98 protein-coding genes and 1 tRNA gene (1 of these 99 only partly in view) are annotated in these 114033 nt (G+C 71.2%); 49 read left to right on the forward strand and 50 right to left on the reverse strand.

Going from position 1 to position 114033, the window contains the following annotated elements; all coding sequences use genetic code 11:
* Both BMY61_RS01260 and BMY61_RS01265 read right to left on the reverse strand, forming a co-directional pair.
* Window positions 1-1761, reverse strand: partial view of an ABC transporter permease gene (locus BMY61_RS01260; RefSeq protein WP_042442144.1) — the 5' portion only. 792 nt of this gene lie to the left of the window's left edge; 1761 of the gene's 2553 nt are visible here — the first part of the coding sequence; its start codon is at window positions 1759-1761; its stop codon lies off the left edge, out of view.
* A 21-nt stretch (window positions 1762-1782) separates the two neighbouring features.
* Window positions 1783-2541: an ABC transporter ATP-binding protein gene (locus tag BMY61_RS01265; protein ID WP_042442145.1), complete on the reverse strand. Its 759-nt coding sequence runs from the start codon at window positions 2539-2541 to the stop codon at window positions 1783-1785.
* A 308-nt stretch (window positions 2542-2849) separates the two neighbouring features.
* Between BMY61_RS01265 and BMY61_RS01270 the strand changes: the two genes are divergently transcribed.
* A tRNA-Leu gene (locus tag BMY61_RS01270) sits at window positions 2850-2931 on the forward strand.
* A 59-nt stretch (window positions 2932-2990) separates the two neighbouring features.
* Here the strand turns inward: BMY61_RS01270 and BMY61_RS01275 are convergent.
* Window positions 2991-3209, reverse strand: coding sequence for a DUF4287 domain-containing protein (locus BMY61_RS01275; protein WP_425314653.1), 219 nt, complete (start codon window positions 3207-3209; stop codon window positions 2991-2993).
* A 141-nt stretch (window positions 3210-3350) separates the two neighbouring features.
* Here BMY61_RS01275 and BMY61_RS01280 point away from each other — a divergent pair, with 141 nt between their 5' ends.
* The gene (locus BMY61_RS01280; protein ID WP_042442150.1) at window positions 3351-3638 is read left to right on the forward strand and encodes a hypothetical protein; all 288 of its coding nucleotides are present in this window, start codon (window positions 3351-3353) and stop codon (window positions 3636-3638) included.
* A 125-nt stretch (window positions 3639-3763) separates the two neighbouring features.
* On the opposite strand, the gene BMY61_RS01285 is transcribed toward BMY61_RS01280, so the two are convergent.
* The 3 genes from BMY61_RS01285 to BMY61_RS01295 all read right to left on the reverse strand — a co-directional run bounded on the left by BMY61_RS01285 (window position 3764) and on the right by BMY61_RS01295 (window position 7190).
* Window positions 3764-4513: a hypothetical protein gene (locus BMY61_RS01285; protein WP_042442152.1), complete on the reverse strand. Its 750-nt coding sequence runs from the start codon at window positions 4511-4513 to the stop codon at window positions 3764-3766.
* 271 nt (window positions 4514-4784) lie between these two features.
* A complete protein-coding gene (locus tag BMY61_RS01290; RefSeq protein ID WP_042442154.1) occupies window positions 4785-6005 on the reverse strand; it encodes an acetyl-CoA C-acetyltransferase in 1221 nt (406 codons plus the stop codon).
* 123 nt (window positions 6006-6128) lie between these two features.
* Window positions 6129-7190 (reverse strand): SGNH/GDSL hydrolase family protein, encoded by a 1062-nt coding sequence (locus BMY61_RS01295; protein WP_063773164.1) that lies wholly within the window; start codon window positions 7188-7190, stop codon window positions 6129-6131.
* Window positions 7191-7585: 395 nt separating this feature from the next.
* On the opposite strand from BMY61_RS01295, the gene BMY61_RS01300 reads away from it, so the two are divergent.
* A complete protein-coding gene (locus tag BMY61_RS01300) occupies window positions 7586-8977 on the forward strand; it encodes a cystathionine beta-synthase (protein WP_042442156.1) in 1392 nt (463 codons plus the stop codon).
* A 431-nt stretch (window positions 8978-9408) separates the two neighbouring features.
* On the opposite strand, the gene BMY61_RS01305 is transcribed toward BMY61_RS01300, so the two are convergent.
* Window positions 9409-9660 (reverse strand): hypothetical protein, encoded by a 252-nt coding sequence (locus BMY61_RS01305; protein ID WP_042442157.1) that lies wholly within the window; start codon window positions 9658-9660, stop codon window positions 9409-9411.
* A gap of 94 nt (window positions 9661-9754) precedes the next feature.
* Here BMY61_RS01305 and BMY61_RS01310 point away from each other — a divergent pair, with 94 nt between their 5' ends.
* A complete protein-coding gene (locus BMY61_RS01310) occupies window positions 9755-10078 on the forward strand; it encodes a hypothetical protein (RefSeq protein WP_042442159.1) in 324 nt (107 codons plus the stop codon).
* Window positions 10079-10208: 130 nt separating this feature from the next.
* Window positions 10209-11420, forward strand: a complete 1212-nt coding sequence (locus BMY61_RS01315) for a L,D-transpeptidase (protein ID WP_042442161.1) — start codon at window positions 10209-10211, stop codon at window positions 11418-11420.
* Window positions 11421-11484: 64 nt separating this feature from the next.
* Here BMY61_RS01315 and BMY61_RS01320 read toward each other — a convergent pair whose 3' ends face one another.
* The gene (locus tag BMY61_RS01320; protein WP_042442163.1) at window positions 11485-12519 is read right to left on the reverse strand and encodes a DUF4190 domain-containing protein; all 1035 of its coding nucleotides are present in this window, start codon (window positions 12517-12519) and stop codon (window positions 11485-11487) included.
* A gap of 71 nt (window positions 12520-12590) precedes the next feature.
* Between BMY61_RS01320 and BMY61_RS01325 the strand changes: the two genes are divergently transcribed.
* Together BMY61_RS01325 and BMY61_RS01330 are read left to right on the forward strand one after the other, a co-directional pair.
* Entirely contained in the window at window positions 12591-13127 is a 537-nt protein-coding gene (locus BMY61_RS01325) for an HAD domain-containing protein (RefSeq protein WP_042442165.1), read from the forward strand.
* A gap of 80 nt (window positions 13128-13207) precedes the next feature.
* Window positions 13208-14365, forward strand: a complete 1158-nt coding sequence (locus BMY61_RS01330) for a cystathionine gamma-synthase (RefSeq protein ID WP_042442451.1) — start codon at window positions 13208-13210, stop codon at window positions 14363-14365.
* 40 nt (window positions 14366-14405) lie between these two features.
* Here the strand turns inward: BMY61_RS01330 and BMY61_RS01335 are convergent, their stop codons facing one another.
* The gene (locus BMY61_RS01335) at window positions 14406-14876 is read right to left on the reverse strand and encodes a MarR family winged helix-turn-helix transcriptional regulator (RefSeq protein WP_042442452.1); all 471 of its coding nucleotides are present in this window, start codon (window positions 14874-14876) and stop codon (window positions 14406-14408) included.
* Between the two features lie 71 nt (window positions 14877-14947).
* On the opposite strand from BMY61_RS01335, the gene ilvA reads away from it, so the two are divergent.
* The 3 genes from ilvA (at window position 14948) to BMY61_RS01350 (ending at window position 18224) form a co-directional block, all read left to right on the forward strand.
* Complete coding sequence (ilvA, locus tag BMY61_RS01340; protein ID WP_042442166.1) at window positions 14948-16165, forward strand: threonine ammonia-lyase; 1218 nt, start codon at window positions 14948-14950, stop codon at window positions 16163-16165.
* Window positions 16166-16335: 170 nt separating this feature from the next.
* Window positions 16336-17379, forward strand: a complete 1044-nt coding sequence (locus BMY61_RS01345; protein ID WP_042442167.1) for a daunorubicin resistance protein DrrA family ABC transporter ATP-binding protein — start codon at window positions 16336-16338, stop codon at window positions 17377-17379.
* On the forward strand, window positions 17376-18224 hold the full coding sequence (locus BMY61_RS01350) for an ABC transporter permease (protein ID WP_042442169.1): 849 nt from the start codon (window positions 17376-17378) through the stop codon (window positions 18222-18224). The genes BMY61_RS01345 and BMY61_RS01350 overlap by 4 nt, the downstream gene beginning before the upstream one ends.
* A gap of 42 nt (window positions 18225-18266) precedes the next feature.
* On the opposite strand, the gene greA is transcribed toward BMY61_RS01350, so the two are convergent.
* Together greA and BMY61_RS01360 are read right to left on the reverse strand one after the other, a co-directional pair.
* Entirely contained in the window at window positions 18267-18764 is a 498-nt protein-coding gene (gene greA, locus BMY61_RS01355; protein ID WP_042442171.1) for a transcription elongation factor GreA, read from the reverse strand.
* A gap of 106 nt (window positions 18765-18870) precedes the next feature.
* Window positions 18871-19299, reverse strand: coding sequence for a DUF4307 domain-containing protein (locus BMY61_RS01360; protein WP_042442172.1), 429 nt, complete (start codon window positions 19297-19299; stop codon window positions 18871-18873).
* 106 nt (window positions 19300-19405) lie between these two features.
* Between BMY61_RS01360 and mca the strand changes: the two genes are divergently transcribed.
* The 4 genes from mca (at window position 19406) to BMY61_RS01380 (ending at window position 23243) form a co-directional block, all read left to right on the forward strand.
* Window positions 19406-20302, forward strand: a complete 897-nt coding sequence (mca, locus tag BMY61_RS01365) for a mycothiol conjugate amidase Mca (RefSeq protein WP_042442173.1) — start codon at window positions 19406-19408, stop codon at window positions 20300-20302.
* A 12-nt stretch (window positions 20303-20314) separates the two neighbouring features.
* Complete coding sequence (locus tag BMY61_RS01370; protein WP_425314654.1) at window positions 20315-20518, forward strand: hypothetical protein; 204 nt, start codon at window positions 20315-20317, stop codon at window positions 20516-20518.
* Between the two features lie 92 nt (window positions 20519-20610).
* Window positions 20611-21726 (forward strand): Nickel transporter NicT, encoded by a 1116-nt coding sequence (nicT, locus tag BMY61_RS01375; protein WP_174514460.1) that lies wholly within the window; start codon window positions 20611-20613, stop codon window positions 21724-21726.
* 71 nt (window positions 21727-21797) lie between these two features.
* Window positions 21798-23243 (forward strand): NarK family nitrate/nitrite MFS transporter, encoded by a 1446-nt coding sequence (locus BMY61_RS01380; RefSeq protein ID WP_082014693.1) that lies wholly within the window; start codon window positions 21798-21800, stop codon window positions 23241-23243.
* A gap of 57 nt (window positions 23244-23300) precedes the next feature.
* Here BMY61_RS01380 and gad read toward each other — a convergent pair whose 3' ends face one another.
* A complete protein-coding gene (gad, locus tag BMY61_RS01385) occupies window positions 23301-24710 on the reverse strand; it encodes a glutamate decarboxylase (RefSeq protein ID WP_042442458.1) in 1410 nt (469 codons plus the stop codon).
* A gap of 84 nt (window positions 24711-24794) precedes the next feature.
* Between gad and BMY61_RS01390 the strand changes: the two genes are divergently transcribed.
* Entirely contained in the window at window positions 24795-25808 is a 1014-nt protein-coding gene (locus BMY61_RS01390) for an aldo/keto reductase (protein WP_042442175.1), read from the forward strand.
* A gap of 47 nt (window positions 25809-25855) precedes the next feature.
* Here the strand turns inward: BMY61_RS01390 and BMY61_RS01395 are convergent, their stop codons facing one another.
* The 3 genes from BMY61_RS01395 to BMY61_RS01405 are packed head-to-tail and all read right to left on the reverse strand — an operon-like array spanning window position 25856 to window position 27974.
* Window positions 25856-26146, reverse strand: coding sequence for a hypothetical protein (locus BMY61_RS01395; RefSeq protein WP_052438299.1), 291 nt, complete (start codon window positions 26144-26146; stop codon window positions 25856-25858).
* A gap of 38 nt (window positions 26147-26184) precedes the next feature.
* Complete coding sequence (locus tag BMY61_RS01400; protein WP_082014694.1) at window positions 26185-27591, reverse strand: RNA polymerase sigma factor; 1407 nt, start codon at window positions 27589-27591, stop codon at window positions 26185-26187.
* A gap of 26 nt (window positions 27592-27617) precedes the next feature.
* Window positions 27618-27974 carry a YciI family protein gene (locus BMY61_RS01405; protein WP_042442177.1) on the reverse strand — a complete coding sequence of 119 codons (357 nt, stop codon included), beginning with the start codon at window positions 27972-27974 and terminating at the stop codon, window positions 27618-27620.
* Between the two features lie 124 nt (window positions 27975-28098).
* Here BMY61_RS01405 and BMY61_RS01410 point away from each other — a divergent pair, with 124 nt between their 5' ends.
* The 5 genes from BMY61_RS01410 to BMY61_RS01430 all read left to right on the forward strand — a co-directional run bounded on the left by BMY61_RS01410 (window position 28099) and on the right by BMY61_RS01430 (window position 38389).
* Entirely contained in the window at window positions 28099-29640 is a 1542-nt protein-coding gene (locus BMY61_RS01410; RefSeq protein ID WP_042442178.1) for a flavin-containing monooxygenase, read from the forward strand.
* A 4-nt stretch (window positions 29641-29644) separates the two neighbouring features.
* Window positions 29645-31669, forward strand: coding sequence for a thioredoxin domain-containing protein (locus tag BMY61_RS01415; RefSeq protein ID WP_042442179.1), 2025 nt, complete (start codon window positions 29645-29647; stop codon window positions 31667-31669).
* A 75-nt stretch (window positions 31670-31744) separates the two neighbouring features.
* Window positions 31745-34786 (forward strand): AfsR/SARP family transcriptional regulator, encoded by a 3042-nt coding sequence (locus tag BMY61_RS01420; protein ID WP_082014695.1) that lies wholly within the window; start codon window positions 31745-31747, stop codon window positions 34784-34786.
* Window positions 34787-35033: 247 nt separating this feature from the next.
* A complete protein-coding gene (locus BMY61_RS01425; protein WP_042442180.1) occupies window positions 35034-35843 on the forward strand; it encodes an ABC transporter ATP-binding protein in 810 nt (269 codons plus the stop codon).
* Window positions 35843-38389 (forward strand): FtsX-like permease family protein, encoded by a 2547-nt coding sequence (locus BMY61_RS01430; RefSeq protein WP_174514461.1) that lies wholly within the window; start codon window positions 35843-35845, stop codon window positions 38387-38389. Before BMY61_RS01425 ends, BMY61_RS01430 begins: the two co-directional genes overlap by 1 nt.
* 92 nt (window positions 38390-38481) lie before the next feature.
* Here BMY61_RS01430 and BMY61_RS01435 read toward each other — a convergent pair whose 3' ends face one another.
* The 4 genes from BMY61_RS01435 to trhA form a co-directional block, all read right to left on the reverse strand.
* Window positions 38482-39501: an AfsR/SARP family transcriptional regulator gene (locus BMY61_RS01435; RefSeq protein ID WP_075003706.1), complete on the reverse strand. Its 1020-nt coding sequence runs from the start codon at window positions 39499-39501 to the stop codon at window positions 38482-38484.
* Window positions 39502-39643: 142 nt separating this feature from the next.
* Window positions 39644-40297, reverse strand: a complete 654-nt coding sequence (locus tag BMY61_RS01440) for an acyl-CoA-like ligand-binding transcription factor (RefSeq protein WP_082014696.1) — start codon at window positions 40295-40297, stop codon at window positions 39644-39646.
* Window positions 40294-41844, reverse strand: a complete 1551-nt coding sequence (locus BMY61_RS01445) for an MFS transporter (RefSeq protein WP_042442182.1) — start codon at window positions 41842-41844, stop codon at window positions 40294-40296. Before BMY61_RS01445 ends, BMY61_RS01440 begins: the two co-directional genes overlap by 4 nt.
* Before the next feature lie 67 nt (window positions 41845-41911).
* Window positions 41912-42574, reverse strand: a complete 663-nt coding sequence (gene trhA / locus BMY61_RS01450) for a PAQR family membrane homeostasis protein TrhA (RefSeq protein WP_236655828.1) — start codon at window positions 42572-42574, stop codon at window positions 41912-41914.
* Between the two features lie 199 nt (window positions 42575-42773).
* Between trhA and BMY61_RS01455 the strand changes: the two genes are divergently transcribed.
* Window positions 42774-44591 (forward strand): phosphoenolpyruvate carboxykinase (GTP), encoded by a 1818-nt coding sequence (locus BMY61_RS01455; protein WP_174514462.1) that lies wholly within the window; start codon window positions 42774-42776, stop codon window positions 44589-44591.
* 18 nt (window positions 44592-44609) lie between these two features.
* Here the strand turns inward: BMY61_RS01455 and BMY61_RS01460 are convergent, their stop codons facing one another.
* The 3 genes from BMY61_RS01460 to BMY61_RS01470 are packed head-to-tail and all read right to left on the reverse strand — an operon-like array spanning window position 44610 to window position 46848.
* On the reverse strand, window positions 44610-45002 hold the full coding sequence (locus BMY61_RS01460) for an SCO4983 family protein (RefSeq protein ID WP_042442184.1): 393 nt from the start codon (window positions 45000-45002) through the stop codon (window positions 44610-44612).
* 44 nt (window positions 45003-45046) lie between these two features.
* Complete coding sequence (locus tag BMY61_RS01465; RefSeq protein WP_042442185.1) at window positions 45047-46261, reverse strand: pyridoxal phosphate-dependent aminotransferase; 1215 nt, start codon at window positions 46259-46261, stop codon at window positions 45047-45049.
* Window positions 46262-46272: 11 nt separating this feature from the next.
* On the reverse strand, window positions 46273-46848 hold the full coding sequence (locus BMY61_RS01470) for a hypothetical protein (protein WP_052438281.1): 576 nt from the start codon (window positions 46846-46848) through the stop codon (window positions 46273-46275).
* Between the two features lie 109 nt (window positions 46849-46957).
* Here BMY61_RS01470 and BMY61_RS01475 point away from each other — a divergent pair, with 109 nt between their 5' ends.
* Both BMY61_RS01475 and BMY61_RS01480 read left to right on the forward strand, forming a co-directional pair.
* The gene (locus BMY61_RS01475) at window positions 46958-48397 is read left to right on the forward strand and encodes a cellulase family glycosylhydrolase (RefSeq protein ID WP_177240371.1); all 1440 of its coding nucleotides are present in this window, start codon (window positions 46958-46960) and stop codon (window positions 48395-48397) included.
* A gap of 64 nt (window positions 48398-48461) precedes the next feature.
* Window positions 48462-49040 carry a TetR/AcrR family transcriptional regulator gene (locus BMY61_RS01480; protein WP_042442186.1) on the forward strand — a complete coding sequence of 193 codons (579 nt, stop codon included), beginning with the start codon at window positions 48462-48464 and terminating at the stop codon, window positions 49038-49040.
* Here BMY61_RS01480 and BMY61_RS01485 read toward each other — a convergent pair.
* The 4 genes from BMY61_RS01485 to mgrA all read right to left on the reverse strand — a co-directional run bounded on the left by BMY61_RS01485 (window position 48989) and on the right by mgrA (window position 54831).
* Window positions 48989-50653: an N-acyl-D-amino-acid deacylase family protein gene (locus BMY61_RS01485; protein WP_042442187.1), complete on the reverse strand. Its 1665-nt coding sequence runs from the start codon at window positions 50651-50653 to the stop codon at window positions 48989-48991. The genes BMY61_RS01480 and BMY61_RS01485 overlap by 52 nt on opposite strands.
* Entirely contained in the window at window positions 50653-51912 is a 1260-nt protein-coding gene (locus tag BMY61_RS01490; protein ID WP_042442188.1) for a type III PLP-dependent enzyme domain-containing protein, read from the reverse strand. Before BMY61_RS01490 ends, BMY61_RS01485 begins: the two co-directional genes overlap by 1 nt.
* A gap of 140 nt (window positions 51913-52052) precedes the next feature.
* Window positions 52053-53630, reverse strand: coding sequence for a chitinase (locus tag BMY61_RS01495; RefSeq protein ID WP_042442189.1), 1578 nt, complete (start codon window positions 53628-53630; stop codon window positions 52053-52055).
* A 160-nt stretch (window positions 53631-53790) separates the two neighbouring features.
* Window positions 53791-54831, reverse strand: a complete 1041-nt coding sequence (gene mgrA, locus BMY61_RS01500; RefSeq protein WP_075003707.1) for an L-glyceraldehyde 3-phosphate reductase — start codon at window positions 54829-54831, stop codon at window positions 53791-53793.
* Window positions 54832-54939: 108 nt separating this feature from the next.
* Here mgrA and BMY61_RS01505 point away from each other — a divergent pair, with 108 nt between their 5' ends.
* On the forward strand, window positions 54940-55731 hold the full coding sequence (locus tag BMY61_RS01505; RefSeq protein ID WP_042442190.1) for an isoprenyl transferase: 792 nt from the start codon (window positions 54940-54942) through the stop codon (window positions 55729-55731).
* Window positions 55732-55783: 52 nt separating this feature from the next.
* Here BMY61_RS01505 and BMY61_RS01510 read toward each other — a convergent pair whose 3' ends face one another.
* Both BMY61_RS01510 and BMY61_RS01515 read right to left on the reverse strand, forming a co-directional pair.
* Window positions 55784-56563 carry a hypothetical protein gene (locus tag BMY61_RS01510; protein ID WP_042442191.1) on the reverse strand — a complete coding sequence of 260 codons (780 nt, stop codon included), beginning with the start codon at window positions 56561-56563 and terminating at the stop codon, window positions 55784-55786.
* Window positions 56560-57075: a SigE family RNA polymerase sigma factor gene (locus tag BMY61_RS01515; RefSeq protein WP_042442193.1), complete on the reverse strand. Its 516-nt coding sequence runs from the start codon at window positions 57073-57075 to the stop codon at window positions 56560-56562. Before BMY61_RS01515 ends, BMY61_RS01510 begins: the two co-directional genes overlap by 4 nt.
* A gap of 212 nt (window positions 57076-57287) precedes the next feature.
* On the opposite strand from BMY61_RS01515, the gene phoH2 reads away from it, so the two are divergent.
* From phoH2 to BMY61_RS01530, 3 genes are all read left to right on the forward strand, one after another.
* Window positions 57288-58610, forward strand: a complete 1323-nt coding sequence (gene phoH2 / locus BMY61_RS01520; protein ID WP_042442195.1) for an RNA 5'-3' helicase PhoH2 — start codon at window positions 57288-57290, stop codon at window positions 58608-58610.
* 375 nt (window positions 58611-58985) lie between these two features.
* Window positions 58986-59645, forward strand: a complete 660-nt coding sequence (locus BMY61_RS01525) for an aggregation-promoting factor C-terminal-like domain-containing protein (protein WP_042442196.1) — start codon at window positions 58986-58988, stop codon at window positions 59643-59645.
* 343 nt (window positions 59646-59988) lie between these two features.
* Entirely contained in the window at window positions 59989-61236 is a 1248-nt protein-coding gene (locus tag BMY61_RS01530) for an AI-2E family transporter (protein WP_052438283.1), read from the forward strand.
* A gap of 181 nt (window positions 61237-61417) precedes the next feature.
* On the opposite strand, the gene BMY61_RS01535 is transcribed toward BMY61_RS01530, so the two are convergent.
* Both BMY61_RS01535 and BMY61_RS01540 read right to left on the reverse strand, forming a co-directional pair.
* Window positions 61418-61948, reverse strand: coding sequence for an alkyl hydroperoxide reductase (locus BMY61_RS01535; protein ID WP_042442198.1), 531 nt, complete (start codon window positions 61946-61948; stop codon window positions 61418-61420).
* A 4-nt stretch (window positions 61949-61952) separates the two neighbouring features.
* Complete coding sequence (locus tag BMY61_RS01540) at window positions 61953-62507, reverse strand: peroxiredoxin (protein ID WP_042442200.1); 555 nt, start codon at window positions 62505-62507, stop codon at window positions 61953-61955.
* A gap of 110 nt (window positions 62508-62617) precedes the next feature.
* Between BMY61_RS01540 and BMY61_RS01545 the strand changes: the two genes are divergently transcribed.
* Both BMY61_RS01545 and BMY61_RS01550 read left to right on the forward strand, forming a co-directional pair.
* Complete coding sequence (locus tag BMY61_RS01545) at window positions 62618-63556, forward strand: LysR substrate-binding domain-containing protein (protein ID WP_042442202.1); 939 nt, start codon at window positions 62618-62620, stop codon at window positions 63554-63556.
* A gap of 38 nt (window positions 63557-63594) precedes the next feature.
* Entirely contained in the window at window positions 63595-64563 is a 969-nt protein-coding gene (locus tag BMY61_RS01550) for a pirin family protein (protein ID WP_042442203.1), read from the forward strand.
* 16 nt (window positions 64564-64579) lie between these two features.
* Here BMY61_RS01550 and BMY61_RS01555 read toward each other — a convergent pair whose 3' ends face one another.
* The 3 genes from BMY61_RS01555 to BMY61_RS44660 all read right to left on the reverse strand — a co-directional run bounded on the left by BMY61_RS01555 (window position 64580) and on the right by BMY61_RS44660 (window position 67614).
* The gene (locus tag BMY61_RS01555; RefSeq protein WP_042442205.1) at window positions 64580-65695 is read right to left on the reverse strand and encodes a DNA topoisomerase subunit B; all 1116 of its coding nucleotides are present in this window, start codon (window positions 65693-65695) and stop codon (window positions 64580-64582) included.
* 222 nt (window positions 65696-65917) lie between these two features.
* Window positions 65918-66691 carry a CDP-alcohol phosphatidyltransferase family protein gene (locus BMY61_RS01560; protein ID WP_042442207.1) on the reverse strand — a complete coding sequence of 258 codons (774 nt, stop codon included), beginning with the start codon at window positions 66689-66691 and terminating at the stop codon, window positions 65918-65920.
* A gap of 83 nt (window positions 66692-66774) precedes the next feature.
* Window positions 66775-67614, reverse strand: coding sequence for a hypothetical protein (locus BMY61_RS44660; RefSeq protein WP_176573045.1), 840 nt, complete (start codon window positions 67612-67614; stop codon window positions 66775-66777).
* A gap of 100 nt (window positions 67615-67714) precedes the next feature.
* On the opposite strand from BMY61_RS44660, the gene BMY61_RS01570 reads away from it, so the two are divergent.
* A complete protein-coding gene (locus BMY61_RS01570) occupies window positions 67715-68074 on the forward strand; it encodes an ArsR/SmtB family transcription factor (protein WP_052438284.1) in 360 nt (119 codons plus the stop codon).
* A 70-nt stretch (window positions 68075-68144) separates the two neighbouring features.
* Window positions 68145-68867, forward strand: coding sequence for an MgtC/SapB family protein (locus BMY61_RS01575; RefSeq protein WP_042442209.1), 723 nt, complete (start codon window positions 68145-68147; stop codon window positions 68865-68867).
* Between the two features lie 27 nt (window positions 68868-68894).
* Here the strand turns inward: BMY61_RS01575 and BMY61_RS01580 are convergent, their stop codons facing one another.
* Complete coding sequence (locus BMY61_RS01580; protein WP_042442211.1) at window positions 68895-69872, reverse strand: isopenicillin N synthase family dioxygenase; 978 nt, start codon at window positions 69870-69872, stop codon at window positions 68895-68897.
* 243 nt (window positions 69873-70115) lie between these two features.
* Between BMY61_RS01580 and BMY61_RS01585 the strand changes: the two genes are divergently transcribed.
* Entirely contained in the window at window positions 70116-70502 is a 387-nt protein-coding gene (locus BMY61_RS01585) for a tetratricopeptide repeat protein (RefSeq protein WP_082014702.1), read from the forward strand.
* A 110-nt stretch (window positions 70503-70612) separates the two neighbouring features.
* Window positions 70613-73039 carry a glycosyl hydrolase family 18 protein gene (locus tag BMY61_RS01590; protein ID WP_042442213.1) on the forward strand — a complete coding sequence of 809 codons (2427 nt, stop codon included), beginning with the start codon at window positions 70613-70615 and terminating at the stop codon, window positions 73037-73039.
* A gap of 21 nt (window positions 73040-73060) precedes the next feature.
* Here BMY61_RS01590 and BMY61_RS01595 read toward each other — a convergent pair whose 3' ends face one another.
* Together BMY61_RS01595 and BMY61_RS01600 are read right to left on the reverse strand one after the other, a co-directional pair.
* On the reverse strand, window positions 73061-74446 hold the full coding sequence (locus tag BMY61_RS01595) for a class II fumarate hydratase (RefSeq protein ID WP_042442215.1): 1386 nt from the start codon (window positions 74444-74446) through the stop codon (window positions 73061-73063).
* A 110-nt stretch (window positions 74447-74556) separates the two neighbouring features.
* The gene (locus BMY61_RS01600) at window positions 74557-76215 is read right to left on the reverse strand and encodes a fumarate hydratase (protein ID WP_042442217.1); all 1659 of its coding nucleotides are present in this window, start codon (window positions 76213-76215) and stop codon (window positions 74557-74559) included.
* A 152-nt stretch (window positions 76216-76367) separates the two neighbouring features.
* On the opposite strand from BMY61_RS01600, the gene BMY61_RS01605 reads away from it, so the two are divergent.
* Window positions 76368-77084 (forward strand): DUF1707 SHOCT-like domain-containing protein, encoded by a 717-nt coding sequence (locus tag BMY61_RS01605; protein ID WP_042442218.1) that lies wholly within the window; start codon window positions 76368-76370, stop codon window positions 77082-77084.
* 36 nt (window positions 77085-77120) lie between these two features.
* Here BMY61_RS01605 and BMY61_RS01610 read toward each other — a convergent pair whose 3' ends face one another.
* Together BMY61_RS01610 and BMY61_RS01615 are read right to left on the reverse strand one after the other, a co-directional pair.
* Complete coding sequence (locus BMY61_RS01610; RefSeq protein ID WP_042442220.1) at window positions 77121-77498, reverse strand: DUF805 domain-containing protein; 378 nt, start codon at window positions 77496-77498, stop codon at window positions 77121-77123.
* Window positions 77499-77631: 133 nt separating this feature from the next.
* On the reverse strand, window positions 77632-78435 hold the full coding sequence (locus tag BMY61_RS01615; protein WP_052438285.1) for a sirohydrochlorin chelatase: 804 nt from the start codon (window positions 78433-78435) through the stop codon (window positions 77632-77634).
* 154 nt (window positions 78436-78589) lie between these two features.
* Between BMY61_RS01615 and nirB the strand changes: the two genes are divergently transcribed.
* Window positions 78590-81397, forward strand: a complete 2808-nt coding sequence (nirB, locus tag BMY61_RS01620; protein WP_042442222.1) for a nitrite reductase large subunit NirB — start codon at window positions 78590-78592, stop codon at window positions 81395-81397.
* A 156-nt stretch (window positions 81398-81553) separates the two neighbouring features.
* Complete coding sequence (locus BMY61_RS01625) at window positions 81554-81913, forward strand: WhiB family transcriptional regulator (RefSeq protein ID WP_425314655.1); 360 nt, start codon at window positions 81554-81556, stop codon at window positions 81911-81913.
* Between the two features lie 125 nt (window positions 81914-82038).
* On the opposite strand, the gene glpX is transcribed toward BMY61_RS01625, so the two are convergent.
* Entirely contained in the window at window positions 82039-83079 is a 1041-nt protein-coding gene (gene glpX / locus BMY61_RS01630) for a class II fructose-bisphosphatase (RefSeq protein WP_042442224.1), read from the reverse strand.
* A gap of 153 nt (window positions 83080-83232) precedes the next feature.
* Between glpX and BMY61_RS01635 the strand changes: the two genes are divergently transcribed.
* Window positions 83233-83781, forward strand: a complete 549-nt coding sequence (locus BMY61_RS01635; protein ID WP_052438286.1) for a DUF4245 domain-containing protein — start codon at window positions 83233-83235, stop codon at window positions 83779-83781.
* A 111-nt stretch (window positions 83782-83892) separates the two neighbouring features.
* Here the strand turns inward: BMY61_RS01635 and BMY61_RS01640 are convergent, their stop codons facing one another.
* From BMY61_RS01640 to BMY61_RS01655, 4 genes are all read right to left on the reverse strand, one after another.
* Window positions 83893-84492 (reverse strand): malonic semialdehyde reductase, encoded by a 600-nt coding sequence (locus BMY61_RS01640; protein ID WP_042442226.1) that lies wholly within the window; start codon window positions 84490-84492, stop codon window positions 83893-83895.
* Window positions 84493-84606: 114 nt separating this feature from the next.
* Window positions 84607-84873 carry an exodeoxyribonuclease VII small subunit gene (locus BMY61_RS01645; protein WP_042442228.1) on the reverse strand — a complete coding sequence of 89 codons (267 nt, stop codon included), beginning with the start codon at window positions 84871-84873 and terminating at the stop codon, window positions 84607-84609.
* Window positions 84874-84923: 50 nt separating this feature from the next.
* Complete coding sequence (xseA, locus tag BMY61_RS01650) at window positions 84924-86165, reverse strand: exodeoxyribonuclease VII large subunit (protein WP_042442230.1); 1242 nt, start codon at window positions 86163-86165, stop codon at window positions 84924-84926.
* A 204-nt stretch (window positions 86166-86369) separates the two neighbouring features.
* Window positions 86370-87740, reverse strand: a complete 1371-nt coding sequence (locus tag BMY61_RS01655) for an APC family permease (protein ID WP_042442232.1) — start codon at window positions 87738-87740, stop codon at window positions 86370-86372.
* Between the two features lie 127 nt (window positions 87741-87867).
* On the opposite strand from BMY61_RS01655, the gene BMY61_RS01660 reads away from it, so the two are divergent.
* Together BMY61_RS01660 and ppgK are read left to right on the forward strand one after the other, a co-directional pair.
* Window positions 87868-88848 (forward strand): 4-hydroxy-3-methylbut-2-enyl diphosphate reductase, encoded by a 981-nt coding sequence (locus BMY61_RS01660; protein WP_042442234.1) that lies wholly within the window; start codon window positions 87868-87870, stop codon window positions 88846-88848.
* A gap of 99 nt (window positions 88849-88947) precedes the next feature.
* On the forward strand, window positions 88948-89700 hold the full coding sequence (gene ppgK / locus BMY61_RS01665; RefSeq protein WP_042442488.1) for a polyphosphate--glucose phosphotransferase: 753 nt from the start codon (window positions 88948-88950) through the stop codon (window positions 89698-89700).
* Between the two features lie 73 nt (window positions 89701-89773).
* Here the strand turns inward: ppgK and BMY61_RS01670 are convergent, their stop codons facing one another.
* The gene (locus BMY61_RS01670; protein WP_042442236.1) at window positions 89774-90238 is read right to left on the reverse strand and encodes a DUF6542 domain-containing protein; all 465 of its coding nucleotides are present in this window, start codon (window positions 90236-90238) and stop codon (window positions 89774-89776) included.
* Window positions 90239-90439: 201 nt separating this feature from the next.
* Here BMY61_RS01670 and ychF point away from each other — a divergent pair, with 201 nt between their 5' ends.
* Complete coding sequence (gene ychF / locus BMY61_RS01675; RefSeq protein WP_042442238.1) at window positions 90440-91513, forward strand: redox-regulated ATPase YchF; 1074 nt, start codon at window positions 90440-90442, stop codon at window positions 91511-91513.
* Between the two features lie 142 nt (window positions 91514-91655).
* On the opposite strand, the gene BMY61_RS01680 is transcribed toward ychF, so the two are convergent.
* Complete coding sequence (locus tag BMY61_RS01680; RefSeq protein ID WP_042442240.1) at window positions 91656-93908, reverse strand: MMPL family transporter; 2253 nt, start codon at window positions 93906-93908, stop codon at window positions 91656-91658.
* 109 nt (window positions 93909-94017) lie between these two features.
* Between BMY61_RS01680 and BMY61_RS01685 the strand changes: the two genes are divergently transcribed.
* The 5 genes from BMY61_RS01685 to BMY61_RS01705 all read left to right on the forward strand — a co-directional run bounded on the left by BMY61_RS01685 (window position 94018) and on the right by BMY61_RS01705 (window position 101311).
* The gene (locus BMY61_RS01685; RefSeq protein WP_052438287.1) at window positions 94018-94698 is read left to right on the forward strand and encodes a TetR/AcrR family transcriptional regulator; all 681 of its coding nucleotides are present in this window, start codon (window positions 94018-94020) and stop codon (window positions 94696-94698) included.
* 36 nt (window positions 94699-94734) lie between these two features.
* On the forward strand, window positions 94735-95178 hold the full coding sequence (locus BMY61_RS01690; RefSeq protein ID WP_042442242.1) for an RpiB/LacA/LacB family sugar-phosphate isomerase: 444 nt from the start codon (window positions 94735-94737) through the stop codon (window positions 95176-95178).
* Window positions 95179-95342: 164 nt separating this feature from the next.
* Window positions 95343-95741 carry a (deoxy)nucleoside triphosphate pyrophosphohydrolase gene (locus BMY61_RS01695; RefSeq protein WP_042442492.1) on the forward strand — a complete coding sequence of 133 codons (399 nt, stop codon included), beginning with the start codon at window positions 95343-95345 and terminating at the stop codon, window positions 95739-95741.
* 130 nt (window positions 95742-95871) lie between these two features.
* On the forward strand, window positions 95872-98511 hold the full coding sequence (locus BMY61_RS01700; protein WP_236655831.1) for a SpoIIE family protein phosphatase: 2640 nt from the start codon (window positions 95872-95874) through the stop codon (window positions 98509-98511).
* A 259-nt stretch (window positions 98512-98770) separates the two neighbouring features.
* Complete coding sequence (locus tag BMY61_RS01705) at window positions 98771-101311, forward strand: SpoIIE family protein phosphatase (RefSeq protein ID WP_082014703.1); 2541 nt, start codon at window positions 98771-98773, stop codon at window positions 101309-101311.
* A 152-nt stretch (window positions 101312-101463) separates the two neighbouring features.
* On the opposite strand, the gene BMY61_RS01710 is transcribed toward BMY61_RS01705, so the two are convergent.
* The 4 genes from BMY61_RS01710 to BMY61_RS01725 all read right to left on the reverse strand — a co-directional run bounded on the left by BMY61_RS01710 (window position 101464) and on the right by BMY61_RS01725 (window position 105389).
* Window positions 101464-102231, reverse strand: coding sequence for a succinate dehydrogenase/fumarate reductase iron-sulfur subunit (locus BMY61_RS01710; RefSeq protein ID WP_042442246.1), 768 nt, complete (start codon window positions 102229-102231; stop codon window positions 101464-101466).
* Entirely contained in the window at window positions 102228-104216 is a 1989-nt protein-coding gene (locus tag BMY61_RS01715) for a fumarate reductase/succinate dehydrogenase flavoprotein subunit (RefSeq protein ID WP_082014704.1), read from the reverse strand. The genes BMY61_RS01710 and BMY61_RS01715 overlap by 4 nt, the downstream gene beginning before the upstream one ends.
* A 27-nt stretch (window positions 104217-104243) precedes the next feature.
* Window positions 104244-105080: a hypothetical protein gene (locus tag BMY61_RS01720; RefSeq protein WP_042442248.1), complete on the reverse strand. Its 837-nt coding sequence runs from the start codon at window positions 105078-105080 to the stop codon at window positions 104244-104246.
* A 75-nt stretch (window positions 105081-105155) separates the two neighbouring features.
* A complete protein-coding gene (locus tag BMY61_RS01725) occupies window positions 105156-105389 on the reverse strand; it encodes a hypothetical protein (protein WP_042442250.1) in 234 nt (77 codons plus the stop codon).
* Between the two features lie 238 nt (window positions 105390-105627).
* On the opposite strand from BMY61_RS01725, the gene BMY61_RS01730 reads away from it, so the two are divergent.
* Window positions 105628-107367 (forward strand): ABC transporter family substrate-binding protein, encoded by a 1740-nt coding sequence (locus BMY61_RS01730; RefSeq protein WP_161791192.1) that lies wholly within the window; start codon window positions 105628-105630, stop codon window positions 107365-107367.
* A gap of 178 nt (window positions 107368-107545) precedes the next feature.
* On the opposite strand, the gene BMY61_RS01735 is transcribed toward BMY61_RS01730, so the two are convergent.
* Window positions 107546-108772 carry a hypothetical protein gene (locus BMY61_RS01735; protein WP_042442251.1) on the reverse strand — a complete coding sequence of 409 codons (1227 nt, stop codon included), beginning with the start codon at window positions 108770-108772 and terminating at the stop codon, window positions 107546-107548.
* Window positions 108773-108998: 226 nt separating this feature from the next.
* On the opposite strand from BMY61_RS01735, the gene typA reads away from it, so the two are divergent.
* The 3 genes from typA (at window position 108999) to BMY61_RS01750 (ending at window position 113954) form a co-directional block, all read left to right on the forward strand.
* Window positions 108999-110903 (forward strand): translational GTPase TypA, encoded by a 1905-nt coding sequence (gene typA / locus BMY61_RS01740; RefSeq protein ID WP_042442254.1) that lies wholly within the window; start codon window positions 108999-109001, stop codon window positions 110901-110903.
* Window positions 110904-111330: 427 nt separating this feature from the next.
* Entirely contained in the window at window positions 111331-112956 is a 1626-nt protein-coding gene (locus tag BMY61_RS01745; protein ID WP_042442256.1) for a peptide ABC transporter substrate-binding protein, read from the forward strand.
* Between the two features lie 74 nt (window positions 112957-113030).
* Complete coding sequence (locus BMY61_RS01750) at window positions 113031-113954, forward strand: ABC transporter permease (protein ID WP_042442261.1); 924 nt, start codon at window positions 113031-113033, stop codon at window positions 113952-113954.
* Window positions 113955-114033 lie beyond the last annotated feature (79 nt).

Genomic DNA, 114033 nt, shown 5'->3' on the forward strand with positions numbered 1-114033 from the left:
GTTCGCGTCGACGCCGCTCACCGAGAGCGTCTCGTCGCCCAGCTTGACGTACTGCGAGTCGATGACGCTGCTCGCGGTGACACCCTTGGCCGTCCTGAGGTCCGAGACCAGCGACGGCGAGACCGGGAAGCCCATCTGCATGCTGACCGCGTAGTCGGCCTTCATGTTGGAGGTGACCTGCTGGGTGATCGCATGGGTGATCGAGGTGCCGATCACCGTCAGCGCCGTGATCAGCGTGACGCCGATGGTGAGGGCGGAGGCCGTGGCCGCCGTGCGGCGCGGGTTGCGGATCGCGTTCTGCTTGGCGAGCGTGCCGCTGACCCCGAAGAGACGGCGGAAGAGCGGGCCGGTCGCGGCGATGATCGGACGCGACAGCAACGGGGTGAGCACGAAGACACCGAGCATCACGAGCATCGCGCCCAGCGCCACCGGCATCCGGCCGGAGCTGCCGCCCTGGGAGACGCCCATCAGCACCACGGCGACACCGAGGCCTGTCAGCACGAAACCGATGGTGTTCCGGACGATCAGGCTCTTCTGCGAGACCGGCTGGTCGTTGCTGCTCATCGCCGCCACCGGGGGGACCCGGGAGGCGCGCAGCGCCGGGAAGAGCGCGGCGAGCGCCGTGACGACGGTACCGACGGCGATCGTGATCAGCGCCGTCGACGGCGTGACCGTCAGGCCGCCGCTGGGGATGTTGCCGCCGGAGCCCGCCCAGGCCTTCAGGCCCGCGCCGATCCCGATGCCTGCCCCGAGACCGACCACCGAGGCGGTGAAGCCGACCACCAGCGCCTCGAACAGCACCGAGCGCCGGACCTGCTTGCGGCTCGCGCCGAGGGCGCGCATCAGCGCCAGCTCACGGGTGCGCTGCGCGATCAGCATGGTGAAGGTGTTGGAGATCAGGAAGATCCCCACGAAGAGCGCGATGCCCGCGAAGAACAGCAGCGCCGTCTTCATGCTCGACGAGCCGTCCTCGACCTGCTGCTTGGCGTCGGCCGTCAGCTGGGCACCCGTGTGCAGGGTGACGTTGCCGCTGTGCGGGACGACCTGCCCGACCTGCTGCTCCAGCGCGACCTGGCTGGTGCCCGGCTTGGCCAGGGCGTCGATCCAGCCGTACTGGCCGGGCGCGGTGTACAGCTTCTGCGCCGTCGCGGTGTCGAAGAGGACGAGGGAGCCGCCGGAGCTGAGCTTCGGGTCGTCGGAGGTGAACAGGCCGGAGACGGTCAGCTGCATGACCGGGCCGTTGGCGGCGATCCGGACGGAGTCGCCGACCTTGAAGCCGTTCTTCTGGGCCGTGCGCTGGTCGATGGCGACCTGGGTCGAGCTCGTCGGGCCGGCGCCCTGGGCCATCGGGTAGCGGGAGTCGGTGCCGTCGGCGCCGGGGCTCCAGTTGGAGCCCTGGGTGTCGCCGCGGCCACCGATCAGGTTGCCGTTCGGGTCGGAGATGCCGGCGAAGCCGCCGACGGTGCCGACCGCGGAGGCGGTGCCGGGCAGGGCCTGGATCTGACGCAGGGTCGCGTCCGTCAGCGGCTTGGCGCCGCTGTTGTTGTCCTCGGCGCGGCGGTCGTTGCCGGCGGCGGTGTTCTCGACGCGGACGGAGACCTTGTCGTAGTTGTGCGAGAGGCTGTTCTTCAGCGCGGTGCTGACCGAGTCGGAGAAGACGAGGGTGCCGGCCACGAAGGCGGTGCCGAGCACGACGGCCAGCATGGTCATCAGCAGCCGTCCCTTGTGGGACAGCACGTTGCGCAGAGCGGTCTTGAACATCGGTTTCTCAGTCCCCGTCGCTCAGCTGGTCCGGCCCTTGGCGTCGAACCGGCGCATGCGGTCCAGGACGCCGTCGGCGGTGGGGGACTGGAGCTCGTCGACGATCCGGCCGTCCGCGAGGAAGACGACGCGGTCGGCGTACGAGGCGGCGACCGGGTCGTGGGTGACCATGACGATGGTCTGGCCCAGCTCGCGCACGGAGGAGCGCAGGAAGCTCAGGATCTCCGCGCCGGAGCGGGAGTCGAGGTTGCCGGTGGGCTCGTCCGCGAAGATGATCTCGGGACGCGAGGCGAGCGCCCGGGCGCAGGCCACGCGCTGCTGCTGGCCGCCGGAGAGCTGGCTGGGCCGGTGGCTCAGCCGGTCGGCGAGGCCGACGGTGGCGATCACCCGGTCGAGCCAGGCGCGGTCGGCCTTGCGGCCGGCGATGTCCATCGGCAGCGTGATGTTCTCCAGCGCCGTGAGCGTCGGCAGCAGGTTGAACGCCTGGAAGACGAAGCCGATCTGGTCCCGGCGCAGCTTGGTCAGCGCCTTGTCCTTGAGGCCGTTCAGCTCGACGTCACCGATCGTGGCCGAGCCGGAGCTGACGGCGTCGAGGCCCGCCATGCAGTGCATGAGCGTGGACTTGCCGGAGCCGGAGGGCCCCATGATGGCGGTGAACTCGCCGCGGTAGAACTCCACCGAGACGTGGTCCAGAGCGGTGACGCGGGTGTCGCCGGCGCCGTAGACCTTGGTCAGGTCCGAGGCCCGAGCTGCGGCGGTGCGCAGAGCAGTGGTCGTCACGGTGGGACTCCGAGGTTCGGGGACGAGCGGATGTGAGGCGAAGCGCGCGGATTCTCAGCGCTTCTTCATCCTCTCCGCCGTTCCGGGCCCGGGAGTCGGTCCGAGGGACGGACCGGGGCTCCTACTGCGGTATGACACCGTCCCCGACTCCTCGGGGGCGTCTCCGGGGTTTCCCTGAGGGTCCCGCCGGGGTCACCCCGCTCCGAGGTGACCCTGACGAATTGTCAGAGTCCGGTAAAATGAGCCAACTTCCTGTTAAGGGTGCACGAGTGGTGTGCGGCTGCGGATAGGCTTTCCCCAGGGGATGCGCCCGGATGGTGGAACGCAGACACGGCGAGCTTAAACCTCGCTGGCCGGGAGGCCGTGCCGGTTCGAGTCCGGCTCCGGGCACGGGTCCGCGACCTGGCCTGTCATGCCCAGGCCAGGTCGCACCCGGGTCCGAGCCTCCCCTACATCCGCGCTGCCGCGCGTCGCAGATCGAACTCGTGGACGAGGGCCTTCGCGTAGCCGTACGAGATCTCGTACTCGTGCCTGAGCCACTCGATCTTCTCCTCGCAGCGGTGGAGGCTCGGCCCGTCGGCCACCGCGCGCAGCCAGTCGTCGATGCTCCGGCCCGTCACGACGGGGATTCGGGAGATCAGGTTCTGATGGGTCTCTGCGGAGTACATGAGGGTCACTGGGCGCCTCCGGTAGAGCGGTCCGTTTCACGACTGTGCCGCAGGGTGGGGGGCTTGGCAACAGTCCGCGTCGAAGCCTCCCGTACCCCGCTGCGCGTGCTCTCATCCGCACTGCGCGGATACGCTCGCTCCATGCCTGATCCGACACCACTTCTCGCCGCCGCCGAGCGTTTGGCGGACCGTTTCCGCGCGATGCCCCAGAGTTCGCTCACCCGTCAGGCCCCGGCCGGATTGGCGCTGGCGCGGGCGATGGCACGGGCGTCGGGGGCGGAGGAGGAGATTCCGGACGCCGGGGTGTTCGTGGTGGGCGATCAGATCGCGGTGGCGGCGCACGACCTGGCGCTGACGCTCGCCGCGACGGACACCCCGGAGGCCGACGCCGTCCTGGCGGAGACGCTTCGCGCCATCGCGGAGCTCTAGCTGCAAGCAGCCAGGGGCGCGGGGACCTGCGCGACGAGCCACCGGCGTGCGGATGGTCCCCATCGAGCAGGGCCGTCCGCCCAGGGCGGTTTCTCGCGCGGTTCCCCGCGCCCCTGGTGGTGCAACTAGAGGCTGGCGACGACGCGGTCCGCCAGGACGTAGACGGTCTCGTCGTCCGAGAGGGCGAAGGTGAGGGCGTGGGCGCCCGGGAGGCGGGAGGTGCCGAGGAGGCGGACCTCCGTGCCGTCGGCGACGGCCTCGCGGATGCGGGCGCCCGTCTCTGCGTCGCCGGGGGCGACGCAGAGGGTGGTGTCGTCCTCGAAGACGTAGACGTCGAGGGTGCCCATCGGGCCGGGGCGGACGTCCTTGAGGACGGTGCCGACCTCGACGAGTTCGAGCAGGCGCAGGTCGGTCCACTCGGGCGTGGGCGTCGGCTGCGGGATGAAGCCGGGCTCGGCCGGGTGCCGCGGGTGCGTGACGCGGTCGCCCTCGGTGATCATCTCCTCGAGCGCGGAGCGCAGCGCGTCAGCGAACTCCGGGTCCATTTCGCCGGCACCGTCGACAAATCCGCGCGGCGCCGGAAGGAAGAGCGTGTTCTCGACCACGAGGTCGTTCAGGTCGTTCAGGTCGGTCAGGTCGTCCACGGAGACGTTGTCGACCGATTCCTCGGCGGCGCGGGCCTCCTGTTCGGCCCAGAAACTCCGCGCTTCGGCGATCTCGCGTTCCCGGTCCTCGGCCAGGGCCACGGCAACGGCCCGGCGGACGGTGGACTCCAGATCGGACTCCAGGCGACGGCGCATGGCGCGCACGGAAAGCAGCGTGGCGGCGGCGAGCGCGGTGACCAGCGCGAGCAGAACGAGAAGGAGGACGGTCACGGGAGGCACCCCTTGCGAGGATTCGTACAGGCGGTCACCCCAACAGTGCCGCACCGAGGCAAATCCCGGCAGGGCGTAATGCCCTTTTCATCTGTGACGTCCGACATTGCGAGAATTTCCCGGAGACCAATTCTCTACGGAATGCGATCGCACGGTCGCGCTCCGTCGATCAAATGTGAAGGACGGATAAAGAAAGAGGGTTGGGCCGCGTCGGAACGTGACCCAACCCTTACCCGCCTGCTATTGGACCAAACGGGTCATCCTGAACTTCTCATGAGAGCCGCTCGATGACCATCGCCATGCCCTGGCCGCCGCCGACGCACATGGTCTCCAGACCGAACTGCTTGTCGTGCCACTGCAGCGAGTTGATCAGGGTGGTGGTGATCCGGGCGCCGGTCATGCCGAAGGGGTGGCCGACCGCGATCGCGCCGCCGTTGACGTTCAGGCGGTCCAGGTCGATGCCCAGGTCGCGGTAGGACGGGATCACCTGGGCCGCGAAGGCCTCGTTGATCTCGACCAGGTCGATGTCCGAGATGGAGAGACCCGCCCGCTTCAGGGCCTGCTTGGAGGCCTCGACCGGGCCCAGGCCCATGATCTCGGGGGAGAGGCCGGAGACGCCGGTGGAGACGATCCGGGCCAGCGGGGTCAGGCCCAGCTCGCGGGCCTTGGTGTCCGACATGATGACGAGCGCGGCCGCGCCGTCGTTCAGCGGGCAGCAGTTGCCGGCGGTGACCAGGCCGTCGGGACGGAAGACCGGCTTGAGGCCCTCGACGGCCTCCAGGGTGACGCCCGCGCGCGGGCCGTCGTCGGTGCTGACGACGGTGCCGTCGGGGGTCGTCACCGGGGTGATCTCGCGGGCCCAGAAGCCCTCGGCGATGGCCTTCTCGGCCAGGTTCTGGCTGCGGACACCGAACTCGTCCATGTCGCGGCGGGTGACGCCCTTGAGCTGGGCGAGGTTCTCCGCGGTCTGGCCCATGGCGATGTAGACGTCCGGGGCCAGGCCGTCCTGGCGCGGGTCGTGCCAGGAGTCCGCGCCGCCGGCCGCGCGGGCCACGGTGCGGGCCTCGGCGTCGGCGAAGAGCGGGTTCTTGGTGTCCGGCAGGCCGTCCGAGCTGCCCTTGACGTAGCGGGAGACGGTCTCGACGCCGGCCGAGATGAAGACGTCGCCCTCGCCCGCCTTGATCGCGTGCAGTGCCATCCGGGTGGTCTGCAGCGAGGAGGAGCAGTAGCGGGTGATGGTGCAGCCCGGCAGGTGGTCCATGCCCAGCTGCACGGCCACGACGCGGCCGAGGTTGTAGCCGGCCTCGCCGCCGGGCAGGCCGCAGCCCAGCATCAGGTCGTCGATGTCGCGCGGGTCCAGCTCGGGCACCTTGGCCAGGGCGGCGGCGACGATCTGCGTGGTCAGGTCGTCCGGACGGACGTCCTTGAGTGAGCCCTTGCCGGCCCGGCCGATCGGCGAACGGGCGGCGCTGACGATAACGGCTTCGGGCATCGTGGCTCCTGGAGATGCTGGAAGAGGGGAGGACGGCAGGCCCGCGGTCGCCCGGGGGAAGGCCGGGACGACGACAGGCCTGCCAGCAAGCTACTCCCTGGTAGGGGCTCCGTCAGTGCTCCGTCACTGTGAGCTGTCTGACGTAGACAGGGCGGCGTCGACGGCCGATTCGGCCCCGGCCGCGGGGGCGGTCGGCCGCCGGTCCGCGTCGGTGCCGCCTCCGTTGCCGACGGCGCTGAGCGGACGGCGGGCCCGGCGCAGCAGCTGGGCCCAGTGGCCGGCCGGGGCGACCTCGGTGCCACCGTGGGCGGCGGCGACCGCGGCGGCCTTGGCGAGCGAGTGCAGGCCCTCGGCGCGCTGCTCGTGCGGGATCTCCGGCCAGACGCCGATCGCCGCACACAGGGTCGGCAGCATGGCCATGGCGGCGGTGGCGTAGCCCTGGGCGGAGGGGTGGTAGCGGTCGGAGGCGAACATCTCGTGGCGGCCACGGAACTCCCGGCCGAGCAGGTCGCCCAGGGAGACGGTGCGGCCCCCCGCCTCGACCACGGTGATCGCCTGTGCGGCCGCGAGCTGGCGGCTGGCCCGGCGGGCCAGCCAGCGCAGCGGCGGGCGGACCGGTTCGATCGTGCCGAGGTCGGGACAGGTGGCGACGACCACCTCGGCGCCGACCGTCCGCAGTTGCTTCAGGGTGTCGCCGAGCAGCCGCACCGCGGTGGCTCGTTTCGTCATCTGGGTGACGTCGTTCGCGCCGATCATGATCAGGGCCAGCTCGGGGCCCTCGGGGCCGGTCTGCTGGAGCAGGACCTCCGTCTGCCGGACCAGGTCCTCGGAGGTGGCGCCGTTGGCGGCGACGACGTAGAGGTCGACGGGGCGCTCGGTGACCGAGGCGATGCCGCCGGCCAGCAGCGCGCCCGGGGTCTCCCGGCCGCGGTCGACGCCGAAGCCGGCGGCGGTGGAGTCGCCGAGGACGGCGAACCGGAGCGGTCGAGCGTCGGCGGCGGCGAACGCCGTGCCGTAGCGCCCGTCCGCGCGTGGCGGCTCACCCTTCAGCGTGTCCAGCTGGTGTTCCGCGATCTTGGCCTCGGCCAGCAGTAGGCCCACGAGCCCCACGCCGATGAGGCCGATCCCGCCACCGCCGTAGGCCGCGGCCGCGGCGATGCGTCGGGCAACTCGTGCTCGTGACATGACCACCCCCAAGTGGGTTGGGCTTCCGCCGTCGGGTACCGCTTGTGGCGGCCCCGGTGCGACGGGAGCATCGGCATCACTGCGTCAATACCCGGTAACGTCTCACGGCGCGCTCGTGTTTCGGCTGTGCGCGCAGCATCCGCGCGGATTCGGCCTCCTGGCCGTCGTCTCCGCCCGCGCCGCCGCGCCCGCCACCCCGCGCGGCACCGCGGAGTCCGCCGCGGCCAGGGCCTCGACCGCGCCCCGGGGCTCCGCTCTCACGCCCCCGCCCGGCCTGACGGGAGCCCGACGACGGAGCCTGGACCGAGTCTCCCCCATTACGCTGGCACCCGCGGGGTCGACAAACCGTGCGCTCCGCATATTTCCGTCAGACCGCCACACTGCGGAGGAACCCGTTGCGGTACCACGACTCGATCATCGACCTGGTCGGGAACACCCCCCTGGTCAAGCTGAACAAGGTGACCGAAGGCATCTCCGCCACGGTCCTGGCCAAGGTGGAGTACTTCAATCCCGGCGGTTCGGTGAAGGACCGCATCGCGATGAAGATGATCGAGGCCGCCGAGGCCTCGGGGGCGCTGAAGCCCGGGGGGACCATCGTCGAGCCCACCTCCGGCAACACCGGTGTCGGCCTGGCGATCGTGGCCCAGCAGAAGGGCTACAAGTGCATCTTCGTCTGCCCCGACAAGGTCTCCACCGACAAGATCAACGTGCTCCGCGCCTACGGCGCCGAGGTCGTGGTCTGCCCGACCGCCGTCGCCCCTGAGCACCCGGACTCCTACTACAACGTCTCCGACCGCCTGGTCCGCGAGACGCCGGGCGCCTGGAAGCCGGACCAGTACTCCAACCCGAACAACCCGGCCTCGCACTACGAGTCCACCGGTCCGGAGCTGTGGGAGCAGACCGAGGGCAGGATCACCCACTTCGTGGCGGGCGTCGGCACCGGTGGCACCATCTCCGGCACCGGCCGCTACCTGAAGGACGCCTCCGAGGGTCGGGTCAAGGTCGTGGGCGCGGACCCCGAGGGCTCCGTCTACTCCGGCGGCACCGGTCGTCCGTACCTGGTCGAGGGCGTCGGTGAGGACTTCTGGCCCACCGCGTACGACCGCACCGTCGCCGACGAGATCGTGCCGGTGTCGGACAAGGACTCCTTCCAGATGACGCGTCGTCTGGCGAAGGAGGAGGGCCTGTTGGTGGGCGGCTCCTGCGGGATGGCCGTGGTGGCCGCGCTGGAGGTCGCCAAGCGGCTCGGGCCGGACGACGTGGTCGTGGTGCTGCTGCCGGACTCCGGCCGCGGCTACCTGAGCAAGATCTTCAACGACGAGTGGATGCGCGACTACGGCTTCCTGGAGGAGGGCGGCGACGAGGCGCACGTCGGCGACGTCCTGGCCCGCAAGGACGCCATCGAGCACGAGGGCATCCCGCAGTTCGTCCACGTGCACCCCGACGAGACCGTCGGCGAGGCCGTGCAGATCCTGCGCGAGTACGGCGTCTCGCAGATGCCGGTGGTCTCCCCGGGCGCCGGCCACCCCGATGTGATGGCGGGTGAGGTGATCGGCTCCATCGTCGAGCGGGACCTGCTGGACGGGCTGTTCGCCAAGCGCTTCACGCTGGACGACACGATCGGCACCCACATGTCGGCGCCGCTGCCGGTGGTCGGCTCGATGGAGTCGATCAGCAGCCTGATGACCGTGCTCGGCCGGGCCGACGCAGCGGTGGTGCTGGTCCAGGGCAAGCCGCAGGGCATCGTCACCCGTCAGGACCTGCTCTCCTTCATGTCACGTAAGTAGGTCCAAACGGTACGTAGACGTCACGTACCGGCAGCACGTGGTTAACAACGCTCCGGCATTGTTCTTGTCAACGGCAAGAAGCCGAGCGTGGTGACAGCGGGGAACGGAGCGGCTCCCGGACTCCGCAGTCACCAGGACGCGTCGGACGGCCCTGACCCGGCCGGCCGCGTCCAGCCCGTGGGGATGCCGTCGTCCCGCCCCTGTCGGTCCAACGATGGGGTGCGGCGCCCCCACGGCACCAGCTCCGCGTTCCCGGGTGGGGGAACAGGACGGAGACAGTAGGGCCGGCCCTCAGGGCCGGCCCTACTGGTGTTCAGGGGTTCACGCGCTCACGACGTGGCGCGGTTGACTGTGCGGCGCGGTTGACTGCGCGGCGCGGTTCGCGGACCGGTGCGGTTCACGGCCCGGCGCGGTTCAGTGTGCGGTGCGGTTCACAGCGCGATGCGGCGGCGGACCACGACCAGGCCCGCGCCGGCCAGCAGGAAGCCGGCGCCACCCACCAGGTACGGCGTGCCGTTCGTCCGGGCCGAGCCGGCCGGTGTGAACACGGCGCTCGCGGTGGAGGCGGTGTGAACCGGGGCGACCGGCGAGCCGCCTGACGAGGCATAGGGCGAGACGGCGATGGTCAGGGCGGTGCCTATGCCGGCCGCGACGGCGGTCAGGGTGAGATGGCGGCGACCCACGGGCGCTCCTACGTACGACGGCCGTGATCACGGCTGTTTCGCGCTGGTCCGGACGATGCTAATCACCTTCGCGAGCTTTGGATAGGCTCGCCCCATGACTACTGAGAGCAGCTCCCCGCGTTACATCCGGCTTCAGATCGAGCTGATCGCCGAGATCGTGGACGAGAAGGCCCTCCAGACGGCGGCGCTGGCGCAGGTCGAGGGTGACGAGTACCTGGAGGACGAGGAGCGGGCCGAGGCGATCGAGGCGATCAACCTCGACCCGAGCGGCGCCGTGGCGCACTTCATCGACCCGGTCGCGATGCTGGAGAACATCCCCGGTGTCGAGCTGGCCGAGGCGGGCTGGGAGACGCAGCCCGTCGACTACGACGCGGAGACCGAGGACTGGGAGCCGTTCGAGGCCGGCAGCGAGGAGTGAGCCACCCGCCGGGGGCGCCGTGCTGACCGTCTGCCAGGTGAATGTTGCCTAAGAAGTCCGAATTGGGTGATATGGACAGTCCTGTTTAGGGTGATAAGCGCACTACACCCCGAAGGCAGGAGCGGACGACATGGCGACAGCAGTGAACTGGACCCGCCGATCCGTGGTCGCGGGCATGGTCGGGACGCCGGTGCTGCTGCTGGCGGCCTGCTCGGGCTCCGGATCCGGCTCGAAGGACTCCGGAGCCTCCGGCGGCTCCTCACCCGCGGCCTCGAAGGCGACCGTCACGGTCACCCCGAAGGACGGCGCGACCGGCGTGGACATGGCCGCACCGGTCACTGTCCGGGTCGCCCAGGGGACCTTGGAGTCGGTGACGCTGACCGGCTCTGACGGCAAGCAGATAACCGGCCGGCTCTCCGCCGACCGCACCGGATGGACCAGTGCGAGCCCCCTCGCGTCGAGCGCCGGCTACAAGGTCGCCGCGGTCACCAAGGACAGCGCCGGGACCACCGCGACCGTGTCGTCCGCGTTCACGACCGGCAAGCCCGCCAAGACCTTCGTCGGTGTGTACACACCCGACGACAGCGTCACCGTCGGGGTCGGCATGCCGGTCTCGATCAACTTCAACAACGCGATCACCAACAAGGCCGCCGTGCAGAAGGCCATCACCGTGACGGCCGAACCGCCGGTCGAGATCGTCGGCCACTGGTTCGGTGACACCCGGCTGGACTTCCGCCCGCAGGAGTACTGGAAGCCCGGCACCAAGGTCACGCTCACCCTCGCCCTCAAGGACGTGGAAGGAGCCCCCGGCCGCTACGGCACCCAGGCCAAGGTGGCGACCTTCACCATCGGCCGCAGTCAGACCAGCGTCGCCGACCTCGGGGCCAAGCAGCTCACCGTCACCCGCGACGGCAAGGTCACCCAGACCTTCCCGATCTCGGGCGGCAGTCCCGAGCACACCACCTGGGCGGGCAAGATGGTGATCTCCGAGAAGCTGCTGCAGACCCGGATGGACTCACGCACCGTCAACCTGGGGGGCGAGTACGACATCCCCGACGTCCCGCACGCGCAGCGGCTGACCAACTCGGGCACGTTCATCCACGGGAACTACTGGTCCTCCGGCATCTTCGGCAGCGTGAACACCAGCCACGGCTGCGTCGGTCTGCACGACGTGCAGGGCGCCTCGGACCCGAGCACGCCCGCGGCGCAGTTCTACAACAGCTCGATCGTCGGCGACGTGGTCCAGGTGATCAACTCCGGCGACCGGACGGTCGATCCGTCCAACGGGCTGAACGGCTGGAACATGGACTGGTCGGCCTGGAAGGCCGGCAGCGCGGTGTGAACACGGGCGTCTGAAGCCCGAGCCCGAGCCCGAGCCGAGCCCGGGGCCCGGCCCGAGCCCGGCGTCAGCCGCCGGGGCGGGCGAGGCCCAGGGCGCTGCGCACGATCTCGTAGGCCCCGGCCGCCGACGCGGAGGTCTCGTGGTTCTCGTCCAGCCGGGACTGCCACGCGTCCGGGCCGGTGATGGCGGAGGCCGCGTCGGCCGCCTGGGAGGCCTCCGTGGTGTCCTCGGCGGCGAGGGAGTGCAGGGCGCTCGGCACGTCCGAGCCGGCGTCCGCCGGCGGGTACGCAGCCAGGGCGTCCAACGCCGTGCTCTCGGCGCGGTCCGCGGTGGCGAGCCGCTGCTCGAGTGCGGCGGCGATCTGCCAGCCGCTCGCGGGGAGGTCGTGCAGCTTGAGCCGGAGCAGCGCCGTCTCGTTGGTCAGCTGCAGCACCCGCCGCTGGGTCGCCGTCAGGCCGGAGCCGGAGAGCGCGTCGCCCCACAACCCCGAGTGGTCCCGGTTCGTCAGGACGCAGACGGCCGAGCGCAGCCCGGCGTCCCAGCTGTCCTGGGACGGGAAGTAGGCCTTGAGCTGGGTGACCGACGGGTCCCAGGCCCCGGCGTCCGGGAGGCTGCGGGCGGAGTCGTCGACGCAGTCGAGCACGGCCTCGCGGCCCGCGGCGTCCTGGCCGGGATAGGAGCCGCCGAGATCGCGGTGCGCGACGACCTCCCCGTCGTGCGCCTGGGAGCAGGCGATGACGTCGACGCCCTCGGCGGCGTCCACTCCGTCGTGGTACTGGAAGCAGGTTCCGGGGCCGAACTGTTCCACGGCGCCGGAGTGCGAGGCGATCACCGCGGCGCTCGCGATGATCGCGACCATGCCGGCCGCGACCCAGGCGGCGCAGAGCGAGAGCGCGACCACGGCCAGCCGCTTGCCGCGCTGTCCGAGCCGCGCGGTCCGGAACAGCGCGACGATGCCCAGCACGACGCCCACCGGCACGAGCGCGACCGCGGAGGCGACGAGCGAGAGCACGGCGAACGCGCTCAGCTTCGCCCGGGGAGGCTGCCCCGCGTGGGGCGGCTGGGGGTACGCGGCCGACGGCGGCGGGGTCTGGGTCACCCGCGCGAGAGTAGCCGATCGGCTGTCGCGGCTTCGAACAGTTCTTCCCTCGGTTCTTCCCCGGCCGCGGGATACTTCCCGCTGTGAGCCGACTGCTCTTCCTCGACGTCGACGGTGTGCTGATCCCCTTCGGCGGCCCGAGCGGCCACCGGCACCGCACCTTCCTGCCCGCACCCCCGCCGGACGCCGACAACCCGCTCCTTGCCCGGGCCGATCCGGCGCAGGGGGCACGGTTGCTGGCCCTCGGCTGTGAACTCGTCTGGGCGACCACGTGGGGCGAGGAGGCCAACGTGTCGCTCGCCCCACGGCTCGGCCTGCCGCCCCTGCCCGTCCTCGACGAGCCGGACCGCGACGAGCCGGACCGCGACGACCCCGACCGCGGCGCCCAGGCCGGGCTGCAGTGGAAGACCGAGCCGATCGTCCTGCACGCCGCGGGCCGGCCGTTCGTCTGGCTCGACGACGAGATCGGCGTCGCCGACCGCCGCTGGGTCGCCGCGCACCACCCGGGGCCGGCGTTGCTGCACGTCGTCGACCCGGTGCGCGGGCTGGGGGAGGACGACCTCGGCGCGATCCGGGCGGAGATCCGCGGGTGGCCGGCGGGGCCGTGAACCGGGCGCACCACCGCCTGGGAGTGACGGAGGCGGCGGGAACGGGCAATGGCCCCGGCCGCGGACTACGCTCAGGCCTCATGAGCGAGCACGAGCACCACCACTACGCCTTCGAGACCCTGGCCATCCACGCCGGGCAGGAGGCGGACCCGCAGACCGGGGCCGTGGTCACCCCCATCTACCAGGTCTCCACCTACAAGCAGGACGGCGTCGGCGGCCTGCGCGGCGGTTACGAGTACAGCCGCTCCGCCAACCCCACCCGCACCGCGCTGGAAGAGAACCTCGCCGCGCTGGACGGTGGCCGTAGAGGCCTCGCCTTCGCCTCCGGGCTGGCCGCCGAGGACACTCTGCTGCGCACGGTCACCAAGCCCGGGGACCACATCGTGATCCCCAACGACGCCTACGGCGGCACCTTCCGCCTCTTCTCCAAGGTGCTCTCGCGCTGGGGCGTCGAGTGGTCGGTGGCCAACACCCACGACCCGGAGAGCGTGCGCGCCGCCGTGCGGCCGAACACCAAGGTGATCTGGACGGAGACGCCCAGCAACCCGCTGCTCGGCATCGCCGACATCTCCGCGCTCGCGCACATCTCCCACGACACCGGCGCGCTGCTGGTCGTCGACAACACCTTCGCCAGTCCCTACCTCCAGCAGCCGCTGGCGCTCGGCGCGGACGTGGTCGTCTACTCGACCACCAAGTACATGGGCGGCCACTCCGACGTGGTCGGCGGCGCACTGGTGACCGACGACGCCGCTCTGGGCGAGGAGTTGGCGTACCACCAGAACGCGATGGGCGCCGTGGCCGGGCCGTTCGACTCCTGGCTGGTCATGCGCGGCATCAAGACCCTCGGCGTCCGGATGGACCGCCACAGCTCCAACGCCGCCCGGATCGCCGAGTTCCTGACCGGCCACCCGAAGATCTCCCAGGTGCTCTACCCGGGCCTGCCGGAGCACCCGGGCCACGAGGTCGCGGCCAAGCAGATGCGCGCCTTCGGCGGCATGGTGTCGTTCCGGCACCGTGACGGCGAGGAGGCCGCGGTGCAGGTCTGCAACCGCGCCGAGCTGTTCACCCTGGGCGAGTCGCTCGGTGGCGTCGAGTCGCTGATCGAGCACCCGGGCCGGATGACGCACGCCTCGGCCGCCGGCTCCGCCCTGGAGGTGCCGAGCGACCTGGTCCGCCTCTCCGTCGGCATCGAGTCCGTCGACGACCTGCTGGCCGACCTGCAGCGCGCGCTGGGCTGACCGGACACCCGCCAGGAGGCGCACCGGCCCGCCCCGCGGGTCAGGGCCGGTGCGTCTCGATGGCGTGGTTGAACTTCGTCAGCAGGGCCACGAAGCTCTCCTGTTCCGCCTCCGGCCAGTCCGAGAGCAGTACCCGCATCAGCTCCTGCCGGGAGCTGCGCACCTCCTCCAGGCGCCGTCGGCCCTGCTCGGAGAGCTCCAGCAACACGGCCCGCCCGTCGTCCGGGTTGGGCACCCGGTCCACCAGGCCGCAGTCGACCAGCGGGGCGACCTGCCGGGTCACCGTCGACGAGTCGATGGCCATCGCCTGGGCCAGCGCCTTCACCCCCACGGGGCCGGTCCGGTCCAGCCGGTTGAGCAGCAGGAACGCCGCCCGGTCCATGGAGTTCCGTTGGTCGCCCAGGGCGCCGATCCGTGCCTGCTCGACCCGGCGCGCGAAGATGGCGACCTGGTACTGGAGCTGGTCGTAGAGCTTCGAGTCAGGGGACTCGGGCACGCGGTTCTCGGGCATCGGCTTCGTCACGATCTGTCGTTCGGCTGAGCTCTCCGAGCGTATCCGTGCCAGGGCCTAGGCTGAACCCTATGAACGCCTGGCCGATCACCCTCGACGACGTCCGAGGGGCCCACAAGATGCTCTCGGGTCTCGCCCGTGTCACCCCCATGGAGAGCAGCCGCTACCTCTCGTCGCTGATCGGCGCACCGGTCCAGCTCAAGTGCGAGAACCTGCAGCGCACCGGTTCGTTCAAGCTGCGCGGCGCGTACGTGCGGATCGCCGGGCTCTCGCCCGCCGAGCGCGCGGCCGGAGTCGTCGCGGCGAGCGCGGGCAACCACGCCCAGGGCGTGGCGCTCGCGGCGAACACCCTCGGCGTCCGTTCGACGGTCTTCATGCCCGTCGCCGCGCCGCTCCCCAAGGTCGCCGCGACCCGCGACTACGGCGCGGACGTGCGCCTGGTCGGCGACCACTTCGACGCGACGCTCGAAGCCGCGCTCCAGTACGCGGAGACCACGGGCGCCGTCTTCATCCACCCCTTCGACCACCCGGACGTGGTGGCCGGTCAGGGCACCGTGGGCCTGGAGATCCTGGAGCAGTGCCCCGAGGTGCGGACCATCCTGGTCGGCACGGGCGGCGGCGGCCTGCTCGCGGGTGTGGCCGCGGCGGTCAAGCAGGTCCGTCCGGACGTGCGGGTGCTCGGCGTCCAGGCCGAGGGCGCGGCCGCGTACCCCCCGTCGCTGCGGGCGGGCCGCCCGGTCACGCTGGAGAAGTGCGGGACGATGGCCGACGGCATCCAGGTCCGCAGGCCCGGCGAGGTGCCGTTCCAGATCATCAACCAGCTCGCCGACGGCGTGCTGACGGTCAGCGAGGACGCGTTGGCACGGGCGCTGCTGGTCTGCCTGGAGCGGGCCAAGCTGGTCGTCGAGCCGGCCGGCGCGAGCCCGGTCGCCGCGCTGCTGGAGCACGGCGCGGACATCGAGGGCCCCGTCGTCGCGGTCCTGTCCGGCGGCAACATCGACCCGCTGCTGATGCAGCGCGTGCTGCGCCACGGCATGGCGGCCGCGGGCCGCTACCTGTCGCTCCGCCTGCGCATCAACGACCGCCCCGGCGCGCTGGCCGACCTGCTCAGCGTGCTCTCGCGGACGGACGCGAACGTGGTGGACGTCGCCCACGTCCGCACCGACCCGAAGCTGGGCATCGGCGAGGCCGAGGTCGACCTGCACCTGGAGACCAAGGGCGGCGAGCACTGCGCCGCGGTCGTGGCGGAACTCCGCGACGCGGGCTACACGGTGCTCTCGCAGGCGTAGCCGTCAGGGACGCGGGCCTTCGGTCCCTGGATGTTGCCACTGGCTCATTGTGAAGATCGCCGCGCGTCCCTGGATGTTGCGACGGATCCTCCGAATGAACATGCGCCCGTCGCCTTCTTGGGTAAGGCTGGGGAGATCGCATTGTTGATCGCCGGAGGGAGACGGAGTCGATGAGCGAGGCAGCCATCTCCGCCGAGGGGCTGGTGCGGACCTTCGGGGACGTGCGGGCCCTCGACGGTGTGGATCTGGACGTGCCGGAGGGCACCGTGCTGGGGTTGCTCGGACCCAACGGGGCTGGGAAGACCACGACCGTGCGCGTGCTCACCACGCTCCTGCGGCCCGACTCCGGCAGGGCCACCGTCGCCGGTGTCGACGTGTTGAAGCACCCGGACAAGGTGCGCAGCCTGATCGGGCTGTCCGGCCAGTACGCCGCCGTCGACGAGTATCTGACCGGGCAGGAGAACCTGCAGATGGTCGGCGAGCTCTACCAGATGTCCGCGCGTGAGGCGAAGGCCCGCGCCAAGGAGCTGCTGGAGTGGTTCAACCTCACCGATGCCGCCGGTCGGATCGCCAAGACCTACTCGGGCGGCATGCGCCGCCGTCTCGACCTCGCCGCCGCGCTGGTCGTGCGGCCGCCGGTGATGTTCCTGGACGAGCCGACGACCGGCCTCGACCCGCGCAACCGGATGGCCCTGTGGGAGGTCATCGAGCAGCTGGTGGCGGAGGGCACGACGCTGCTGCTGACCACGCAGTACCTGGAGGAGGCCGACCGCCTCGCCCACGACATCGCCGTCGTCGACCACGGCCGGGTCATCGCCCGCGGCACCGCGGACCAGCTCAAGGCGCAGATCGGCGGCGAGCGCGTCGAGGTCGTCGTCACCGACCCGTCGATGCTGGCCACGGCGGTGGACGCGCTGGCGCCGTACGCCATCGGCGAGCCGACCGTCGAGCCGCACACCCGCCGGATCACGGTGCCGGTGACCGGCGGGGCCCGCGTGCTCGCGGACGTGATCCGCGAGCTGGACGCGAACGACGTGCTCATCCACGACATCGGCCTGCGCCGACCCACCCTCGACGACGTCTTCCTCTCGCTGACCGGTCACGTGACCGAGTCCGACGAGGACAAGGATGACGAGGGGGCCCCCGACGGCCAGGGCGCGAAGAGCCGGACCGACAGCAGCAGCGACGCGAACAGGAAGAAGGCCCGGGTATGACCGCCACGACGCTCACCACCGGCGCGGCGCCGCGGCAGATCCGCGGTGGCGTGATCGGGATGCTGCGGGACTCGTGGGTGGTCGCCAAGCGCAACCTGCGTCGGATGACCCGCATCCCCGAGATCGTGGTCTTCGGGCTGATGCAGCCGGTCATGTTCGTGCTGCTGTTCACCTACGTCATGGGTGGCGCCATCCAGGTGCCGGGCGGTGACCAGAACGCCTACAAGCAGTACCTGATGGCCGGCATCTTCGCGCAGACGGTCACCTTCGCGGTGGCCGGTGCCTCGGCCGGCATCGCGGAGGACATGACCAAGGGTCTGGTCGACCGGTTCCGTTCGCTGCCGATGGCCCGATCCTCGGTCCTGGTCGGCCGGACCGTCGCGGACCTGGTGCAGACCGCGTTCACGGTGCTGGTGCTGGCGATCGTGGCGTTCATCGTGGGCTGGCGCTTCAACAACGGGATCCTCAAGGCGCTGGCCGCCTTCGGGTTGCTGCTGCTGCTCGGCTACGCGTTCTCGTGGATCGGCGCGCTGATCGGACTCTCGGTGCGCAGCCCGGAGGCGGCGACCTCGGCCGGTCTGATCTGGCTCTTCCCGCTGACCTTCGTCTCGAACGCGTTCGTCCCGGTGTCCAGCATGCCGAGCTGGCTGCAGCCGATCGCCAACTGGAACCCGTTCAGTGCGACGGTCCAGGCCTGCCGCGAGCTCTTCGGCAACCCGACGGGCGTCCCGAACCACTCGTGGCCGATGGAGCACGCGGTGTGGGTCTCGATCGGCTGGTCGCTGCTGATCCTGGCGGTCTTCTCGTACCTGTCCGTACGCAAGTACCGCTCCGCCACGGCCTGACCAGGCCGTCGCGGAGCGGTACGGGACACGTGGCGGGGAGGGTCAGCCGGTGTACGGCTTGGCCTCGGTGATCTTCACGTTCGCCTTGCGGCCGTTCGGGAGCTCGTAGGTCACGTCCGCCCCGACCTTCTGGCCGACGATGGCGCGGCCGAGCGGCGACTGCGGGGAGTAGACCTCGATGTCGCCGGAGGCGGCCTCGCGCGAGCCGAGCAGGAAGCTCATGGTGTCGTCCAGGTCGCCGTCGAAGGCGACGGTGACGGTCATGCCGGGGCCGACCACGCCGTTGTCCGCGGGGGCCTCGCCGACCTGGGCGCGCTCCAGGAGCTGGGTGAGCTGGCGGATGCGCAGCTCCATCTTGCCCTGCTCCTCGCGGGCGGCGTGGTAGCCGGCGTTCTCCTTGAGATCGCCTTCCTCACGGGCCTGCTCGATCTTCTGCGCGATCTCGGTGCGAGCGGGACCCGACAGGTGCTCCAGCTCGGCGCGGAGCTGGTTGTACGCCTCCTGGGTGAGCCAGGTGACGTTGTCGCTGGTCTGGGTCACTGGTGCTCCTCGTAGGTACTGGGATACAAATCATCGCCCGCTCGGCAGGAACGGGCGAAACCACTACCCTAACAATTCCGGCGCAAAGAGTCAGGGGCTGACGTCGTCAGGAGCAGCCGACGAGCTCGCCGGTGGTGCCGCGGGCGGTCGTCCTCAGCGTGACCGTGGGCTGCGCGTCGCTCGTCCCCGCGGGGATCTCCACGCTGAGCCGCCCGACCTCGTTCCCGTCGGTGTCGCGGGAGCGGACCGTGCAGGAGACGGCCTTGTCGCTGGGCTTGCTGACCTGGAGCGTGATCCTGACCTCGTGGTCGGAGATCACCTGAAAGGTCTGCAGCTCGCCGTTGACGCTCTGGCCGGAGGCGTACTTGTAGCCGATGGCGGCCACGAGGGCGACCACGAGCCCCACGGTGGCGTAGTAGACGCGCTTGCCGCGCACCCGGGCCTTCTTCTCGTCGCGGCGGCCGTAGCGCCCCTCGGGCGGTCGGGTCGGACCGGCGCCGGGCGCGGGTCGTAGGTCCGGGGTGGTATCCGCCATCGGACTTTGGCCTCCTTCGGGGGTTCCGCTCATGATCGCGGAATCAACGGCATGCCCCCGTCCGTCACTATAGGAGTCTGTACCGAAGACGAAGGGCACAGGGGCAGTGACTGAGCAGTTGCGACTGATGGCGGTGCACGCGCACCCGGACGACGAGTCCAGCAAGGGCGCGGCCACCATGGCGATGTACGTCTCCCGCGGGGTGGACGTGCTCGTCGCCACATGTACGGGGGGCGAGCGCGGATCGGTGCTGAACCCCAAGCTCCAGGGCGACCCGTGGATCGAGGAGAACATCCACGAGGTCCGCGCCAAGGAGATGGACGCCGCGCGGGAGATCCTCGGCGTCAAGCAGGCATGGCTGGGCTTCGTCGACTCCGGCCTGCCGGAGGGCGACCCGCTGCCGCCGCTGCCGGAGGGGTGCTTCGCGCTCCAGCCGGTGGAGGAGGCGGCCGGCGAGCTGGTCAAGCTGATTCGCGAGTTCCGTCCGCACGTGATCACCACGTACGACGAGAACGGCGGCTACCCGCACCCGGACCACATCATGACCCACAAGATCACGATGGTGGCCTTCGACAAGGCGGGTGACCCGGACGCCTACCCCGAGGCGGGCGATCCGTGGCAGCCGCTGAAGCTCTACTACAACCAGGGCATCTCGCTGGACCGGATCAAGGCCCTGGACGCGGCGATGAACGAGCGCGGCCTGGAGTCCCCGTACAAGGAGTGGATCGCCCGCTGGGAGGACTCGGAGCGCAAGCCGCGGGAGATCACCACGCGCGTGCCCTGCGGTGACTTCTTCGAGATCCGCGACAAGGCGCTGATCGCCCACGCCACCCAGATCGACCCGGACGGGCCGTGGTTCCGGGTGCCGCTGGAGATCCAGCGCGACGTGTGGCCGACGGAGGACTACGAGCTGGCGCGCTCGCTGGTCGACTCCTCCATCCCCGAGGACGACCTGTTCCAGGGCATCCAGGTGGGCGCCGCCAAGATCTCCAACGCCTCCTGAGACGATGGAACCGTGAACACTGCCATGCACCCCGCCGCCACCGCTCTGCTCGCGCTCGACCAGAACAAGGTCACGCCGGGCATCCTGGGCTTCCTGGTCTTCGCCGCGCTCGGCGCCGGCACCTGGTGGATCCTCAAGGCGATGAACCGCTCGCTCGGCAAGGTCGACTTCGTGGAGGAGCCGGATCCGGCCGCGCTCGAGGACGCCAAGCAGTAGTGCAATAGGCTCGCTATTGCGAATAACTTGCAACTAAATAGAGGCAACCCCTACGGTGGATCGGCAGCTGAACCACCGGAGGGGTGTGTGGCATGGGGACGATCACGCGCATCAAGGGCGCTCTGACCCGAGGCGAGTGGGCCCGGCTGGGGGGCATGGCGGCGTTCGTCGTCGCCCTCCATGTCGTCGGCTGGGGCGTGCTGGCGCTGATCGTCGCCCCGCACCACTACCAGGTGGGCACGCAGGCCTTCGGCATCGGCATCGGCGTGACCGCTTACACGCTCGGCATGCGCCACGCCTTCGACGCCGACCACATCGCGGCGATCGACAACACCACCCGCAAGCTGATGGGCGAGAAGAAGCGCCCGCTCTCGGTCGGGTTCTGGTTCTCCCTCGGCCACTCGTCCGTGGTGTTCGGCCTCTGCCTGCTGCTCTCCTTCGGTGTGAAGGCCCTGGCCGGCCAGGTCGAGAACGACTCCTCCACGTTGCAGAGCGTCGCCGGGACCATCGGCACGACCGTCTCCGGTGTCTTCCTGATGCTGATCGCCGTGATCAACGCGGTGGCGCTGGCCGGCATCCTCAAGGTCTTCAAGAAGATGCGCGGCGGCGACTACAACGAGGCCGAGCTGGAGGAGCACCTGAACAAGCGCGGTCTCATGAACCGCATCCTCGGGCGCGTCACCAAGGCCGTCACCAAGCCCTGGCACATGTACCCGGTCGGGCTCCTCTTCGGGCTCGGGTTCGACACGGCCACCGAGGTCTCGCTGCTGGTGCTCGCGGGCGGCGCCTCCGCCTTCTCCCTGCCCTGGTACGCGATCCTGACCCTGCCGGTCCTCTTCGCGGCGGGCATGTCGCTGCTGGACACCATCGACGGCTCGTTCATGAACTTCGCCTACGAGTGGGCGTTCTCGCAGCCGGTCCGCAAGGTCTTCTACAACATCACGATCACCGGGCTGTCAGTGGCCGTGGCCGTGATCATCGGCGGCATCGAGCTGACCGGCCTGCTGGCCGAGAAGCTGGACATCAGCGGCGGTGTGGTCGGCTGGATCGCCGGGATCGATCTGAACAACATCGGGTTCGTGATCGTCGGGCTCTTCGTGGTGACCTGGGCCGGCGCGCTGGCCTACTGGCGCTTCGGGCGGGTCGAGGAGAAGTGGGCGTTGGCGCCCGTGGCGACCGCCGGTGTCGCTGCGGCCGCCGAGGAGTAGGACCTTCGTCAGGCCCGGTTCGGGACGTTGCACCGCAGATTCGGCGGTGGGCGCGGCGTGAACCTGGAGGTATGCAGAAGCTAAGCCAGCGCACAGCAGCAGAGCCGGAGGCCGTACCAGGACCGGACCAGGCCCAGTACCGACCCGGCAGGACCATCACCGACTGGAAGCCCGAGGACGAGGCCTTCTGGCTGACCCGCGGCCGCAGGGTCGCCGCGCGGAACCTGTGGATCTCCGTGCCGGCCCTGCTGCTCGGCTTCGTGGTCTGGCAGGTCTGGTCGGTCACGGTGGTCAACCTCCAGGCCGTCGGCTTCCCGTTCAGCGCCTCGCAGTTGTTCTGGCTCACCGCGGTGCCCGGCATCACCGGCGGCACCCTGCGGATCGTCTACACCTTCGCGATGCCGCTGGTCGGCGGGCGCAGGTGGACGGCGTTCAGCACGGTCGTCCTGGTGTTGCCGCTGCTCTGGCTCGGCTTCGCCGTCCAGGACACCTCGACGCCCTACTGGGTGATGCTGCTCATTGCCGCGCTGTGCGGTATGGGTGGCGCCAACTTCGCCTCGTCGATGGTCAACATCGGCTTCTTCTACCCCAAGCGCCTCAAGGGCAACGCGCTCGGCATCAACGGCGGGCTCGGCAACCTGGGCGTGTCGGTGGTCCAGCTGGTCGCTCCGCTGGTCGTCACGGCGGGGGTGCTGCTGGCGCCCGCCGGTGGGCCGCAGGTCAAGAAGGCCGGCGGTGGTCAGGTCTGGCTGCAGAACGGCGCGTTCCTGTGGATCCCGCTGCTGCTGGTGATGGCCGGGCTGGCCTGGTTCCTGATGAACGACCTGAAGGCCTCGGCCGCGCCGTTCCGCAAGCAGCGGGTGGTCTTCAAGCGCTCCAACACCTGGTTGATGACCTGGCTCTACGTCGGCACCTTCGGCTCGTTCATCGGCTTCGCCGCGGCCCTGCCGCTGCTGATCAAGACCACCTTCACCCCGATCGACCCGGCCTACTCGGCCACGACCTACGCCTGGCTCGGCCCGCTCTGCGGCGCGCTCACCCGCTGGGGCGGCGGCTGGCTGGCGGACCGCATCGGCGGCGCGAAGGTCACCCTGATCTCGTTCGCCGGCATGGCGGCGTCGATCGTGGCGGTCATCGCCTTCCTGCCGTCCGGCGGCTCCCAGGGCAACTTCTGGGGTTTCCTGATCGCCTTCCTGTGCGCGTTCTCGTTCTCGGGCCTGGGCAACGGCTCGACGTTCCAGCAGATCCCGGTGATCTTCCGCAACCGCGCGCTGCGCGCGGTGCGGGGGCAGGACGAGGCGGCGCAGGCCGCGGCCCTGCGGCAGGCGGAGATGGAGTCGGGCGCGGTGACGGGCTTCTCGTCGGCGATCGCGGCGTACGGGTTCTTCTTCATCCCGGCGATGTTCGCGAACTTCTCGGTGACGAGCGCGTTGTGGAGCTTCGTCGCGTTCTACGCGAGCTGCCTGGCGATCTGCTGGCTCCGCTACGCACGTCGTGGCGCTCCCGACCCGAGCTGAGCCGTCAGGGGCGTGGGGCTCGGACGCACAGCGTCCGAGCCCCACGCCCCTGAACACTCAGTGGTGGAAGCCACTCCTGGGCTGGACGCCGTGCTCGGTTCCGGGGCTCGGTTGGGCCTGGAGCTCGGGAATGAGCCGGGCCAGGTCGTTCAGGAGCATGTCGGCCAGGTCGAGGGTGAACCCGTTGCGGATGACGATCCGGATCACCGCCAGATCGGTCCGGTTCTCCGGGAAGGTGTACGCCGGGACGAGCCAGCCGCGTTCGCGGAGCCTGCGGGAGACGTCGAAGACGTCGAAGGACGTCACGTCGTCCGCCGTGGTGAAGGCGAAGACCGGTAGCTCGTCGCCGCGCGTCAGCAGTCGGAAGGGTCCGAGGCCGGCGATGCCCTCGGCCAACCGGATGGCGACGTCGCGGCTCGCCTGCTGGACGGCGGTGTAGCCGGCGCGGCCCAGACGGAGGAAGTTGTAGTACTGGGCGATCACCTGGGCGCCGGGGCGCGAGAAGTTCAGGGCGAAGGTCGGCATGTTGCCGCCGAGGTAGTTGACCCGGAAGACCAGTTCCTCCGGCAGCGCCTCCGCGTCACGCCACAGCGCCCAGCCGACACCGGGGTAGACCAGGCCGTACTTGTGGCCCGAGGTGTTGATCGACGCGACGCGCGGCAGACGGAAGTCCCAGAGCAGGTCCGGGTCGAGGAACGGCGCGATCATGCCGCCGGAGGCGCCGTCGACGTGGACGGGGACGTTCAGACCGGTGCGCCCCTGCAGCGCGTCCAGCGCGTCGCAGATCTCCTTGACCGGCTCGAAGCTGCCGTCGAAGGTCGACCCGAGCACGGCGACGACACCGATGGTGTTCTCGTCGACCAGGGCCAGCGCGGACTCCGCGTCGAGGTGGAAGCGGTCGCCCTCCATGGGGGCCAGGCGGCACTCGACCTCCCAGAAGTTGCAGAACTTCTCCCAGCAGACCTGGACGTTGGCGCCCATCACCAGGTTGGGTCGGGCGGTGCCGTTGTCGTACTTCTCCCGGTTGCGCTGCATCCAGCGACGCTTGAGGGCCATTCCGGCCAGCATGCAGGCCTCGCTGGAGCCTGTGGTGGAGCAGCCCACGGCCTGGGTCGGGTCCGGCGCGTGCCACAGGTCGGCGAGGATGTTCACACAGCGGCGCTCGAACTCGGCCGTCTGGGGGTACTCGTCCTTGTCGATCATGTTCTTGTCGAGGCACTCGCCGATGAGCTCGGTCACCTGCGGGTCCATCCAGGTGGTCACGAAGGTGGCGAGGTTGAGCCGCGCGTTGCCGTCGAGCAGGAGCTCGTCGCGGATCAGCTGGTGGGTGATCGCGGCCGGGAGCGGGCCCGGCGGGATCTGGTTCTTCGGGACCGCCTGCTCCATCCCGTTGAGGAGGTCCTCCACACCGGTCACCCGCGGGAGGTCCAGTGGGTGTTGCTTGTCCTGTCCCTGATGCAGCGCCATGTCGTCCACCCTAAGCGCGGGATGTGCGCGCCGCCGCTCGGAACCACTTGCTTCGAGCGCGCTCGAAGGGCGTTGGATGGGGGCATGGAGTACACGCAGCTCGGACACACCGGGGTCAGGGTCGGTCGACTGGTCCTCGGCACGATGAACTTCGGCCCGCAGACCGACGAGGCCACCAGCCACGACCTGATGGACGCCGCGCTCGACGCGGGGGTCAACTTCTTCGACACGGCCAACATCTACGGCCTGACCGAGCACAAGGGCCTGACCGAGGAGATCCTCGGCTCCTGGTTCGGCAAGGGCGGCGGCCGGCGCGAGAAGGTCGTGCTGGCCACCAAGGTCTACGGCAACATGATCAACGGCGAGGGCATCGTCGACGGGTCCTGGCCGAACTACGACCGGCTCTCCGCGGTGAACATCCGCCGTGCCGTCGAGGCGAGCCTGCGGCGGCTCGGCACGGACCACATCGACGTCTACCAGTTCCACCACGTCGACCGGAACACCTCGTTCGAGGAGATCTGGCAGGCCGTGGACGTCCTGATCCAGCAGGGCAAGATCCTCTACGCGGGCTCGTCCAACTTCCCCGGCTACAAGATCGCCCAGGCGAGCGAGACCGCCCGGCGCGGGCGTCTGGGCCTCGGCCTGGTCAGCGAACAGTGCCTCTACAACCTGGCAGAGCGACGCGCGGAGCTGGAGGTGATTCCGGCGGCGCAGGAGTACGGGCTCGGGGTCATCCCCTGGTCGCCGCTGCACCAGGGCCTGCTCGGCGGCGCGCTGCGCAAGCAGGCGGAGGGCTCCGCCGGGAACCGCACCACGTCGGGCCGTTCGGCCGCCGGCCTCGGTGACCCGGTGCTCCGGGCGAAGGTGCAGGCCTACGAGGACCTGGTCGCCAAGCACGGTCTGGAACCGGGCGAGGTGGCGCTGGCGTGGCTGCTCACCCGTCCCGGCGTGACCGGCCCGATCGTCGGCCCGCGCACCCGCGACCAGCTCGACTCCGCGCTGCGCGCGGTGGAGCTGGTGCTGCCGGAGCAGCTCCTGGCCGACCTCGACGAGATCTTCCCCGGCCCCGGCCCGGCCCCGGAGGCGTTCGCCTGGTGATCCGCGCAACAGAGCCCAGGTCGCTGCGTCGACCTGGGCTGCGGGGGTCAGGACGGCGGCGTGTAGCCGGGGTCGAGACCGCGACCGATGTCCTCGGGGACCATGACCGGGGTGAAGGTCACTTCGGCGCCGAGCTCCTGGAAGAACGGCTCGGCGATCGACGGCATCTGGGCGGGCTCTTTCATGTCGAAGACGACGAAGCCGCCTCGCTGTCCGTTCACGGTGGAGAAGTAGGCGGCTTCGGGTTGGAGTCGGCCGAGATTGGTCTGCATGAACTCGGCCAAGCGTTTGTCGCTGACCGCCTGACTGGCTTTGTCGTTGTCGAGGCGGATCGTCATGAGCATGCGCATTCGGTGCCACCCTTTCGTCGGTGGGCCTAGGACTCCATCCTCGCCCCGCCCTCGGGGTGCCGCACGCCCAGCTCCGCGGCCCGGTCGCGCAGCAGAGCGCGTTCGGCCTCGTTGCGGGTCAGGTCGGCGGCGCGGGCGAACTCCGTGCGGGCCTCCGCGTCGCGGCCGAGCCGGGCCAGCAGGTCGCCGCGGACGCTCGGGAGCAGGTGGTAGTCGCGCAGCGCGGGCGCGGCGGCCACCGCGTCCAGCACCGCGAGGCCGGCCTCCGGCCCGTCGGCCATGCCCACCGCCACTGCCCGGTTCACCTCGACGACCGGGGAGCCGGTCAGCACGGCGAGGGCCGCGTACAGGCGGGCGATCGCCTGCCAGTCGGTGGCCTCCGCGGTGGGCGCGGTCGCGTGACAGGCGGCGATCGCCGCCTGCAGCGCGTACGGTCCGGGCCGCTCGCCGCCGGCACGAGCCCGGTCGTCGGCACGGGCGAGCGCCGCGAAGCCGCGGCGTACGAGCAGCCGGTCCCAGCGGGTGCGGTCCTGGTCGAGCAGCAGCACCGGCGCGCCTGCCGCGTCCACCCGGGCGCGCGACCGGGAGGCCTGCAGCTCCAGCAGCGCGGCCAGGCCGTGCACCTCGGGCTCGTCCGGCAGCAGGCCCTGCAGGACGCGGGCGAGCCGCAGCGCGTCCTCGCACAGGGCGGGCCGCATCCAGTCCGCCCCGGCGGTGGCGGAGTAGCCCTCGTTGAAGACCAGGTAGACCACCTCCAGCACGGAGGCCAGCCGCTCCCGCAGCTCCGGGCCCTGCGGCACCTCGAACGGCACCTGCTTGGCGGCGATGGTGCGCTTGGCGCGCACGATGCGCTGGGCGACGGTCGGCTCCGGCACCAGGAAGGCGCGGGCGATCTCCTCGGTGGTCAGCCCGCCGAGCAGGCGCAGCGTCAGCGCGACCCTGGCCTCACGACCGAGCACCGGATGGCAGGCGGTGAAGACCAGCCGCAGCAGGTCGTCCTGGATCTCGCTCGGGTCCGCCGACTCCGGTTCCCAGCTCTGCAACTGCTGGGCGATCTCCTGCTCGTGGCCGAGCAACCGCAGTTTCTGCGCCAGTCGCTCGTTGCGTCGGATCCCGTCGATGGCGCGCCGCTTGGCGATGGTCGTCAGCCAGGCGCCGGGGTTGCGCGGCACGCCCTCGACCGGCCACTGCTCCAGGGCGGCGACGAGGGCGTCCTGCGCCAGCTCCTCGGCGATGTCGAGATCCCGGACCAGCCGGGTCAGCGCCGCGACCAGGCGCGGCGCCTCGATCCGCCACACGGCCTCGACGGCCGCGCGCGCCTGCGCGGCGGCCCGCGCAGGATCAGTGGCGGCCCGTGCAGGATCAGCGGCGGCCCGTGCAGGATCGGGGTCGCTCGGGTCGGTACCCGTGTCGGTGGTCTCGTTCTCCGCCACGGGTACCAATGACAGCACGGACAGGACTACTCCGGGGACTCGACCTGGCGGATCTCGGCCTCGATGTCCCACTCCGGGCCGTGCAGGGCGAGGAAGCGCGCGGCCCAGCTCTTCGCCTCGGCCTGGTCGGCGACGTCCAGCATGCAGTAGCCGCCGATGAACTCCTTGGCCTCCGCGAACGGGCCGTCGACGACGGTCTGCGTGCCGCCGGTCTGCCGGATGCGGACCGACTCGTCCAGCGGGCGCAGGCCGCCGGTGTCGACGAGCACGCCCGCCTTCGTCATGTCGGTGATCAGCTCACCCATCTCCTGCATCAGCTTCTCGTCGGGCCCGGCCTCCGGAAGCGTGGCGGGGTCGAGGCGGAGCAGCATCATGAAACGCATGGCGTTGTCCTTTCGGGACTGTCTGGATCGACCTTCTGTGAACGCGTCGTCCGGTGCGACCCGGAATCGACACCTGCGCAGAAGAAATTTCGGACCGCTCTGTTCACAGCCCCACACTGGAGCCATGACGAACGCAGGCGGCAGCGAGCACGTGGACGTGGTGGTGGTCGGCGCGGGCCTCTCCGGGATCGGCGCCGGCTGCCGGCTGCAGACCGAGTGCCCCGACCGCTCCTACCTGATCCTGGAGGCGCGTGAGGCGCTCGGCGGGACCTGGGACCTGTTCCGCTACCCCGGCGTCCGCTCGGACTCGGACATGTTCACCCTCGGCTTCCCGTTCCGGCCCTGGCTGGGGGAGAAGTCGCTCGTGGACGGCCCGTCGATCCTGGCCTACCTGCGGGACACCGCGCGTGAGCACGGCGTCGACCGGCACATCCGCTACGGCACGAAGGTCGTCGCCGCCGACTGGTCGACGACCGAGGCCCGCTGGACGCTCACGCTGCGCCGGACCGAGGGCGAGGTCGTCACCGACTCCACGATGACCTGCGACTTCCTGTACTCGTGCGCGGGCTACTACGACTACGACCAGGGCCATGCCCCCGCGTTCGAGGGCGCCGAGACCTTCGCGGGCCGGATCGTGCACCCGCAGTTCTGGCCCGAGGACCTCGACTACACGGGCCAGCGCGTCGTGGTCATCGGCAGCGGCGCGACGGCGGTGACGCTCGTCCCGGCCATGGCCGACCGCGCCGCGCACGTCACCATGCTGCAGCGGACCCCGACCTGGATCGGCGTCGTCCCGGGCCGCGACAGGATCGCCGACTGGTTGCGCGCGGTGCTGCCCCAGCGCGCCGCCCACCGGCTCGCGCGGACCAAGAACATCCTCTTCACGGTCGGCTTCTACCAGTTCTGCCGCCGCCGCCCCGAGGCCGCCCGCAAGCTGCTGACCGGGCTGAACACCCGGATCCTGCGGGACGAGGCGATGGTGCACGCGCACCTGACGCCGAGTTACGACCCGTGGGACCAACGCCTGTGCGCCGTCCCGGACGCGGACCTGTTCAAGGCGCTGCGCGCAGGGCGGGCGTCGATCGTCACCGACCACATCGACTCCTTCGTGCCCGAGGGCGTCCGGCTGCGGTCCGGCGAGGTGCTGGAGGCGGACGTCGTCGTCACCGCGACGGGCCTGCGACTCCTGGCGCTCGGCGGTGTCTCGGCCTCGGTGGACGGCGAAGCCGTGGACCTGGCGCGGCAGTTCGTCTGGAACGGGGCGATGATCACGGGCCTGCCGAACTTCGCCCTCTGCATCGGCTACACCAACGCCTCCTGGACCCTGCGTGCCGACCTCACCTCCCGGCTGGTCTGCAAGGTGCTCAACCACATGTCCCGCCACGACTACGCCGCCGTCGTCCCCCGCCCGGACCGCCCGCTGGCCGAACGCCCCCTCCTCGACCTCGCCTCCGGCTACGTCCGCCGCTCCGTCGCCGCCTTCCCCCGCCAGGGCGACCGCCGCCCCTGGCAGGTCCGCCAGAACTACCTCCTCGACGCCGCCACCACCCTCCGCACCCGCCTCGACCGCACCCTCGTCCCGACCGCTCGGGCGTCCGTCCACCGCGCCGCCGCACCGGACCGCACCTCGGAGCACGCATCGGGGCGCACGTCGGTGCCAGGATGAAGGCATGAACCGGCTCGCGGACGCCACCTCGCCCTATCTCCAGCAGCACGCCGACAACCCGGTCGACTGGTGGGAGTGGGGTGACGAGGCGTTCGCGGCCGCGCGGGAGCGGGATGTGCCGATCCTGCTGAGCGTGGGCTACGCGGCGTGCCACTGGTGTCATGTGATGGCCCACGAGAGCTTCGAGGACGCCGGGCTCGCGGAGTACCTGAACGAGCGGTTCGTCGCGGTGAAGGTGGACCGCGAGGAGCGGCCCGACGTGGACGCGGTGTACATGGAGGCCGTGCAGGCCGCCACCGGGCAGGGCGGGTGGCCGATGACGGTGTTCCTGACGCCCGAGGGGGAGCCGTTCTACTTCGGCACCTACTTCCCGCCGCAGCCGCGGCACGGGCTGCCGTCGTTCCGGCAGGTGCTGGAGGGGGTCTTCGACGCGTGGCAGGGCCGACGCGAGGAGGTCGCCGAGGTGGCTGGGCGGATCGTGCGCGAGCTCAGCGGGCGGGGCGGTGTGTACGCCGGGCTCGCTGCCGCGGACGTGCCCGGCGCGGAGACGCTGCGGCAGGCGCTCGCGGGACTCGGGCGGGAGTTCGACGAGCGCAACGGCGGTTTCGGCGGGGCGCCGAAGTTCCCGCCGTCGATGGTGCTGGAGTTCCTGCTGCGCCACCACGCGGCGACCGGCTCGCAGGCCGCGTTGGACCTGGTCGAGCGCACCTGCGCCGCCATGGCCCGCGGCGGCATCCACGACCAGCTCGGCGGCGGTTTCGCCCGCTACTCGGTGGACGCGCGCTGGGTCGTGCCGCACTTCGAGAAGATGCTCTACGACAACGCCCTGCTGCTCCGTGTCTACCTGCACCTGTGGCGGGCCACCGGCAGTCCGCTCGCCCGGCGCGTCGCCGAGGGCACCGCGGACTTCCTCTTGCGTGAACTGCGCACCCCGGAGGGCGGTTTCGCCTCCGCGCTGGATGCGGACAGCGCCGGGCCCGACGGTCGTCACCATGAGGGCGTGTTCTACGTGTGGACGCCCGAGCAGCTGGTCTCGGCGCTCGGCGAGGAGGACGGCCGCCGCGCGGCCGAACGGTACGGCGTCACCCCGCAGGGCACCTTCGAGGAGGGCGCCTCGGTGCTGCAGTGGCCGGGGGAGGAGGAGCCCGACGCCGCCGACGAGGAGCTGCGCGCCCGGTTGTTCGCCGACCGCGAGCTGCGCCCGCGTCCCGCCCGGGACGAGAAGGTCGTCGCCGCGTGGAACGGCCTGGCCGTCGCCGCGCTCGCCGAGGCCGGCGCGCTGCTGGACCGCCCCGACCTCGTGGACGCGGCCGTGGTCGCCGCGGCACTGCTGCTGAGCGTCCACCGTGACGAGAAGGGCCGGCTGCTGCGCACCTCGCGCGACGGGCAGCCCGGACGCAACGCCGGCGTGGCGGAGGACTACGGCGACGTGGCCGAGGGACTGCTCACCCTGCACGGTGTCACCGGCGACGCGCGCTGGCTCGACGCAGCCGGGGAACTGCTCGATGTGGTGTTGACCCGGTTCACGGACGAGGAGTCGGGTGCGCTGTACGACACCGCCGCCGACGCCGAACAGCTGATCCGCCGTCCGCAGGACCCGACCGACAACGCCGCCCCCTCCGGCTGGACGGCGGCCGCCGCCGCACTGCTCTCGTACGCGGCGCTGACCGACTCCGAGCGCCACCGCAGCGCCGCCGAGCGGGCGTTGACCGTGGTCACCCCGCTGGCCGGGCAGGCCCCCCGGTTCATCGGCTGGGGCCTGGCGGCGGCCCAGGCGCTGGTGGACGGCCCCCGCAAGGTCGCCCTCGCGGGCGCGCCGGACGACCCGGCCACCATCGGGTTGCGCCGGGCCGCGCTCTCCGGGACGGCGCCCGGTCTGGTGGTCGCCGTGGCCGGACCGGACCAGCCGCTCGTCAACGGGTCGCCTGCCGCGTACGTCTGCCGCGGATTCGTCTGCGAGGCGCCGGTCACCGATCCGATGTGGCTCGCCGAAGGCCTCGGTGCGGTTCCTGGTTCGTCGGACGAATGATGAGTGGGCCGTGCGGAGCTGACGGGTAGTGTGCGTCTCACATACCCGGTCGGGCGTGCGTACCTGGGAGGTCCGGTGGGGGAACCGCTCAGTTTCAGGATCCTCGGTCCACTGACGGTGGCGGCGGGCCCGCGGCCGATCGCCGTCGGCGGAGCTCGCCAACGCACGGTCCTCGGCTTGTTGTTGTTGCGGGCCGGTCGGATCGTGCCGGTGGACGCCCTGGTGGACGAGGTGTGGAACGGGAGACCACCGGCGACCGCGAGAACCCAGGTCGCGATCGTGATCGCCGCTCTGCGCAAGGCCTTTCGGGCCGAGGGGGCGAGCGCCGAGATCATCGTGACCGCGCATCCCGGCTACCAGTTCACCTCCGACGGTCACTACCTGGACTCGACTCACTTCAGCCGCCTCGTGGCCGAGGCCGAGCGGGCCTCGCGGTCCGGGCGGCTGGAGGACGCCTCCCGGTTGTACGAGGAGTCACTCGACCTGTGGCGGGGGCCGGCCCTGTCCGGCGTCACGGGATCCCTGGTCGAGGACGAGGCCGCACGCCTGGAGGAGCAGCGGCTCAACGCCTACGACGACGCGACCGCCGTCCGGCTGGAGCTCGGCCAGGACCAGGAACTCGTGCCTCGCCTGGCGCTCGTGGCACGGGAGCAACCACTGCGGGAGCGGACGCGTCACCACCTGATGCTGGCCCAGTACCGCTCCGGGCGCCGCGCCGAGGCGCTGGAGACCTTCCGCGAGGCCCGGCGGCAGCTCGTGAACGAGCTCGGCATGGAGCCGGGCCCGTTGCTCCAGGATCTGCACGACGCGGTGCTGCGGGACGACCCTGCGCTGATACGGGCTGCCGCCCGGCCACCGACGGGGGATCCGCGGGGCCCGGTCCGCACGTCGGCCACTGACACGGTGGCCGCGGTCGCGGTCGCGGTCGAGTCGCCGGTGGAGGTGGAGGTCGTCCCGTCCGAACTGCCGCCGGACGTACCGGGCTTCACCGGGCGCGAGGAGGAGCTCGCGTGCCTGGACAGTCTGCTCGACGGAGTCGGGTCCGAGCCGTCCGGGAGTACCGCGCCGACCGTCGGCCTGGTCACGGGCGTGGCCGGTGTCGGTAAGACCGGCCTCGCGGTGCGGTGGGCGAACCGGGTCGCGGAGCGGTTCCCCGACGGCCGCCTCTTCGTCGACCTGCGCGGCTACGACGAGCAGTCCGAGGCGGTCAGCACCTCCGACGTGCTGGGCCGGTTCCTGCGCTCACTCGGGGTGGCGAGTCGGCGGATCCCGGCCGGGCTCGAGGAGCGGACCGCCCTCTACCGCAGTGTGCTGGCCGACCGGCGGGTGCTCCTGGTTCTCGACAACGTTCGCACCTACGGGGAGATCCGCGCGCTGCTCCCGGGCCGGGGCGGCAGCTGTGTGCTGACCACCAGCCGTGAACCACTGGAGCATCTGGTCACCTGGCCCGCCGAGGCGCGGGTGCACCTGGGCCTGCTGCCTGCTCCCGACGCCGCCGAGCTGCTCTGCCGGATCGTGGGCCGCCAACGGATGCAGCGCGCCCCGGAGGCGACGGACCGGCTGGTCGAGCTCTGCGACCGGCTGCCGCTCGCGCTCCGCATCGCCGGCGCCCGGCTTGCCTCCAAGCCGCACTGGACCGCCGACCACCTGGTCGGGCGACTCAACGACGAGCGGCGTCGGCTCGACGAGCTGAGCCAGGGCGAGTCCCAGATCCGGGCGAGCTTCGCGATGAGCTACCGCTACCTCTCCGATGCGGCCGCCAGGCTCTACCGCCGCCTGGGCCTGCTCGACGTCCCCGACTTCACCGCGTGGGTGGGCGCGGCCCTGCTGGACACCGACCTCGTGGACGCGGAACTGCTGATCGAGCAGTTGATCGACGCGCAGTTCGTCGAGGTGGTCGGCGTCGATGCGATGGGCGCCTTCCGCTACCGGTTGCAGAACCTGATGCGCCTGTACGCGGGGGAGCGGGCCGCCGAGGAGGAGTCCGAGGCCGAGCGCGCCGCCGCCCGGGACCGGGTGTTCCGCACGTACCTGACCATCGCACAGGACGCCCACCACCGGGAGCACGCGGGCGACAACAGTGTCGTCCACAGCGCCGCCGAGCGCCGTGACGTCCCCGCCGCCCTGCTGGAGGAGCTGCTCGCCGACCCGCTGGGGTGGTACGAGGCCGAGCGGCTCTCGCTGGTCGCCGTGATCCAGCAGGCTGCCCGGGGTGGGCAGGCGGACGTCGCCTGGGATCTGACCGCGTCGATGATCGGGCTGTTCGAGACCCGCAACTACACCGAGGACTGGCGGATCTGCGCGCAGCTCTCGTTGGAGGCCTCCCGGCAGGCCGGGGACGTGCTGGGCCAGGCCGTGATGCGGCACTACCTGGGGTCGATGCACCTGTACCTGCAGCGGTTCGACCCGGCGGTCCGGGAGCTGGAGGCCGCGTTGGAGCTGCACGAGCGGGCCGGTTCCGTCCTCGGCCGGGCCATGACCCTGCGCAACCTGGCCGTCGTGGACCGGATCCAGGGTCGTCTGGGCCCCGCGCTGGAGCGCCTGGAGGAAGCACTCGACGGGTTCCGCCAGGCGGGGGACCCGGTGCAGGAGGCCCACGCGCTGAACAATCTGGCGCAGGTGCGCATCGATCAGGGCCGCGCCGAACTCGCGGTCGACCTCGCCCTGGACGCGGTGCGGCTGTGCGAGCAGGGCGACGGTGAGCCGGAGAAGCGCGGCCTGGCTCAGGCTGTGCACCGGCTGGCCCGGGCCTGTCTGGCCCTGGGCCGGTACCCGGAGGCGGAGGAGGCGTTCAGCCGGGTGGCGGAGATCTCCCGGGGCAAGTCTGACGTCATGGGGCTGGGTTACGCCCTGTGGGGGCTGGGCGAGAGCAGGCTCGCCGCCGGCGATCCGGCGACGGCCCTGCACCACCTTTGCGCTGCGCGAGAGTTGGCCCGGCGTACGGTCAGCCCGCTGATGGAGGGTCAGATCCTGTTGGTCCGTGGACGGTCCCACGTCGCTCTCGGCGACAGCGCGGCCGCCCGCGAGGACCTCATGGCGGCGGTCGAGGCGTTCTCCGTCGTCGACGCGCCGACCTGGCGGGTGCGGGCCCGGGAGGCGCTCGCCGAGCTGGGGTGAGGTGCGGCGGCGGCGCGGTCGCGGCACCGGGGTCCGACGGGTGGGCCCCACCGGATCCGCAGCTCGGCGGCGGCCCGGGGGGCCTGCCCCAGCACGCGTCCGGGGGAGCGCCCCGGGCTGGGCGGGGGAGCGCCGCATAGCCCCGGTATAGATCGCGCGGGAAGGCTTGGGTCGTGCGTTCGCCGCGGTCCCCGGCCCGGTCGGCGCACCGGGACGACAGCAGCCGACCATTGGAGAGGACCGTCCGATGAGGACCCGCCCCAGCATCGACCAGGCCCGCGGTGAGTTCGTGCGTGGGCGTCCGTCCGGCGACCAGGGGTTCGCTTCGGACGCGGCACTCCGACTGGAGGGCGTGACGAAGGAGTACCGCCGCGGTGGACGCGGTGTGCGCGCGCTCGACGGGATCACCCTCGGTGTCGCGCGGGGTTCGTTCACCGCCGTGATGGGACCCTCGGGTTCCGGCAAGTCCACCTTCCTGCACTGTGCCGCCGGTCTGGACCGTCCGACGTCCGGGCGCGTGCACATCGGGGACACCTCCCTCGACGGCATGAACGAGACCCGGCTGACCGAGCTGCGCCGACGGCGCATCGGCTTCGTCTTCCAGGCCTTCAACCTGATCCCTGCGCTCTCCGTGCGGCAGAACGTCGAACTGCCGTTGCGTCTGGCCGGCGAGCGACTCGACCGGCGCTGGCAGGACGAGATCCTGGCCCGCGTCGGCCTGGAGGGGCGCGCCGGGCACCGTCCGGCGGAGCTGTCCGGCGGCCAGCAGCAGCGCGTCGCCATCGCACGCGCGCTGATCACCCGCCCCGACGTCGTCTTCGGCGACGAGCCGACCGGTGCGCTCGACACGGTGACTGCCCGTCAGATCCTGTCCCTGCTGCGCTCGTGTGTCGACGAGACCGGGCAGACGGTGGTCATGGTGACGCATGACCCGGTGGCCGCGTCCTACGCCGACACCGTGCTCTTCCTGGCCGACGGCCGGATCGCCGGGCAGCTGGACCACCCGGGCGCCGACCAGGTCGCCGACCGGATGACCCGGCTGGGAGCGTGGGCCTGATGTTCCGCTACACACTCCAGACCTTGCGCGCCCGCAAGGGTGGCTTCATCGGTGCCTTCCTGGCGCTCTTCTGCGCGGCCATGCTCGTCACGGCCTGCGGGATCCTGCTGGAGACGGGCCTGTCCGGCACCGTCGCCACCCAGCGCTACGCCGGCGCGGCCGTGGTGGTCGGCGGCGACCAGCAGGTCCACGAGACGACCACCTCACAGAAGAAGGGCAGGACGAAGACCAAGACCAAGTCCAAGCCCCTCTCGGAGCGGGTGTGGCTGCCCGCCGACACGGTGGACAGGCTCTCCGGGCTCCAGGGCGCCTCGCGGGTCGTCCCGGAGCTCACCTTCACCGCCTACGCCGTGAACGCGCACGGGCAGCCGACCTCGGGGATCGACGGCAAGCCCAGCTACGGGCACGCCTGGACGTCCGCTGTGTTGACCCCGTTCACACTCGTCCAGGGCTCCGCGCCGCAGGGCTCGGACCAGGTCGTCGTCGACCGTGAACTGGCCGGGAGCCTCGGCCTCCACGCCGGCAGCGCGCTCACCGTCGAGTCGGGCCTCGGGCCGCAGCGGTTCACCGTCTCCGGCGTCGCCGCTCCCCGTGGCGGCGACCTCGCGCAGCAGACCTCGCTCTTCTTCTCGGACGGCGAGGCGGCCACGCTGGCCGGTCACCCCGGCCAGGTCAGCGCGGTGGGCGTCGTCGCCGCGTCCGGTGTCTCCGCGGACACCCTGGCCGCCGAGGCCCGCCAAGCCCTGGCCGGCACCACCGCCCAGGTCCACACCGGCGGCGACCTCGGTCCCATGGAGTTCCTCGACGCCTCGAACGCGCGGATCAAGCTGGTCTCGATGGGTGGTGCGATCGGCGGCACCTCGCTGCTCGTCGCCATCCTGGTGGTGGTCGGCACCTTCGCCCTCGCCATCCAGCAGCGGTACCGGGAGCTGGCGTTGCTCCGCGCGATCGCGGCCACGCCCAAGCAGGTGCGCAAGCTGATCGGCCGGGAGGCGCTGCTCGTCGGCGGCGTCGCCGGGGTGACCGGTGCCGTCGCGGGTCTGCCCGTCGCCTACTGGCTGCACGACCGGTTCGTGGCGCTCAGGGCCATCCCGGACACCCTCCAGGTGACCTTCAGCGTCTTCCCCTTCTTCGCCGCCATCGGCGCGACGTTGCTCGGCGCCTGGGCGGCGGCGCGCATCTCGGCCCGCCGCGCCGCCCGGATCCGTCCGGCGGAGGCGCTGGCCGAGGCCGCCGTCGAGCGCCGTCCGGGGTGGGGGCGCCTGCTGGCCGGGATCCTGGTGCTGGCGGGCGGCGGGGTGCTGCTGGCCGTGCTGAGCCTCCTCGACACCGAGGCCGCGTCCTCGCCGGTCACCTTCCTCACCGTGGTCGTGCTGGCCGTCGCCGTCTCGCTGCTGGGCCCGGTGATCGTCCGGGCCGCCGTCACCGCGCTCGGCGCCCCGCTGCGCCTGGCCGGCGTCAGTGGCCACCTCGCCGCGGCCAACACCCGCGCGGGCGCCAAGCGGGCCGCGGCGGCGATCACGCCGCTGGCCCTGCTGATCGCCATGGCCTCCACGGTCTTCTTCGTGGCGACCACGACGGGTGACGCGGCGCAGGAGCAGGCGCGGGCCGGCAACAAGGCCGACTGGGTCGTGGCCGCGGCCGCCCCCGGCGTTCCCGAGCAGGCCGTGAGGGCCCTGCGGCAGACGCCCGGCGTCACCGCCGTGACGGAGGTGCTGCACAGCTCTGTCCGGGTGAGCGTCGACAAGTACACCGTCGAGGGGCTCTCCGCCCAGGGACTCACGCAGACCTTCGACCCCGGCGTCACCTCCGGCAGTCTGGACGGCTTCGGTGACGGCAGCGTGGCGCTCAGCAAGGTGGCCGCGTCCGGCCTCGGGAAGAAGCCGGGCGACATCCTGCAGCTGACCCTCGGTGACGGAACCCCGGTCACACTCACCGTGGACGCCGTCTACCGGCGCGGGCTGGGCTTCGGGGACCTGACGGTCTCCCACGACCTGCTGGCCAGGCACGTGGACGACCCGCTTGCCGGGTCGGTCCTGGTCAAAGGAGCGGTGGACCGCGCGGCGCTCACCGCGGCACTGCACGCCTACCCCGGTGTCGCGGTCCTGGACCGCGGGCAGGTGGACCAACTGGCCACCACGGCGGCGCAGTCCAACGCGGCGGTCAACTACACCGCGATGGGACTGATCATCGCCTTCACGGCGATCGCCGCGGTCAACACGCTGGCGATGACCGTCTCCGAGCGCATCCGCGAGTTCGCGCTGCTGCGCCTGGTCGGCACCACCCGGCGCCAGGTCATGCGGATGCTGCGCCTGGAGTCCGCCGTGGTGGTGCTGCTGGCGGCGGTACTCGGGACCGGTATCGCGCTGGCCGTGCTCACCGCGTTCAGCCTCGGGATGACCGGCTCCGCCACGCCGTCCGTCGCGCCCTGGCGCTACCTGGGCGCCGTGGGTCTCACGGCCGCTCTCGCGCTGGCGGCCACGATCGTCCCGGGACGGGTGGCCCTGACCGCGAGTCCGGCGGACGTCATCGGCGCCCGCCAGTGACGAACGGCGATGGCCGTCGGACGGCGGGGCGGGGGACGGTGGGGCGGGGGACGGCGCCGACCGTCCCACGCCACCGTTCGCCTGACCGGGGTTCAGCGGGACAGGACGTGGTCCTCCGGGTCCGGCAGGGCCGACTGTGCGGGGCGGTACTCCCCGCGCCGGACCGAGGACAGGATCGCGCGGCACAGCTCGACGAGCAGCAGGCAGTCGGGGAAGCACTCGACGCTCTCCGACGCCGCCCGCACGGCCGGCGCCGGCTCGCCGACCCCGGGGTTCCTGGTGACCAGCGGGCCAGGAGTTCGACCGGCCGGGCCGGTCATCCGGCGGACCAGCTCGTTCAGCTCCTCCGCCCGGCCGAGGAACGTGCGGTCCTCGCCGTGCGGTGTGCGGGTCACCGCCGGGCGGCCTACGCCGCTGACCAGGATCGCCTGGTGCGTGGACCGCAGTGCCTCGCCCGGGTCCACGCCCAACTGCTCCGCGAGGACGGTGCGGCCCTCGCCGTAGACCCGCAGCGCGTCCGCCTGGCGACCGCCCCGGTGGAGCGCGGTCATCAGCTGCGCGCGCAGCCGCTCCCGGACCGGGTACTCCGCCACGAGGCCGGTCAGCTCGGCGGTGACCTGCTCATGCAGGCCCAGCGCCAGATCCGCTTCGATCCGGCTCTCCAGGGTCAGCATCCGCGCCTCGTCCAGCCGCGGCAGCTCGACGTCCTGCAGGTGCTCGGTGACGTTGGCCAGTGCGGAGCCGTGCCACAGGTCCAGGGCCAGGCGCAGCAGCCGCCGCGCGTCCGGGAAGCGGTGCTGCCCGAGGGCCTCGCGGCCGAGCCGGTCCAGCCGCTCGAACTCCAGCAGGTCGATGCGGGCGCCGGGCGCGGTCAGCACGTAGCCGGGCGCCCGCCGGGCGATCACGACGTCCACGCCCAGGTACTGCCGCAGCCTCGACATGTAGGTGTAGATCTGGGCGTTGGCCGTCGCGGGCGGATCCCAGCCCCACAGCATCGCCGTCAGCCGGGAGTCCGACACCACCTTGCCGTGCGCCATCAGCAGGGTGGCGAGCACGGTGTGGACCTTGGACCCCGACAGCTTGATTCTCTCGCCGTCTCTTCTTGCTTCCACAGGACCGAGAATCCGGAAGTCCATCTCCGGTGCCCCCTTCTGGTCTGGCTGGGTGCCCTGCACACCTCCAGACAGTAGGGACGGCGGTTATCCACGGATTATCGGCAGGCAATCGGGGAGGCGGTGGCGGAGCAGGGCGCGTTCACTGCGCGAACGATCGGGCGACGGCGCCGAACGCGTCGGCGAGCAGGTCGGCCAGGTCGGCCTCGCCGCCGTGCTCCGCCCAGAACTGCACGGTCTCGCTCGACACGGCCATCACCGCCGCGACCAGAGCGCGCAGCTCCAGTCCGGTGGCGGGCAGACCGGTGCGCTCCGCCATCAGCTCGCACATCACCGCGCTGTTCCGCTGCATCTCCACCAGCGCGCGGGCCCGGATCGCCGGAACGTCCCGGTACAGCTGCATGCGCAGCAGCACCTCGTCGCGCTCCGCCGCCAGGATCTGCCGCAGCGGGCCGATCATCGCCTCGCGGACGGACGTGACCAGCGGCTCGCCCACGGGCCTGGCGCGCAGCCCGGACTCCATCAGCGGGTCGTAGTCGTCGCTGATGACCAGGTCTTCCTTGGTGGGGAAGTACCGGAAGAAGGTGCTGGGGGAGACCTCCGCCGCCGCCGCGATCTGGTCGACCGTGGTGGCCTCGTAGCCCTGGGTGCGGAAGAGGCCGAAGGCCGCCGAGCGGATCGCCCGGCGGGTCTTCAGCTTCTTGCGTTCCCGCAGGCCCAGGGGCGCGGCGAGGAGTTCCTCCAGCTCGGAGCCGGCGGTCGTACGGGTGGGGGTGGGAGTGTTGCCGGAGGTCATGCTTCGGATTCTGCCCCACCGGGCACAGCGCCGGGCATCTGCCAGGCGATCAACGCGGCGGAGAGCGCCGCGCCGATCCCGCAGGCCAGCAGGACCAGGTCCATGCCGTGGACGAACGCGGCGTGCGCGGACGCGCCGAGCGCCGCGTCCGGGAGCTTCTGCGCGAGTGCCTGGGCGGCGGAGACCGAGCCGCGGGCCGCGGCGGCTGCCGCCGCGGGCAGCGAGCCGGTGTCCAGGCGGGCGGTGTAGGCGCTCGCCAGCAGGCTGCCGAGGAGGGCGACGCCGATGGCGCTCGCGGACTGGCGCAGCGTCTGGAGCAGGCCGGAGCCGACACCCGCGCGTTCCTCGGGCAGGGCGGCCATCGCCGCGCCCATCGCCGGGACCATGGTGAACCCCATGCCCACGCCGAGCAGGCTCAGCCACAGGGCCGTGCGGCCGTAGCCGTCTCCGACGGAGGTCGACGCGCCGAGCAGCATGGACGTGGCGACGACGAGCATGCCCGCCGCGACGACCCAGCGGACCGACAGCCTGGCGACGAGGCGCTCCGCGGCCCGCGCCGCGACCAGCAGCCCGGCCATCAGCGGCATCAGCCGGACGCCGGTGCCGAGCGCGTCGTGGCCGAGCACCGACTGGAGGTACTGCGGCAGGACGAACAGGCCGCCCATCATGACGAAGGAGACGAGCACGGAGGCCACCGTGCTCCAGCGGTAGACCCGGTCGGCGAGGAGGGTGAAGTCGACCATCGGGTGGGGCTGGGAGCGTTCGCGCCGGACCAGCCCGCCGAGCAGCACGACGGCCGCCGTCAGGGAGGCGAGCACCTGCGCGGAGCCCCAACCGTCGGACGGTCCCTGGATGATGCCGAAGGTGAGCGCGCCGAGGCCGAGGACGCCCACGACCGCACCGAGCACGTCGATGCGCGGCACGGAGGGGTCGGTCGACTCGGGCACGAGCCACAGGCAGGCGACGATGCCGATCGCGATCAACGGGACGTTGATCAGGAAGATCGAGCCCCACCAGAAGTGGTTGAGCAGCAGCCCGCCCAGCATCGGGCCGAGCGGCATGCCGACGGCCATGCCCGCGGTCATCGCGGCGACGGCGCGCGGCCGTTCGGCGGGTGCGAACAGGCTCGGCAGGATCGCGATGCCGAGCGGCATGATGAACGCGCCGCCCAGACCCATCACGGCGCGGACCGCGATCAGGGTGTCGGCCGAGTTCGCCAGGGTGCCCACCAGCGAGGCGACGCCGAACAGCACCAGCCCGCCGATGAGCAGTCGCCTGCGCCCGAAGCGGTCGCCGAGGAGCCCGGCGGGGAGCATCGCGGCGGCGAAGACGACCAGGTAGGCGTCGACGATCCACTGGAGCTGGCCGGTGGTGGCGTGCAGCTGGATCGCCATGTCGGGCAGGGCGACGTTCAGGATGGTGCCGTCGAAGCCGAGCACCAGCACGCTCAGGCAGACGGCGGCCAGTGCCCACCAGCGTCGTCGGTCGGGCGGTGAAGAGTCGGCGTCCGTCGCCTTGGTGGTGCTCGTGGTCGCGTCCGTCGTCATGGCAGCCCCCAGCCCCCTAAGAGTTACTGTCTTCTGACAGTAACTCTCAAATTCAAGGGGCTGTCAATCACATCGCGACGAGCGAGACCCCCACGAACTGGACCGTGAACGCCGCGAGCGTGCAGGCGTGGAAGACCTCGTGGAAGCCGAACCAGCGCGGCGAGGGGTTCGGCCGCTTGAGCCCGTAGATGACGCCGCCGACGCTGTAGAGCAGGCCGCCGACGATGATCAGCACGGTCACGGTGACGCCGCCGCTGCGGAGGAAGTCGGGCAGGAAGAAGACCGCGGCCCAGCCCAGCGCCAGGTAGCAGGGCGTGTAGAGCCAGCGCGGTGCGCCGACCCAGAAGACCCGGAACGCGATACCGGCCAGCGCCCCGGCCCAGACCAGCCAGAGCAGCACCTGCTGCCGCCCGCCGTGCAGCAGCAGAATCGTGATGGGCGTGTAGGTGCCCGCGATGATCAGGAAGATGTTGCTGTGGTCCAGCCGCCGCAGGATCGCCTCGCCGCGCGGGCCCCAGGTGAACCGGTGGTAGAGCGCGCTGATGCCGAACAGCAGCCAGGCGCTGACGGCGTAGACCGTGCAGGCGACGCGCGCCGCCGTGGTCGTGGCCAGGCAGATCAGCACGATTCCCGCGGCGACCGTGGCCGGGAACATGCCGGCGTGCAGCCAGCCGCGCATCGCCGGTTTGCGGGCGACATCCTGCTCAATCATTTCCACCCCAGCGCTCATGGCGTGAAGCATACCTACGGCCCCGTAGGTTACCTACCGGTAGGTCTGCTGGAATTCTCGTCAAAGTGACGCTGACCTGCAGTGTTGTCGTTCTCACAGCCACGCGGTGTGTCACTTGGCGGACATCGGGGATACGCTGCGAAGACCCTCAACCCCTCACCATCCGTTCAAGGACGAACGGATGTGAAACGGAGCGATCGTGCCGAACGAGAACTCTGCCCTGGTCAACGCTGCCCCGACCAAGCACACGAAGCTGCTGGCATGGGTGCAGGAGATCGCAGAGCTCACCCAGCCGGATCGGATCGAGTGGTGCGACGGCTCGGAAGCCGAGTACCAGCGCCTGTGCGACCTGCTTGTCCAGAAGGGCACCTTCCGCAAGCTGAACGACGAGAAGCGGCCGAACTCCTACTACGCCGCCTCGGACCCGCGCGACGTCGCGCGCGTCGAGGACCGCACGTTCATCTGCTCCGAGGAGGAGAAGGACGCCGGTCCGACCAACCACTGGAAGGCCCCCGCCGAGATGCGGGCCATCTTCGGTGACATCTTCCAGGGTTCGATGAAGGGCCGCACCATGTACGTGGTGCCGTTCTCCATGGGGCCCGTGGGTTCGCCGCTGGCCGCCTACGGCGTCGAGATCACCGACTCCGCCTACGTCGCCGTGTCGATGCGCACCATGACCCGCATGGGTCAGGCTGTGCTCGACTACCTGGGCGAGGACGGCGACTTCGTCAAGGCCGTGCACACCCTGGGCGCGCCGCTGGCCGAGGGCGAGGCCGACGTGGCCTGGCCGTGCAACGAGACGAAGTACATCTCGCACTTCCCGGAGACCAGGGAGATCTGGTCCTACGGTTCCGGCTACGGCGGCAACGCCCTGCTCGGCAAGAAGTGCTACGCGCTGCGCATCGCCTCGACCATGGCCCGCGACGAGGGCTGGCTGGCCGAGCACATGCTGGTGCTGAAGCTCACCCCGCCGTCCGGCGAGGCCAAGTACGTCGCGGCCGCGTTCCCCAGCGCCTGCGGCAAGACCAACCTGGCCATGCTCCAGCCGACCATCCCGGGCTGGAAGGTCGAGACCATCGGCGACGACATCGCCTGGATGCGGTTCGGTGCGGACGGCCGCCTCTACGCGATCAACCCCGAGGCCGGCTTCTTCGGCGTCGCGCCCGGCACCGGTCGTGACACCAACGCCAACGCCATCGACTCGATGTACGCCAACACGGTCTTCACCAACGTGGCGCTCACCGACGACGGCGACGTGTGGTGGGAGGGCATGACGGCCGAGAAGCCGGCCCACCTCACCGACTGGAAGGGCAACGACTGGACCCCCGAGTCGGAGACCCCGGCGGCGCACCCCAACGCCCGGTTCACCGTCCCGGCCGCCCAGTGCCCGACCATCGCCCCGGAGTGGGAGGACCCGGCGGGTGTGCCGATCTCGGCCATCCTCTTCGGCGGTCGCCGCGCGAGCGCGGTCCCGCTGGTGACGGAGTCCTTCGACTGGCAGCACGGCGTCTTCCTGGGCGCCAACGTCGCCTCGGAGCAGACCGCCGCCGCCGAGGGTACGGTCGGCAAGCTGCGCCGCGACCCGTTCGCGATGCTGCCGTTCTGTGGCTACAACATGGGTGACTACTTCGCCCACTGGCTGGAGATCGGCGAGAACGCCGACGCCGCCAAGCTGCCGAAGATCTACTACGTGAACTGGTTCCGCAAGAACGCCGACGGCAAGTTCGTCTGGCCGGGCTTCGGCGAGAACAGCCGCGTGCTCAAGTGGATCGTCGAGCGCCTGGAGGGCACCGGCGAGGGCGTCGAGTCCCCGATCGGTGTCCTGCCCACCCAGGACGCGCTCGACCTGGACGGTCTCACCATCGACCAGGCCGACCTCGACCTGCTGCTCTCCGTCGACCGCGACATCTGGAAGCAGGAGGCCGCGCTCATCCCCGAGCACCTGGAGCTCTTCGGCGAGCACACGCCGAAGGCCCTGTGGGACGAGTACGAGAAGCTGACCCAGCGCCTGGGCTGAGCCGCCGAGCCGTAGTGCTCAGTTGATCAAAGACTCGCGTGCCGCCGTGTGGACGTCCATACGGCGGCACGCGAGTATCGCCGTCCGGGTGTCCTGCTGGGACGCGGCCACGACCAGCACACGGCCGGCCAGGTCGAAGGCGTGGGCGTGGAGCACCGCGAGGTCGGACGGGTAGGCCACGGCGGCGCGCGGCGGCAGCTGGGTGCCCAGCTCGGCGATCCGCGCGCTGATCGCCGCGGCGGTGTCCTCCAGTGCGGGATCGCCGGTCCGAGCGTGGAGCTCGCGCGTGACGTCCAACAGTGCGGCGAGGTGACCGGCCAACTGTCCGCGCAGCCCGCTCACGGGAGTGGCGGGGGCGTGCGCAGCCCGGACCGGCTTGCGGACAGGACGGATCTTCGGCTGCTCGTACATGGGAACAGCCTAACTTGGACTTTGTCTAAATCCAGTCTTTGTCTCTAGGGCTGAGAATATGTCGACAGGAAGATGCCGATCTTCTCGACCGCCTCGCCCAGGTCCTCCACGCGCGGCAGCGTGACCAGACGGAAGTGGTCCGGTTCCGGCCAGTTGAAGCCGGTGCCCTGGACGACGTAGATGTGCTGCTGCTTGAGCAGGTCCAGCACCATCTGGGCGTCGTCCTTGATCTTGTAGACCTTCGGGTCCAGACGCGGGAAGGCGTACAGCGCGCCCTGCGGCTTGACGCAGGAGACGCCCGGGATGTCGTTCAGCATCTTCCAGGCGAGGTCGCGCTGCTCGCGCAGGCGGCCGCCGGGGAGGATCAGGTCCTTGACGGACTGGCGCCCGCCGAGCGCCGCCGCGATCGCGTGCTGCGAGGGCATGTTGGCGCACAGGCGCATGGTGGCCAGCGTGGTGAGGCCCTCGATGTAGCTGCGGGCCCCCTCCTTCGGGCCGGAGATGGTCATCCAGCCGCTGCGGAAGCCGGCCACCCGGTAGGCCTTGGACATGCCGTTGAACGTCAGGCAGAGCAGGTCCGGTGCGAGCGCGGCGGTGGACGTGTGCTCGACGTCGTCGTAGAGGATCTTGTCGTAGATCTCGTCCGAGTAGACGACCAGACTGTGCCGGCGGGCGATCTCGACCAGGCCCTCCAGCAGCTCGACCGGGTAGACGGCGCCGGTCGGGTTGTTCGGGTTGATGATCACGATGCCGCGGGTGCGGTCGGTGATCTTCGACTCGATGTCCACCAGGTCCGGGTACCAGTCCGACTGCTCGTCGCAGCGGTAGTGCACCGCCGTCCCGCCGGAGAGGCTGATCGACGCCGTCCACAAGGGGTAGTCCGGAGCGGGGACGAGGATCTCGTCACCGTCGTCCAGCAGTGCCTGCATGGCCATCTGGATCAACTCGGAGACGCCGTTGCCGATGTAGACGTCGTCGACGGTCAGCCCGGGCAGGCCGCGCTCCTCGTAGTGCATGACCACGGCGCGGCGGGCGGAGAGCAGCCCCTTGGAGTCGCCGTAGCCGTGGGCCCCGGCGAGGTTGCGCACGATGTCCTGCAGGATCTCCGGCGGCGCCTCGAAGCCGAACGGCGCCGGGTTCCCGGTGTTCAGCTTCAGGATGCGGTGACCCTGGTCCTCGAGCCGCATGGCCTCGTCGAGGATCGGGCCCCGGATGTCATAGCAGACATTGGCGAGCTTGCTGGACTGGATCACCTGCATACCGATGCATGCTAACGCCTTCCCATACCAGGCGCCCGGTGATGTTCGCCATGTGGGGCTTCGAGTCGCACTGAGGTACGCCGCACGCCGACCAGTGCGACGGCCAGGCCGACGGTCCAACCGAGCGCCACCCCCCAGCAGGCGCCGGAGACCGCCCCGGCCAGCGGATGGACCGTCCAGCCGAGCGGAGCCGCGCCCGTCATCCGCGCCAACGCCATCCCGCGGAAGACGCCCGCGAGGGTCCCGCCGGCCACGACCGCGGCCCATCCGGCCCGCAGCCGGCGGCCCGCGCCGGCGTAGGGGTGGCGCAGCACGTGCCGACGCAGCAGCCCGGCCACCGTGCCCAGGAGCAGCAGCGCCGCGAAATCCTCCGCCCAGGTGAACGCCCAGGTGGTGTCCCCGCGCGGGTTCGGTCGCAGGCCCGGCAGCAACGGTGGCACGCCGAGCGCCTCGGTGCGCGGCACCAGCGGGACGTCCTGGGTCATCCGCAGCCAGACCACGTCCGTGCCGAGGGCCAGCACCAGCAGGAGCGCGGCGCCCACACCGGTGAGCAGCACGACGCGCGGACGGTCCAGCGTCGGAGTCATGGGCGGACTGTATCCGTACGCACCAGCCGCCGTCCGTCGCCGCCGAGGTTGGTACAGAATCAGGACACCGACTCCCTGCGGGCTCCCAGCTCCGCGATCTACGATCACGATGGCTGCAGGGGGGTGGCGGGTGCGGGGACGGGTGCGTCGTTGGGTCACGGCGCTGGTGGTGCTGGCCTGCGCGGCGGGCGTGCTGCTGAACCTCGGCACCCCGGCGGCGGTCGGCGCGACCGGGCCGCGCTTCCTGACGGACGCCCAGGGTCGCGCGCTCGTCCTGTACGGACTGGACGCCGACGACACCGGCCTGCAGGGCGCCTCCGCGGCTCCCACGGCGCGGGCCGTCCTCGCCGAACAGGGCCTGCTCGGCGACGATTTCGCCCGCGTCCTGCTGCACTGGAGCCGGGTCGAGCCGCGCCCCGGCCACTACGACGACGCCTACCTCGCCGACCTGGTCCAACGCGTCGACCGCTACGCCGCCGCGGGCGACCACGTCGTGCTGGCCATGGCCCAGGACGCCTACGGTCCGCCCCCCGGTACCGCGGCCCTGCCGGCCGCCGTCGACGCCGCCCGGATCACCGCCGCGGACTCCTTCTGGCGCACCCGCGACGACGCCCCCGACCTGCAGGACCGCTACGCCGCCGCCTGGGTGCACGTCGCGCGGTACCTGACGGCGCACCTGACCCACGGCCCCGGTGCGCTCACCCCGGCCGACGCCGTCGTGGGTTTCGACCTGCTGGACCGTCCCTGGGGCGGCTCGGTGCAGGGCCCCGCCTTCGAGACGGGGCCGCTCGCCGCCTTCTACGAGCGTGTGATCACCAGGATCCGCGACGTCGACCCGAACCACTGGCTCTTCGTCGAGCCCGAGGCCGCCTCGGCCGACACCGGGCTGCCCAGCGCCCTGCCGTACCTCCCGGACCCGCGTCACGGCACGGCCCGTATCGGCTACGCGCCCCAGCTGTACCCGGCGTCGCTGGACCCGGGCGGCAGCTACACCGGCACCGGCGTCTTCTGGACCGACCGCCTGCTCGGCTCCTGGGCGATCCAGGCGCTGCGCACCGCCAGGCGCCTGAACGCCCCGCTGCTGGTCGGCGGTTGGGGCGCGGACCTGACCGCCCCCGGTGCGCACCTGTACGTCGACCACGTCCAGGAGCTGGTGGACGCCCTGATGGCGGGCTCCGCCTGCTGCGACGCGGCACCGGGCGCGTGGTCCCCGTGGGCGAGGCCCGGGAAGCCGGCGGACATCGCCGGGGTGCTGCAGACCGCGTACCCCCGCGTGGTCGCCGGCGTGCCGGTGGAGTTCGACTACGACAAGGGCACCCTGGTCTTCACCCTTCAGTTCCGCGACGTGGCGGGCGTGGTGGGCACCACGGACGTCTACCTCCCGCCGTCGGACTTCCCCTTGGGCCCGCAGGTCGAGTTCGACGCCGACTTCACCAGCGCGTGGGACCCGTCGCGTCACGTCCTCTCCGTGACGGTGACCCATCCGGTCCCGGGGACGGTGCACACCCTCCGGCTGACCCCGACGTCGCCGTCGCAGAACGTGGGCTGATCCCTCACCGCGAACCACGACTTTCTACTGCCGCTCGATTGTCTAGCGGTGCTAGCATCGATTCATGTCGGTACAGGAACGCAAGGAACGCGAGCGGGCGGAGCGCGAACGCCTGATCGTGGCGACGGCCCGCGAGCTTGCCGAGCAGCAGGGCTGGGACGCGGTCACCACCCGCCGGCTGGCCGAACGCATCGAGTACAGCCAACCCGTCCTCTACAGCCACTTCCGCGGCAAGCGGGAGATCATCGGCGCCGTCGCCCTCGAAGGCGCCGCCGAGCTGGCCGCGGCGGTCCGGGCCGCGGCCGCCGGCGCGAGCGGCCCGCGCGAGCGCGTCACCGCCCTCGCCCGCGCCTACCTCGACTTCGCCGCACGCAACCCGGCGGTCTACGACGCCATGTTCCAGCTCGACGGCGGCCTGACGTTCGCGAAGGAGGACACCCCCGAGCCTCTCAAGGACGCCTTCGCCGCCCTGCTGGAGAGCCTCGGCGACGTCGCCGGTGACGGCGTCCACCCGGGGGTGTTCACCGAGCTGTTCTGGGCCTCCCTGCACGGACTGGCGACCCTGACCCGCGCGGAACGGCTGCCGCCGACCTACGCGGAGGAGCGGACGGAGCTGCTGGTGGCCCGGCTCGCCGTGCTCTGACGCGCCCGCCCGCCGCGCCTGACCGACCGGCCGGGGAGGGCGCCGGTGCGGCGGCCGTCGTCCATGACCGCCACGCCGTCCACGAAGACGTACGGGATCCCGCGCGGCAGGCGTCGGGGTTCGTCGAACGTCGCCTGCTCGGCCACCGATTCGGGGTCGAGCAGGACCAGGTCGGCGACCCAGCCCTGGTGGACCTGGCCGCGGTCGCGCAGGCCGAGTCGGCGGGCGGGGGTCGCGGCGAGGTGGCGGACCGCCTCCGGCAGGCTGAGGATGCCGGACTCCCGGACGTAGGTGCCCAGATAGCGCGGGAAGGTCCCCCAGGCGCGCGGGTGGGGTCGGTCGCCGACGAGCAGGCCGTCGCTGCCGCCGCAGTGGACGGGGTGGCGCATGATCGCGCGGACGTTCCCCTCGTGGCCCACGTGCTGCAGGATCGTCGTGCCGAGGCCGTCCGCGACGAGCAGGTCGGTGAACGCCTGGAACGGCTCGACCCCGTCCCGGCGCGCGAGTTGGTGGACCGTCAGGCCGACCGCCGGGCGCAGCGCCGGCTCGCGCACCCCGCTGACCTGGACGGTGTGCCAGTCGGCGACGACGCCGTGGCAGCCGTCGGAGCCGTGCACCTCCAGGTCGGCGCGGATGCGTGCCCGCGCGGCCGGGTCGGTCAGGCGCCGCAGCGTCTCGGCCGGGCCGCCCGCCGCGGCCCAACCGGGGAGCAGCGCGGCGAGGGTGGTCGAGCCGGGGAGGTAGGGGTAGGTGTCGAGCGTGACGTCGACGCCGTCGGCCAGCGCGGCGTCGACCAGGGACAGCAGCTCGCCGGCCCGGCCCCGGTTGACCTCGAAGTTCATCGTCGCGTGAGCGAGGTGCAGGGCGCAGCCGGCGGCCCGCGCGATGCCGACGACCTCGGCGTACGCCTCCAGTGCGCCCGCGCCGTAGGAGCGGTGGTGCGGGCACCAGTAGCCGCCGTGGTCCGCCACCACCTGGCAGAGCGCCGTGAGTTCGGCGGTGTCGGCGTACATGCCGGGGGTGTAGGTCAGGCCCGAGGACATGCCGACCGCCCCTTCGGCCAGGCTCTGCGCCAGCACCTGCCGCATCCGCTCCAGCTCGGCGGGGGTCGCGGGACGGTCCTCCCAGCCGAGGACGAGCGCGCGCAGCGTGCCCTGCGGCACCAGGTAGGCGGCGTTGACGGCGATGCCCTGCGCGTCGAGCCGGTCCAGGTACTCGCCGACGCTGCGCCAGCTCCAGTCGAAGTCGGCGTCCGCCGGGTCGCCGTTCCAGCCGGCGATCTGGCGGCGCAGGCCGGCCAGGGTGGTGTCGTCGACCGGCGCGTAGGAGAGCCCGTCCTGCCCGAGGACCTCCAGGGTGACGCCCTGCGCCACCTTGGCCTCGTGGGCGGGATCGGTCAGCAGCGCCAGGTCGGAGTGCGCGTGCATGTCGACGAAGCCGGGCGCGAGCACCAGGCCGTCCGCGTCCACCACCCGGCCGCCGCCGGGACGCGGCCCCGGGTCGCCCTCCCGGTGCAGGGCGGCCACGCGCCCGCCGTCGAGGACGGCGTCGGCCCGGTAGGGCGCGCCGCCGGTGCCGTCGACGACGAGCGCGCCCCGCAGGACGGTTCTCATCAGAAGAAGGTGCGGATGTAGTCGACGACCCGGTCGTGCTCGTCGACCTCGGGGATCAGCTGCCACTTCTCCAGGGCCGTGCACGGGTGGGACAGGCCGAGTCCGATCAGGTCGCCGACCATCAGCTCCACGTCGGGGGTGACCGAGACGAAGGCGTGCTGGTCGGAGAGCTTGGTGACGGAGAGCCCGGCCGCGGGCCGCACCTCGCCCGTGCGTCCGTCGCGGATCTCCAGGGGCAGCGGTAGCCCCAGGTCGTAGGGGACGTCGCGCTTGCCCGCGTTGACCAGCGCGAGGCCGGGCTCGGGGCGGGAGACCACCTGTGCCCAGAGCTTCAGCGCGGGGATGAAGTGCTCGGCCTCCTCCGTCAGCGGAGTGATCTTCGCGTAGTGGAGGTGGTCGTGGGTGACGTAGGCACCGGAGCGCAGCAGCCGCAGGACCGGGCGGGAGAGCTCCAGGCTCTTTTCGGTCAGGGCCTCCGCGACCAGGTCGAAGTGTTCGCTGCCCCCGGCGCTGACCACGATCTCCTCGGCGTCGGCGAGGAGGCCGTCGGCGTCGAAGCGGTGCGCGGCGTCCACCAGCTCCTGCAGCCACTCGCGCACGGCCGCCCGCGTCTCGTCGACGCCCGCCAAGGTGCCCTCGTAGCCGGCGACGCCGACCAACCGGAGCCACCGCGAGGCCCGCACCGCTCGCGCGACCTCGTCGGCCTCGGCCCGCGACCGCACACCGGTGCGTGAACCGACCGCTCCGAGCTCGACCACGACGTCGACCCGGTGCGTGAGCGCGGCGTCCATCAACTCCACGCCGTGAACCGAGTCGACATAGCAGACGAAGCGGAACTCCGGATCGCGGGCGAGTTCGTCGCTGAGCCATCGCAGGGCCGGGGCGTCGACCAGCTCGTTGCCGAGGAAGATCCGGTTCACACCGAAGTGCCGGTACATCTGCACGTGGCTCGGCGTCGCGGCGGTGATGCCCCAGGCTCCCAGCTTCAGCTGCCGGTCGAACAGCTGCGGCGCCAGCGGCGTCTTGCCGTGCGGCGCGTGGGCCAGGCCGTGGCGCGCGGCCCAGGAGGCCATCAGTTCCAGGTTGTGGTCGAGCGCGGGTGCGTCCAGGGTGAGCAGCGGGGTCACGAAGCCCCCGTCGAAGAGGCCGAGCCTGGCGTCGCGCAGCTGGTTCACCGTGGCGCTGCCGCCCATCGGCATGCCCTTGAAGCGCCAGTCGACGACGGTCTCGCCCAGCTCGTCGAGTGCGGCCTGGTCCATGGAACGGCTCCTCTGTGGTGCTCTGCTGTGCATCGGTCGCGCGCCTTGCAACGTCTGTTGCCCATCCTGCCAGCGGGTCTTCGGAGACGGAAAGGCCCGGCACTCCCCCTCGGAGTGCCGGGCCCTTCAGCTCTCGGTGGTTACGGCATGGCGTTGGTGAAGGCGCCCTCGCCGTTGGCGAACTGGTTGCCGTTGCTGGCGTCCCAGTTCGTGGACCAGGTCATCACGCCGCCGATGGTCGGCCAGGTGGCGCTGGGCTTGAAGGTGCCGCAGTTCGTGCCCTTGGCCAGGCAGTTCAGCGCGTTCTCGACCACGCTCGGGGCGACGTAGCCGCTGCCGGCCGCACTGGTCGAGGCCGGGACGCCGATGCCGACCTGGTTGGGGCTGAGGCCCGCCTGGATCGCGGTGCAGGCGATGGTGGTGATGAAGTCGACGCTGCCCTCGCTGTAGACCCCGCCGTCACAGCCGTTCATGGAGCCCGAGTTGTAGAACTGGGTGTTCATGATCGTGAGGATGTCCTTGACCTGCAGCGCGGTGGCCAGGTAGTCGGACGAGGCGCTCAGCACGTCGATGGTCTGCGGGGCCATGGTCAGGATGAAGCCCGAGCCGGCCTTGGCGGCGAGCTGGTGCAGCGCGGAGGACATGTAGGTCGGGTTGATCCCGTTCTCCAGGTCGATGTCCACGCCGTTGAAGCCGTAGTTCTGCATGATCGAGTACGCGCTGTTGGCGAAGGCGGTGGCCTGCGCGGCGCTGGTGATCGAGATCGTGCCGTTCTGGCCGCCGATCGAGAGGATCACCTTCTTGCCCTGCGCCTGCTTGGCGGCGATGTCCGCCTTGAACTGCGCGTCGGTGTAACCACCGAGCTTGCTCTGCAGGGTCGGGTCGAGCGAGAAGGTGATGCCGCCGTCACCGGCCGAGTCGGCGTTGGCGAAGGCGACCGCGATGATGTTGTACTGCGAGCTGACGTCGCTGATCTTCTGGTCGGTCGCGCCGTTGTCGAAGTCCTGCCAGTACCCGGTGACCCAGTGCTTGGGGTTGGTGCCGCCGCCGGTCCCGCCGGTGGAGGTGGCGGTCGCGGTGGGGGAGGCGCTCTGCGTCGGCGAGCTGCTCTGGGTGGGGGTGCTGCTCTGCGTCGGCGAGGCCGAGGCCGACGCGGAGGCCGTGGGGGAGGCGCTCTGCGTGGGGGTCTGCGTCGGGCTCGGGCTGGAGCCGGCCGCGCCGCTCAGCACCACGTCGTCGGCGTAGTAGGTGGACTGGCCGTACCAGCCGTGCAGGTAGAGGGTGACGCTGGTGGTGGAGGCGCCGGTCTTGAAGCTGGTGCTCAGCTGGTTCCAGGAGCTCTGCGAGGACCAGGTGCTGACGTCGGTGGTGCCGTCACCCTGGGTGCCCATGTAGACGTAGGGACCGTTGACCCAGGAGCTCAGCGTGTAGGAGGAGTTCGGCTGCACGCTGATGGTCTGGGTGCACTGCGCGTCGTCGGAGCTGGTGGGGGTGGCCGCCAGCGCGTAGGAGCCGGAGTGGACGGTCGCGGAGGAGACCGTCGCGGTGCCGGCGTCACAGGTCCAGTTGGCCAGGGAGCCGGTCTCGAAACCGGGGTTGACCACGAGGTTGGTGGTGTCGGCGCTGGCGCCGCCACTGAAGGCCACGATGCCGGTGAGGCCGAGGCCGAGCGCGGCCACGGAGGCCAGCGCGGCATTCACAGTACGCGGGGAAGGCATAAGGGTCTGTCTCCAACTGTGGGGGAAGCGGGGAGAGACGGAAGATGAAGCCCGCCACACAAGTTGGACTAGACCATTCGTGCTGTCAAGGGGGTGCCGCGCGCCTTAATGCCTGGTTAAGGTGCTGCTGTGGTCCAGACCACAGCAGCACCCAACTGCCTCAGTCCTCGCTGGACTTCGCCCAGAGGTTGAGGTCGGCGTCGGTCGCGAACCGGTCGATCTCGGTCAGCTCCGCGTCCGTCAGCGCGGCACCCTGCACGGCGGCCACGTTGGACTCCAGCTGGGCCACCGAGGAGGCGCCGATCAGGGCCGAGGTCATCCGCGGGTCGCGCAGCAGCCAGCTGAGCGCGAGCTGCGCCAGCGACTGGCCGCGTGAGGCCGCGATCTCGTTCAGTCCGCGCAGCTTCGCCAGCGTCCGGTCGTCGATCGAGGCCGGGTCGAGCGACTTGCCCTGCGCCGCCCGCGAGTCCGCCGGAATGCCGTTCAGATAGCGGTCGGTGAGGATGCCCTGGGCCAGCGGCGCGAAGCCGATGCAGCCGGCGCCCTCCGCCTCCAGCACGTCCAGCAGGGAGTCGTCCTCGATCCAGCGGTTCAGCATCGAGTAGGACGGCTGGTGGATCAGCAGCGGAACGCCCAGGTCACGCAGGATCGCCGCCGCCTCGCGGGTCTTCTCCGCACTGTAGGAGGAGATGCCGGCGTACAGCGCCTTGCCCTGCTGGACCGCGGACGCGAGCGCGCCCATGGTCTCCTCCAGCGGGGTCTCCGGGTCGAACCGGTGCGAGTAGAAGATGTCGACGTACTCCAGGCCCATCCGCTTGAGCGACTGGTCCAGGCTCGCGGTCAGGTACTTGCGCGAACCCCACTCGCCGTACGGGCCGGGCCACATGTCGTAGCCCGCCTTGGTCGAGATGACCAGTTCGTCCCGGAACGGCCGGAAATCGGCGGCAAGATGGCGTCCGAAGTTCGCCTCGGCGGCGCCGTAGGGCGGGCCGTAGTTGTTGGCCAGGTCGAAGTGGGTGACGCCCAGGTCGAAGGCCCGGCGCAGGATGGCGCGCTGCACGTCGAGGGTCCGGTCGTCGCCGAAGTTGTGCCACAGACCGAGGGAGATCTCGGGCAGCTTCAGCCCGCTGCGCCCGGTCCGGCGGTAGCGCATCGAGCCGTCGTACCGCGTCTCGGCGGGCTGATAGGGGGCAGGGATCACGAGGTGCTCTCCAGGGGAAGGGGCCGGGGTTTTGTCTCCACACTGAACATTAACCGTCGGGGAGTAGGGTGGCCCCCGCACGCGCGAGCATCAGGAGGGGCCGTCGTCATGGACATCGGGAAGTTGGTCCGGCGTACGCCGTTGCTCCGGAACGCCGTTTACGGTCTGTACGGCCAGCGCGTCGAGGCCCACCTCGACCGCGCCCGTGCGCCCCGGCACGTCGGCGTCATGCTGGACGGCAACCGGCGCTGGGCCCGCGCGGTGGGCATGTCCACCAAGGACGGCCATCAGACCGGTGCGGACAAGATCCCCGAGTTCCTCGGCTGGTGCGAGGAGACGGGCGTCGAGGTGGTCACCCTGTGGCTGCTCTCCACGGACAACCTCACCCGGCCCGCCGAGGAGCTGGTGCCGCTCCTCGGGATCATCGAGGAGGCCGTCCGCGGCCTGGCCGCGAGCGGCCAGTGGCGGGTCCACCCCGTCGGCGCGCTGGACCTCCTGCCGGCGTCCACGGCCGCGGTCCTCAAGGAGGCGGACCAGGCCACCGCCGACAACCCCGGACTCCTCGTCAACGTCGCCGTCGGCTACGGCGGCCGCCACGAGATCGTGGAGGCCGTCCGCAAGCTGCTGCGCGAGCAGGGCGCGGCGGGCAAGCCGGTGGAGCAGATCGCCGAGATGATCGACATCGAGCAGATCTCCCGCCACCTCTACACCTCCGGCCAGCCGGACCCGGACCTGGTCATCCGCACCTCGGGCGAGCAGCGACTCTCGGGCTTCCTGCTGTGGCAGTCGGCCCACTCGGAGTTCTACTTCTGCGAGGCCTACTGGCCCGCCTTCCGCAAGGTCGACTTCCTGCGCGCGCTGCGCGACTACGCCGCCCGCAACCGCCGCTACGGCGTCTAGGGCGCCCAGGGCGTGCCCGGGACCGGCCGGGCCCCGGGCTGCCACACGCGGGCTACTTCACATAGGTCGGGTAGTTCAGGCGCCACTGCACCGGCGGTCGGCTGATGTAGTCCGGGATCACCCGGCCGTTCCTGTCGAGGAAGGCCAGGTGGACGGTGTAGTACGCGCTCGGATGCCCGGGCACGTAGGGGATGGCCAGCACGAAGTAGCGCCGGATGTCGCCGCGCAGCATGAACACCGGCGAGGTGGCCGAGCCGCCGCCCCACGTGGCACGCAGGGTCACCGCGCCCGCCGGTGCGGTGTTGCCACTGAACAGCACGCCGATCTGCGGTGAGGTGTGCAGCCGCGGATCGCGCTGCACGTCCATCTCCTGCATCTGGTAGTCGTGCTGGCCCTGCGGGACGCCGTCGCAGCCGCCGTTCAGCTCCGGGTTCTCGTGCCCGTCGACGGCGACCTTCCACTGCAGGCAGTACAGGCCGTCGCCCTGCTCCCGGTAGGTCACGACGCGGAGCGACCAGTGGTGGCCCGCGAGGACTCCTGTCGGCAGCCGGTCCAGCATCGGCAGCGCGGCCGACACCGTCGGCGAGGGCGTGGACTTCGGAGTGGCCGGTGCCGAGGGGCGGACCTCGGACGGTCCGGACCAGGCCGTCGCGGCGATCACGGTGGTAGCCGCCACCGCCGCGGCGACCCCGGCCCCGCTCAGCAGTCGGCGGGCGCGCCGGCGGCGGGTGCCCGCGTCGACGATCGACGCCAGGGGGAGCGGTGGCACCGGGACCGGGGCGACTCGCTCGTCGAGCGCCTCGTGCAGGACGGCTTCGTCGAAGGCGTTCATCGGTTGTGGACCTCCTCGGGAGCGTGCGCGAGCGCGGGGTGGACGCGCAGTTTGGCCATCGCCTTGGACGCCTGGCTCTTGACGGTGCCGACCGAGCAGCCGAGGCTGGCCGCGGTCTGCTCCTCGGTCAGGTCCGCCCAGTACCGCAGGACCACCACCGCACGCTGCCGGGGCGGCAGGGAGGCGAGGGCGGCGTTGAGGGCGAGGCGGGTGTCCACGGCCCCGGCGGGGTCCGGTACCGAGGGCCCGGCCTCCGCCACGAGGGGCACCTCCATGGGCCGTTTCCTCCGGAAACGCCCAAGATGGGCATTGAGCAGGATGCGGCGCGCATACGCGTCGGGGTCGTCGGCGCGTCTGACGCGGCTCCAGGAGGCGTACACGGCCGTCAGCGCACTCTGCGCGAGGTCCTCGGCCAGGCCCTGATCGTCGGTCAACAGCAGGGCGAGCCGGAACAGCCGGGGCCAGCGTGAGGCCGCGAAGTCGTGGAAGTCGAGTTGGTTCGCGGTGTGCATGCCCCTCCAGAGTCCGTTCCGGAGGGAAAGGTTGCCCGGTCGGAGCCACCGTTCCGTAGGTCACCGGCAGGTGAATCTTGGTCGTCAGGACGGCGACGTCTGCATGGAATGGGACGCCTGGGGAATACCCGAGTCAGACCGTGACCTCGGCCATCGGGGCCGGGGACCGCGGCGAGCGCGGGTGGCACCGGGCCACCTGCCCGGGAGGCCCTGTGGTCAGTTCCAAGAGCCGCCGGAGTCTGCACGACCGGCGCACGTACGTCCTCGACACCAGTGTTCTGCTGGCCGACCCGAGCGCCATGACCAGGTTCGAGGAGCACGAGGTCGTGCTGCCCGTGGTCGTGGTGACCGAGTTGGAGGCCAAGCGACACCACCCGGAGCTCGGATACTTCGCCCGGCAGGCCCTGCGGCTGCTGGACGACTACCGGGTCCGTTACGGCCGGCTCGACGCGCCCATTCCGGTGGGCGAGCTGGGCGGCACGATCAGGGTCGAGCTGAACCACACCGATCCCTCCGTCCTCCCGGCCGGCTACCGGTTGGGCGACGCCGACACCCGGATCCTGGCGGTGGCCAGGAACCTGCAGGCCGAGGGGTACGACGTCACGGTCGTCTCCAAGGACCTGCCGCTGCGGGTCAAGGCCTCCTCCGTCGGCCTGCTGGCCGAGGAGTACCGGGCCGAGCTGGCGATCACCTCCGGTTGGACCGGAATGTCCGAACTGGCCGTCAGTGCCGAGGAGGTTGACGGCCTGTTCACAGGTGACACCGTCGACATCACCGAGGCGCGCGATTTCCCGGTTCACACCGGGCTCGTGCTGACCTCGGAGCGCGGCAAGGCGCTCGGCCGGGTCACCGCCGACGGACGGGTCCGGCTGGTCCGCGGCGACCGCGAGGCCTTCGGGCTGCGCGGGCGCAGCGCCGAACAGCGGGTCGCGCTCGACCTCCTGCTGGACCAGGAGGTGGGCATCGTCTCGCTCGGCGGTCGGGCCGGCACCGGCAAGTCCGCGCTCGCGCTCTGCGCGGGCCTGGAGGCCGTGCTGGAGCGGCGCCAACACCGCAAGGTGATGGTGTTCCGTCCGCTGTACGCGGTGGGCGGGCAGGAGTTGGGCTACCTGCCGGGCAGCGAGGCGGAGAAGATGGGCCCCTGGGCCCAGGCCGTCTTCGACACCCTCTCCGCGGTGACCACCCCGGACGTCATCGAGGAGGTGCTCTCCCGCGGAATGCTGGAGGTGCTGCCGCTGACCCACATCCGCGGCCGCTCGCTGCACGACGCGTTCGTGATCGTCGACGAGGCGCAGTCGCTGGAGCGCAACGTGCTGCTGACCGTTCTGTCCCGGATCGGCCAGGGCTCGCGGGTCGTGCTGACCCACGACATCGCCCAGCGCGACAACCTCAGAGTCGGTCGGTACGACGGCGTGGTCGCGGTCGTCGAGAAGTTGAAGGGCCATCCGCTCTTCGCCCACGTGACACTCAACCGCTCGGAGCGTTCGCCGATCGCCGCACTGGTGACCGAGATGTTGGAGGACATCCACGCCTGAACAGGGATGAATCGGTCTGAATCTCCTTGATGCTGTGCCCTCCCGCGTCCTCACGGCGTGGGAGGGCACAGCATCGTAACGATTCGTCAGACGATAGGCGAGCGACTGGCGAGAATCAGTGGCCGGATGGGCTGTGTGAGTTTCGCCACGCAAACGGGAATTGCGCTTGCGCGTTGCCGTGCGGCAGTGTGTGGGGTCTGTCAGGCCCTGCGTGTGGCAACGCATCACGCCGCACGCCGCCCGATCAGAACGCGCTCCGGGAGACCGGGGCGCAGCGGGCCCGCGTCTTCCGTGACCAGAGCATGGGGGAGGCCAGCGTCAGGGGCGGGGTTCGTCCGTTCGGTCATCATGCGGGCGACGCTGGAAGGAAACCATGTGAACCGGATCTCGGTTCGGGGGATGGCAGTGGCCTCCGCCACCGCCGTGACCGCTGTCGGTGCTGTTGTCGGTGTCGCCTCGGGCGAGTCGAAGCCGACCACGGTCTCCGATGTGGCGGGCTCGACCCTTCTTGCCGAAGTCCCCACGGGCGGCTCGGCGCAGACTGTCGCGGACAACCTGGTCCGTCAGAGCGACGCTCAGCAGTCCGCCGCACTGGTCACCGCGCAGAAGGCAGCCGCCGAGGCCGCCCGCGCGAAGGCCGCTGACGCCGCACATGCCAAGGCCGCGGCCGACCAGCGCGCCAAGGAGCAGGCCGCGTCGCGGGCTGCTGCCGCCGCGCAGCGCCAGCAGCTGGTTTCCTACAGCCCCGGTTCGGTGCAGGCACTCGCTGCGTCGATCATCGGCAACGCGACCCAGTTCTCCTGCTTCAGCCACATCGTCACGCGCGAGAGCGGCTGGAGCTACACCGCGACCAACCCGAGCTCCGGGGCCTACGGCCTGGTCCAGGCTCTGCCCGGCTCGAAGATGGCCTCGGTCGGTGCCGACTGGCGGACCAATCCGGCCACGCAGATAAAGTGGGGCCTCAACTACATGAACTCCCGCTACGGCAGTCCCTGTGACGCCTGGGCGTTCTGGCAGGCCCACAGCTACTACTGAGTTCTGCTGCGCCGGCCGCGTCACTCGCCCCGGCCGTTGCTGGAACGCGCGGAAGCCCCCGATCCCTGTCCGATCGGGGGCTTCCTACTTCTCCCACGGAGAGGCCGCGTGTGCGGGACGGCCTCGTGGATGACCGTCCCCGGGCGCTCACAGCACTAAACCTGTTTTTCCGTATTTGCCCAAAAAAATCTGATAGCTCCCATGGGCCGAGCCGAAGGTTTCCCGTGGGGGCGGGCCCACCGGTCACGGCCAGCAGGTAGCGTTCACAGCCGAACCTGTTGTGGAGGCGAGGGCGGACGGCATGGCGGGCGCGGGGAACGCATGGGCGACGTGGCGCGGGTGGATGACCCGGCGGCGCACCGAGGCTGCGGCGGTGGAGACGCCGGACCCGGCCGTGCACGTGCATGTGCCCGAGCGTGCGCTCCAGGTCACCCCGCCGCCCCGGGCCGTGGCGGTCACCGCGCCGGACAGCCCGCCCTACCCCGCCCGTCCCGCACACCCGGCCGAGGCCGTGCCGTGGACGCTCCGGGTGGCCGCGGAGGGGATGTGGCGGCTGCTGCTGGTCGGCGCGGGCATCTGGGTGCTGCTGCAGGTCGTCGGCACGCTGCGGATCGTCGCGCTGGCCTTCGTGGCCGCGTTGCTGATCAGCGCGTTGCTGGAGCCCACCGTCTCCTGGCTCAGGCGCCACGGCGTCCCGCGCGGCCTGGCGGCGGCGCTGACGTTCCTGGGCGGCCTGGTGGGCATCGCCCTGGTCGCCTGGTTCGTGGTCTGGCAGGTCAGTGCGAACCTCAGCGAGGTCACCGGACACGTCAACGAGGGAATCCGGCAGATCAAGTCCTGGCTCGAAACCGGTCCGATGCACCTCACGGACACGCAGATCAACCAGTTCTCCAGCCAGCTGACCAAGGTCATCGGAACCAACAGCGACCAGATCACCTCGTTCGGCTTCTCCACGGTCAGCGTGGTCGTGGAGATCGTCACCGGGGTCTTCCTGGCGGCGTTCTGCACGTTCTTCCTGCTGTACGACGGTGAGCGGATCTGGGGCTGGTGCCTGCGGCTGCTCCCGGTCCGCTCCCGCATGTCCGCGGCCGGCGCCGGCCCGCGCGCCTGGGCCACGCTCACGGCGTACGTGCGGGGCACCGTGGTGGTCGCCTTCATCGACTCGCTGTCGATCGGCATCGGCATCTACCTGCTGGGCGTGCCGCTGGCCATGCCCATCGCGGTGATCATCTTCCTCGGCGCGTTCATCCCGCTGGTCGGCGCGCTGGTCACCGGCACGATCGCGGTCCTCATCGGCCTGGTCACGCATGGGCCGGTCACGGCCCTGCTGGTGCTCGCGGTGCTGCTGGGCGTCCAGCAGATCGAGGGCCACCTGCTCCAGCCCCTGATCCTCGGCCGCGCCGTCCGGGTCCACCCCCTGGCGGTCATCCTCGCGGTGGCCTGCGGCTCCATCATCGGCGGCATCGGCGGCGCGGTCGTCGCGGTCCCGCTCGTCGCGGTCACCAACACCGTCGTCGGGTACCTGCGGGCCCGGCACGCGGTCGACGAGGACGTCCGCGCGGCGCTGACCGCAGCGGCGGCACCCGAGTAACCACGACAGGGGCGCGGGGTTCGACATGCGAGCAACCCGGCAAACGTCCAGGGGCGCGAGGAACTGCGCGACAAGCCACCGTGTGTGGTGACTCGCCGAACGAGCAGGCCCATCCGTACTGGGTGGTTGCTCGCGCAGTTCCTCGCGCCCCTGCGTAGGGACTACCTGCGGGAGGCGAAGCTCACGCCAGGCGGCCTTCGGCCTCCAGCGTGACGCCGACGGCCTGGATCACCGCGGCGATCTTGAACGCCGTCTGGATGACCTCGCGGTCCACGCCCGCCTTGCGCAGCACCTGCTCGTGGGAGTCCAGGCACTGGCCGCAGCCGTTGATCGCCGAGACCGCCAGGGACCAGAGCTCGAAGTCGACCTTCTCCACGCCCGGGTTGCCGATGACGTTCATCCGCAGGCCGGCCCGCAGCGTCCCGTACTCCTTGTCGGAGAGCAGGTGCAGCGTCCGGTAGTAGACGTTGTTCATCGCCATGATCGCTGCCGCGGCCTTGGCCGCGTCGTACGCCTCGGGCTTGAGGTTGGCGCGGGCCTCCGGCTCCAGCTCCGCCAGGACCCGCTCGCTGCGGGAGGCGATCGCGCAGGCCAGGACCGTGCCCCAGAGCTGCTGCTGCGGCAGCTCGGAGTTGCCGATGACCGAGCCCAGGTTGAGCTTGAGGTCCTTGGCGTACTCCGGCAGGGCCGCCTTCAGTGCGTCGAGTGCCATACGATCACTCGCCCGCGAGCAGCGCGTCCGCATCCAGCGTCGCCTCGCCCTTGTTCCAGTTGCACGGGCACAGCTCGTCGGTCTGCAGGGCGTCGAGGACCCGCAGGACCTCCTTGGGGTTGCGGCCCACGGAACCGGCGGTGACCATCACGAACTGGATCTCGTTGTTCGGGTCCACGATGAAGACGGCGCGCTGGGCGGTGCCGTCCTCGTTCTCGATGCCGCAGGCGCGCATCAGGTCGTGCTTGATGTCGGCCAGCATCGGGAAGGGCAGGTCGGCCAGGTCCTTGTGGTCCCGGCGCCAGGCGTGGTGCACGAACTCGGAGTCGCCGGAGACACCGAGGATCTGCGCGTCACGGTCCGTGAACTCCTCGTTCAGCTTGCCGAACGCGGCGATCTCGGTCGGACACACGAAGGTGAAGTCCATCGGCCAGAAGAAGACGACCTTCCAGCCGTTCAGGTCCTCGCCGGCGATCTCCTTGAACTCCAGCTTGTCGGCGGACGGGCCGACCACGCTGTTGAGCTTGAAGGCGGGGAACTGGTCACCGATGGTGAGCATGAGGGGTGTCCTCCGAGATCCGGTACGTGTGCGGTGAGCCCTGCCAATCTCGCATGTCGGACATTGATCAGTGAAATAGCTAGAATCGAAGCCGTTGATCGGAGGAAGTTATCAGTAAGGCCCGCACCACCAGCCGTCCGCCCACGGTCTCCCAGCTCCGCGCCTTCGCCGCGGTGGCGGAGCACCTGCACTTCCGGGAGGCGGCGGCCGCACTGCGGATGAGCCAGCCCGCGCTGTCGGGGGCGGTGGCGGCGCTGGAGGACTCGCTGGACGTGCGGCTGGTCGAGCGGACGACGCGCAAGGTGCTGCTGACTCCGGTCGGGGAACGGGTGGCGGATCACGCCCGCTCGGTCCTCGGCGCGCTGCAGGCGCTGACCGAGGAGGTCGAGGCCTCGCGGCGGCCGTTCACCGGCCCGTTGCACCTCGGGGTCATCCCGACGATCGCACCGTATCTGCTGCCGACGGTGCTGCGGCTGGCCCGGGACCGCTACCCGGACCTGGAGCTGCACGTCCACGAGGAGCGTACGCACCAGTTGCTGGACGGGCTCGCGACCGGTCGGCTCGACCTGCTGCTGCTCGCCCTGCCGGCCGGCGGGGGGCTGGTGGACATCCCCCTCTACGACGAGGACTTCGTCCTGGTCACCCCGCCCGATCATGCGCTGGCCGGCCGCGCCGACGTGCCCAGGGACGTGCTGCTGGACCTGGACGTGCTGCTGCTGGAGGAGGGCCACTGCCTGCGCGACCAGGCGCTGGACCTGTGCCGCGAGGTCGGCGCCGAGCCGGGCGCCACTCGTGCGGCGGGGCTGTCCACGCTGGTGCAGCTGGTCGCGGGCGGGCTCGGGGTCACCCTGCTGCCGGCCACCGCCGTTCCGGTCGAGGCGAGCCGCGCCTCCGCCCTGTCGGTCACCCGCTTCGGCGCACCGGCGCCGGGTCGCCGCGTCGGCCTCGCCCACCGGCCCTCCTCGCCCCGGACTGCTGAGTACCAGCGCTTCGCCGACTCGCTGCGCGACGCCGTGCGTGAACTCCCGGTGCACATCGTGGGTGTGTGAACCCCCGTTCGGCCCTGCCGGGTCCTACCCTGGCGGGCATGAGCAACCTGGACCTGAAGCCCCAGCCGAGCGTGTGCGGTGGTCGCGAGGACGTCTCCGCCGAGCCGGTCCGCCAGTTGTTGACCGGCCGCCCCGTGCAGCTCGGTGAGAGCACCGTCGTCCGCCGTCTGCTGCCGAACCTGGGCCGACGGATGGTGGGCGCCTGGTGCTTCGTCGACCAGTACGGCCCGGACGACATCGAGACCGAGCCCGGCATGCAGGTCGCACCCCATCCGCACATGGGCCTGCAGACGGTGAGCTGGCTGCACGACGGCCTGGTCGAGCACCGCGACAGCCTCGGCTCGGTGCAGACGGTCCGCCCGCGCGAGCTCGGGCTGATGACCTCCGGCCGGGCCATCTCCCACTCCGAGCAGTCGCCGCGCGCCCACGGCAAGTGGCTGCACGGCGCCCAGCTGTGGGTGGCCCTGCCCGACGAGCACCGGTTCACCGACCCGACGTTCGAGCACCACGCGGAGCTGCCGCGGGTGAAGGGCCAGGGTGTGGACGCGACCGTCATCCTCGGCAGCCTGGACGGCGCCACCTCTCCGGGCCGGGCCTTCACCCCGATCGTCGGCGCCGACCTCACGCTCGCCGCAGGCGCGGACGCGCGCCTCCCGCTGCAGCCGGACTTCGAGTACGCCGTGCTGGCCATGTCCGGCGCCGCGACGGTCGACGGTGTCCGCGTCGAGGCGGGCTCCCTGCTCTACCTCGGCTGCGGCCGCCGTGAACTGCCGCTGCGCGCGGACGACGGCCACGCCGAGATCATGCTGCTCGGCGGTGAGCCCTTCGCCGAGCAGTTGGTGATGTGGTGGAACTTCGTCGGCCGCAGCCACGAGGAGATCGCCGAGGCCCGCGAGGCGTGGATGACGGGTGACCGCTTCGGGGAGGTCCACGGCTTCGACGGCGCCCCGATCCCCGCCCCCGAGCTGCCCGGCCTGCGGCTCAAGCCGCGCGGCCGGGAGCGCTGACGGAGTCGGGCGTCGGTCAGCCGCGCGGGGTGGCGCGGGAGAGCTGGGCCAGGAGCGCCACGGCCCTTTCCGGGTGGGCCTGGAGCCACGCGGTGAGGTGCTCCTGCACGGCCTGGCCGACGCACTGACGCACCGGTACGTTGCAGAGCCGGGTTCTGGTGGCGCCTTCGAGCGCCAGGTCGTCCAGCTTCACCGAGACGACCGCGGTCAGGCCTGCGTTCATCCGGTCCGGATCGAACCCCGGCGAGAGGGTGCCGAGCGCGGCGGCGAGACCGTCACGAAAGCCCCGCAGGTGTGTGCCGCCCTCGCGGGTGAAGAGGCTGTTGGCGAAGCCGCTCACACGCCCCTCGCCGGAGTCCGACCAGCGGAAGGCGATCTCCATCGACCCGCCCATCCGCTCGTCCTCCTGCGTGAACGCGATCGCGTCCGTGAGCGGTGACGCCTGGGTCGGGTCCTCGAGAAAGGCGAGGAAGTCCCGCGCCCCGCCGGGGAAGTGGAACCGCTCCGTGCGCTGCCCGTCGCTGAGGGAGAGGTCCAGCTCGCGGTTGAGGAACGCCACCTCCCGCAGGCGGGCGGCCAGGGTGTCGAAAGAGAACTGCGTCGTCTCGAAGATGTCGGGATCGGGCCAGAAGTCGACGGTGGTTCCAGTCCCGCTTCCGGTCCAGCTTCCGCGCCTGGCTCCGGTCCCGCTTCCGGCGGCCGGCCCGGACCAGGAGGCCGGGTCGAGCGCCACTCCGTGCGTGTAGGACCGGACTTGGCGGACCCCGTCCCCGCGCACCTCTGCCCGCAGGCGGCTCGACAGGGCGGTGACGGTGAAGAGGAGGCCCTGGGTGGGAAGGCCGACAAGGGCGACATGGCGCCCGCGGGGGCCCGTGCCCGTGCGGATCTCGGTCAACTCCTCGAAGTCGAGGCCCGGGCCGTCGTCGGCGACGCGGACGCCACCGTCGCTCGTGAGGGTGACGGCGACGGTCGTCGCCTCGGACACCGCCCGGCCCACGACCTCGAACACCAGTTGGTGCAGGCCGCGTTCGCCGGTCGAGCCGATGTACATCCCCGGCCGCTTCCGAACGGCTTCGAGCCCCGTCAGAAGCTGGATGTGACCTTCGTCGTAGCTGATGGCTTCCTTGCTCACAAGAGCCCCTCCCGCAGTGCCCGACGGACCCTCACATTCTAGGCTCTGTACGCGAAAAGAGCAGGTCAGAGGCCATAGGGCGAGGGCCCCCTGCGGGTCACCGGGCGCCTGTCGCGAGGTGCGTGGCACCGGGGTCGTGAACCACCGTCGGTTGGTGACGGAAGGGCCGCCGGAGGCTAGGACGAGGCCTTTTCCGGCGGCTCTGGGGTGACTTTTTTCGACTCAGCGCAGGCGCGAGGAGGAGAGGATCGAGAAGAGGTGCGCGGGCACCATCAGCCAGGCGACCACGGCGACGGCGGCGACGGCGATCTGGGTGGGCACGTGGCCGCCCGTGCCCAGCTCGACCAGGGCAGCGACCAGGAAGAGCAGCGAGGCCTCGATGCCGTTGGCGATTCGGTGGATCTTGAACGCGGCGGCGAGTCGGCGCACGCTGTTCACGCGGGTCGAACGGATCTCGGTGGACTCCTCCGTCGCCGCCGTGCCCAGCCCGCTGCGGGTGCGGGCGACGTCGACCAGGTCGGTGGAGGCCTTGAGCAGCACGATGCCCAGGGCGGCGGCCATACCGACCGAGACCCAGGCGACCGACGCCGTCTCGGCGACCCGGAAGCCCGCGCCGACCAGCAGTGCCGCGTCGGCGAGGTAGGCGCCGAGCCGGTCCACGTACACGCCCACGGCGCTGAACTGCTGCTTCCAGCGAGCGACCTCGCCGTCGACGCAGTCGAAGAAAAGGAAGCCCTGGAACAGCAGGGCGGCGAGGAGTGCCCCGGCCACCCCCGGGATCAGCAGCGCCGCGCCGGCGCCGACCCCGGCCACGACCATCGCCCAGGTGAGGGTGTTCGGGCTGACCGAGGTACGGACGAGGTGGCGCGTCGCGCGCAGGGAAAGCCGACGCATGTAGAGGCGCCCGGCCCAGTGTTCACCGTTGCGGCTCTCGATCTTGGCCTGCGGCTGGCAGACCTCGCGGAGCTCGGCGAGGGTGGGGGTGGCGACCGGCATGGGGGGCCCTTCTCGAATCGTGCTGTCCGACAAGGGCGTGAGCGTACTCGGCCTGGTGGGGTGATGGCTCGCCCGGGGTGCCGTCAGATGATCCCGAAGGTCACCAGGGCGCCGATCGCCGCGAGCGTGAGCGCGGTGATCATGTTGGCGCGGCGGTCGATCCAGGGGGCGGTGAGCAGACGGGCGCCGAGCGCCGTGGCGACGGTCAGGCCCACGATCGTGCCGACGGTGGCCAGGGTGAAGGCGACGAGGGAACCGAGTGCGGCGCTGGTGCCGAGGGCTCCGGCGGCCAGGAACACCGGCAGCACGGTGAGGTCGGGGGAGGCGGCGGCCCCGAAGGGGACGAGCAGCGCGGCCAGCCGACGCGCCCGGCCCTGTTGCCCCGGCGCGACCTCGGTCCGCGGGCGGTCCAGTACGGCGGTGGTGGCGTGGTCGTGGTCGTGAGGGTGGTCGGGGTGGCGGTGCTCTTCCCCGTGGGGGTGCCCGTGCTCGTGTGAATGCCCGTGGCCGTGGCCGTGGCCGTGGCCGTGGCTGTGCGCGTGCCCGTCGTGGGAGTGGGAGTGGGAGTGGCCGTGCCCGTGCCCGTGCCCGTTGTGGGAGTGGCCGTGTCCGTGGCCCTTGCCGGTGAGCTCCAGGACGAGGAACACCAGGCCCGTGGCCAGCAGCAGCCCGCCGACGACCAGGTCGGTGTGGCTCGCCACGGCGTCGCGGAACTGCAGGCCGACGGCCATCAGGATGCCGCCCAGCACGACGGAGACCAGGACGTGCGTCAGGCCGGCGGCCAGCGACAGGCGGACCACCTGCGGCGTCCGGTACTTCCGGGTCCGTGACAGGACGGCGAGGGGGAGCCAGTGGTCGGGCATCACGGCGTGGCCGATGCCGACGCCTGCCGCGGCAAGCAGCAGGGCGGGAAGGGTGTTCACATCCCCACCGTACAGTCTCATCTGCGCATGCGTGAAGACGAGAAGATACATGCCCGCACCTCCCACCTGCGACTGCTGCGCAGATGGGAAGATGACGCTCATGGATCCGATCGACCAGCGCCCCCACCGCCACGCCACGCCCGGCGAGCCGCTCGCGGACGCGCAGGTCGGGACGGCCGTCGCCGCGCTGGCGATGCTCGCGGAACCGACCAGGCTCCGGCTGCTGTGGGCGCTCCGCGAGGGCGAGCTCGGCGTGACGGCGCTCGCCGAGGCGGCCGGGTGCTCGCCGACCGCCGCCAGCCAGCACCTGTCCAAGCTGCGGATCAGCGGCCTGGTCGACCAGCGCGCCGAGGGACGGGCCCGCCTCTACCGGCTGCGGGGCGCCCACCTGCGCCGCCTGCTGGACGAGGTCGTCGCGCACGCGGATCACACGCTCCACGGTCTGCCGCCGCACGCCTGACCGATCTGTTCACACAGACGCGAGAGGCTGGTGCCCGCTCGCTCTGTGAACAGCTGAGGAGGACTGCGCCGTGCAGACCCTGACCACCGCCGACTTCCTGATCCGTCTCGCCACCGGCGTCGGCTGCGGCGCGTTGATCGGTGTCGAACGCCAGTGGCGCGCCAGGATGGCCGGGCTGCGCACGAACGCCCTGGTCGCGACGGGAGCGACGCTCTTCGTCCTGTACAGCGTCTCGGCGGGGGACAGCAGCACCACCCGGGTCGCGTCCTATGTCGTCTCCGGCATCGGCTTCCTCGGCGGTGGCGTGATCCTGCGCGACCGCGGCGGGGTGCGCGGGCTGAACACCGCCGCGACGCTGTGGTGCTCGGCCGCCGTCGGGGTGATGGCGGCGAGCGGGCGGCTGCAGCTGGCCTGGCTCGGCGCGTTCGCGGTCCTCGCCGTGCACCTGGTGCTGCGGCCCGCCGGGCGGCTGCTCGACCGGGCACCCGCCTCGGGCAGTGACCCCGACAGCATCTCGCGCGCCACCATCCACCTGCGCTGCGCCCGCCGCGACGAGGCCCACATCCGTGCGCTGCTGCTCCAGGCCCTGGCCGCAGCGGGCTTCACCCCCACGGGACTGCGGGCCAGCCGGGAGGGAGAGGAGACCACCAGCCTGCGCGCCACCGTGGACATCGACGGCGAGGTGGGCAAGGGGCTGGAGCCGATCGTCACCCGGCTCTCCCTGGAGCCGGGCGTGCGCGACCTGCACTGGCACACCGAGGAGGACGAGGAGGCCGCGGCCGCCCTCGCCTGACCGCCGCCGCATCCGGCCGTCAGCGGTTCACAGCAGCTCGGGGTGGTGCTTGGAGGTGACCTCGGGGTGTGCCCGCACCCATCCCTTCAGCTCGTTGAACCCGAACTCCGCGTGCAGCGGGTTCGTCGGGTCCTGGGTGACGCCGGTCGCCTGGGCCGCGTGTGGGAAGGGCACGGGCTCGATCCGCGCGTCCAGGCGCGGGTTGTAGAAGAAGGGCGCCGAGTACCGCTCGCCCGGTGTGCCGACGACGCGGTGGTTGGTGGCCTTCAGGTACCCGTTGGTCGCCACCTCCAGCAGCTCGCCCAGGTTCACCACGAACGCACCGGGAATGTGCGGCACGTCGATGTAGCCCTCACCGGACGGGTCCTCCACCTGCAGTCCGCTCACACCGTCGGTGAGCAGCAGGGTCAGGAAGCCGTAGTCCTTGTGGATGCCCACGCCCTGGTCGTCGCGAAGCTCCGGCCGCCCGGGGTAGCGGATCAGCTTCAGGTGGCTGCGCGGGTGGCCGGCGAAGGCGTCGTCGTAGAAGTCCGGCGGGGCGCCGATCGCGGCCAGCAGCTCGTGCAGCAGGTGGTCGGCGACGGCGCTGAGACGCGCGATCCAGTCCAGCGCGGTCGTGCGCAGCTCGGGCAGGGCGGACGACCACTGGTTCGGGCCCTCCAGCCACCAGTACGCCGGCTCGTCCCTTCCGGGGACGTGCGGAGGCAGCTCCTCGCCGATGTCGAGCTGGTCGCGCCAGTCGCGGGTGCCGCGGGTCAGCTCGGTGCCGATCCGGGTGTAGCCGCGGTAGTGCGGGGAGTTGCGGTTGTCGAGGGCCAGCCGGTCGGCCTCGGGCAGGGCGAAGAACGCACGCGAGACGCGCAGCAGTTCGTCCATCTCGGCCTGGCTCACGCCGTGTCCGGTGAGCTGGAAGAAGCCGACGTCCCGCGCGGCGCGGTGCAGCGCCTCGTGGTCGACGTGCGCGAGATCGATGACGGGGAGAGCGGAGAGGGTGGCGACGGACATGGCGGTCCTTCGGAGGGCGCGGAGGAGGGAGGGACGCTGGGGTCAGGCCTCGGCGCAACAGGACATGGTCGTGACGCGGACGAGGTCCACGTGGCGACGGGAGACGAGCATGACCATGTATCGAGCGTAACTCCGCCGCAGGCTGCGGCAACCGTGAGGAAGCCGACACTTCGGAGGGAATGCCGACAGTGGAGCCTGCGTTACAGCGGCCGACAGACCGAACGGGCCACGCATCGAAAGGGGATGCCCGTGACTTACGACTACACGCCCGACCGCACGCCGACCGCCGACCGCGCGCTCGCCGAGGAGTACCTGCTCGCCGAGGAGTACGCCCGGGCGCAGCTCTTCTTCGACTCCAAGGCCTACAGCGACGCCGCGCTGATCCTGGCGCCGATCGTCGAGGCGGAGCCGACCCATGCCGCCGCCCGGCTGCTGCTGGCCCGCGCCTACTACCACTCGGCGCAGCTGCGTCGCGCGGAGGAGGAGCTCGGTCGCGTCCTTGCGGCCGACCCGGTCGACGGGTACGCCCGTCTGATGCTGGGGCGGACTCTGGAGCGTCAGGGCGGTCGCGCCGAGGAGGCGGCGACGCAGCTGCGTCTCGCCGAGGCGATGGGCCAAAGGCTCCTCTGAGCCCTAACTCTGACTTAACGTCAGGTCAAATTGGTCCAGACCCTTGACGGAGGGATTGGTACGTACCAACGTGTTGGGGTGTCGGGTACACGTCCACACGGAGGTTGCACATGCCACGCTCCAGACGGCTCGGACTCACACTCGCGGGGGCGGCCACGGCCTTGCTCGGCCTGGCCGCCTCGCTGCTCGGCGGAACCGCCGGTGCGGCGGCCGCGGGCAACACCACGGGTGCCGCAGCCACCAGCGGCGGGATCAAGGTCGCCTACTTCGACCAGTGGTCGATCTACCAGAACGCCTTCTACCTGAAGAACCTCGACACCGAGGGGATCGCAGGGAAGCTGAACTACCTGATCTACGACTTCGAGAACATCGATCCGAGCAATCTCACCTGCTTCGAGGCGACCAAGGCCACCGACCCCGACCCGGCCGGCGAGAACGACCCGAATGCCGGTGACGGCGCCGAGGACTCCTTCGCCGACTACCAGAAGTCCTTCGACTCCACCATCAGCGTCGACGGCACCTCCGACGTCTACAACCAGCCCATCGTCGGCAACTTCCACCAGCTCCAGGAGCTGAAGAAGAAGTACCCGAACCTCAAGGTGCTGCTGTCGATCGGCGGTTGGACCTACTCCAAGTACTTCTCCGACGTGGCCGCCACCGACGCCTCGCGGAAGAAGTTCGTCTCCTCCTGCATCGACATGTTCATCAAGGGCAACCTGCCCTCCCAGGGCGGCTACGGCGGCGCCGGGACCGGAGCCGGGATCTTCGACGGCTTCGACATCGACTGGGAGTACCCAGGCGCGGCCGGCCACCTCGGCAACCACTACTCGGCCGCCGACACCGCCAACTACACCGCCCTGCTCGCCGAGTTCCGCAACGAGCTCACCGCCCAGGGTGCGGCCGACGGACACACCTACGCGCTCTCCGCGGCGGTCCCGTCCGGCCAGGACAAGATCAGCAAGATCCAGACGAACCAGATCGGCCAGTACCTGAACTTTGCCGACGCGATGACGTACGACATGTACGGCGCGTGGAACGCGACCGGGCCGACCGACGAGCAGGACCCGCTGTACGCGAACCCGAACTCGCCGGAGTCGAAGATCGCCCCCGGCAACGAGACGTACAGCATCGACAACGCCATCCGGGCCTGGACCGTCGGCGACAGTGCCTACGGCATCCCAGGAGGCTTCCCGGCGAGCAAGCTGACCGTCGGCATCCCGTTCTACTACCGGGGCTGGACCGGAGTGCCGGCCGGATCGAACCACGGGCTCTACCAGACGGCGACCGGCGGTTCACCAGGGCAGACGGACTCCGGCAACGTGCCGGGCGTGGCCATGTACAAGGAACTGAACGGCGTCGTGAACAACGCGTCGGACACCTTCTGGGATCCGACGACCGACTCCGCCTACTTCTACGACGGCAACAACTTCTACGGCGGTGAGGACGCCCAGTCCATCCAGGCGCGCGCGGACTACGCGCACTGCAACGGGCTCGGCGGGTTCATGATGTTCTCGCTCTACGACCTGGATCCGGCCACGACGCTCTTCAACGACGCGGTCACCGACATCAACGGCTCCGCGAGCACCTGCCCCTCGCCCTCGGGCAGCCCGACCGGCACCCCGACCGAGTCCGTGTCGGTGACCAGCCCCGGCAACCAGACCGGGACGGTGGGGACGGCGGCGTCGGTGCAGGTCTCCGGGTCGGACTCGGCGGGTAAGTCGTTGACGTACTCGGCGACGGGTCTGCCGGCGGGGCTGAGTATCTCCTCGTCGGGTCTGATCTCCGGGACGCCGACCGCGGCCGGGACGTCGAACGTGACGGTCACGGCCTCTTCCGGCACCGCGACCGGCTCGACCTCCTTCACCTGGACCGTGAACGCCCAGGGTGCGGAGACGGTGTCGGTGACCAGCCCGGGCAACCAGACCGGGACGGTGGGGACGGCGGCGTCGGTGCAGGTCTCCGGGTCGGACTCGGCGGGTAAGTCGTTGACGTACTCGGCGACGGGTCTGCCGGCGGGGCTGAGTATCTCCTCGTCGGGTCTGATCTCCGGGACGCCGACCGCGGCCGGGACGTCGAACGTGACGGTCACGGCCTCCTCGGGCACCGCGACCGGCTCGACCTCCTTCACCTGGACGGTCAACGCGAGCGGCGGCTCCGGAGCCCTGGCCAACGGCGGCTTCGAATCCGGCAGCCTGAGCCCGTGGACCTGCCAGTCCGGCAGTGCGGTCGTGAGCAGCCCGGTGCACTCCGGTAGCTACGCGCTCCAGGTCGTCCCCTCGTCCAGCACCACGGGCGAGTGCGACCAGACCGTCACCCTGCAGCCCAACCACAGTTACACGCTGACCGGTTGGGTCCAGGGGCCGTACGCCTACATCGGCGTCAGCGGCGGCGCGAGCGGCAGCACCTGGTCCAGCGGGACCAGTTGGAACAAGCTGACCGTGTCGTTCACCACCGGCGCCAGCGGGACGGTCACGGTCTACGTCCACGGCTGGTACGCACAGGGCAACGTCAACGCCGACGACTTCAGCGTGAGCTGACGCCGCAGCAGACGTGACGCCTCAGGGGCGGGTCATCCGCAGCACGTCCAGAGCCTGGTCGAGCTGCTCCTCGGTGATCCGCCCCGCCGCCACGTGACCGCGTTCCAGTACCACCTGGCGGATCGTCTTGCGTTCCGCCAGCGCCTGCTTCGCGATCTTCGCGGCCTCCTCGTAGCCGAGGACGCGGTTGAGCGGGGTGACGATCGACGGGGACGACTCCGCGTACTCGCGCAGCCGCTCGACGTTGGCCGTCACCCCGTCGACGGTGCGGTCCGCCAGCAGTCGGGCGACGCTCGCGAGCAGACGCACCGACTCCAGCACGTTGCGGGCCAGCACCGGAAGCATCACGTTCAGCTCGAAGCTGCCGCTCGCGCCGGCCATCGTCACCGTCGTGTCGTTGCCGATGACCTGCGCTGCGACCATCAGCGTGGCCTCCGGGATCACCGGGTTGACCTTGCCCGGCATGATCGAGGAACCCGGCTGCAGATCCGGCAGGTTGATCTCGCCGAGACCGGTGCGCGGGCCGGAACCCATCCAGCGCAGATCGTTGGAGATCTTGGTGAACCCGACCGCGATCGTGCGCAGCTGACCGCTCAGCTCCACCAGACCGTCCCGGGCGCCCTGCGCCTCGAAGTGGTCGCGGGCCTCCGTCAGCGGCAGGCCGGTGGCCCGGGCCACCTCGCCGATGACCGCGGCGGAGAAGCCTGGCGGGGTGTTGATCCCCGTCCCCACCGCCGTCCCGCCGAGCGGCAGCTCGGCGACGCGCGGCAACACCGCGCGCAGCCGCTCGACGCCGTTGCGCACCTGTGCCGCATAGCCGCCGAACTCCTGGCCCAGCGTCACCGGTGTGGCGTCCATCAGGTGCGTGCGACCCGACTTGACGACGGTCGCGAACTCCTCGGCCTTGCGCGCGAGCGCGTCCGCGAGGTGGTTCAGTGCCGGGATCAGGTCGTGCGTCACGGCGGCGGTCGCCGCGATGTGGATCGAGCTCGGGAACACGTCGTTCGACGACTGGCTCGCGTTGACATGGTCGTTCGGATGAACCGGCCGACCGAGCCGTTCACCGGCCAGCGTCGCGACGACCTCGTTCACATTCATGTTGGAGGACGTGCCCGAGCCCGTCTGGAACACGTCGATCGGGAACTGGTCGTCCCAGCGCCCGGCCGCGACCTCCTTGGCGGCGCTGCGGATGGCCGCGGCGGTCTCCTGGTCCAGCACGCCGAGCTTCGCGTTCACCTTCGCGGCGGCGGCCTTGATCTGCGCCAGCGCCGCGATGTGCGCGCGCTCGAGCCGCTGCCCCGAGATGGGGAAGTTCTCCACCGCGCGCTGCGTCTGCGCGCCCCACTTGGCCTCGGCGGGGACGCGCACCTCGCCCATCGAGTCGTGCTCGATCCGGAAGCTGTCCATGTCCCGATCAGCGTCCCAGGGCGGGTTTGTGTTCCCGCCCTGGACACGCCGATCAGGAGTCCGCCACCTGGTTCAGCCCTTCGGGCCGACCGGGCTCGTCACATACCGGTTCAGCCCTTCGGGCCGACCGGGATGTTGGTGATCAGCGGCTGCACCGGACCGGGATCGGTGAAGAAGTCGTTGCCCTTGTCGTCGACGACGATGAAGGCCGGGAAGTCCTCGACCTCGATCCGCCAGACCGCCTCCATGCCGAGCTCCGCGTACTCCAGGACCTCGACCTTCTTGATGCAGTCCTGGGCCAGACGCGCGGCCGGGCCGCCGATCGAGCCGAGGTAGAAGCCGCCGTGCTTGCCGCAGGCGTCGGTGACCTGCTGCGAGCGGTTGCCCTTGGCCAGCATGACCATGGAGCCGCCCGCCGCCTGGAACTGGTCGACGTAGGAGTCCATGCGGCCGGCCGTGGTCGGGCCGAACGAACCGGACGCGTAGCCCTCGGGGGTCTTGGCCGGGCCCGCGTAGTAGACCGGGTGGTCCTTCAGGTACTGCGGCATGCCGTCCCCGGCGTCGAGGCGCTCCTTGATCTTGGCGTGCGCGATGTCGCGCGCCACGACCAGGGTGCCCGTCAGCGACAGGCGGGTCTTGACCGGGTGCTTGCTCAGCTCGGCCCGGATCTCGTCCATCGGCCGGTTGAGGTCGATGGTCACGACGTTGTCGGAGAGGTGCTCGTCGGTGGTGTCCGGGAGGAAGCGGGCCGGGTCGCGCTCCAGCTGCTCCAGGAAGACGCCCTCGGCGGTGATCTTCGCGACCGCCTGGCGGTCCGCGGAGCAGGAGACCGCGATGGCGACCGGGAGCGACGCGCCGTGGCGCGGCAGGCGGACCACGCGCACGTCGTGGCAGAAGTACTTGCCGCCGAACTGGGCGCCGATGCCCAGCTTCTGGGTCAGCTCGAAGACCTTCTTCTCCAGCTCCAGGTCACGGAAGCCGTGGCCGGTGGGGGAGCCCTCCGTCGGCAGCGTGTCCAGGTAGTGCGCGGAGGCGTACTTGGCCGTCTTCAGCGCGAACTCGGCGCTGGTGCCGCCGACGACGATGGCCAGGTGGTACGGCGGGCAGGCGGCCGTGCCGAGGGAGCGGATCTTCTGCTCCAGGAAGGTCATCATCGAGGCCTCGTTCAGGACCGCCTTGGTCTCCTGGAAGAGGAACGACTTGTTGGCCGAGCCGCCGCCCTTGGCCATGAAGAGGAACTTGTAGGCGTCGCCGTCGGTGGCGTAGAGCTCGATCTGCGCCGGCAGGTTGGAGCCGGTGTTCTTCTCGTCCCACATGGTCAGCGGGGCCATCTGCGAGTAGCGCAGGTTGAGCTTGGTGTAGGCGTCGTAGACGCCGCGCGACAGCGCCGCCTCGTCACCGCCCGTGGTGAGCACGTTCTGGCCGCGCTTGCCCATGACGATCGCGGTGCCGGTGTCCTGGCACATCGGCAGCACGCCGGCCGCGGCGATGTTCGCGTTCTTCAGCAGGTCGAGCGCGACGAACTTGTCGTTCGGGCTCGCCTCCGGGTCGTCCAGGATGCGGCGCAGCTGGGCCAGGTGGGTGGGGCGCAGGTAGTGCGAGATGTCGTGCATGGCCTCGGCGGCCAGCAGGCGCAGGGCCTCGGGCTCGACCTGCAGGAAGGTGCGGCCGTTCGCCTCGAACGTGCTGACGCCCTCGGAGGTGATCAGCCGGTACGGGGTGTCGTCCTTCCCCAACGGGAGCAGGTCGGTGTAGGCGAACTCGGGCATGTGCGGACAGTCCTCACGGGTCAGGCGTCGTCGTCGGCGCGCCTTCCAGGGTATCCACCGCGTCTGCGCGGGCCCGGGGCCGGTCCCGTGAGGGTGGGCGGGATCACACTGTCACTGGTCACCCACTGGGACGGCTGACTAAGCTCGGCGCCGTGGACAACTCCTCGTCGTCAGCGTCGGAGCCCGAGCGTCTCCCGGAGTCGGCCCCGCAGGACCGGCCCGTGCCGCAGCCTGCGGTGAGGTCCTTCGCCGACCCCGCCGAGGGCGACCTGCGTGCCTCGGACGCGGACCGTGAGCGCGTCGCCGCCGCGCTGCGCGACGCCTACGCGGAGGGCCGGCTGGACGCCGAGGAGCACTCCCAGCGCCTGGACGCCGCCTACGCGGCGAAGACGCTCGGCGAGCTGGTCCCGCTCACCCGTGACCTGCCCGCCCATGACCGCGTGCAGCGCCCCGGGGCCGCTCCCGCGCGGGCGGAGGAGCCGGTGCCCGCGACGGGGTCGAACGAAGTGGTGGCGATCTTCGGCGGCGCCGTGCGCAAGGGCCGCTTCCGGACCGGGCGGTTCATGAAGGCCCGTGCGATCTTCGGCGGCATCACCATCGACCTGACCGAGGCCGTCTTCGACGTGCCCGAGCTGGTCATCGAGGTCAACGCCGTCTTCGGCGGGATCGACGTGAAGGTGCCCGACAACGTCTCCCTGCACGGCGGCGGCGCAGGTATCTTCGGCGGCTTCGACGTGCGCGAGGAGGAGGGCACGGACCCGAACGGGCCCGTGGTCACCATCCGCGGCAAGGCGGTCTTCGGCGGTGTCTCGGCGCGGCAGCGGCGGCACACCCTGGGTGGCCGGATCGAGCGGGGCCTCGGGCGCTGAAGCGCCGGGCCCGCCGGGCTTTCCGGGGCCTGTCGGTCAGGCGGTGCGCCGGGCGTCGAAGGTCGGCGGGCGGCGGCGGTCCGGCTGCGGGCCGAAGCGGTTCTCGGTGAGTTCACCCTCGTCGGCCATGAAGGCCAGCACCACCAGGGTGCCGGCGATCGGCACGACGCCGATCAGCGCCCACCAGCCGGTGCGGCCGGTGTCGTGGAGTCGCCGGACGGTCAGTGCGAGCGTGGGCAGGAACGTGGCGGCGAGGTAGACGGCGTAGGGGACGAGCGTGCCGGTCCACAGGCCGAGGGCGTAGAGGCCGCCGAGCAGTACGAGCTGGAAAAGGAAGAAGATCCAGTATTCGAGGCCGCCCGCGCGCCCCTTGAAGCCGGCGTAGTTCCGCAGGACGGCCAGGTACCACTGCATGATGTGCGTCGCTCTTCCGCTTGTTCCGGGCGCCCGGCCCGGACCCCCCGAGCGGCGCGTTCACAGTCTCTGCACACTTTGATGCCGGATCAATCCGCCGATCGGCGCCCCCGGATCGGGGGGACGGTTCGGTTCACACCGGCTGTGGGGTGAGTGCTGTCGCCTGTGTGTACCGGGCGGACACGAGGTCGGCGACCAGCGGGTGGTCGGCGAGCGGTCGGGTGAGCGCCCACGCGGCGCCCTCGGTGACGAGCCTGTCCAGAGCGGCTGTGAACCGTCCGGGGGCGAGCAGGTGGGCGGCGACGAGTACACGACGGTGCCCCCGTGCGCGGAGGGAGGCCAGGGCGTCGGGGACGGAGGGTGCGGAGCCGGAGTGGTAACCGACGGCCAGGTCGATCGGGCCGCGCTCGCGCCCCAGCAGTCCGCGCAGATCGCGCGCGGCCTGCTCGGCACCCCCGTTGCCGCCCGGCCGGGACGAGCCCGCGGCGGCGAGCAGGATCGCGTCGGCGTCGGCGTCAGCCCCGGTGTCGGTGTCGGCATGGGCAGCGGCACCCTGGTGGGCCCGCGCTGCGCTTCGCCTCGTGCCTGCCTGTGCCGCCTCCGCCGTGTGCAGGCGGTCGAGGAGCGCGTGGGCGATCTCCGGCGCGCCGCTCAGCGTCGGTGTGAGCACCGCGTCGGTCCCGGCGACGATCGCCGGGATGTCGACGGTCCCGTGGTATCCGGAGCCCAGCAGCAGGGGCACCACGACCGCGCCCGGTCGGTCGGCGAGCGTCTCTGCGAGATGCGGTCCCTGGTGGTCGAGGTGTCCGACGACCGGCCGGACACCGCAGCGGCTGTGAACCGAGTCGACCAACCGGGCGACCGTGTGTGCCGCGCCGGGCAGGGCGCTGCCGTGAACCGCGAGGACCAGAGCCCGTGAGGGTGCATGGGTGCACATGACATCGACGGTAGGCGCGGACCGTGCCCGCGCCGCAGGGCCCAACGTCCCCGGGGATCAGGGCTTTCGACGCCGGATCCGGAGGGCCCGCCCGGCCTACGGTCGAGGACGTACGAAGTTCGAAGCTGCGCAGGAACACGCGAGGGACGTCGTCATGGGACAGACGCTGGTGGTCGTCGGCCACGGCATGGTGGGTCACCGACTGCTGGAGGCGCTCGCCGAGCGGAGCGCGTTCGCGGGTGCGGGAGGCGGCACCGGCTGGAGCGTGGTGGTGCTGGCCGAGGAGGCCCGCCCGGCCTACGACCGGGTGCACCTGTCCTCGCTGTTCACCGGTGCGGCACCCGCCGACCTGAGCCTGGTCGCCCCGGACTTCCTCCGCCGCCACGGCGTGGACCTGCGGCTCGGCGACCCGGCCGTGCACCTCGACACCGTGGCCCGCCGGGTGACCGCCGCCTCCGGCGCGGTCTTCGGCTACGACGCGCTGGTGCTGGCCACCGGCTCGTACCCGTTCGTCCCACCGATCCCCGGCGCCGACGCCTCGGGCTGTTTCAGCTACCGCACGGTGGAGGACGTGGACGCGATCACCGTGGCGGCCGCCGCTGCACGTACAGGCGTCGTGGTGGGCGGCGGCCTGCTCGGGCTGGAGGCCGCCGGAGCCCTGCGCACGCTCGGACTCGAGACCCACGTGGTCGAGTTCGCGGAGCGGCTGATGCCGCTCCAGGTCGACGCCGGCGGAGCGGCGGCGCTGCGCTCGACCATCGAGGACATGGGGGTCGGCGTGCACACCGGGGTGGGCGCCAAGGAGGTGCTCACCGCCGCCGACGGCCGGGTCCGGGGTCTGCGTCTGAGCAGCGGGGAGACGATCGACGCCGACCTGGTGGTCTTCTCGGCCGGGGTCCGCCCGCGGGACCGTCTCGCCCGGGAATCCGGCCTGGCGACCGGGGACCGCGGCGGGATCCTCGTCGACGCGCAGTGCCGCACCGGCGACAGGCACGTGTTCGCGATCGGCGAGTGCGCCCGGACCGTGGACGGCAGGGTCCACGGTCTGGTCGGCCCCGGCTACCGGATGGCCGAGGCCGTCGCCGACGCCCTGGCCGGCCCCGGGACCACCGTGTTCACCGGCGCGGACAGCTCCACCAAGCTGAAGCTGATGGGTGCGGACGTCGCCTCCTTCGGCGACCCGTTCGCGGAGGAGGGCGCGGAGGGGGAAGCCGTCGCGGTGATCTTCGCCGACGAGCGCTCCGGGGTCTACAAGAAGCTGCTGCTCGGCGCGGACGGCCGGCTCCTCGGCGGCATCCTGGTGGGCGACGCGGCCGCGTACGGCGCGCTCCAGCCGCACGCGGGTGCGGACCGACCGCTGCCCGCCCCGGCAGAAGCGTTTCTGCTCCCTGCGGACGCAGCCACGGCCGCGTCCGGCTCCGGCGGGGCGCTGCCGGGCGCGGAGGCGCTTCCCGACGAGGCGGTGCTCTGCTCCTGCCACAACGTCACCAAGGGCCGGGTCCGGGCGGCGGTCACCGAGCAGGGGGCCGTGGACCTCGCGGGCGTCAAGCGCTGCACCAAGGCCGGCACGGGCTGCGGGGGCTGCGTCGGCTCGCTGCAAGCGGTGCTGGACGCCGAGCTCGCCGCCGCGGGCATCCCGCGACGGCCCGGCATCTGCCCGCACTTCGAGCACTCGCGCTCCGAGTTGTACGAGCTGATCCGCACCGAGCACGTCCGCACCTTCAGCGAGCTGCTGGAACGCTTCGGCGTACCCGGGGTGACGGACGGTTGTGCGGTCTGCAAGCCGGTCGTCGCCAACTGCCTGGCCGCGCTCGGCCCCGAGCTCGGTCTGCGGCACGTCCTCGACGGTGAGCAGGCCACCCTGCAGGACTCCAACGACCTCTTCCTCGCCAACCTGCAGAAGGACGGCACCTACTCCGTCGTCCCGCGCATCCCCGGCGGCGAGATCACCCCCGAGGGCCTGATCGCCATTGCCGAGGTGGCACGCGACTTCGGCCTCTACACGAAGATCACCGGCGGCCAGCGGATCGACCTGTTCGGTGCGACGCGCGAGCGGCTCCCCGCGATCTGGCGGCGGCTCGTCGCGGCCGGCTTCGAATCCGGGCAGGCCTACGGAAAGTCCCTGCGCACCGTCAAATCCTGTGTGGGTGCCAAGTTCTGCCGGTTCGGCCAGGGCGACTCGGTGCAGCTCGCGATCGACCTGGAGCTGCGCTACCGGGGCCTGCGGACACCCCACAAGATCAAGGGTGGCGTCTCCGGCTGCCTGCGGGAGTGCGCCGAGGCGCGCGGCAAGGATCTTGGCGTCATCGCGACCGCGTCCGGCTGGAACCTCTACGTCTGCGGCAACGGCGGTACCACCCCGCGCCACGCGGACCTGCTGGCCGCGGACCTCTCGGCGGCGGAGCTGTTCCGGTTGATCGACCGGTTCCTCATGTACTACGTCCGCACGGCCGAACGGCTGGAGCGGACCGCCGCCTGGATCGAGCGGCTTGACGGCGGACTGGAGCACCTTCGCCAGGTGCTGGTGGAGGACTCCCTCGGCCTGTGCACCGAACTGGAGGCGATGATGGACCGCCATGTCGCCGCCTACCGGGACGAGTGGCAGGCCGTCCTGGACGATCCCGCTGCGCTCGCCCGCTTCGAGGCGCCGCGCGACGCGGCGACCGCGGCGGCGGATCTGGAGATCGGCCGCGGCCGGGTGGCCTTCCTGCCTGACGGCACCGAGGCGGCGCTCTTCAAGGACCCGAGCGGCGCCGTTCACGTGGTCGGCAACCGTGACCCGTTCTCCGGCGCGGACGTCCTGGCCGACGGCATCCTGGGAGAACGGGACGGCGCGCCCGTGGTGGCCTCGCCCATGTACAAGCAGGAGTTCGACCTGCGCACCGGCGCCAGCGTCGATGATCCCGAGGTCACCGTGCCCGTGCTGTCAATACCGGCGCCCGCCAAGGGCTTTGTCATATGACAGTCTGTCGATCGGATTGTGTGCCGTGTGCATGAATCGGCGTATGCCGGGGTAGATCCCGGGGCACACCGCATCGTCAAGTAGGCGTCCCCCAGCGCCCGACGCTGCTACGCGAGTGTGTGTACCCTCCCCCAGGCCCGTCGTCAGGAGTGCGCCGTGCTGCATCCGATCGAGTCCCGTCAGGACGTCTTCCGTCCCCGCGTCGCGGGAAGTACGGTGCCGGCGCAGCGCGGCCCGGACACGGAGGACAACCCCTGGCACACCGGCGCGGCGTGCCGACGGGACGAGGCCGGCCTCTTCTTCGCCCCCTCCAAGGAACCGACGGCCGCGCGGCTCGCGCGGGAGGAGCAGGCGAAGCGCGTGTGCGCCCGCTGCCCGGTCCTGCTGGAGTGCAGGGAGCACGCGCTCGTGCTCCCGGAGCCCTACGGCGTCTGGGGCGGCCTCACCGCGGCCGAGCGCCGCGTGATCCTCGCCCGCCGCCGTCGCCACGACCAGGACCTCCGCATCGCCGGCTAGGGCCGTTGCACCGCAGGGGCGCGAGGAACTGCGCGACTAGCCACTCTGTGTGGTGTGTCGCCGGACGAGCAGGGCCATCCGCTTGTCGGCGGTTGCTGCTCGCGCAGTTCCTCGCGCCCCTGGTGTCACTTCGCCCGGTCGAAGTCGATCGCGCTGTAGGCGCGGAGCTTCGAGAGGCGGTGGACGGAGTCGATCTGGCGGATCGTGCCGCTCTTGCTGCGCATGACCAGGGAACTGGTCGTCGCGGTCTCGGAGCGGTAGTGGACCCCGCGCAGCAGCTCGCCGTCGGTGATGCCGGTCGCGACGAAGAACACGTTCTCCCCGCTGACCAGGTCGTCGGTGAGCAGCACACGGTCCAGGTCGTGGCCGGCGTCCAGCGCCTTCTGGCGCTCCGCGGCGTCCTTCGGCCAGAGCTTGCCCTGGATCACGCCGCCCAGGCACTTGATCGCACAGGCCGCGATGATGCCCTCGGGCGTGCCGCCGATGCCGAGCAGCAGGTCGACGCCGGTGCCCTCGCGGACCGCCATGATCGCGCCCGCGACGTCGCCGTCGGAGATGAACTTGATCCGGGCGCCCGCCTCGCGGATCTCCCGGGCCAGGCCCTCGTGACGCGGACGGTCCAGCAGGACCACCGTCACGTCCTCCGGCGCCTTGCCCTTCGCGCGGGCCACGGCCTGCACGTTGTGGGCGACGGGGGCGGTGATGTCGACCGCGCCCGCGGCCTCGGGGCCGGCGACCAGCTTGTCCATGTAGAAGACCGCGCTCGGGTCGAACATGGTGCCGCGGTCCGCCGCCGCCAGCACCGCGATCGCGTTCGGCATGCCCTTGGCCGTCAGGGTGGTGCCGTCGATCGGGTCCACCGCGACGTCGCACTCCGCACCGGTGCCGTCGCCGATCCGCTCGCCGTTGAAGAGCATGGGGGCCTCGTCCTTCTCCCCCTCGCCGATGACGACGACGCCGTTCATCGACACGGTGGAGACGAGGGTGCGCATCGCGCGGACCGCTGCACCGTCCGCACCGTTCTTGTCGCCCTTGCCGACCCAGCGGCCGGCGGCCATGGCGGCGGCCTCGGTCACTCGTACGAGCTCGAGGGCAAGGTTGCGATCAGGTGCCTCGGGGGCGACCTCCAGGGACGATGGCATGCGGTTCTGGTGCTGCTCGGTCATCGAATTCCGTACCTCTCTGTACGCCGACGGCCGGAATGAGGGTGCTGAAATCCTATCTTCGACCTGGGGGGATGTCTGTGGCGCCCGGCACGTCCCGTCGCTTCGCCCCACCCCGCGGCAGGAGCAGCCAGGCCCATGGGTCACCATGGTGGGGTGGCAACCGAGAACGTGACCGTACGCAAGCGGCCGGGCATGGCCGCCAAATCCGTGCGCGACATGGTCCTGTCGCTGGCCGCGGTGCTGGCGGCGGGCCTGGTGATCTACTTCTTCATCCCGCACTCCGGCGGCAACGGGGTGCGCCCGGTGTCCTACCTCGACTCGGTGGCCTCGGCCCGTCGCTTCGCGCCCTACCCGGTGCTGGCGCCGGACCACCTGCCGTCGGGCTGGAACGCCACCTCCGTCAACTTCGACGGCTCGAACCCGCAGGCGGCCGTCTGGACCCTCGGCCTGATCGACGCCGACGGCCAGTACGTCGCGGTCCAGCAGAGCAACGGGTCTCCCGACGCCGTGATCCACAACGCGACGCTGGACGGGCAGAAGCTCTCCTCGACCACACAGGTCGCCGGCACGGCGTGGACCCAGTACCAGGGCAGCCGCTACCAGGCGCTGGTCCTGGAGGGCGCCAAGGGCACGACGGTCGTCTTCGGCACGGAGGGCTTCGCCAAGCTCGGCCAGTTCGCCGCGATGCTCAGCGATCACTGATGCCTTGACCTGCTGATGCACCGACGCGCCGATGCGCTGATCGGGCACGCACGCGGAAGGCCCCGACCGGGCGGTACTCGGTCGGGGCCTTCCGCGTGCGGGTGTGACGACTCAGACGGTGGTGACGACCTCGTCGTAGGCCAGACGCGGGCTGCGCGGGTACCAGGCGTCCTCGCCCGGCTTGCCGATGTTCACCACGGCCAGGACGGAGTGCTCGCCGTCGCCGAAGAACTCCTTGTTGATGGCCTCGCCGTCGAAGCCCGTCATCGGGCCCGCAGCCAGGCCGGCGGCGCGCACGCCGATGATGAAGTAGCCGATCTGCAGCGCGGCGTTGAACGAGCCGGCCGCCTCGCGGACCGGGCGCTCGCCGAAGAAGAGGTCCTTGGCCTGCGGGAAGTGCGGGAACTGGGTCGGCAGCTCCTCGTGGAACTCGTTGTCCGAGGCGAGGATGGCGACCAGCGGGGCCTTGGCGGTCTTCTCCTTGTTGCCGTCCGCCATGAGGCCGACCAGACGCTCGCGGGCCTCCGCCGAGCGGACCAGGACGACGCGCAGCGGCTGCATGTTCATCGAGGTCGGCGCGTACTTCACCAGGTCGTAGACGGCCTGGACCTGCTCGTCGGTGACGGGCTCGTCGGTGAAGGTGTTCGCGGTGCGGGCCTCGCGGAAAAGGAGGTCCTGGGCGGCGGAGTCGAGAGCGAGGACGTCGGTCATGGTCACACCTCAGAAGGAGATCGGTCGGCGGTGACTGGGTCCGTCACCGCAGATCTCCAACGTAGGTGATGCTTCAACTATTTCCCAAAAAGGTAACTGGCTATGTGATCGGGATCACGATTCCCCGTCCTCCGTGTCCTCCGCGCCGTCCACCGCGTCCTTCTCCTCGTCAGCGGCCAGCGCCGCGTCCAGCCGGGCGCGGGCTCCGTCCAGCCAGCGTTCGCACACGCGGGCCAGCTCCTCACCGCGCTCCCACAGCGCCAGCGACTCCTCCAGCGTGCCGCCGCCCGTCTCCAGCCGCCGCACCACGTCGAGCAGCTCCTCCCGGGCCTGCTCGTAACCCAGCACGTCCTCGCCGTTCTTCCCACCCGTCTTGGCCATGGGCCCAGCCTATGGAATGCGGCTGACATCGGGCGGGGGCACGGCCAGGGTCAGCCGTCCGTCGGCTCCATCGGCTCCGCCGGCTCGCCGACCGTCACCGTGAAGGCGCCCTCGGCCACCCGGGCCCGCAGCTCCGCGCCGACCGTCACGTCCCCGGGTGCGCGCACGACCGAGCCGTCGTCGGCGCGCTGCAGCACCGCGTAGCCGCGCTGGAGGGTCGCGGCGGGGGAAAGGGCGACCACCCGGGCGAGGGTGTGGTGCAGCTCCGTCGCCGCGCGGTCCAGCCGGTGGCCGAGCGTGCGACGCGAGCGCTCCACCAGCGAGTGGATCTCCGCGGCCCGGTCGTCGATCAGCCGGTGCGGCGCCGCGAGGACGGGCCGGCTGCGGATGCTCGCAAGGCCCGCCTCCTCCCGGTGCAGCCGGCCCTCCATCGTGCGTCGGGCCCGGTCCCGCATGGCGTGGACCCGGGCCAGCTCCTCCCGTACGTCCGGCACGACGCGCTTGGCCGCGTCGGTGGGCGTCGAGGCGCGCAGGTCCGCGACGAAGTCGAGCAGCGGTTGGTCCGGCTCGTGCCCGATCGCGCTGACGACCGGGGTGCGGGCCTCGGCGACCGCCCGGATCAGCGTCTCGTCGGAGAACGGCAGCAGGTCCTCGACGCTGCCGCCGCCGCGGGCGACGATGATCACGTCCACCTCGGGGTGGGCGTCCAGCTCCTTGATCGCCGAGATGACCTCCGGCACCGCGTAGACGCCCTGCACCGGAACGTTCCGCACCTCGAAGCGCACGGCGGGCCAACGGCGCCGCGCGTTGTGCAGCACGTCGCGCTCGGCGGCGCTGGCCCGGCCCGTCACCAGCCCGATGCACTGGGGCAGGAATGGCAACGGCCGCTTGCGCTCGGCCGCGAACAGGCCCTCCGCGCCGAGACTGCGCTTCAGCAACTCCAGGCGCGCGAGGAGGTCGCCGAGGCCGACCAGCCGGATCTCCGCGGCGCGCAGCGAGAGCGTGCCGCGGGGCGCGTACCACTCGGGCCTGGCGTGCACGACGATCCGCGACCCCGGCTGGATCAGCTGGGCCACGGGCTCGAAGACGGAGCGGTAGCAGGTGACGGAGATCGAGACGTTCTCCGAGGGGTCACGCAGCGTCAGGAAGACCACGCCCGCGCCCGGACGGGGGCTCAGCTCGGTGATCTGCCCCTCGACCCAGACGGCGCCGAGCCGCTGGACCCACCCGCCGATGAGCGCGGACACGCGGCTGACCGGGATCGGGGTGTCGGGCGAGGTCTCCAGAGCCATGCCCCGAGACTACGGGGAGCCGGTGACAACGCGACGGACGTTCCGCCACCGGCTCCCGCTCCCGGCACCGGTCCCGCGTCTGCACCACTGATCCCGGGTCCGTGTCCGCGCGTCCGCGCGACCGAACCCGCGTCCGCGCGTACGTGCCACCGAGCCCGGGTCCGTGTCCGCGCCATCGGTCCCGGTCCCTGGTCCGGGTCCGCGCTAGCGATCCCGCGTCCGCGTGCGTACGCGCTCCAGCGTCCACACCCCCAGTCCGACCGTCAGCCACACCGCTCCGACGATCTGCGCCGTGTGCGACGCCGCGACCAGCACCCACACGATCACCGCCGTCCCGACCACGGGCGCCACCAGATGCGGCAGCCACGCGCGGCTGCCGTGCCGGACCACGTACCAGCCCACCACCGAGGCGTGCAGCAGGGCGAACGCCGTCAACGCGCCGATGTTGACCACGGAGGTGAGCTGGTCCAGGCCGTCCGCGCGGGAGGCCGACCAGAGCGCCGCCGCCAGCGTGATCACCGCGGCGACCAGCAACGCCCGGAACGGCACGCCCGTGCGGGCGTCGATCCGCGCGAGCGGGCGGGGCAGGCGGCCGTCCCGCGCCATGGCGAAGATCAGCCGCCCGGCCGCCGCCTGCCCGGCCAGCGCCGCGAACGCCGCGCCGACGGCCTTGCTGATGGCCACCAGCACGTGCAGCCAGTGGCCGATCGAGGCCTCCAGCGTGTCGTAGAACGCGCTGCCCTGGGCCTCGGGGTTCGCTGCCAGGTACTGCGGCGAGTCCGGTTCGAGCAGTGCGGCGAGGTACGTCTGCACTACGAAGAGGACACCCGCGAGCGCCAGGCACAGCAAGACGGCCCGCCCCACCCGCGCCGAGGGCCCGTCGTGTTCCTCGGCGAACGCGGCGATGGCGTCGAAACCGAGGAACGAGAGCACCGCGACGGAGACGGCCGCCATCACCGCGCCGAGCGAGAAGCCGCCGAGGCCTGTGAACGGACTGAGCCACGGCCGGTGGCTGCTGCCCGTCAACAGCGCCTCCAGCGCCGACGCTGTGAACACGGCCAGCACGACGAGCTCGAAGGCGAGCACCAGCGTGCCGACCCGGGCGGCGAGCCGCACGCCGGCGAGGTTCAGTGCCGTGGTGACGACCACCGCGATCGCGGTCCACACCCACTGGTCCACCGCCGGGACCAGCGAGTGAAGCGCGATGCCGGAGAAGACGTAGGCGACCGCCGGGATGAGCAGGTAGTCGAGCATGACCATCCAGCCGGCGACGAAGCCCGGGCCCTCGCCGAGACCGGCCCGCGCGTAGGCGTAGACCGAGCCCGCCTGCGGCACCACACGCAGCATCTGTGCGTAGGAGAAGGCCGTGAACGCCATGGCCGCGGTCGCCACCAGGTAGACCGTCGCGACCGCGCCGTGGCTCTTCGCGTCGAGGACGCCGAAGATCCCGACGGGGGCCATCGGGGCGATGAAGAGCATCCCGAAGACGACCAGCTCCCGGAAGCCCAGGGTCCGCCGCAGCGTGGTGCGGGCGTCGGCGGTCGTCTCGGACGCGGGCGGCCAGGCAGGTTCCATGGTCCGATCATCGGTGCGGGCATCCGGCGGGCGGCGTAGGACGCGCCGTCGGACGCGCGCCCGAAGCGCCTCCGCGGCGGGGCTGAGCGGCGCGGTTCGCGTCACAGGCGGGCGGTAGGCTGGCTCCATGTCTGCTACCGCTGCACGCCGTGTTCTGCTCGCCGCACCGCGCGGCTACTGCGCGGGCGTCGACCGCGCCGTCATCACCGTGGAGAAGGCCCTGGAGCAGTACGGGTCGCCGATCTACGTCCGCAAGGAGATCGTCCACAACAAGTACGTGGTGCAGACGCTGGAGAAGAAGGGTGCGATCTTCGTCGACGAGACGGAGGAGGTGCCCGAGGGCAACATCGTCGTCTTCTCCGCGCACGGTGTCGCGCCCTCCGTCCACGACGAGGCCAAGGCCGGCAAGCTTGCGACCATCGACGCGACCTGCCCGCTGGTGACCAAGGTGCACAAGGAGGCCCTGCGCTTCGCCGAGGAGGACTACGACATCCTGCTCATCGGCCACGAGGGCCACGAGGAGGTCATCGGCACGATGGGCGAGGCGCCGGAGCGCACCCACCTGGTCGACGGCGCCGAGGACGTCGCGAAGGTCCAGGTCCGCGACGAGTCCAAGGTCGTCTGGTTGTCGCAGACCACCCTCTCGGTCGACGAGACGATGCAGACCGTGGACGCGCTCAAGCAGCGGTTCCCGCTGCTGACCAGCCCGCCGAGCGACGACATCTGCTACGCGACGCAGAACCGCCAGGTGATCATCAAGCAGATCGCCGCCGAGGCCGACCTGGTCGTCGTCGTGGGCTCGAAGAACTCCTCCAACTCCGTCCGCCTGGTCGAGGTCTCCCTGGAGGCCGGCGCCAAGGACGCCCACCTGGTCGACTTCGCCGACGAGATCGACGAGGCCTGGCTCGAGGGCGTCGCCACGATCGGCGTCACCAGCGGGGCCTCGGTGCCGGAGATCCTGGTCCAGGGCGTGCTGGAGTGGCTGGCCGAGCGCGGCTTCGGCGACGTCCAGACCGTCACCTCGGTCGAGGAGCACCTGCAGTTCTCGCTCCCCAAGGAGCTGCGCCGGGACCTGCGCACCGAGGTGGGCTCCGCCGCCGCAGAGTGACCCGGCGCTGACGGGCGCGTCACCGGTACGACTGACGAATCCGGACGAACCCGTCCGAGTAACGGGCGGGTTCACCTCGGCGCACGTAGCGTGGTGGGCGTGACTGTCTTCGGAGTGGACATCGGCGGGTCCGGTATCAAGGGCGCGCCCGCAGACCTCGAAAACGGCAAGCTGGCCGAGGAGCGCGTGAAGGTGCTCACGCCCCAGCCCTCCGAGCCGCAGGCCGTCGCGGCCGCGGTGAGGGAGGTGGTGGAGCAGTTCGACTGGCAGGGGCCGGTCGGCCTGACCTTCCCCGGCGTCGTCGTGGACGGCCGGACGCTGACCGCTGCCAACGTCGACAAGAGCTGGATCGGGACCGACGCCGCCGGGCTCTTCAGTGAGGCGCTGGGCGGCCGGCCGGTCGCGGTGGTCAACGACGCGGACGCGGCCGGTGTGGCCGAGGTCCGCTTCGGGGCGGGCCGTGACCGTGGCGGTGTGGTGCTGATGCTGACCTTGGGCACGGGCATCGGCAGCGCCCTCTTCGTCGACGGCAACCTGGTGCCGAACACCGAGCTCGGCCATCTGGAGCTGCACGGCAAGGACGCCGAGAAGCACGCCAGCTCGGCGGCCCGGGAGAAGCACGAGCTGTCCTGGTCGCAGTGGGCGGAGCGGCTGGACGACTACTTCGCCATGGTCGAGATGCTCTTCTCGCCCCAGCTGATCATCATCGGTGGCGGCGTCAGCCGGAAGGCCGACAAGTTCCTCCCCCACTTGAAGCCCCTGCGGGCCGAGATCGTGCCGGCCCGGCTCCAGAACGACGCCGGGATCATCGGCGCCGCGATGCAGGCCGCCCGCCTGGCAGCCGTGGGCTGACGCGACCCGGGCCTCGCCCCGGCCCGGCGGATACCGGGCCCCCGGCCTCGGGCCGGGAGGCCCGGGCCCAGGGTCAGTCGGACGCCGCCTTCTTGCGCGCGTGGGCGAGTGAGAAGTGGCGGGCCAGGGCGATGGTGACGCTGAGGCCGGTGCCGGCGAAGAGCCAGCCCGCGTCCAGCGCCAGGGCCTCGGCGAGACCGATCACGTGGCCGCCCCAGCCGGGGCCGGCCGCGGGACCGAAGAAGAGCAGCGCCAGCGCGAAGCAGATCGGCCCGCTGATCGGTGCCGCCGCCAGATCGGAGGAGCGGACCTTCACGGACGCCTGGAAGGACGCGGCCAGGTAGCCGAGCCCCAGCAGGACGCCCGAGCTGTCGAACAGCAGTTGGTCCAGCCACCCGGCCGCCAGGCAGGCGACGAGCATCAGGACGCCGCAGCCGACCGCCGTCAGCCGCTGCGGAACGCGCACGGCTCCGGCCGCCGCCGGGCGGGCCGGTCGGATCACCGCCTCGGGTGAGCGCGCCGGCTTCGGCAGGACCATGTTCCCCTCCGTCCCGGGCTCTGTGCGGCTGGTTCGGTACTCCACGTGACCAACGTACGGTCGGATGAACGCCGGACCGGGGGACAGACACGCCGACAGGCGACACCGGTCGCCCGATTGGGCCGTTCGGGCGTAAGCCCGGCAAACCGTAGACTGGGGGGCTGTACGCTCTCGCCCCTCGAACCCGGGACTCACGCCACCATGTCGCTCTCGATCGGAATCGTCGGCCTGCCGAACGTCGGCAAGTCGACCCTGTTCAACGCCCTGACCAAGAACGACGTGCTGGCGGCCAACTACCCCTTCGCCACCATCGAGCCCAACGTGGGCGTCGTCGGCGTCCCGGACCCGCGCCTGGACAAGCTGGCCGAGGTCTTCGGCTCCCAGCGCAAGCTCCCGGCGACGGTCGACTTCGTCGACATCGCCGGCATCGTGCGGGGCGCGAGCGAGGGTGAGGGGCTGGGCAACAAGTTCCTCGCCAACATCCGCGAGTCCGACGCGATCTGCCAGGTCATCCGCGCCTTCAGCGACCCGGACGTGGTCCACGTCGACGGCAAGGTCTCGCCGAAGGACGACATCGAGACGATCAACACCGAGCTGATCCTCGCGGACCTGCAGACCATCGAGAAGGTCCTGCCGCGCCTGCAGAAGGAGGCGCGTCTGAAGAAGGAGACCGCCGCGCAGCTGGTCGCCGTCGAGGAGGCCCAGAAGGTCCTCGAGTCCGGCACCACCGTCTTCGCGGCCGGCCTGGACCTGACCCCGCTGCGCGACCTGCACCTGCTGACCGCCAAGCCCTTCCTCTACGTCTTCAACGTGGACGAGGCCGAGCTCGCGGACGAGGCCTTCAAGGACGCCCAGCGCGCCCTGGTGGCCCCGGCCGAGGCGATCTTCCTCAACGCCAAGATCGAGTCCGAGCTCATCGAGCTGGAGGACGACGAGGCGCTGGAGCTCCTCCAGGAGATGGGCGTCACCGAGCCGGGCCTGGCCACCCTCGCCCGCGTCGGCTTCGACACCCTCGGCCTGCAGACCTACCTCACGGCCGGCCCCAAGGAGGCCCGCGCCTGGACGATCAAGAAGGGCGCCACCGCGCCCGAGGCGGCCGGTGTGATCCACACCGACTTCCAGCGCGGCTTCATCAAGGCCGAGATCGTCTCCTACGCGGACCTGGTCGAGTTCGGCTCCATCCCCGAGGCCCGCGCCAAGGGCCGCGCCCGCATGGAGGGCAAGGACTACGTCATGCAGGACGGCGACGTGGTGGAGTTCCGCTTCAACGTCTGACGATCTGACGACCAGGACGGCCCGGCTACTCCTCGGAGTAGCCGGGCCGTTCCGTGTGCGCCTGGAGCCCTTGGGCTGTCCTGTGACCAGGTGCAGCGGCGGCTGACGGCGTGGCCATCCGCCCAGTCGACCCGCCACGCGCTCAGTCGATCGGTTGCGCCACCCGCGACTCGGGGGACGAGGTCGCGTGCTGGAGGCGTTCGCCTTCGATGTCGAGGTCAGGCAGGAGTCGGGCCAGCCACTTCGGGAGCCACCAGGCGGCGCGGCGGGTGAGGGCGAGGACGGCCGGGACGAAGGTCATGCGGATCACGAAGGCGTCCAGCGCCACGCCGGTGGCCAGGGCGAAGGCGATCTGCTTGAGCATGACGCTGTCGGTGCCGAGGAAGGCGGCGAAGACCGAGATCATGATCAGTGCGGCCGCCGTGACGACGCGGCCGCTGTGGCGGGCTCCGGCGTGGACGGCGTGGAGCGGGTCGCCGGTGGCGGTGTAGGACTCGCGCATGCGCGAGACGAGGAAGACCTCGTAGTCCATGGCCAGCCCGAACAGCACGGCCAGCAGCAGGATCGGCAGGAAGCTGCTGATCGGCCCGGTCGTGTCGATGCCGAACAGCGACCCGAGATGACCGAGTTGGAAGACGGACACGACGGCGCCGAGGGTGGCGGCGACGGACAGGACGAAGCCGGCGGCCGCCTTGAGCGGGACCACGACCGAGCGGAAGACCAGGAGCAGCAGGAGCAGCGACAGTCCGACGACGACCGCGGCGAAGGGCAGCAGCGCCGAGTTGAGTTTGGCTGCGACGTCGATCTGGACGGCCGTGTTGCCGGTGACCTGGATGCTCGCGCCGGTCTGCCGCTGGAGGGCGGCGCGGTCGTCGCGGATGGTGGTGACGAGGGTCTTGGTGGCCGCGTCGCTGGGGCCGGTGCGCGGGACCACCTGGAGCAGCGCGGTGTGCGTCGCCGGGTTCAGGACGGGCTTGCCCACTGCCGCCACATCCGGCAACGCGCGCAGGGTGGAGGCGAGTTCGCCCGCGGACTGCTGTGCGTTGCCGCTGTCGCCGGTGTCGGCCAGGACCAGGAGGGGTCCGTTGAAGCCGGGGCCGAACTCCTTGGAGATCTCGTCGTAGGCGGCACGCTGTGAACTGCCCGACGGCGCGGTGCCGTTGTCGGGCAGGGCGAGGGTCATGGAGTGGGCCGGCCAGGCCAGTGCGCCGATCGCGACGGCGACTGCGGCGAGGGCGAGCAAGGGGCGGCGGGTGACCTGACGGAACCACGCCTCGGCCGCGTTGGCGGCTCGGCCCGCGCCGTGGACACGGCCGGGGCCGCCTGTGTCGGCGGAGGAGCCCTCCGCCGCGGCCTCGCGGCGGGCGGCGCGGGACCCCGGGCGGGGGGTGAGTCGTGCTCCGGCGAAGCCGAGGATCGCGGGCAGCAGGGTGGTCGCGACCAGGACGGCGGTGAGGACCGCGCCGGCCGCGGCCAGTCCCATCGCGGTCAGGAACGGGATACCGACGACGGTCAGACCCGCCATGGCGATCACGACCGTGAGGCCCGCGAAGACGACCGCGCTGCCGGCCGTGCCGACGGCCAGTGCGGCGGAGTCCTCCGGATCCATGCCCCGGGCGAGTTGGGAGCGGTGGCGGGTGACGATGAAGAGGGCGTAGTCGATGCCGACGGCCAGACCGATCATCAGCGCGAGGCTCTGCGCGGTCGAGGAGATGGCGACCACCCCGGTCAGCGAGAGCAGGCCGAATATCGCGGTGGCCACCCCGAAGACGGCGGTGACGAGCGGTATCCCGGCGCTCAGCAGCGACCCGAAGGTGATCACCAGGATCAACAGCGCGATGCCGATGCCGAGCACGTCGCTGTTCGACTTCCCGGGCGCGTTGCCGAAGGCGGAGCCGCCGATCTGGGCGGTGACGCCCGGCTGGTCCGTCGTGGCGGCCGAGACCGCGGACTTCAGCGCGTCCAGCGAGCCGGAGGCGAGCCCGCTGCTCGGCACCTCGTACTGGACCTGCGCGACGGCGGTGGTGCCGTCGGGGGAGACGGTGTGCGAGTCGAACGGGCTGACCACCCGGGCGACCTGCGGCGCGGTGGAGGCGGCGTTCACGGCTGCCCGGACGACAGCGGCGTCGGCGGGGTCGGTGACCTTCTGTCCGGTGGGCGCTGTGAACACGATCTGGGCACTGGTGCCCGAGGAGGCGGGGAAGTCCGTCTTCATCCGGTCCAGGGCCTGCTGCGACTCCGAGCCTGGGATGGAGAAGGTGTTGTCGAACTTGCCGCTGCCGCCGAAGGCGACGGTGCAGGCGACCACGGCGGCGACGATCGCCAGCCAGAGCGCGAGCACGCTGCGTCGGTGACGGAAGGCGGACCTGCCGAGGCGGTGCAGGAGGGTGGGCATGGGTGCTCCCGGTGGGGGACGACCGGTGGGCCGAAGAACTGGCAGTTCTGCCACATTAGCAAAGTGGCAGAACTGCCAATTTCATCCTCAGGGCTGAGATACTCGGGCCGTGGACACGACCCCAGGAGGAGCCCCGACCCTGACCGACCCGACGGGCGGGCAGGCCCAGGGGCGGCGCGAGCAGAACAAGCGCCGCACCCACGAGGCGCTCATCGAGGCGGCCGGGCAGCTCTTCCAGGAGCGCGGCTACGAGGCCACCACCGTGCGGGACATCGCCGCCGCGGCCGGTGTGGGGGAGCGCACCTTCTTCCGCTACTTCCCGAGCAAGGAGAGCCTGGTCCTGCAGCAGGTCCGCGACCTGGTGCCGCTGCTGGCCGCCGAGATCCGCGAGCGGCCCGCCGCCGAGCCGCTGCTCGACGCGTTGCGGGAGTCGGTGCTGGAGGTCGCGCGCCGCAACGGGGCCAATCCGGCGGTCCTGCTCGCCGCGTCCGGTCCGCTCCGCGTGGTCACCGGCACCGAGGGTCGCGGCGACGGCCGCGGCGACCGGCACCTGCTCTACGACATGGAGGAGGCCGTGGCGGCCGCGTTCACCGAACGGCTGCTGCGTGGCGGCGAGGCGGCGGACGTCGCACGGCTGCGGGCCTCCGTGTTCAGCCGCGCCGGCGTCGGCGTGCTGCGCGCCGTCCGGCTGGCCTACGGCCGCCTGCCGGAGGCGGACCGCGCGGCGCTCGACCCGGCGGAGCTGGTCCGGCAGGCCTTCGCCTGCCTGGAGGCCGGCGTCCGGCCCTGAAGCCGAGGCCCTGGCGTGTGAAGTTAGGCTTCGCCCATGCGGATCTCGGTTTCCTCCGACATGGACGAGGGCGTCGCACGGCAGTTGGTTGCGGAGCTCCGGCGGCGTGGCCACACGGTGATCAGCCATGGCGCGCTGCAGCCCGACGAGAAGGACGACTGGGCCTTCTGCAGCGAGGCCGCCGCCCGCGACGTCGTCGAGGGCCGGGCCGACCAGGCCGTCGTCTGCTGCTGGACCGGCACCGGTGCCTCGATCGCCGCCAACAAGCTGCCAGGCGTGCGCGCCGCGCTCTGCACGGACGGCTACACGGCGGGCGGGGCCCGCCGTTGGAACGACGCCAACGTCCTGGCGCTGAGCCTGCGGCTGACCTCGACGGCCCTGCTGTCCGAGATCCTCGACGCGTGGTTCGACGGCGCGCCCAGCCAGGAGCCGGACGATCAGGAGAACATCGCGCATCTCGGCCGGATCGGTCTCGGATGAGCGGGGCGAGCGGGGCGAACGGATCGAGCGGTGCGGCGAGCTGGGTCCTGATGCGCCAGGACGACAACGGCAACCGCGTCGAGATGGCCCGCTTCGAGGTCCGCGCGGAGGCGGAGGCCGCGGCGGCGGAGTTCGAGGCACGCGGGCACAAGCAGCTGTACTGGGTGGCGCCGGCGGTCCGCGTCGTGGTGGGTGCCGCGCTGTTCGACGCCTCGGGCCTGCGGGTCCTCGCGGCCCGGCGTTCGGCGCCCGAGGCCCTGGCGGGCCGGTGGGAGTTCCCCGGCGGCAAGGTCGAACCCGGCGAGACGGTGTCCGCGGCGCTGGAGCGGGAGCTCCGCGAGGAGCTGGGCGTCACGGCACGCGCGGGGGAGCGGCTGCCGGGCGCCTGGGAGGTCCGACCCGGGCTGGAGCTGCAGATCTGGACCGCGTCCCTGCTGGAGGGGGACCCGCAGCCGCTGGAGGACCACGACGAGCTCCGGTGGCTGGACGCCTCCACGCTCGACTCGGTCGACTGGCTTCCCCAGGACCGCTTCGCGCTGCCGCACGTGAGGCACTTGCTCTAGTTCCTCGCGCCCCTGAGGTTGCCACTTCCCTGTCGCTCGAAGATGACCCATCCGGCGGGGTACGGGAGGTTTCAGGTGGGTATGTCAGTATCCGGCCACCAACCCGAGCGGTGGCCGGGACTGGGGAGACGTGAGGCGAGCTGACGCGCGTGCGCGCCTGCGGCGAAGGCCGGCGGCGGGTGGTGCTGGGGGGATCGTCCGTCGTGCCGCGTCCCGTACGGCCACGCCCGCGCGCTTCCCCGACGCGTTGGCGGTCGGCGCGGAGCCGGAGGAGACGGTCGGCCGTCGCAGCGGCAGTCTGCTGGATCTCGTGCGCGTCGCCATCGCGCTGCTGGACGAGCAGGGGCGGGTGATGCTCTGGAGCCAGGCGGCGGAGTCCCTGCTCGGTTTCCCGAGCGACACGCTCGTGGGACGTGAGCTCGACGTCCTCCTCGGTGACGACACCGAGATGATCAAGGTGGTGCGCGAGGCCATCGCCGGGGTGCTGCGCGACGGGGACTCGTGGTCGGGGATCGTGCGGCTGCGGCACCGCGACGGGGAGGACGTGCGGCTGGAGGCGCGGCTGTCCCTGCTGGAGAACGGCGACGGCGTCCCTTTCCTGCTCTGCCGCTTCGCCGACGCCGCGGCGCTGCTCGGTTTGGAGCAGGGGCTCGCCGTCCAGGAGGCGCTGTTCGAGCAGTCGCCGCTCGGGCTGGCGATCTTCGACCGGGAGCTGCGCTACGTCCGCATCAACGAGACGCTGGCGCGGATGAACGGACTGCCGGTCGAGGCGCACCTGGGCCGGACGGCCGGTGAGGCCCTGCCGCAGCTCGCCGCCGACGAGGTGATGGCGGTCCAGCGGCAGGTGCTGGCCACCGGCGAGCCGGTCATCGACGTGACCGTGAACAGCGCCGATCCGAGTGATCCCGGCTATCGGTCCATCTCCTACTCGCGGCTGCACGACCGCTCCGGCCGGGTCCTCGGGCTGACGGGCATGATCATGGACGTGACCGACCGCTACCGGGCCGTCGCCAAGGTGGAGCGGGCCCGGCAGCGGCTCGCCCTGCTCAACGAGGTCGGCAGCCGGATCGGGGACCTGCTCGACGGCGGGCTGATCGCCCAGGAGTTGGCCGACGCGCTGGTGCCCCGGCTCGCCGACCACTCCGGGGTCGCCGTGCTCGAGGCCGTGCTCGACGGCGCCGAACTGCCCCGGCACACGCACTCGCGGCTCACGCCGCTGGTGATGGCCGCGACGGCGGCGGTCGTGCCCGGGCCGGACGCCGAGGCGATGCAGACCCCGGGCGCACGGATAAGCATGACCGACGACTCGCTCTTCGGCCGGGTGCTGCGCACCGGCATGGCGGAGACCCTGGACGCGGCCACGCAGCTGGAGGACGTCTCGGGCCAGGGGGATCCGCGGGTCAGGGCCGCCTACCGGCTGGGCGTCCACTCGCTGCTGGTGGTGCCGCTGCGGGCCCGCGGCATCGTGCTGGGCCTGCTGATCCTGGACCGCGCCGGGCGGCGCGAGGGCTTCGACCACGACGACCTCGTCTTCGCCACCGAGCTGGCGGACCGCGCGGGCGCCTCCTTCGACAACGCACGGCTCTACGCCCGTGAGCGTGCCGCCGCGCTGATGCTGCAGCGCAGCCTGCTGCCGCAGACCGTGGTGCAACCGCCCGGCCTGGAGGTCGGCTACCGCTACGTGCCGGGCAGCAGCGGCGCGGAGGTGGGCGGCGACTGGTTCGACGTGATCCCGCTGCCGCGCGGGCGCACAGCGCTCGTCGTCGGCGACGTGATGGGCCACGGACTGCGGGCCGCGGCCACCATGGGGCGGCTGAGGACGGCCGTGCGCACCCTCGCCGGACTCGACCTGCCGCCGCACCGGCTGCTGCAGAAGGTGCACGACCTCGCCGACGACCTGGCCCAGGGGCCGGAGGAGGCCCTGATCGCCACGTGTGTGTACGCCGTCTACGACCCGGCGACGCGAAAACTGCTGCTGTCGAAGGCGGGCCACACCGAGCCGCTGCTCATCACGCCGGGTCCGTCGGATGCTCACAACCCGCAGGGGCTCGTCGGTGGTTCCGCGAACCTGCTGACCCTGCCCTCGGGTGCGCCGCTCGGCGTGGGGGGTGTGCCGTTCGAGGTGACGGAGCTGACCGTGCCGGAGGGGAGCCTGCTCGCGCTCTACACCGACGGCCTGGTGGAGTCGCGCACGGAGGACATCGACGTGGGCACGCGCCGCCTGAGCGCCGTCCTGGAGCTTCCGCACGCCTCGGTCGAGGAGGCGTGCGAAGCGGTCGTCCGCACCCTCGACCAAGGACAGGAGCCCGACGACGTGGCGCTGCTGCTCGCCCGGCTCGGCGGGGTGCCCGGGCCGGCCACGCTGCGCGAGGAGCGGTGGACGCTCAGCGCCGAGCCGTCGGCGCCCGCGCAGGCCCGCCGACTGGTCCGCAGAATGCTGTCCGACTGGGACCTCGACGACCTGCTGGACACCACGGAACTGCTGGTCAGCGAGCTGGTGACGAACGCCGTCCGGTACGCCAGCGCACCGATCGGGCTGCGGCTGGCGCTCGGCGAGGAGACCCTCCTGGTCGAGGTCGCCGACCCGCTGCCGGACCCGCCCCGGGAACGGGAGGCGGCCGGCACCGACGAGGGCGGCCGCGGGCTGCAGCTGGTCCACCGGCTCGCGCACCGTTGGGGGACCCGCGCGGAGGGGGCGGGAAAAGTCGTCTGGTTCGAACAGACCCTGCCCGACGCACCAGGTCAGAGCGGTGCTTCCCACGGGTCTTGATCGGCTCGCCGGTTCAACCACCTCCCACTCGGCCGGGCTGAGGCGTAAGGTTCCGATTCCGGACACTCCCTGTTCCCGCCGACGCCGGGGATCGCCCCACGTTCCCCTGCGCGATGTGATGTTGAGATGTTGAGATCGAGTTGAGATCGATCAGGGGCGTAGGCGAGATCACCGGGATGATGAATACTCGGAACGCGACATTCACCCCCGGCCTCCCGTCGGGGGCACCCCCAGCGCCGATCGCCACAGGAGTCGGTAGTTGAGCGAAACGCCGTCACGCCAGGCCGCCGAGGCGGCCGCGTCCACGCCCGGGGCGGGCGTGGACGCCGTGATCCCGCACCCGGCCGGTGAGCCGCGGCCACAGGCCGCGGGGCTGAGCCTGTGGGGTCACAGCGAACTGGGGTCGATCTACGACTACATACAGGTCGCCGCGTTCTCGATCGACGCCGACGGTCTGATCTCCCAGTGGAGCGACCGGGCCGCCGAGTTCTTCGGGCTCCCTGCCGAGGAGGTCGTCGGCCGCGACCCGATCACCACCTTCTCCCCGCGCGAGCTGTGGCGCCGCGGCCGGGAGCGGTTCGAGGAGATCCTCGCCGGCAAGGAGTGGGTCGGCACCGCGCCCTACCGCGACAGCGAGGGCCAGGAGCGTGTCGCCGAGCTCTACCTGATGCCCGCGCAGGACCGCGACGGGCGGGCCGGCGTCGTCTGCATGGCGGTGGACCTGCGCAAGCTGCGGACCATCGAGACCGAGCTGGCCGCCTCGGAGGCGGTGTTCGGCCAGGCACCGACGGGCTTCGTCCTCTTCGACCACGAGTGCCGTATCCAGCGGGTCAACGACGCCTTCGCCCGGGCCCTCGGCCTCCCCTCGGAGGACCTGGTCGGCCTCACCCCGCGCGAACTGATGCCTCCGCGCGACGCGGTCCGGCTCGGCCGGGCCGTGGGGGAGGTGCTGGAGAGCGGCGAGCCGGTGGTCGACCTCTCCTTCACGGGGGAGCTCCCGGGCCGGATCGGCCGCAGACGCTGGTCCATCTCGCTCTACCGCCTGCTCAGCGCCGGCAACCGCCCGATGGGCGTGGCCGGGCAGGTCATCGACGTCACCGGCCGCGCCCGCGCCGAGCGCGAGGCGGCCAGCGCCCGCCGCAGCCTGGCCCTGCTCAACGAGGCCAGCGGCCACATCGGCTCCACTCTCGACCTGGAGACCACCGCCCGCGAGCTGCTGGACGTCACCGTCCCCGGTTTCTGCGACGTGGCCACCGTCGATCTCTACAACGCGGTGCTCACCGCCGACGCCGAGGGCCGCCGTGTCGACGACGGCGACGGCACCGGTGAGCTGCGCCGCGTCGCGTCCGCCAGCACCGTCCACCGCGACGGCGCACCGACGCCGACGGCGGAGGTCGGTGGGGCGTTCTGCTACCCGCCGCGCTCCCCGTACGCCAAGGCGTTGCGCACCGGCCGCAGCCTCACCCTCATCGGCCCCGGCAACCCCGACCCGAACCCGATGATCTCCAGCGCCGTCGTGGTGCCGATGGTCGCGCGCGAGAAGGTGCTGGGCCTGGTCCAGCTCTCCCGGGCCAAGGGCAGCGAGCCCTTCGACGCCCGTGACGTGGCCATCGCGACCGAGCTGGTCTCACGCGCTGCGGTGTGTATCGACAACGCGCGGCTGTACCGCCGTGAACACGAGCGGGCGCTCATCCTGCAGCGCTCCCTGTTGCCACCGGGCAACCCCGAGGCCTCGGGCCTGGAGATCGCCTGCCGCTACCGCCCCGCCGGCAGCGGCACCGAGGTCGGCGGCGACTGGTTCGACGTCATCCCCCTGCCCGGCAACCGCACCGCGCTCGTCGTCGGCGACGTGATGGGCCGGGGCCTGCGCGCGGCGGTCGCCATGGGCCAGCTGCGCACGGCGGTGCGGACGCTGTCGCTGCTGGACCTGGACCCGGCCGACGTGCTCACCCAGCTCGACGAGATCGCCCGCGGCCTGTCCGCCGACCCCGAGTCCGACGGCGGCGAGTCCGGCGAGCTCTACCTCGCCACCTGCGTGTACGCGGTCTACGACGCGGTGACGCGCCGTTGCACGATCGCCAATGCGGGCCACCTGCCGCCGGTCGTGGTCGACCCGGCGGGCGGCCCCAACCCGGCGCTGATGCTGGAGCTCCCCGAGGGACTCCCGCTCGGCGTCGGCGGCGAGCCGTTCGAGGAGGTCACCGTCGAGCTCCCGGACGGCGCGCTGTTCGGGCTCTACACGGACGGCCTGGTGGAGTCGCGCAACCACCAGCTGGAGGACGGCCTCTCGGCGCTGCGGGCGGCGCTCGGCGGACCGCAGCGTCCGCTGGAGGCGCTCTGCGACCAGCTGCTGACGGAGCTGGACCCGCACCACGGCGAGGACGACATCGCGCTGCTGATGGCGCGGATCAAGGCCCTGCCCAGCAACTCCGTCGGGGACTGGATCCTCCCCTCCGAACCCACCTCGGTGGCGCGTGCCCGTGAGCTCGCCTGCGGCTGGCTGCTGGCCTGCGGCCTGGACGAACTGGTCGACACGGTCGAGCTGCTGGTCAGCGAACTCGCGACGAACGCGCTCCGGCACGGACGCGGCGACATCCGCGTGCGTCTGCTGCGGGACTCCGTCCTGGTCTGCGAGGTCTGGGACAACGGCTACGCGCAGCCCCGTCAGCGGCGCGCCCGGGACACGGACGAGGGCGGGCGCGGGCTGCAGCTGGTCAGCCTGCTCGCCGACCGGTGGGGGAGCCGCCGGACGCCCAACGGCAAGGCGGTCTGGTTCGAACTGGGGCTCCCTCAGGTATAGGGCGCCGGGGAAGCTGCACTGTCCAGGGGCGCGAGGAACTGCGCGAGCAACCACTGATAGCGGATGGCCCTGCTCAGTGAGGACCATCCGCACGTCAGTGGCTTGTCGCGCAGTTCCCCGCGCCCCTAGCGTGCTGCCACCCGAGGTCGTGCCTAACCGCGCCTCAGGCCGATCTTGTTGCCCAGCCAGACCAGCGGGTCGTACTTGCGGTCGACCGCGCGCTCCTTCAGCGGGATGAGCGCGTTGTCCGTGATCTTGATGCCCTCCGGGCAGACCTCGGTGCAGCACTTGGTGATGTTGCAGTACCCGAGCCCGTGCTCCTCCTGGGCCGTCTTCTTACGGTCCAGCCCGGAGTCCGCGGCGGCGTCCAGCGGGTGCATGTCGAGTTCGGCGATCCGCATCAGGAAGCGCGGGCCGGCGAAGGCCGGCTTGTTCTCCTCGTGGTCGCGGACCACGTGGCACGTGTCCTGGCACAGGAAGCACTCGATGCACTTGCGGAACTCCTGCGAGCGGTTCACGTCCTCCTGCTGCATCCGGTACTCGCCGGGCTTCACACCCTGCGGCGGGATGAACGCCGGGATCTCGCGGGCCTTCTGGTAGTTGAAGCCCACGTTCGTCACCAGGTCCCGCAGCACCGGGAAGGTGCGCATCGGGGTGATGGTCACCGTCTCACCGGCCGGCAGCGTCGACATGCGGGTCATGCACATCAGCCGCGGGCGGCCGTTGATCTCCGCGCTGCAGGAGCCGCACTTGCCGGCCTTGCAGTTCCAGCGCACGGCGAGGTCGGGCGCCTGGGTCGCCTGGATGCGGTGGACGACGTCGAGGACCACCTCTCCGTCGTTGACCTCGACCTGGAAGTCCGTCAGCTCCCCGCCGTCGGCGTCGCCGCGCCAGACGCGGAACGTGGCCTCGTAGCTCAATGCTCCGCTCCGTTCTCAGTCTTCTTGTCGGCGTCCGCGTCCGCGCGCTGCGGGGGCAGGCCCGCCTCGGCGTCGGGCATCTCGTCCTCGGTCAGGTACTTCTTCAGCTCGTCCGCACCGAACAGCGCCAGCAGGTCCTCGCGGATCGGCGGGTTCGGCTTGCGCTGGAGCGTGATCGCGCCCTCGCCGGGGACGGGCTTGTCGGCCAGCGAGCAGGCGAGCAGCACGCGGCGCCACTCCGCCGCCATCGCCGGGTGGTCCTCGCGGGTGTGGCCGCCGCGGCTCTCCTGACGTTCCAGGGCGGCGCGGGCGACGCACTCGGAGACCAGCAGCATGTTGCGCAGGTCCAGGGCCAGGTGCCAGCCCGGGTTGAACTGGCGGTGGCCCTCGACGCCGGCTTGCTCCGCGCGCTCACGGAGCGCGGACAGCCGGTGCAGGGCCTCCTCCATCTCGCCCTCGCGCCGGATGATGCCGACGAGGTCGTTCATCGACTGCTGGAGTTCCTGGTGCAGGCCGTAGGGGTTCTCGCCGCCCTCCGCCGCGAAGGGGGCCAGGGCCTCCTCCGCCGCCGCGTCGATCTGCTCCTGGTCCACGACCGGCCGGTTCCCGTCGGCCGCCTCCGCGTACTCGGCCGCGTGCAGCCCGGCGCGGCGGCCGAAGACCAGCAGGTCGGACAGGGAGTTGCCGCCGAGCCGGTTCGAGCCGTGCATCCCGCCGGCCACCTCGCCGGCCGCGAACAGGCCCGGGACGCAGGAGGACGCGGTGTCCGGGTCGACCTCGACGCCGCCCATGACGTAGTGGCAGGTCGGGCCGACCTCCATCGGCTCCGCGGTGATGTCGACGTCCGCCAGCTCCTTGAACTGGTGGTGCATCGACGGCAGCCGGCGGCGGATCTCCTCGGCCGGCAGGCGGGTGGAGACGTCCAGGAAGACGCCGCCGTGGGGGGTGCCGCGACCGGCCTTGACCTCGCTGTTGATGGCGCGGGCCACCTCGTCGCGGGGCAGCAGCTCCGGTGGGCGCCGGTTGTTCGCCTGGTCCTGGTACCAGCGGTCGCCCTCCTCCTCCGTCTCCGCGTACTTCTCGCGGAAGACGTCGGGGATGTAGTCGAACATGAACCGCTTGCCGTCGCTGTTGCGCAGCACGCCGCCGTCGCCGCGCACGGACTCGGTGACGAGGATGCCCTTGACCGACGGCGGCCAGACCATCCCCGTGGGGTGGAACTGGACGAACTCCATGTTGATCAGGTTCGCGCCCGCCAGCAGCGCGAGCGCGTGGCCGTCGCCGGTGTACTCCCAGGAGTTGGAGGTCACCTTGAACGACTTGCCGATGCCGCCCGTCGCCAGCACGACGGCCGGGGCCTCGATGACGAAGAAGCGCCCCGACTCGCGCTGGTAGCCGAAGACCCCGCTCACCCGGTCGTCCGCGGCGGAGCCGCCGTTGTCAGCGGTCTTCAGGACGCGCGTGACCGTGTACTCCTGGAAGACCTTGATCCGTGCCTCGTAGTCGCCGTGCTCGCGGAAGTCCTCCTGCTGGAGGCTGACGACCTTCTGCTGCAGGGTGCGGATCAGCTCCAGGCCGGTGCGGTCGCCGACGTGCGCGAGGCGCGGGTACTCGTGGCCGCCGAAGTTGCGCTGCGAGATCCGGCCGTCCTTGGTGCGGTCGAACAGCGCCCCCCAGGTCTCCAGCTCCCAGACCCGCTCGGGGGCCTCCTTGGCGTGCAGCTCGGCCATCCGCCAGTGGTTCAGGAACTTGCCGCCGCGCATGGTGTCGCGGAAGTGCACCTGCCAGTTGTCCTGGTCGTTGACGTTGCCCATGCTGGCCGCGATGCCGCCCTCGGCCATCACCGTGTGGGCCTTGCCGAAGAGCGACTTGCAGATGATCGCCGTGCGCTTGCCGTGCTCGCGGGCCTCGATCGCCGCCCGCAGCCCGGCGCCGCCGGCACCCACCACCACCACGTCGTAGCCGTGGCGCTCCACCTCGGTCATGAAGTTGTTCCCTTGTGTGTCAGCAGACTAGAAGAAGCGGGGGTCGCTGAACGCGCCGCTCGCCAGCAGGTACACGTAGAGGTCGGTCAGGCCCACGCTGAACAGGGAGGCCCAGGCCAGCTGCATGTGGCGGGCGTTCAGCTTGCTGACCCAGGTCCACATCCGGTAGCGCACCGGGTGCTTGGAGAAGTGCCGGAGCCGACCGCCGACGATGTGCCGGCAGGAGTGGCACGAGGCCGTGTAGGCCCAGATCAGCACGATGTTGACGAGCATCACCAGGGTGCCCAGGCCCATGTGGCCCCAGCGGCCGTGCGGATCGCGGAAGGCGAGGATCGCGTCCCAGGTGAGGATCCCGGCCACGGGGATGGCGAAGTAGAAGAAGTAGCGGTGGATGTTCTGCAGGATCAGCGGGAACCGCGTCTCACCGGTGTACTTGGCGTGCGGCTCGGCCACCGCGCAGGCCGGCGGGGAGCTCCAGAAGGAGCGGTAGTAGGCCTTGCGGTAGTAGTAGCAGGTCAGCCGGAAGCCCAGCGGGAAGATCAGCACGATCAGCGCGGGGGAGAGCCGCCACCAGCCGCCGAACAGTGCCCAGTCCACGCCGCCGGTCCCGGCCTTGCAGTTGGCGGCCAGGCAGGGGGAGTAGAACGGCGAGATGTAGGGCGGAGCGTAGGAGGTGCTCAGCCCGAAGAAGGCCCGCCAGGTCGAGTACCCGATGAACAGCAGCAGGCCGGCCGCGGTCAGCACCTGGGGCAGCCACCAGCGGTCCCGCCGCAGGTGCCGCTCCGTGATCTGTGCGCGCCCAGGGGAGTGGACCCCCCGGCCGGCTTTCTGCGCGGCCTCGGGGGGCCTCGTCTCCGTCGTCACTGCTGTCCTCGTCCTCTCCTGCTGGTGCCGCTGGTCCTGCTGGGCGCGGCTGTGATCCGGGTGGACCGGTTGCCGTCAGTGGTGGTGGCCGCCGATGCCCTCGTCCTCGGCGCCCTGCCACATCGCCGGGTCGTAAGGGGCGTCCGGGATCTCGATCAGGCCGACGCGCTGTTCGGGCACGCAGGTCGGCGGCAGGCAGGCCCTCAGTCGGGACAGGGCCGACCGGGTCTCGTCGACGGCGCGGTCCAGCTCGGCGAGGCGTCGGTGCGCCTCCGCCAGAGCGGCGGGGTCGATCGTGTTCGAGGGCATGGCTCAGCTCCCCTCCACGCGCATGGATTTTCGATTCCTGATGTCGTGTCAGGAACGCGCGGAAGCGAGTGTGGCCCCGATCGCCCTCGCATGGAAAGGCTTTGCTCACGATTGGCGGATTACGCCTCGTCGGCGCGCGCCCCCGCCTGGCGCAATCCGCTGCCCCGATCGAGTGGCTTCGGCGCAGCGGTCGACGTGTCGTCAGGCATGCTGCACGGCAGCGTTCTTGAGTGTCGGTGTGGTGTATCGCAACAGCTTCGTAAGGCCGCCGCGTGAAACGACCGCTGCGGTGCTGGCCGCCGCCGTGGCCCTGGTGCTCGCCGCCTGCTCGGGCTCGGACACGCCTTCCGTCCGCGCCGACGACATGGCCCGGGCCGATCGAGCCGCCGTGGCCCAGGGCGGCACCCTGCGTTGGGCGGTGGACGCGCTGCCGACCACCCTGAACGCCTTCCAGGCCGACGCCGGCCCGGCGACGACACTCGTGGACGAGGCGCTGCTGCCGACCCTGTTCACCCTGGACGCCCAGGGCCGGGCGACCGCGGACCCGGACTACGTGCAGAGTGCCGAGCAGGTCGCCGGTTCGCCGCAGACGGTCCTCTACACGCTCAACCCGAAGGCCACCTGGAGCGACGGGAAGCCGCTCGGTCTGGCCGACTTCGTCGGCCAGTGGCACGCCCTGAGCGGCGCCGACCCGGCGTTCGCCGCGGCGGGCGCCGCGCACGCGGACGGCTACGACAGCATCGCCCAGGTCACCGCAGGGGCGAAGCCGCACCAGGTCAAGGTGGTCTTCGCGCACCCCTATGCGCCGTGGCGGTCGCTGTTCACGCCTCTCTACCCCGCCGCCGCGACGGCCTCGCCGCAGGCGTTCACAGCGGGGCTGAAGAGCACGCTCACTGCTGACTCCGGTCCGTTCACACTCAAGGGCGCGCCCGGCGAGGACGGCCAGAAGACCCTGACCGTCACGCGCAACCCGCACTGGTGGGGAGATCGCGCCAAGCTGGACTCCGTCGCGTTCACAGCTGTGAACCCCGGGGACGCCGCAGCCGCGCTCGCCTCGCACCAGGTCGACATCGCCGACCTGAGCCGTGCCGCGGACGACTCCGGCGACACGCCCGACGCGACCTCCGGCACCGCGGTGCTCAGCGCGGCCGCTCCCGGGTACCTGGCGCTCGCCTTCAACGGTGGGGCCGGCCTGCTCGCCGATCCGCAGGTGCGCCGTGCCGTGGCGGACGCGGTCGACCGTCAGGCGCTGGCCGACGCGGTGCTCAAGCCGCTCGGCCTCCCCGCCGTGCCGCTGGGCAACCACCTGCTCATGAGCGACCAGCAGGGCTACCAGGACGACGCGGCCGCCCTCGGCGCGAGCGCGGCGAACGCCGCCAAGCTGCTGGACGCCGCGGGCTGGCGCCTGGGCGCCCACAGCGACGCGGCCTCGGGCGCGGCGATCCGCGCCAACGGCGCCAAGCCGCTGTCGCTGACCCTGCTCACCCGCACGGGCTCCGCGCGCGACGTCACGCTCGCGCGGCTGCTGACCGCGCAGCTCGCCAAGGTCGGCATCGGCGTCACGGCGAAGCCGGTCGCGGAGGCGGACTTCTTCACCAAGCACATCGCCGCCGGCGACTTCGACCTGGCGCTGGTCAACTGGCCCGCGTCCCCCTTCCCCATTGCCGACGAGGCCGGGTTCTTCGCCAAGCCGCAGGTCAACCAGGACGGCTCGCTCTCGGTCGGGCAGAATCTGTCGGCGACGGGCACCGACGAGATCGACCAGCTGCTCGCCCGGGCAGCTGCGGCCGGCACCCCCGCTGACGCGACCCGCCTCACCAACGAGGCGGACATCCGCATCTGGCAGGAAGCCCCGTCGCTCCCGCTGTTCCAGTCACCCGAGCTCGTCGGCCTGCGCGCCGGGGTCCGCAACGCCGGCGCGTTCGGCTTCGCCACCCCGCGATTCCAGGACATCGGCTTCGCCGCCGGGAAGGGTTAGTCGCCCCTCCCGAGGGGTGCGAGGAACCGCGAGAAACCAATGGCGTGCGGAGGGACCGCTCCGGTGAGGACCATCCGCACGCCGGAGGGGGCCCCGGCCGAAGGCCGGGGGATCGTCGCGCCCACGCGGGAGAGCCGCACGGGCAGCGGCTCGCGCCCCTGAACGGGCGGGCGGCGCCTCAGACCCGGTCGCGGGTCAGCGGGAGCTCCGTGATCAGGCGCTCCACCGTCGCGAGGCGGGCAAGGTCCGGGGCGAGGGCGCGGGCGCGGGCGAGGGTCGCCCGGGCCGCGGGCTGGTCCCCCGTGACGGACTGGGCCGCGGCGAGCGTGCACAGGGTCAGGGCGCGGGTCTGCAGATCCGTGCTGCGGCGGGCGCCGGTGCGGGCGAGGGCGAGGGCCTCCGCCGCGCGGCCGGTGAGCAGCGCCTCGGTGGCGGGGATCTCGGTCATGACGTAGAGCCGGGGCATGCTTCCGCCCGCCTGGGCGCTCGCCGCGCCCGCCACGGCCAGGGCCTCGTCGTGCGGGATCGCGCCGGCCTCCAGCCCGTACAGCGCCGCGCGCGCGAGCAGCAGCTCGCCACCGGGCTCCGCGGGGTCCGCGTCCACACGGGCGAGCCGCAGGGCGTCCAGCGCCTCGCGGTACCTTCCCTCGGCGATGTCCACGGCCGCCCGCAGGCGGACGGCCACGAGCCGGTCCGAGGTGACCCCGGCCAACGCGGCACGCGCCTCGCCGTTGCGGGCGCCCATCACCGCACGCTGGACCGCCATCTCCGCGGGGTCGAGGGCGAGAGCGGTCACGACCGAGCGGTCCGCGGTCGGGACCCGGAAGATCATCCAGGCGGCCGATCCCCGCTGCTTCACGCTCAGCAGGGAGAGCAGTGCGACGAGCTCGAAGCCCATGCCGACCATCGCGCCGAAGTGGGAAGCGCCGGCGAGCAGCCACGCGCCGAGCCCGACAAGGACCCCGATCCGCAGCAGCCCGCCGAGAAAGAGGCGGACCCGCAGCGCGGGCACCGCGACCACGTTGGAGAGCACCTGCACCGGAAGCAGCGGGATCGGGCGGATCAGCACGGTCACCTGCCCCAGCCGTCGGACGGCGAGCAGCGGGCCGCTGCCGATCACCAGCAGAGTGGGCGCCGTCCCGCCGAGCCGTCCCAGCAGCAGGCCGACGAGTTGCAGCAGCTGCAGGCCGACGAGGACGCCGACCGAGCCGCCGAGCGCCGATTCCGCCACGGACGGGCGGCCGGAGCCGACGATCTCCACGATCAGCAGCCCGTAGACGAAGGCGAACAGGATCAGGCGGTTCCGCCGCTTGCGGCGCTGGTCCGCAACCGGGGACGGGCCGCTCGACGGGGAGGGCGGCGAGGGCGGGAAAGGCGCCTGCGGCGCCTGGGGCTCGGGGGTCACGGCCGGGGATCATGCCAGCTTCGGGGCGACTGCCACCAGAGCTTTCCGGCCCGCGTTCCAGCGCCGGACATCAGCCGTTCGCCGGGCGGCGCGCGAGGGTACGGGGCCAACCACGTACCATAGGACAAAGCCGTGGCATGTTCAGATGCCCGGTGGGTGGACCGGCGACACAGACGCGTGTTCGGCGGGTGCCACGCCCAGTCGATTCGGGAGAACTGTACTCCGTATGCCCACGCGCAATGACATCCGGAACGTCGCCATCGTCGCGCACGTCGACCACGGCAAGACCACGCTGGTGGACGCCATGCTGAAGCAGGCGGGCGCCTTCGCGGCGCACCAGCACCTGGACGACCGCATGATGGACTCCAACGACCTGGAGCGCGAGAAGGGCATCACCATTCTCGCGAAGAACACCGCGGTCAAGTACCACCCCAAGGGTGGTGGCGACCCGATCACGATCAACATCATCGACACCCCGGGCCACGCCGACTTCGGTGGCGAGGTCGAGCGCGGTCTGTCGATGGTCGACGCGGTCGTCCTCCTCGTGGACGCCTCCGAGGGCCCGCTGCCGCAGACCCGCTTCGTGCTCCGCAAGGCGCTGCAGGCCAAGCTGCCGGTCATCCTCTGCATCAACAAGACCGACCGTCCGGACTCCCGGATCGACGAGGTCGTCAACGAGACCTACGACCTCTTCCTCGACCTGGACGCGGACGAGGACCAGATCGAGTTCCCGATCGTCTACGCCTGCGCGCGTGACGGCATCGCGTCGCTCACCAAGCCGGAGAACGGCACGGTCCCGGCCGACAGCGACAGCCTGGAGCCGTTCTTCTCCACGATCCTGGACCACGTCCCGGCCCCGGTCTACGACGAGGACGCGCCGCTCCAGGCCCACGTCACCAACCTGGACGCCGACAACTTCCTCGGGCGCATCGCGCTGCTCCGCGTGGAGCAGGGCTACCTGAAGAAGGGGCAGACCGTCGCCTGGATCAAGCGCGACGGCTCGATCTCGAACGTCCGCATCAGCGAGCTGCTGATGACCGAGGCGCTCACCCGCAAGCCGGCCGAGCAGGCCGGCCCGGGCGACATCTGCGCCGTCGCCGGCATCGGCGAGATCATGATCGGTGAGACCCTCGCCGACCCGGAGAACCCGATCGCGCTGCCGCTGATCACGGTGGACGAGCCGGCCATCTCGATGACCATCGGCACCAACACCTCGCCGCTGGTCGGCAAGGGCGGCTCCGGCAAGGGCGCCGACGCCAAGTCGGGCGCCAAGGTGGACCGCAAGGTCACCGCCCGCCAGGTCAAGGACCGTCTGGACCGCGAGCTGATCGGTAACGTCTCGCTGCGCGTGCTGGAGACCGAGCGTCCGGACGCCTGGGAGGTGCAGGGCCGTGGTGAGCTGGCGCTGGCCATCCTCATCGAGACCATGCGTCGCGAGGGCTTCGAGCTGACCGTCGGCAAGCCGCAGGTCGTCACCCGTGAGATCGACGGCAAGACCCACGAGCCGGTCGAGCGCCTCACGGTCGACGTGCCCGAGGAGCACATGGGCGCCGTCACCCAGCTGATGGGTGTCCGCAAGGCGCGCATGGACAACATGTCGAACCACGGCTCCGGCTGGGTCCGCATGGAGTTCGTGATCCCGTCCCGCGGTCTGATCGGCTTCCGCACGGAGTTCCTGACCTCCACCCGCGGCACCGGCATCGCGCACTCGATCCACGAGGGCTACGAGCCCTGGTTCGGCGTGCTCACCACCCGCAACAACGGCTCCCTGGTCGCCGACCGCTCCGGCGTGGTCACCGCCTTCGCGATGACCAACCTGCAGGAGCGCGGCGTGCTGTTCACCGACCCCGGCACCGAGGTGTACGAGGGCATGATCGTCGGCGAGAACTCGCGCGCCGACGACATGGACGTGAACATCACCAAGGAGAAGAAGCTCACGAACATGCGTTCCTCGAACGCCGACGTGGCCGAGTCGATCGTCCCGCCGCGCAAGCTCTCCCTGGAGCAGTCCCTGGAGTTCTGCCGCGAGGACGAGTGCATCGAGGTCACCCCGGAGACCGTGCGCATCCGCAAGGTCGTCCTGGACGCCCAGACGCGTGCCCGCACCCGCGGCCGCGTCAACAAGGGCTGAGCCTCGGGCCCGAGCCTGACGCCGTAGCGTAGAAGAAGCCGCCGGAAGCCTTGCTTCCGGCGGCTTTCTGCTGCCGTTCGGCCGTCACTCATTGTGATGACAATCGGGCCGAGTGTCAGTGCCGGGCTGTACGGATATCGGTGTCAGGATGATGGATGGCGGTATTCCATGTCCGATTCGACACCCGATGCACCCACCTGGTCATGCCCGGGTTGCGAGACGCAGCTCACAGGCGTGTGATCAAACCGCAATGTCATTTGGTCGGAAGCATCGCCGAGAGTGACGGATAGTAGAGACCACGACGCTCGGGTCACCGGGTCGGCGCTCGACCACGACCGCCGGTTCGCGAGCTCAGGTGCCGCCGCCCAGGGGTGGGTGTCGGTGCCACATGAAAAGTGCAAACAGCACGTTCGAGGAGGCACGTCCAATGCGTGGAGCCACGCAAGCGAAGTTCGTCGTCGGTGCCATCGCCATCACGCTGGCCGCGACGGCCTGCAGCAGCAGCGGGAGCTCCGGCTCCAGCTCCGGCAACGGCGTGGTCAACGCGATCTGGGGTACCCCGCAGAAGCCGCTCACTCCGGGCAACACCGCCGAGATCAACGGCAGCAAGGTCGTCACCAGCATCCTGCAGGGTCTGATCACCTACGACCCCAAGACGAACGCGGTCATCAACCAGAACGCCGAGTCGGTCACCACGAACGACCAGCAGAACTTCACCGTCAAGCTCAAGCCCGGCTGGAAGTTCTCCGACGGCACCGCGGTGACCGCCAAGAGCTACGTGGACGCCTGGAACTACACGGCGCTGGCCACGAACCAGCAGACGAACTCCAGCTACTTCTCCTCGATCAAGGGTTACGACCAGGTCGCCCCGACCAAGGGCAACCCGACGGCGCAGACCATGTCCGGCCTGAAGGTCGTGGACAACAACACCTTCACCGTCGCGCTGACGGCCAAGTTCTCCACCTGGCCGCAGACCCTCGGCTTCCTGGCCTACGACCCGCTCCCGGAGTCGTTCTTCAAGGACCCGGCCGCGTGGCAGAAGAACCCGGTCGGCGACGGTCCCTACATGATCCAGGGCGGCTACACCGCCGGCTCCAACCTCTCGCTGGTCCCGAACCCGAACTACGCGGGCACGACCAAGCCGGAGAACAAGGGCATCAACCTCATCGTCTACACCGACCCGACCGCCGGCTACGCGGACCTCCTGTCGGGCAAGCTGGACGTGAACGACGTCATCCCGACCGGCGACATCCCGAACATGCAGTCGGACCTGAACGGCCGCGTGATCAACGAGCCGACCGGTGCCAACACCACGCTCTCCTTCCCGCTCTACGTGGGCGCGTGGAACGGCGCGAACGGCGCGATGCTGCGCCAGGGCATCTCGATGGCGATCGACCGCAACACCATCGCCTCGAAGATCCTGCACGGCTCGGTCACCCCGGCCACCGACTGGACCTCCCCGACCCTCGGTGAGTCCGGCGGCTACAAGTCCGGACTCTGCGGCGACGCCTGCGTCTACAACGCGGCCAAGGCCAAGCAGCTCATCGACCAGGCCGGTGGCATCCCCGGCGGCTCGATGACCATCGCCTACAACGCCGACGGCGGCAACGCCGACTGGGTCAACGCGGTCTGCAACAGCATCAACACCGCCCTCGGCAACACCAAGGCCTGCGTGGGCGCCCCGACCGCGACGTTCAACGACTACCTGAACAAGATGTCGGGCTTCCAGATGACCGGCCCGTTCCGCACCGGCTGGGGCCAGGACTTCCCGCTGGCGGTCGACTTCCTGCAGCCGCTGTACACCACGGGCGCGCCGAACAACTTCTCGAAGTACTCGAACGCGAACTTCGACAAGCTGATCACCCAGGGCAACGAGGCCCCGAGCACCTCCCAGGCGAACGCCCTGTTCCAGCAGGCTCAGCTGCAGCTGGCGAAGGACATGCCGGTCGCCCCGCTCTGGTACTCGAACAACCTGGCCGGCTACTCGGCGAACGTCTCCAACGTCCAGATGGACGGATTCAAGAACCCGGTCTACTGGGCCGTCAAGAAGTAGCAATTCCCCAAAGGGCGGGCGGCAGCTGAGGCTCACGGCCCCGGCTGCCGCCCCCTTCGATTCCAGGAGGCCTCATGGGGCGCTACGTCATCCGACGCCTGCTCCAGATGATCCCCGTCTTCATCGGGACCACGTTCCTGATCTTCTTCATGGTGTACAGCCTCGGTGACCCGGTCGCGGCGTTCTTCGCGGGCAAGGCACCGAACCCGGCGGTCGCCGCGCAGATCAGGCATCAGCTCTGGCTGGACCGACCCCTGTGGGCGCAGTACCTGCACTACATGGCAGGCGTCTTCCGGGGCGACTTCGGTACCTCGTTCAACGGCACGCCGGTCAGCACGCTGATGGCCAACGCCTTCCCGATCACGATCCGGCTGGCCATCATCGCCTTCCTGTTCGAGATGATCTTCGGCATCGGGCTCGGTGTCGCCAGCGGTCTGCGCCGCGGCAAGCTGACGGACACGCTGGTCCTGCTCTTCACGCTCGTGGTCATCTCGATTCCGGTGTTCGTCATCGGTTATCTGGCGCAGTACTTCCTCGGGGTGAAGTGGGGCGTCATCAGCCCCTCGGTGTCCTTCGGGGCTCCCTGGAACGAACTGATCGTCCCCGGCATCGTCCTCGGTTCCACGTCGCTGGCCTACGTCGCCCGTCTGACGCGGACCACCGTGGCCGAGAACTCCCGTGCCGACTTCGTCCGGACCGCGGTGGCCAAGGGCCTGCCGCGGCGCCGGGTGATCTCGAACCACCTGCTGCGCAACTCGCTGATCCCCGTGGTGACCTTCCTCGGCACGGACCTCGGCGCCCTGATGGGTGGCGCCCTGGTGACCGAGCGCATCTTCAACATCCAGGGTGTGGGTTACAACCTGTACCAGGGGATCGTGACGCAGAACACGCCGACCGTCGTCGGTTTCGTGACCGTCCTGGTGATCATCTACCTGGTCGCCAACCTGCTCGTCGACCTGCTCTACGCGGTCCTGGACCCGAGGATCCGGTATGTCTGATCCGTTGCTCCCGCGGCCCGACCAGCCCGACCGGCCGGCCGGCACCGAGAAGTCCAGTGTCTTCCCGAGCGCCGACTCC

The organism is Streptacidiphilus jiangxiensis, from assembly GCF_900109465.1.
In the GTDB taxonomy this organism is placed as follows: domain Bacteria; phylum Actinomycetota; class Actinomycetes; order Streptomycetales; family Streptomycetaceae; genus Streptacidiphilus; species Streptacidiphilus jiangxiensis.

What these genes read in the sequence shown, in the direction of transcription:
- BMY61_RS01725 (WP_042442250.1), bottom strand. Translation starts at nt 105,389, where the DNA reads ATGCCCTCGAACACGATCGACCCCGCCGCTCTGGCGGAGGCGCACCGA.
- BMY61_RS01395 (WP_052438299.1), bottom strand. Translation starts at nt 26,146, where the DNA reads ATGACGATCCGCCTCGACAACGACAAAGCCAGTCAGGCGGTCAGCGAC.
- BMY61_RS01615 (WP_052438285.1), bottom strand. Translation starts at nt 78,435, where the DNA reads ATGTGCACCCATGCACCCTCACGGGCTCTGGTCCTCGCGGTTCACGGC.
- trhA (WP_236655828.1), bottom strand. Translation starts at nt 42,574, where the DNA reads ATGAGCGCTGGGGTGGAAATGATTGAGCAGGATGTCGCCCGCAAACCG.
- BMY61_RS01445 (WP_042442182.1), bottom strand. Translation starts at nt 41,844, where the DNA reads ATGACGACGGACGCGACCACGAGCACCACCAAGGCGACGGACGCCGAC.
- BMY61_RS01530 (WP_052438283.1), top strand. Translation starts at nt 59,989, where the DNA reads ATGACCCGGCGGCGCACCGAGGCTGCGGCGGTGGAGACGCCGGACCCG.
- typA (WP_042442254.1), top strand. Translation starts at nt 108,999, where the DNA reads ATGCCCACGCGCAATGACATCCGGAACGTCGCCATCGTCGCGCACGTC.
- BMY61_RS01585 (WP_082014702.1), top strand. Translation starts at nt 70,116, where the DNA reads ATGCCCGTGACTTACGACTACACGCCCGACCGCACGCCGACCGCCGAC.
- BMY61_RS01680 (WP_042442240.1), bottom strand. Translation starts at nt 93,908, where the DNA reads ATGCCCACCCTCCTGCACCGCCTCGGCAGGTCCGCCTTCCGTCACCGA.
- BMY61_RS01470 (WP_052438281.1), bottom strand. Translation starts at nt 46,848, where the DNA reads ATGACTCCGACGCTGGACCGTCCGCGCGTCGTGCTGCTCACCGGTGTG.
- BMY61_RS01515 (WP_042442193.1), bottom strand. Translation starts at nt 57,075, where the DNA reads ATGCACACCGCGAACCAACTCGACTTCCACGACTTCGCGGCCTCACGC.
- BMY61_RS01330 (WP_042442451.1), top strand. Translation starts at nt 13,208, where the DNA reads ATGAGCGAGCACGAGCACCACCACTACGCCTTCGAGACCCTGGCCATC.
- BMY61_RS01505 (WP_042442190.1), top strand. Translation starts at nt 54,940, where the DNA reads ATGGACATCGGGAAGTTGGTCCGGCGTACGCCGTTGCTCCGGAACGCC.
- BMY61_RS01715 (WP_082014704.1), bottom strand. Translation starts at nt 104,216, where the DNA reads ATGACCGAGGTGGAGCGCCACGGCTACGACGTGGTGGTGGTGGGTGCC.
- BMY61_RS01580 (WP_042442211.1), bottom strand. Translation starts at nt 69,872, where the DNA reads ATGTCCGTCGCCACCCTCTCCGCTCTCCCCGTCATCGATCTCGCGCAC.
- BMY61_RS01595 (WP_042442215.1), bottom strand. Translation starts at nt 74,446, where the DNA reads ATGGACAGCTTCCGGATCGAGCACGACTCGATGGGCGAGGTGCGCGTC.
- BMY61_RS01550 (WP_042442203.1), top strand. Translation starts at nt 63,595, where the DNA reads ATGAGCAACCTGGACCTGAAGCCCCAGCCGAGCGTGTGCGGTGGTCGC.
- BMY61_RS01690 (WP_042442242.1), top strand. Translation starts at nt 94,735, where the DNA reads ATGCGGATCTCGGTTTCCTCCGACATGGACGAGGGCGTCGCACGGCAG.
- BMY61_RS01430 (WP_174514461.1), top strand. Translation starts at nt 35,843, where the DNA reads ATGTTCCGCTACACACTCCAGACCTTGCGCGCCCGCAAGGGTGGCTTC.
- BMY61_RS01660 (WP_042442234.1), top strand. Translation starts at nt 87,868, where the DNA reads ATGTCTGCTACCGCTGCACGCCGTGTTCTGCTCGCCGCACCGCGCGGC.
- xseA (WP_042442230.1), bottom strand. Translation starts at nt 86,165, where the DNA reads ATGGCTCTGGAGACCTCGCCCGACACCCCGATCCCGGTCAGCCGCGTG.
- BMY61_RS01480 (WP_042442186.1), top strand. Translation starts at nt 48,462, where the DNA reads ATGTCGGTACAGGAACGCAAGGAACGCGAGCGGGCGGAGCGCGAACGC.
- nirB (WP_042442222.1), top strand. Translation starts at nt 78,590, where the DNA reads ATGGGACAGACGCTGGTGGTCGTCGGCCACGGCATGGTGGGTCACCGA.
- BMY61_RS01495 (WP_042442189.1), bottom strand. Translation starts at nt 53,630, where the DNA reads ATGCCTTCCCCGCGTACTGTGAATGCCGCGCTGGCCTCCGTGGCCGCG.
- BMY61_RS01380 (WP_082014693.1), top strand. Translation starts at nt 21,798, where the DNA reads ATGCAGAAGCTAAGCCAGCGCACAGCAGCAGAGCCGGAGGCCGTACCA.
- BMY61_RS01275 (WP_425314653.1), bottom strand. Translation starts at nt 3,209, where the DNA reads ATGTACTCCGCAGAGACCCATCAGAACCTGATCTCCCGAATCCCCGTC.
- ychF (WP_042442238.1), top strand. Translation starts at nt 90,440, where the DNA reads ATGTCGCTCTCGATCGGAATCGTCGGCCTGCCGAACGTCGGCAAGTCG.
- BMY61_RS01535 (WP_042442198.1), bottom strand. Translation starts at nt 61,948, where the DNA reads ATGGCACTCGACGCACTGAAGGCGGCCCTGCCGGAGTACGCCAAGGAC.
- BMY61_RS01540 (WP_042442200.1), bottom strand. Translation starts at nt 62,507, where the DNA reads ATGCTCACCATCGGTGACCAGTTCCCCGCCTTCAAGCTCAACAGCGTG.
- BMY61_RS01350 (WP_042442169.1), top strand. Translation starts at nt 17,376, where the DNA reads ATGACCGCCACGACGCTCACCACCGGCGCGGCGCCGCGGCAGATCCGC.
- BMY61_RS01345 (WP_042442167.1), top strand. Translation starts at nt 16,336, where the DNA reads ATGAGCGAGGCAGCCATCTCCGCCGAGGGGCTGGTGCGGACCTTCGGG.
- BMY61_RS01310 (WP_042442159.1), top strand. Translation starts at nt 9,755, where the DNA reads ATGACTACTGAGAGCAGCTCCCCGCGTTACATCCGGCTTCAGATCGAG.
- BMY61_RS01425 (WP_042442180.1), top strand. Translation starts at nt 35,034, where the DNA reads ATGAGGACCCGCCCCAGCATCGACCAGGCCCGCGGTGAGTTCGTGCGT.
- BMY61_RS01610 (WP_042442220.1), bottom strand. Translation starts at nt 77,498, where the DNA reads ATGCAGTGGTACCTGGCCGTCCTGCGGAACTACGCCGGCTTCAAGGGG.
- BMY61_RS01560 (WP_042442207.1), bottom strand. Translation starts at nt 66,691, where the DNA reads ATGCCGGTCGCCACCCCCACCCTCGCCGAGCTCCGCGAGGTCTGCCAG.
- BMY61_RS01290 (WP_042442154.1), bottom strand. Translation starts at nt 6,005, where the DNA reads ATGCCCGAAGCCGTTATCGTCAGCGCCGCCCGTTCGCCGATCGGCCGG.
- ilvA (WP_042442166.1), top strand. Translation starts at nt 14,948, where the DNA reads ATGAACGCCTGGCCGATCACCCTCGACGACGTCCGAGGGGCCCACAAG.
- gad (WP_042442458.1), bottom strand. Translation starts at nt 24,710, where the DNA reads ATGGCGCTGCATCAGGGACAGGACAAGCAACACCCACTGGACCTCCCG.
- BMY61_RS01600 (WP_042442217.1), bottom strand. Translation starts at nt 76,215, where the DNA reads ATGCCCGAGTTCGCCTACACCGACCTGCTCCCGTTGGGGAAGGACGAC.
- BMY61_RS01405 (WP_042442177.1), bottom strand. Translation starts at nt 27,974, where the DNA reads ATGCGTTTCATGATGCTGCTCCGCCTCGACCCCGCCACGCTTCCGGAG.
- BMY61_RS01640 (WP_042442226.1), bottom strand. Translation starts at nt 84,492, where the DNA reads ATGACCGACGTCCTCGCTCTCGACTCCGCCGCCCAGGACCTCCTTTTC.
- BMY61_RS01510 (WP_042442191.1), bottom strand. Translation starts at nt 56,563, where the DNA reads ATGAACGCCTTCGACGAAGCCGTCCTGCACGAGGCGCTCGACGAGCGA.
- BMY61_RS01465 (WP_042442185.1), bottom strand. Translation starts at nt 46,261, where the DNA reads ATGCAGGTGATCCAGTCCAGCAAGCTCGCCAATGTCTGCTATGACATC.
- BMY61_RS01745 (WP_042442256.1), top strand. Translation starts at nt 111,331, where the DNA reads ATGCGTGGAGCCACGCAAGCGAAGTTCGTCGTCGGTGCCATCGCCATC.
- BMY61_RS01280 (WP_042442150.1), top strand. Translation starts at nt 3,351, where the DNA reads ATGCCTGATCCGACACCACTTCTCGCCGCCGCCGAGCGTTTGGCGGAC.
- nicT (WP_174514460.1), top strand. Translation starts at nt 20,611, where the DNA reads ATGGGGACGATCACGCGCATCAAGGGCGCTCTGACCCGAGGCGAGTGG.
- BMY61_RS01410 (WP_042442178.1), top strand. Translation starts at nt 28,099, where the DNA reads ATGACGAACGCAGGCGGCAGCGAGCACGTGGACGTGGTGGTGGTCGGC.
- BMY61_RS01295 (WP_063773164.1), bottom strand. Translation starts at nt 7,190, where the DNA reads ATGTCACGAGCACGAGTTGCCCGACGCATCGCCGCGGCCGCGGCCTAC.
- BMY61_RS01360 (WP_042442172.1), bottom strand. Translation starts at nt 19,299, where the DNA reads ATGGCGGATACCACCCCGGACCTACGACCCGCGCCCGGCGCCGGTCCG.
- BMY61_RS01570 (WP_052438284.1), top strand. Translation starts at nt 67,715, where the DNA reads ATGGATCCGATCGACCAGCGCCCCCACCGCCACGCCACGCCCGGCGAG.
- BMY61_RS01655 (WP_042442232.1), bottom strand. Translation starts at nt 87,740, where the DNA reads ATGGAACCTGCCTGGCCGCCCGCGTCCGAGACGACCGCCGACGCCCGC.
- BMY61_RS01460 (WP_042442184.1), bottom strand. Translation starts at nt 45,002, where the DNA reads ATGTACGAGCAGCCGAAGATCCGTCCTGTCCGCAAGCCGGTCCGGGCT.
- BMY61_RS01335 (WP_042442452.1), bottom strand. Translation starts at nt 14,876, where the DNA reads ATGCCCGAGAACCGCGTGCCCGAGTCCCCTGACTCGAAGCTCTACGAC.
- BMY61_RS01315 (WP_042442161.1), top strand. Translation starts at nt 10,209, where the DNA reads ATGGCGACAGCAGTGAACTGGACCCGCCGATCCGTGGTCGCGGGCATG.
- BMY61_RS01440 (WP_082014696.1), bottom strand. Translation starts at nt 40,297, where the DNA reads ATGACCTCCGGCAACACTCCCACCCCCACCCGTACGACCGCCGGCTCC.
- BMY61_RS01670 (WP_042442236.1), bottom strand. Translation starts at nt 90,238, where the DNA reads ATGGTCCTGCCGAAGCCGGCGCGCTCACCCGAGGCGGTGATCCGACCG.
- BMY61_RS01415 (WP_042442179.1), top strand. Translation starts at nt 29,645, where the DNA reads ATGAACCGGCTCGCGGACGCCACCTCGCCCTATCTCCAGCAGCACGCC.
- BMY61_RS01390 (WP_042442175.1), top strand. Translation starts at nt 24,795, where the DNA reads ATGGAGTACACGCAGCTCGGACACACCGGGGTCAGGGTCGGTCGACTG.
- BMY61_RS01750 (WP_042442261.1), top strand. Translation starts at nt 113,031, where the DNA reads ATGGGGCGCTACGTCATCCGACGCCTGCTCCAGATGATCCCCGTCTTC.
- BMY61_RS01645 (WP_042442228.1), bottom strand. Translation starts at nt 84,873, where the DNA reads ATGGCCAAGACGGGTGGGAAGAACGGCGAGGACGTGCTGGGTTACGAG.
- BMY61_RS01485 (WP_042442187.1), bottom strand. Translation starts at nt 50,653, where the DNA reads ATGAGAACCGTCCTGCGGGGCGCGCTCGTCGTCGACGGCACCGGCGGC.
- BMY61_RS01490 (WP_042442188.1), bottom strand. Translation starts at nt 51,912, where the DNA reads ATGGACCAGGCCGCACTCGACGAGCTGGGCGAGACCGTCGTCGACTGG.
- glpX (WP_042442224.1), bottom strand. Translation starts at nt 83,079, where the DNA reads ATGACCGAGCAGCACCAGAACCGCATGCCATCGTCCCTGGAGGTCGCC.
- BMY61_RS01475 (WP_177240371.1), top strand. Translation starts at nt 46,958, where the DNA reads ATGGCTGCAGGGGGGTGGCGGGTGCGGGGACGGGTGCGTCGTTGGGTC.
- BMY61_RS01590 (WP_042442213.1), top strand. Translation starts at nt 70,613, where the DNA reads ATGCCACGCTCCAGACGGCTCGGACTCACACTCGCGGGGGCGGCCACG.